This window comes from Thermosyntropha sp., assembly GCF_017656155.1.
GTDB lineage: Bacteria > Bacillota > Syntrophomonadia > Syntrophomonadales > Syntrophomonadaceae > Thermosyntropha.
In genome coordinates this window covers 57,672-173,014 of sequence record NZ_JACDOH010000004.1, presented here as the reverse complement: position 1 = coordinate 173,014, position 115,343 = coordinate 57,672, and the positions used below count along the sequence as shown (strand labels likewise).

Below are 115,343 nucleotides of genomic sequence, written 5' to 3'. Positions count from 1 at the left end.
ATATGATACAGTCAATAATTCTATTAACAGTATTGTAGCTAAGGCTGGACGGGATGATTATAAGGTTGATAACAGCACTTTGGGTAAGGAAATTCTGGAGCAGACTGAGAAAATATTTGAAATGCAGGAAAAAATGGCTGAAATAGAGGAGCGCTACTGGAAACAGTTCACAGCTATGGAAAAAGCCTTGGCTAGAATGCAGAGTCAGAGCGATTGGCTTATGGCTCAGCTTTCTTAAGGTAAATAATCTTTAAAAAAGGAAAATTTTATTTAAAAGCGAAATATGGACTAAGGGGATGGGAAAATAATCAGGAGAGCAGGTGTTATATGCTTGATCAAACGGTGATTAGGAATATTTTAGAGCTCTTATATACTATGCAAGAAGCTTTTGATTATATGAGAGAAAGAATGGAGGCTTTAGAGACAGAAACGGTTATAGGGGTTTTGCATGACACAATAGAAGCCTTTTTTGCCATTGAAAACAGTATAATATTTATGAGTCCTGACATAGCTGCAGGAAGAATTGGGAATGGAAACGAAAAATTAAAGGAAGCTTTCAGTATGATGGTAAAGTTTTATGAGGAGAATGATGCCGGTAAGGCTCTGGAATTTATGAAAACAAGTTTAGAACCGGTTTTTGCAGAATGGAAAAGTATGATGGAAGATGAGCTTATACCTTATGTTATGTCCTAAAACTGAAAAGAGGTGTTTTTATGGATATTGCAGCTTATTCGGTAGTTTTCAGCCAGGCTAAGCTGGCTCAGAATGTTGGGGTATCTGTTTTAAAGATGGCTATGGAGCAGGCAGAAGGCCAAATGAATGATATGCTTAAGATTATGCAGGTAAATACTCAGTTGATGGAGAGGGCGGTTATGCCACATTTAGGAGCTAATATTAATGTGAAGGTATGAAAAAAGTAGAACTAGGATGCTGAGGAAGGAGCTTTTTACTACTTGAAGAACTGAAAAGAGGGGATTTCCCCCTCTTTTAATTATTTGCTTTTTTTGAAAATTTTTTTTAAAATCCCGGTTTTTTGAGATTTATTTTTTGTTAAGCTTTCCTCTATACCTTTTACTGCTTCATCCACAAAACGGGCCAGGTGTTCATCTCTTTCCCTTTGCATGTCTCTTACCTCCATTCTTTCTGTAGTTAAACTTTAGTTTTTTATTATAGTATGCTTCAAAAGTGACTGTACTATTTTTCACTATAAAATACAAGTAAATCGAAAAATTTTTATATAAAAATTGCTAATATATGCAATTAATTAGTAATAATAAGGTCTTTCTTGACGAACGAAGAAAGGATGGAGAATTGCTCCGGAAACAAATCCTCCGATATGAGCCCAGAAGGCTATGGAATTACATGTTCCCAGCATGAGGCTGCCGGCTCCACACCAGAGCTGGGTTAAGATCCATATCCCCAGGTAAAGCCAGGCGGGAAAAACTAGGAGAAAGAAGGGCGGAACGAAAGTTAAGATACCTGCACGGGGAAACATGATAAAATATGCTCCCATAACTCCGGCAATAGCACCAGAAGCTCCGACTACCGGAACAGGAGAGGTCGGATTTATATAATAGTGTGTTAAAGCAGCTATGATGCCGCATAAAAGGTAAAAAATAATAAAACGTGTTTTACCCATGCGATCTTCAACATTATCGCCTAAAAGCCACAATATCCACATGTTGGAAAGTATATGAGCAAAATTGCCGTGCAAAAACATATAAGTGAGAGCTGAAAGAGGATTATTTAAAAAATTAACAGGGATAAAACCTTTGTGGTAAATCATTTCTTCCATTCCGATTAAACCGCTGGTGATCTGTAGATAAAAAACATAAATATTAGCTATTATTATGAGAATGGTAACCAGCGGGAAGGAAAGACTGGGAGTGCTGTCCCTCAAAGGTATCATAATATTTTTCTCCTTTATTTGGTTTTATTTAAACTGTAGCATTTTTTTTCTAAATTATAAAGCCTGTTTGCTTTTTAGCTTAAGGACAGCTTTGAAACCCTAAAAAACTTCGAATCGAAATAGATTTTAAATTGGGGACGGTTCCGAAATTTAAAACTATTTCAACTTAGAAATAATTTTTTGCAAGGTTAACCTGGAATGCCCCAGGGATTAAAATAATTAGCGAATAAAAAAGAGGGCATAATAAATACCTGCCCTCTTTAACTGTTTAACTTTTTGCTTTATATTTTAGAAGAATGTTGCTTTATATACACAAAATAATAGAAAGTTCCTACAAAAATTGCGCCTCCTACTATATTACCTAATGTTACTGGGATAAGATTAGATGTTATAAAGTGTCCATAAGTGAAAATATTATTTATTTCGGCTGCGCTTATCCCAAGACTGGAGGCTGTGGCATGTGGAGCTGCCTTGGCAACTATTATGCCATAAGGTACATAAAACATGTTGGCTACACAGTGTTCATAACCACTGCTTACGAAAGCCATTATTGGAAAGAATATGCCGAATATTTTGCCGACGATATCTTTGGCAGCCAGTGCCATAAAAACAGCCAGGCATACCATCCAGTTACAGAGTATACCGCGCATGAAAGCGGCGCTAAAGGAAAGCCCCATTTTATTTTTAGCTATATAAACTGCTTTTTCGCCTACTGGACTTAAAATTACTGTTCCAGAAGGATCATGTGTTACCCAGAACATGGCTAAAAATACTATATAAGCCAATAGAACTGAACCGATAAAGTTAGACAGATAAACTACTACCCAGTTGCGAAAGAGTCCGCCTACGGTTGCTTTGCCGTCTAAAACTGCCATAAAGCAAGTCATGTTATTGCCGGTAAAGAGCTCTGCACCACATATCATAACCAGCATGAGCCCTATGGAAAATACTGCTCCATAAAGGAATATCCCTAAAGCACTGTTGCTATCCGGGGCAGAACCTATTTTGATAGCTATGTTAGCTCCGAAGCCGATATAAACCCCGGCTAATATCCCGAGAAGAATCATTTTGTAAACAGGCAGAGAAGCCTTTTTAGAACCGGCGTTTACTGCCAAAACGGCGGTTTCCTCTGGGGTGTGATAATTCACTGGTTTTCCCTCCTCACTTTTTCTAGATTAAAGTTTCTGACTTTAAAATTATTTAGATAATTGAACAGATTTAAACTTTAAACCCGTCCCTGAATAAAAAAGCTTGTGAAATTTAGCACAACAAGATATATTTTAAACCAATTTCGATAAAATTCAACAAAAAAATGTTATTTTTTTAACGAACAGTTGAGAGATAATCATTTAAGGTTTTTTGAAATAAATTTTGTATTTTATTCTGAGACAGATTTTCTTAAACAAATTAGTTCGAAACGAAATTCTTTTAAAATCGAGAACCGTCCCCAAATTAAAAACTGTTTCGATTCGAAATGGTTTTTGATTTCGGAACCGTCCCGAAGTAAAAAAAGTGGTGTTAAAGTTTTGGATAAATATAACGATATTTATAACAGAAGTTTTTATGGGGAGGAAGTGTTATGCGGATTGAAGGTTTGGCGGCAGCTGGTAATTATCCAAGGAACGTCAGAACTGATTTCGCAAACCGTGAGGTTTTTTCCGCCGGGATGGCCGAGCAGAAAGAGAGCAAGTTAAAGGATGGAGAAGAAAAAGGACTAAAAGAAACAATGCCGCCTGCTTTAGAAAGGCTTCAGCAGGCAGTGGAAACGGCTAATGAAGCTTTTCACATCAGCAATTATCATTTGGAGTTTCAGATACATGAAAAGAGCGGAAAGTATCAGATTAAAGTGGTGGATACCGATTCTAACAAGGTTATTCGGGAAATTCCACCTGAGTATATGCTGGAAATTTCTGCAAGCATAAAAGAGGTTTTAGATAGGTTTTTAGGTGTTTTTGTAGATGCTCTTGTTTGATATGCGGCATAAATTATACTATTTACAGAAGCAGGAAATTTTAAAACAATATTTAATTTTTAAAAGGGGGCTTAAAAGAGGATGAATATGTATGCTCAGGCATATGATCAGTATAAAAAAACCAGTATTGAAACTTTATCTCCGGGGAAACTGCTTTTGATGCTTTATGATGGAGCTATAAGGAATGTGAAAGATGCCAGAGAGGCTATAAAAACTAAGGATTATAACATGGCCCATAACCGGATTATTAAGGCGCAGGACATTGTTACTGAGCTTATGGTTACTTTAAATATGGAGTATGATATATCTAAACAGCTCTACAGCATTTATGATTATATTTACCGGCGTATGGTAGAAGCCAATGTAAATAAAGATACTGAGATATTAGATGAGGTTGAAGGTTTCCTGACTGAACTGCGCGACACTTGGCAGGAAGTAGTTAAAAAGCAGGCAGGGAACGGAATTGAAGCTAGACAGATGCAAAATCTGAGCATTAAGGGATAGATGATATGGAAAATAGTTTTATATTTGAGATTAAGGAAGAAATTAAAGCTGCCTTTGTTAACCTTCTGGATGTTTCCTGCCGCCAGCTTATGCTTTTGCAAAGTATTAAGGAAGATGAAGATACCGGATGGGAAGATGAACTTTTAGGGGTTTTGGAGGAAAAGGATAAGGTTATTGCTTATATTGAGGAGCTCTATGCTAAGATAGGAAAAGAGAATGTATTTGTGAAAGAGGATCCTGAGATAAGAGAGCTTATGTTTTTTATAAAACAGCAGGAAGACCAAAGCAGAGCGGTTGTAGAGGAAAGGCTTGAAGGTATAGGTAAAAAGATTAAGACTTTGCGTCAGAATGAAAAAGTAAGAAAAGCTTATACCCCCGAGGAGAAAGAAGAAGGGTGGTTTTTCGATAGACGTGGATAAATTAAGGGATGGGTGTTTATGGATGAGAGCACGCTTTTAAGAAAAATAATTGAAAATTTCAAAAAACAGTATCTTTTATATCTGAAGGTTTGGGATTTGGCTAGGGAGCAGGAAAGGTGCTTATCTTTGGAGAATAAGGGCGCTGATATTGATCTTTTTATAAAAATTATGCGGGAAAGGGAAGCTATAATCCGGGAAGTATCGATTCTTAATGAAGAAAATGTAAAAATGAGAAATCATGTTACAAGTATGTTGGGGATTGAAAGCTTTAGTCTTTCTCAGTTGAAAGACAGAACAAAGCCGAAAGTTTTTGATGAATTAAGTCAAATAATGACGGATATGAACCGGGTTTTGTTGGAAATAAGCGAGATTGACCAGAAAAATATGGTTTTTATAAAAGATATGACCGGAGTTCGCTGTAAATCTCCAAAGGCCAGTCATGAAGAGGCGAAGAAGTTTTATACCCAGGTTATGCAGCAAAAGAAGTGTATTTTTTAAGGCCAAAATAGACGTTTGGCCTTTTTTGTTTGTTTTATGTTATGATTTGAAAAAATGGCTTTTCACGCAGGAAGAAGTGATAAAAGTGCGCTATTGGCAGGAAATAATTTCTTTTTTTATGCTTTTTATAGATGTTAATGTTTTGATTGTTTTTTTGCTTAATTTGAGCAGTACCTGCCTTGGAACTTTGCGTACGATTTTTTTAGCCCAACGTATACTTAAGCCGGTTTACTTTACCACTTTTATCGATTCCATTATTTTTGTGTTTTCGATAACCCTGGTGGCTAAAGGTGATAATTTTGCCTATATTATTGCTTTTGCTTTGGGCAGGGTTTCAGGGATATATGTGGGAGGCTGGATTGAACAGAAATTAGCATTAGGTGCCATTGAAGTGGTGGTTTATAAACATATGGATACGGGAAAAAGGCTGGCAGAGGAGCTTAAATACTATGGTTTTCCCGTAAATATGCAGGTCGGTTATGATGAAAACGGCAATCAAAGCTTAATTTTAACTATTGTTACCAACCGTAAAAACTGGCCTTTGTTGAGGCATCTGATAAAAGAGAGTGATCGCCACCTTAATATGTATATTAAGCGATTAGATGCGGCTAAAGGGAATATAAGCAGGCGTAAACCTCCCCAGAAAAGAAGCGAAGATTTGGAAAGGCAGTCTTTTATAGCGGACTTGCGTAATAAGGTATGGGTAGAAGATGAATATGGTATTGATGCGGTATGGGAAGATGGAATTTACCGTACACCGCTTTGTGATGACGATTTTAAAGCAGAAAAATAAAAATTTTTATATAAAATTATAGGTTTTCTTGCTATTTTTAAAGTAAAGGTATATAATGAATATACTGTTAGTTAGATATCCCTCTATTAAGGGAAATATCTGCAACAGGAAATCTTAAATCAAAGTGAGGGATTCTTTTAAATGTTTGAGGACAAAACCTTAGTATGTCAGGATTGCGGCAGAGAATTTGTGTTTACTGCCGGAGAACAGGAGTTTTATGCAGAGAAAGGGTTCGAAAATGAACCGAAGCGCTGTAAGGATTGCAGAAGTGCTCGCCGTAGCAACAGCAACCGCGGCAGCAGAGCTCCAAGAGAAATGTACAGTGCGGTATGTGCACAGTGTGGGGCTGAGACTAAAGTTCCTTTTAAGCCAGTAGATGGTAGACCTGTTTATTGTATGGATTGTTTCCAGAGTCAAAGAAAAGCAGCATATTAATAAAAGGAATATTTCACCGGGCGTTTAGCCCGGTTTTGTTATTTTATAGAAATATTTTGACGCAAAACTGTTTTTATGCAGGATTTAGACATATTGAGTAGAATAATTGAATATAAGGTAAAATATATTTAAATATAATGTGACAGGGATATTTAGGAGATCTTTAATATATGTGACATAAGTTTTCATGGTTTAAAGCCTGAAGCTTAAACCATGAAAGTTAGCGGTAATAAATATAGAGAATAACCCGTGACATAAGGGAAGGAGTGGTTGTATGAAGTTTGAATTTCGGGGCAAGAATATTGAAGTTACAGAAGCGCTGAAAGACTACGCGGGTAAAAGGCTTTCTAAACTGGAAAAGTATATCGATGATGTAAAGACTGCTCAGGTTGCATTTTCAGTAGAAGGGGAAAGACATAAAGTTGAAGTTACCATACCTTTAAACGGCATGATTCTGCGCGGCGAAGAAGCCACTGATGATATGTATACTTCAATTGATATGGTCCAGGAAAAGTTGGAGAGGCAGATTGAAAAATATAAGACCAGGATTTACAAACACCATCGGGCGGCCGGATTTAAGCAGGCGGTAGCGGAAGAGATCAAAAAGGAAGCTGAAAAGGAAAAAGAAGAGGGATTTAAAGTTGTCCGCACCAAGCGTTTTGCCCTTAAGCCTATGGATGTCGAAGAAGCTATTATGCAGATGAATCTTTTAGGACATAATTTCTTTGTTTTTTTTAATGCTGGAACTGAAGAGGTAAATGTTGTATATAAGAGGAATGACGGCAATTATGGCTTAATTGAGCCGGATTTTGATTAGTTGAAGAAAAAGGTTTAAAAGTGATATTATATAAAATTAGATAAAGATTATGATAAGGAACCATATGGTTCCTTGTTTTTTTGAAAAGAGGTAAGTTTTATGATTAAAGGATTTTTGGCCAAGATTTTAGATGATAATGAAAAGGAAATTAAAAGGATAAGCAAAATCGTAGAAAAGATTAATGCTTTAGAGCCTGATTTTAAAAAGCTTAAAGATGAAGAATTCCCAAAGAAAACTGAGGAATTTAAAGAAAGGTTAAAGAAAGGAGAAACTTTAGACGATATATTACCTGAGGCATTTGCTTTGGTCCGGGAAGCTGCTTATCGGACTTTAGGCATGAGACATTTTGATGTCCAGCTGATTGGTGGTGTAGTTTTACATCAAGGAAAGATAGCCGAGATGAAGACAGGGGAAGGTAAAACCCTAGTAGCGACCCTTCCTGCCTATCTTAATGCTTTAGAAGGCAAAGGAGTTCATGTAGTAACGGTAAATGACTACTTAGCAAGCCGTGACTCAGAATGGATGCGGCCTGTTTATGAATTCTGTGGCCTTTCCGTAGGACTCATTGTCCATGGACTCGATTATGAACAGCGCAGGAAGGCATATCAATGTGATATTACCTATGGAACTAACAATGAGTTTGGCTTTGACTATTTGAGGGATAATATGGTAATAAGGCCGGAGAACATGGTTCAGCGCGACCTTCACTATGCTATTATAGATGAAGTAGACTCTATTCTTATAGATGAAGCGCGCACTCCGCTTATTATATCAGGTGAAGGGGATAAGCCTACCAACCTTTATTATCAGATTGCCAAGTTTGTGCCGCGTTTAGTTAATGAAGTGGATTATAAGGTGGATGAGAAGTCTCACCTGGTTACCTTAACTGAAGAAGGAGTAAAGAAAGCCGAGCATTATTTTGGGGTGGAAAATTTAGCAGAAAATATGGAACTGGCACATCATATAAATCAAGGGCTTAAAGCTCATTTCCTTATGCATCGGGATAGGGATTATGTAGTTAAAGATGGTCAGGTAATAATAGTGGATGAGTTTACCGGGCGCCTTATGTTTGGACGCAGGTATAGTGACGGTTTGCACCAGGCGATTGAGGCTAAGGAAGGGGTTAAGATTGAGAAGGAATCTCAGACTTTGGCTACTATAACCTTCCAGAATTATTTTCGTATGTATGAGAAGCTGGCTGGAATGACGGGTACGGCCAAGACGGAAGAAGAGGAATTCGGCAAAATATACGGCATGGATGTAGTGGTTATTCCTACCCATAAACCTATGATAAGGGTGGATAAACCTGATGTCATATACAGAACTGAGATGGGCAAATTTAAAGCCGTAGTAGAAGATATTGAGCAGAGATACCATAAAGGACAGCCGGTTTTGGTTGGCACCATTTCTATCGAAAAATCAGAGCTTTTAAGTAAGATGCTTTCTAAAAAGGGGATTCCCCATCAGGTTTTAAATGCCAAACACCATGAAAAGGAAGCAGAGATTATTGCTAGGGCTGGCCAGAAATATGCAGTAACTATCGCAACCAATATGGCAGGCCGCGGGACAGATATTGTCTTAGGAGATGGAGTTAAGGAATTAGGCGGACTTTATGTTTTAGGAACTGAAAGGCATGAGTCAAGGCGTATTGATAACCAGCTCCGGGGAAGGTCCGGCCGTCAGGGAGATCCCGGAGAATCCCGTTTTTATGTATCTTTGGAAGATGATCTTATGCGCCTTTTTGGTTCAGCTAATATTGAAGGGCTTATGGATAAGCTGGGCATGGATGATGATGTGCCGATTGCTAACAACATGATAAGCCGGGCCATTGAAAATGCGCAGAAAAAGGTAGAAGCCCGCAACTTCAGCATAAGAAAAATGGTTTTAGAGTATGATGATGTTATAAACCAGCAGAGGGAAGTTATATATGGAGAAAGACGTAAGGTTCTCTTTGGAGAAGATCTTAAAGATACTATATTCAGCATGATAGATGATGTAGTAGATCAGGTGGTAGAAAGCTTTGCCGGAGAAATAAAGTATTCAGATGACTGGGATTTGGATGGGCTTATAAATTATGTTGAGCAAAATATCCTGCCTGAACTTGATTTTACTGCCGAAGACCTTAAAGGAATGACTAAAAGGGAAGTAAAATCATTCCTGATTGATAAGACCAAGGCTTTTTATGAGCTTAGGGAAAAGGAAATCGGCAGCGAAAATATGCGGGAAATTGAAAAATGGATTTTATTAAGAATAATTGATGAAAAGTGGATGGATCACATCGATGCCATGGATCAGCTCAGAAATGGCATAGGGCTCAGGGCTTATGCCCAGAAGGATCCTTTAATTGAGTATAAATTTGAAGCTTATGAAGCTTTTCAAGCCATGGTTTTCAGTATAAAAGAAGATGTAGTTCGCTATATTATGCGGGTCAAGGTTGCCCAAAAGATGGAAGAAAGAAAAATTGTTGCAAGCCATGGCGAAGATGAAGTAAGAAAACCGGTACGGGTAGGGAAAAAGATAGGTAGAAATGATCCCTGCCCCTGCGGGAGCGGCAAAAAATATAAGAAATGCTGCGGGAGAGAGGTTAGTTAATATATGGATATAGCTACTCTTATCGGCCTTTTGATTGGATTGGGAGGTCTTATAGGCGGTTTTGTTTTAGAAGGCGGGCATGTGGGAATGCTTTTGATCCACACGGCTGCCATGATAGTGTTTGGAGGAACTATCGGCGCAGTAGTGATAAGTTTTCCTTTGGATGAACTTAAAAAGGTGCCATCTGCCTTCGCTATGGTTTTCAGCCAGAAGAGGATTGATTATATATCAGTTGTAGAAGAGCTGGTAGGAGTAGCTGACCGGGCAAGACGGGAAGGGATTTTAAGCCTGGAAAATTATCTTCCGGAAATTGAGAATCCTTTTATGGCCCGTGGACTGCAACTGGTTATTGATGGAACCGACCCTGACCTTACCCGCAATATGCTGGAAATGGAAATAGAAGCCTTTGAAAGTGAGGAAAGTGTTAAGTCCGAGATATTCACAGCTGCCGGAGGCTATGCCCCGACTATGGGAATTATCGGTACAGTTATGGGTTTGGTGCATGTTTTGAGTAATATTTCAGAACCCGACAAGCTGGGAGGGGCTATTGCTCTGGCTTTTATAGCTACCCTTTACGGGGTTTCTTCAGCTAATGTTCTGTGGCTTCCTTTCGGAACCAAGGTAAGGATGAAAATAGAAAAAGAAGTAAGGCTTATGGAGCTTATTACGGAGGGGATTTTATCGGTGCAGGCAGGAGAAAATCCCCGTATTATAAGGGAAAAACTTTTTACCTTTATTCCTCCCGAAGCTAAGATGGAAAGACAGGCAGAAGCAGGGAGAGAAGTAAGGATGTGATTTTATGCTCCAGCGGCGTAAAAATAAGGAGAAAAAGAAAGATAACCACGATCGCTGGCTGGTAACTTATGCTGACCTTATTACCCTCTTGATGATTTTTTTTGTCCTTATGTATACCATGAGCAGGATTGATGCGGAAAAGTATAAGGCGGTGGCGAATTCCCTCAGTGTAGTTTTGACCGGAGCGGATTTATCTGTTTTAGATTCTAAAGGGCCATCTATAGTAGAAGGACAGTCAGGTGAGAAAACTCCGCAGGACGAAGGAAAGGTTTCCCAAAATCAAAAGGAGTTGGAAGAAGTTGAAGAGCTTATCCGCAATTTTATAAAAAATAAAGATATTGTCATGGATTCAGGAGGGCAGGGGCAGGGAAAGATTACAAAACTCAGTGATTATATAATAGTTTATGAACAGGAGAGGGGCTTGGTAGTAAGCTTTAAGGATACTTTGCTTTTTGAAAGCGGTTCAGATGAGCTTACTCCTCAAGCCCGGATGATAATTATAAAAGTGGGAGAGGCTTTAAAAGGCTTGCCCAACTATATACGGGTAGAAGGACATACCGATAACCGTCCTATAAACACCAGGAAATTTCCTTCTAACTGGGAACTCTCTGTTTTGAGAGCAGCCAATGTGGTGCATGTTTTGAGTGAAGATGTGGGAATACCTCCGGAGAAACTTTCCATAATAGGATATGGAGAATACCGACCTATTGCACCTAATGATGATAAAATAGGCCGGGCGATGAACCGGAGGGTAGATATAGTCATACTCAAGCAAAAATATGATTATTTTGAGCCCCATAAAATGGGGGAGAATACGAATTCTTAAGGAGGGATTAGTTTTGATTGAAAATCCTTTACAGGTATGCAGGGATCTGGTCCATCGCCTTGAAGAGATGAGGGTTTCTCTTTGACATAGAAAATAAAAAGTCAAAGCTTAGAGAATTGGAGAAGAAAAGTTTATCTCCGGATTTCTGGGATGACAACCAGCAGGCGCAGGCGATTCTTAAGGAAATGAGTGAGCTTAAGGAAGATATTGAGAATTATGAAGAGCTTTTAAACGATGCAAATTATATTTCAGATATGCTGGTGATGGCGCAGGAAGAGGGAGAAGAGGATTTATTCCGGGAAATGGTAAGAGACCTTAAATACTTGGTAAAGAGGTTTAAAGACTTTGAACTTATGACCCTTTTTTCCGAAGAGCATGACAGCAAAAACGCTATTGTTTCTCTACATGCGGGAGCTGGTGGAACTGAAGCTCAGGATTGGGTAGAGATACTTCTGCGCATGTATACAAGATGGGCGGATAATTCCGGCTATAAAGTTGAGATTATGGATTATCTGGCAGGTGAAGAGGCAGGTATAAAAAGCGTAACTTTTTTAGTCCAAGGGCCTTATGCATATGGGAAATTAAAGTGTGAAGCCGGAGTGCACAGGCTTATCCGTATTTCCCCTTTTGATGCTTCTGGAAGGCGCCATACTTCTTTTGCCTCAGTTTCCGTATTACCCGAAATAGATGAAAATATTGAAATCAATATAAATCCTGAAGATTTGAAGATCGACACTTATCGGGCCGGAGGGGCTGGGGGACAGCATGTTAACAAGACGGATTCGGCTGTTCGTATAACCCATATTCCTACTGGTATTGTGGTTCAGTGTCAAAATGAAAGGTCACAACATGCTAATCGTTTGGGAGCCATGAAGATTTTGGCAGCCAAGCTTTATGCTTTAAAGCAAAAAGAGTTGGAGGATAATTTGCAGAGTTTGAAGGGAGAATATAAAGAGATAGCCTGGGGAAATCAGATAAGAACTTATACATTAAATCCTTTTACCCTGATAAAGGACCATCGAACCGGGGTAGAAGCAGGAAATGCCGAAGCAGTTTTGGATGGGGAATTTGATGAATTTATTTATGCCTGTTTAAAACAGAAGGCATGGAAGCAGCGATAAGAAGTTTTTAATTTTTTTAATAAGGTTAAGGAGGTAAAAGGTGAGAGAGATTAATCTTGAAACTGTAAGAATAGTTGAAGGCAAGGCCAAGGTTTTAAGAGAAGATATTTTAAAAATGCTGGCTGAAGCAGGGTCGGGTCATACCGGCGGTTCTCTTTCTTCGGCAGACATTGTTGCCTGCCTTTATTTCTGGGAGATGAGCATAGATCCAAATAATCCCCATGATGAAAACAGGGATCGATTTGTTCTGAGCAAAGGACATGCTGCACCTGTTTTATATGCTGCTCTGGCAGAAAAAGGATTTTTCCCCCGTGAAAAGCTTAAAACTTTGCGCAGGTTGGGGAGCCCTCTGCAGGGACATCCGGATATGAGAAAGCTTCCGGGAGTAGAAGCTTCCACGGGTTCTTTAGGGCAGGGGATATCCTGGGCAGTAGGTATGGCATTGGCAGGAAAGATTGATAAGAAAGATTATCGGGTTTATTCTTTATTAGGAGATGGAGAATTGCAGGAAGGAATGGTATGGGAAGCATTTATGGCAGCTGCCCACTATAAGCTGGATAATTTAACTGCTTTTGTTGACCATAACAGGCTCCAGATTGATGGAAAGATAACTGAAGTTATGTCTCCTGAGCCGGTAGCAGACAAGTTCAGGGCTTTTGGCTGGGAAGTCATAATTATTGATGGACATAATGTTGAAGAGATTATGCGTGCTTTAAATAAAGCGAGAGAGATAAAAGGAAGGCCGACTGTGATTATTGCCGAAACCGTTAAAGGTAAAGGGGTTTCTTTTATGGAAAATCGGGCAGAGTGGCATGGAACAGCACCTAAAAAAGATGACCTTGAGAAAGCATTAGCTGAACTTTTATAATTTTAGGCACCTCTGTCTGTTATTTATTGACAAGGAGGGAATTCTTATTTTGGAAAAGCAGGCTACACGGGATGCTTATGGTAAAGCTTTAGTTGAATTAGGGAAAAAATACAATGACGTAGTAGTATTAGATGCAGATCTTTCAAAATCGACTAAGACTTCCGATTTTGCTAAAGAATTTCCGGAAAGGTTTATTAATGCAGGGATTGCTGAACAAAATATGATAGGCATGGCTGCAGGTTTAGCGGCTGCCGGGAAGAAAGTTTTTGCCAGTTCCTTTGCTGTTTTTGCTGCAGGTCGCGCGTTTGAGCAGGTAAGAAACTCGGTTGCTTATGCCAGGCTGAATGTAAAAATATGTGCCAGCCATGCAGGTATAACCGTAGGTGAAGATGGAGGGTCTCATCAGGCAGTCGAAGATATAGCTGTTATGCGGGCAGTTCCTAATATGACAGTAGTAGTACCGGCTGATGGAGTAAGCACTAAAAAGGCGGTTTTTGCTGTTTATGAACATGAAGGACCAGTTTATATGAGGCTTGGAAGACCGGCGGTTCCTCTGATATATGATGAAAGACTTGATTTTAAGATTGGCAAAGGGATAGAACTGCGTTCCGGCAAGGATGTTACCTTAATTGCCTGTGGGATTATGGTGGGAAAGGCCCTTGAGGCGGCAGAGCTTTTGGCTAAGGAAGGAATAGAGGCTTCTGTAATCGATATGCATACTATTAAGCCTTTAGATGAAGAACTTATCATCCGCAAGGCTGAGGAGACCGGAGCTATTCTTACCCTGGAAGAACATAGTATTATAGGGGGATTAGGCGGAGCTGTCTGCGAAGTAGTAAGTGAGAAATGTCCGGTTTTAGTTAAGAGAATGGGAATAAAAGACCTTTTCGGGCAGTCAGGAAAACCGGATGAGCTTATGGAATATTATGGATTGACTGTTGGGCATATAATGAATAATGTCCATAATTTGCTGGAAATTAAACCGTAATTAAAAGAGGATTTTTGCATATTTTTGTAGAACCACCATTAATGGTGGTTTTTTTTTGTAAGGAGGAGGACAGATGCTGATTCAGTTCTACAATGTCTCCAAGATTTATCCGAATGGTGTAAAGGCATTAAATGATGTTTCATTAAAAATAGATCGTGGGGAATTTGTATTTTTGATGGGACCAAGCGGAGCAGGCAAATCAACCCTCATAAAAATGCTTTTTAGGGAAGAAATACCTACCCGGGGGCAGATTTTTATTGCTTCCCGCAGTATTGTACGCATGAAAAGAAAAGAAATACCTGCCTTGCGTCGCAGTATGGGCATAATTTTTCAGGATTTTAAGCTTTTAGAGAATAAAACTGTTTATGAAAATATAGCTTTTGCTATGGAAGTTATCGGAGCAAAGCCTTCCGACATAAAATATAGGGTACCGGAGCTTATAAAAATGGTAGGGCTGAAAGGTAAAGAAAGATGCTTCCCAGGAGAACTTTCCGGGGGAGAACAGCAACGGGTAGGAATTGCCAGGGCTTTGGCCAATCAACCTTTAGTTCTTATTGCTGATGAGCCTACGGGTAATTTAGATGTTGGGACATCTAATGAAATTATGGAACTGCTTTATGATATTAACCGAAAAGGGACTACCGTTATTATGGCTACTCATGCCCGGGAGTTGGTAAGGCATGCTCGCAAACGGGTTATTATGCTGGAAAAAGGACGAGTGGCTGGAGATTATCCTGATGGGGAGTTCTTGGCATGATTTTACGTAATTTTAATTATTTTTCTCGAGAGGCTTTTCGTTCTCTTTCCCGCAATCGTCTGCTTACTTTAGCCACTATTTCCACTGTGTGTATATGTATGCTTATTTTAGGAATAGCAGTTTTAATTACCGTTAATGCGAGCAATTTTATGCAACATTTAGAGTCAGATGTAGAAATAGTTGCGTTTATAGATAAATCGGTAATGCCTTCACAGGTTCAGCTGATAGGCAAAGAAATATCCACCATTCAAGGAGTAAAGAGGGTCAAGTTTGTTTCTAAAGAAGAGGGATTAGAACAACTGCAGGAAAAGATGGGAAATAAAAATTTAAAAGAGACTATCGGGGAAAATCCGCTGCCTGATACTTATGAAGTACAGGCAGAAAATCCCCATGATGTGCCCGAAATTGCCAGAACGATCGAAAAAATTGATGGAATATACAAGGTTAAATACGGACAAGGAGTAGTAGAAAGGCTTTTTGAAGTTACTAAATGGGTAAGGATCGTAAGTATTACAGTGATTGTCCTTCTGGCTTTTGGAGCTGTTTTTCTGGTAGCAACTACCATAAGGCTGGCTATTTTTTCACGGCGCAAGGAGATTTACCTTATGAAACTTATAGGTGCGACCGATTGGTTTATAAGATGGCCATTTTTTATTGAAGGGCTGGTTTTGGGAACTTTCGGGGCTTTAGTTGCTGTAGGCATTTTAGCTTTAGCTTACAATTCACTTATCAACAATATGCAGATGGTCTTCTTTTTGCCTCTGGTAGTAAAATCAGAGGTAATAAACAGGCTTTATTTAAGCCTTGTAGGAATTGGTGCACTTTTGGGGATTGTTGGAACTTTTATTTCGGTTAACCGCTTTTTAAAGGTTTAAATCCTTTAAGACCAGGGAGGGTTGGTTTGATGAAGAATTTATTCGGGGAGATAAAGGGAAATAAGGTTTTAGCTTTATTAATAGCTTTTTCTCTTTTATTTTCCTGTATTATACCGGTTTATGCCGACCAGTTGGAGGAAAAGAGACGGGAACTTAATGAGGTAAGCAGACAGATAAATAATCAAAAGAAACTTTTGCAGGAAAAAAGGCAAGAAGCCAACTCTGTTCTGGGGCAGATAAAAGCTTTAGAGTCGAATATAATTACTGCTGAGAATCAGATTAATAATTTAGAAGACAGGATTAATATTTTAGAAGAAGAGATTGCTGCAAAAGAAAAAGAAATTGCCAAAACAGAAGAAGAGCTTAATGAAAAGGTTGCGATTTTAAGCGAGCGTCTGGTTTTTATATATGAAGCCGGAGATGTTTCTTATCTGGAAGTTTTGTTTTCAGCTACAGATATTAAGGACTTTTTAACCCGTTATGACATGCTGAGCATGATTGTAGAACAGGATAAAGAGCTTATAGAAGAGATTGAAGAGAAGCGGGATCGCTTAAATATGCAGAAAAGCGATCTTGAAGTTAAAAAACGGGAACTGGAAAATGCTAGACAGCAGCAGGAAAATTATATAAGAGAGCTTGACGCCAAAAAAAGCGAAAAGAAAGAGCTTTTAGGCAAACTGCAGATGGAAGCCAAGGAATACGAAAAGGCCTTGGCAGAGTTAGAAGAAACATCTAGACAGCTGGAAGCTATGATAAGGCAGATGCAGGGCCAAAGTGGGGGAGAGGCCTTGGGGACAGGTGTATATACTTGGCCTACTCCTGGTTATTATTCCATAACTTCACCCTTTGGGATGCGCTTCCATCCTATTTTGCAGACCAGAAAGCTGCATACAGGGGTAGATATAGGTGCACCAATGGGAGCCAACATCGTGGCGGCTGACAGCGGGGTGGTCATTTATGCGGGATATAACGGGGGCTATGGTAATATGATTATAGTTGACCACGGCAACGGTATGTCTACTCTTTATGCTCATATGTCGCGCTTTGTGGTGGGAAATGGAGCTACCGTAACTAAAGGGCAGGTAATTGGCAAGGTTGGAAGCACCGGCTTCAGCACTGGACCACACCTGCATTTTGAAGTGCGCAAGAACGGAACCCCAGTTGACCCGATGGGCTATATCCGCTAACATTTCGCTTCGAAATACCTTTTAATTTAGGGACGGTTCTCGATTTTAAAACAATTTCGAATCGAAACAGTTTTTAAATTCAGAACCGTCCCGAAGTTTAAAAGTATTTTGGGTTCGAAATAATTGTGGGGATGGTTTTTCTGGTTTATTATTGGAACCGGAAGAAATCATCCCCTTGGTTCTAATTGTTTTATTTGTTTTTTTGCAGTAACATATTATTATCAGTTTTTTAATAAAATGATGATGTGGTGGTGGCATTTTGAGAGAAAACAGGTTTTTGAAAGGGATTGTTGTTTTTTTTGCTCTTATAGGTTTTTTGACTCTGGCCAGCCTTATCTGGATTTTTGCTACTAATGCGAATCATCTGGCAACTTTGCTGAGTGTTGTAAGTCTTGTAAAAACTCAAGGGTTATATGAGCCGGATACAGAACAAATGATTGTAGGTGCAACAGCCGGTATTGTCGACAGCCTGCATGATCCATATTCCAAATATCTGGATAAAGCTACCTGGGAAGAGCTTAGAATAAGGTTGGAGGCAAAATTCGGCGGTATAGGGGTTTATGTTTTAGAAGAAAGTAGAGGGAAATTTAAAATCATATCTCCAATTAAAGGTACGCCCGCTTACCGTAAGGGGGTAAAAAACGGGGATATTATTCTTAAGATAAATGGAGAAAGCGTGCAGAATATGACCCAGGATGAAGTGGTAAGCCTTATGCGCGGTGATCCGGGAACCCAGCTTTTGCTTACGGTTTTCCGGGAATCAGAAGGTAAGGAATATGAGTTTAAGATTATCCGTGAGATCATAAATGTTCCTTCGGTAGAATATGAAGTTATAGATGAAGTTTCTAAGATAGGATATATATCTTTAAAGCAATTTCATTCCCATTCAGCCGAAGAGATGGCTGATGCTTTAGATGAACTTTTGCGGGAAAGGAAAATTAAAGGGCTTATTTTAGATCTGCGCTATAATGGAGGCGGGGATTTTAACGCAGCCCTTTCGATTGCCAGTCTGTTTTTAGACAAAGGAAAGGAAATAGTTAGCGTTTCCGATGGCAAGGGAAATGAGGAAATATATGAATCTTCCGGAGGCAATGTAGATGTCCCTGTGGTAGTCCTTATAAACCAGGATAGTGCTAGTGCAGCAGAGATTTTGGCAGGGGCTTTAAAGGATAATAACCGGGCTTTGCTTGTAGGCACTACTACTTTTGGCAAAGGTTTGGTGCAAACGGTTTATCCTTTGAGAGATGGTGGAGCATTAAAGCTTACGACTCAGAAGTATTTTACCCCTGATGGAACAGATATTAATGAAATAGGAATACATCCCGATTATGAGGTGAAAAACGGGGAGGACATGAACAGGGATTTGCAGATGGAAAAGGCTGTAGAGGTTATTAAAAAGCAAATATTTTGATATGTGCGGAGGTCATCTGTTTGAGCGCATTTATTAGTTTATGGTATTTGTTGGGGCAGGTAGTCAAAAATTTGTTTACCTCGCCCCTTTTTCTTATCATATATATTCTTTTGCTGATTCTTATAATCTGGCAGTATTTCCGTCTGACTTCTGAAAAAACAGATGAAAGCGGTTTTTCTTCCAGGTTAATTTTTTTAATTCGAGAACCGTCCCCAATTTTAAAGGGGATAATGTCCGCTTTTTGTGGTTTTTTAGGAGGGATAGCGGGTAGCTTTTTACTTATAATTATTGGAATCGACCTGGCTTCCATAGGTATAGTTCAGCTTTGGATAGCTGCAGTTATTTTGATGCTTATAAATCCACGTTATTTGTGTTTTGCTTATGCTGGAGGAGCAGTAGCTTTGATAAGCCTTATAACCGGCTATCCGGACATAAATATTCCTCATCTTATGGCCTTGGTGGCCGTTTTGCATCTGGTAGAGAGTATGCTTATCTATTTTAATGGAGCTTTTGGACCTGTTTCGGTAAAAGTAAATAAGGAAGGAATTTTAAGGGAAGGGTTTAATCTTCAGAAGTTTTGGCCTTTGCCTCTTATGGTCCTGATGAGCACAGGATATAATCAGTTTTCCTGGGTTTCCCTTATGCCTGACTGGTGGCCGCTTTTGCCCGGATATGCCGGGGATTTTGCAAGAAGTTTAGATTATCAGATTTTGCCGGTCTTGGCAGTTTTGGGATATGGAGAAATAACTACTGTTGATAGCCCTCAAGAAAGGTGCAAAAAGTCGTCAAAAAGACTTTTGGTTTTTAGTTTGCTTCTTTTGAGCTTCTCTTTTTTAGCTGCAAAATGGCAATTTTTTATGCCGGTTTTAGTTTTTTTCAGCCCTCTAGGGCATGAATTTATTATCTGGTTAGGGATGAAGGAAGAAGGGGATAAGGTAAATTTTTTGGATTACCGGGAGTGTTCACTTTTTGTCAACTTAATGAATAGATTAAAGGCAAAGAAGTTTTAATGAGGTGAATTTGAGTGAACCAACCGGAAATAAGATATGTTTTGGCAAGCAGCAATACGGTAGAAGGCTTTTTAAGTTTTATTCCTGAACTTATCAAGAATCTGAGGCAGGTTTATATATTAAAAGGGGCAGCTGACGGAGCAGTTTCGAGCTTTATCAGAATGTGCGGGGAGTTTTTTTATGAAAAGGGCTGTGCCCTGGAATTCTGGGTTTCTTCTGTTGCTCCTTTTAATATCGATGGGGTTTATGTACCATCTCTGGGTATTGCTGTAGTTAAAGGGACTTTGCCGGAGGAGGTAGAGCCTCTGCCCCCTGGAATAGGGGTAGAGTTTATAAATCTCGGGGATTTTATCGGAAAGGGAATTAGAGAAGAAAGGATAAATGAACTTAATGAGCTGGCTGATAAACTCAGGGAAGAGCAGGCTAAGGCATTTAAAGAGATTAAAAATGCAGGTCGGATTAAAGAGGAAATTTATACGGCAAGCCCTTTTAAAATGGATATAACAAGATTACAAGAGCTTACGCAAAAATTGATTGCAGATATGGAAAAGGGATATGAAAGGGAAAGGCATTATTTTGCCTGGGCTTTTACCCCGGAAGGCAGGATAGACTATATGGAAGAGATAAGCCGTAGGTGTCATCGCCGCTATATTTTAAAAGGACCGGCAGGTAGCGGTAAATCTACGGTTATAAATAATTTGGCCGAGTTTTTCAGAGAAAAAGGGTACTTTTTAGAATACTACCACAACGGTTTAAATAGAGAAAGTCTGGATATGCTCATTGTGGAAAATCTAAGGACAGCAATAATAGATGGAGGCGAAAAGGGAATCTTGACAAGACCTGGAGATGTAGTTATAGATATGCGGGATTTTTCGAGTTATTCGGAGGAAGAGGACATTGATAGGTGTATTGATTTAATGCGTTCCTATGAAAAGGAATTGGAAAAAGCCAGGGAATATTTGGAAAAAAGTAGGGATTATCTGCAAAAAATTGACCTTATATGGACAAAAGGTCTGGATTTAGCTGCTTTAGAAGAAAAAAGGCGGGAATTGGAGAGAAATTTTATAAAAGAATATTAGCTTATATTTTTTTAGATATGTCCAAGCCTTGCCGAAAAGGCTTATAAAGTGGTTATAATGTAATAATAAACTTAAACATTGAGATGGAAACGGGGATGAAATGATGGAGAAATTCAAGATAAATTCAGATTACAAGCCGACCGGTGATCAGCCTCAGGCTATTAAAAAAATCTGTTCGGGACTTAAGAAAGGATATAAACACCAGACCCTTTTGGGGGTTACCGGCTCTGGCAAGACTTTTACCATGGCTCATATTATTCAGAACATGCAGCGTCCGGCTCTGGTTATGGCACCTAATAAGACTTTGGCCGGACAGCTTTATGCTGAGTTTAAGCAGTTTTTCCCGGATAATGCGGTTGAGTATTTTATAAGCTATTACGATTATTATCAACCGGAAGCTTATGTGCCGGCAACCGACACTTATATCGAAAAAGATTCTTCTATAAATGATGAGATAGATAAGCTCAGGCATTCAGCAACCGCTTCGCTTCTTGAAAGGCGAGATGTTATTATTGTGGCTTCGGTTTCCTGTATCTATGGATTAGGTTCGCCGGATGACTACTATAAGCTGGCTATCTCCTTAAGACCGGGAATGGAAATGAGCCGGGAAGATCTTTTGCGTTGCCTAGTAGAAAACCATTATGAGCGAAACGAGGTTTCCTTTGAGAGGGGAAAGTTCAGGGTAAGAGGGGATATAGTGGAGGTTTTTCCGGCTTCTACTGGGGAAAACGCAGTGCGCATTGAGTTTTTTGGAGATGAGATTGACCGTTTGGTTGAGTTTAATCCTTTAACTGGTGAAGTTTTTGGTCGCAGGATGCATGTCATGATTTTTCCGGCTTCTCACTTTGTAACTACCCGGGACAGGATGCTATCTGCTGCCGAAGAGATTGAAAAAGAGCTGGCCATGCAGCTGGAAAAGTTTAAAAAAGAGGGAAAGCTTTTAGAAGCTCAGCGTTTAGAACAACGAACCAGATATGATTTGGAAATGATAAGTGAGGTAGGGTATTGCAAGGGGATTGAAAATTACTCCCGCTATATAACGGGAAGGAAGCCAGGGGAACCGCCGTATACCCTTTTAGACTTTTTTCCATCCGACTTTGTTCTTTTTATAGATGAATCGCACATTACTGTGCCACAGATTGGAGCTATGTACGAGGGAGACCGTTCCCGCAAGCAAAATCTCGTTGATTTCGGCTTTAGGCTTCCTTCAGCTTTAGATAACCGCCCGCTTAAGTTTGAGGAATTTTGGCAAAAGGTAAATCAGGTGGTGTATGTAAGCGCAACTCCGGGTGATTTTGAACTAGAGCACAGCAAGCAGGTAGTTGAACAGATAATTCGTCCTACCGGTCTTGTGGATCCAGAAGTAGAAGTCCGGCCTACGGAAAACCAGATTGATGATTTGATGGAGGAAATAAGAAAAAAGGTGGAAAAGGGCTTTAGGGTTCTGGTTACTACCCTTACCAAGCGCATGGCTGAAGATTTATGCGATTATCTGAGCAATGCCGGGATAAAGGTGCGCTATCTTCATTCAGATATAGATGCGTTGGAAAGGATTAATATACTACGAGAACTGCGCAGCGGGGTATTTGATGTTTTAGTGGGAATAAACCTTTTAAGAGAAGGCCTCGATTTGCCGGAAGTTTCTTTGGTGGCTATTTTAGATGCAGACAAGGAAGGGTTTTTGCGTTCTACTAGGTCTTTGATTCAGACGATCGGACGGGCGGCCCGTAATGCGGAAGGAAAGGTGATAATGTATGCCGATCGGATAACTCCTGCTATGCAGGCAGCCATAGATGAGACTGAACGCAGGCGCAAGATTCAGATGGAATATAACAGGAAGCACAATATCACTCCGCAGACTATTAAGAAGGCAGTTTATGCGCCTGTTGCGGCAGTTATTGCTGAAGAGGCGCTTTCTTATAATAATGATGATAAATATCTCAAACTGCCGCCGGAAGAAAGAGATAGAATAATAAAAGAGCTGGAGTTAGAGATGTTTAAGGCTGCGGAGGAGCTGAACTTTGAAAAGGCAGCCGAGCTCAGGGATATGATACGAAAGCTTAAAAGAAAATAAAGCATAAAATAGTTTTTGGCTGAATTTAGATATGGAGGGAAAGTTTAAAATGTCCAGGGACTTTATATATATAAAAGGAGCCAGGGAACATAACCTTAAGAATATTGAACTTAAAATTCCCCGGGACAAGCTTGTTGTTTTTACCGGGGTTTCAGGGTCAGGCAAGTCAAGCCTGGCTTTTGACACTATTTACAGTGAAGGGCAGAGAAGATATGTGGAATCGCTTTCTACTTATGCCCGCCAGTTTTTAGGGCAGATGGACAAGCCGGATGTAGATTATATAGAAGGCTTGTCTCCTTCAATATCGATTGACCAGAAATCTACTTCCAATAACCCGCGTTCTACGGTGGGAACGGTTACAGAGATTTATGATTATTTAAGACTTCTTTTTGCCCGGGTGGGAAAACCTCACTGCCCGCATTGCAAGGTTCCTATTCAGAGACAGACGGTAGATCAGGTGGTGGATAGCCTTTTAAGTTTGCCGGAGAAGACGAAGATAAAGGTTTTGGCTCCGGTGGTAAAAGGGCAGAAAGGGGAACACCGTAAGGTTTTGCAAAACCTTTTTAAGGACGGATTTGTCCGGGTAATGGTCGATGGGTATGAATATACTGCTGATGAGGAAATTGTTCTGGACAAAAATAAGAAGCATGATATAAGTGCAGTAGTAGACCGTTTAGTCATAAGGGAAGGGATAAGAAGCCGCTTGGCTGAAGCGGTAGAGATGGCTTTTGAGCTTAGTGAAGGGATAGTAAATGTTGTTATTTTAGGTGAAGATGGAAAAGAAGATATAAAGATATTCAGCCGGGATTTTGCCTGCACCTCCTGCGGTTTCAGCCTCCCGGAATTAAGCCCGCGCATGTTTTCGTTTAACAGTCCTTTCGGGGCTTGCCCGGAGTGCGACGGGTTGGGAGAAAAAAAGGAGATAGATCCTCATCTGGTGCTCGATATGGATAAAAGCTTAGAAGAAGGAGCAATAATTGCCTGGGCCAACGGCTTTCATTCTTATTATCAGCAGGTTACGGCCAGCATGGCCCGTTTGTATAAAATTCCTATGGATAAGCCATTAAAAAAGCTTACTAAAAAGCAGCTGGATATTATTCTCTATGGCAATGGTGATGAAAAATTCCTGGTTACTTACACCAACTCTTATGGCGAAACCGGCACTTTCAGGACTTCCTATGAAGGGGTTATAAACAATTTATCCCGGCGCTACCGGGAAACTAAGTCGGATGCCTCCCGGGAGGAAATTGAAAGATATATGACATCAGCTCCCTGCACGGCTTGTAAAGGGAAACGGCTTAAACCTGAAGTGCTATGGGTTTTGATTGAAGGAAAGTCGATAGCGGATGTAACTGCTATGTCGGTGAAAGAGGCTGCTCTTTTTTTTGAAAATTTAAGGCTTTCGGAAAGGGATGAGATGATAGCCAGGCAGGTAATTAAAGAGATAAAAAGCCGGCTTAAGTTTCTTTTAGATGTTGGGCTTGATTATCTTACTTTAGACCGTGCAGCCGGCACTTTATCAGGAGGAGAAGCTCAGCGCATAAGGCTTGCTACCCAGGTAGGATCAAGCCTGGTAGGGGTGCTTTATGTTTTAGACGAGCCGAGTATAGGATTGCATCAAAGGGATAATAACCGGCTTATTGGGACCTTAAAGAGGCTGAGAGACTTAGGCAACACGGTGATTGTGGTGGAACATGATGAAGATACGATTAGAAGTGCGGATTTTATTGTGGATATTGGCCCGGGAGCAGGTGTCCACGGAGGGGAAATAGTAACAGCCGGAACTTTAGAAGAGGTTATGAATGATGAAAAATCTCTGACTGCCCTTTATCTTTCCGGAAAAATGGATATAAAGGTTCCTGCTTCGCGCCGGAAAGGAAACGGAAAATATCTTATTGTAAAAGGGGCAGGTGAACATAATTTGAAGAATATAGATGTAAAAATACCTTTAGGCAAGATGGTGGTTGTTACCGGGGTTTCCGGCTCTGGCAAGAGCACCCTGGTAGAAGAGATTATTTATCCTGCCCTTATGCAAAAGCTGCCGGGACGAAACCGAAATTCTGCCCTAAATTACCGGCCGGGTAAGCATAAGGAGATAAAAGGAATAGAAAATATCGATAAAGTTATAAATATAGACCAGTCTCCCATCGGCAGAACTCCCCGCTCTAATCCAGCTACTTATACCGGGGTTTTTGATGGAATAAGGGAACTTTTTGCCGAAACTGCAGAAGCCCGTATGAGAGGGTATAAACCGGGGAGATTCAGCTTCAATGTGCGGGGAGGTCGGTGTGAGGCATGTCAGGGAGATGGAATAATCAAGATTGAGATGCATTTTCTTCCTGATGTTTATATCCCATGTGAAGTATGTAAAGGGAAGAGGTATAACCGGGAGACTTTAGAAGTAAAGTATAAGGATAAGAATATTGCTGATGTTCTGGCTATGACGGTAGATGAAGCGGTAGAGTTTTTTGCTGCTATCCCCAAGATATACCGCAAGCTTAAAGTCTTGCAGGATGTAGGATTAGACTATATTACACTGGGACAGCCTGCCACTACTTTGTCGGGAGGGGAAGCCCAAAGGATAAAGTTGGCTGCTGAGCTTTCCCGCCGTTCTACCGGGAAGACTTTATACATTTTAGATGAACCTACTACCGGATTGCATAAACATGATGTGGCACAGCTTATATATGTTTTAAACTGCCTGGTAGATGCAGGGAATACAGTTCTGGTTATTGAGCATAATTTAGATGTTATAAAATGTGCCGATTATATCATAGATTTAGGACCAGAAGGCGGGGACGCCGGAGGAAGGATAGTTGCAGAAGGAACTCCAGAAGATGTTGCCCTTAATCCTGATTCTTATACCGGATATTATCTGCGCAAGGTTTTGGGGATATAAGCCGGAAAGGAGGCGGGTTTTATGGAGACGGAAAGGGAAAAAGAAGATAATCTGATATTGCTTAAATCCCGGTTAAAAGAAGTTCCCTTAAAGCCAGGGGTCTATATCTATAAAGATGAAACAGGCAGGGTTATATATGTAGGCAAGGCAAAAAGGCTCAGGGATCGGATGCGGTCTTATTTTCAGTCTCCGGATAACCTGCATCCTAAAGTTAAAGCGATGATGAGAAAGGTAGCTGATTTTGATTTTATTGTTACCGGAAGTGAAGTAGAAGCGCTTATTCTGGAAAATAATCTTATAAAGGAATATAAACCTAAATATAACATTAATCTGCGGGATGATAAGACTTATCCTTATTTGAAGCTTACTTTAGGAGAAGAGTTTCCCCGCCTTTATATAACCCGAGAAGAAAAAGACCGGATATCCCGCTATTTCGGGCCGTATCCTGATGTAGGCTCCCTCAGGGAAACTTTAAGGGTTTTAAGGCAGATTTTTCCACTTCGCAGCTGCCGTGGTTTTAAGGGGGTTAAACGCCCCTGTCTGAATAGGGATATAGGAAAATGCCTTGCCCCTTGCACTGGTGAAGTTTCTGCCGAGGAATACGGTAAAGTAGTGCAAGAGTTTATTCGCTTTATGGAGGGTGAGGACGAAGAGATAATTAAAAGAAAAGAAGAGGAAATGAAAGAAGCTGCTTTAAATCTGGAATTTGAAAAAGCAGCTGCAATAAGAGATACAATAGCTAATATAAGGAAAATACAGGATAAACAGCAGGTAAGCTTAAGGATGGAACACAACTTTGACCTTATTGTCCTGCAGGCGGGAGGGAAAGAAAGCCTGGTTTTACTTTTTCGGATAAGGAAAGGAAAGGTTGTAGGCAAAGATTCCTTTTGGCTTTTAAGGCCGCTTTATGAGGATGAAGCAGGCGAAATGCAGTTTTTTATAAGCAGCTATTATGAAAAAGGACAAGATATTCCTCCTGAGATAATAGTCAATATCCTTCCTTCTGAACCGGAGCTTTTGGAGGCTGGACTTAAAGAAAAAACCGGGCATAAGGTTAAAATTAAAGTTCCGGTTAGAGGAGACAAAAAAAACCTTTTAGATATGGCTTTAGAAAATGCCCGTTTGCTTTACAGGGAACGGTATGACGAAGAAAATAAAAAAGAAAAGGCTTTAATTCGCTTGAGTCGGGTTTTAAATATGGAAACAGTTCCTTTAAGGATTGAAGGATATGATATATCTCACCTGGCAGGAACAGACACCGTGGCTTCTATGGTGGTTTTTACCGAAGGTGGGCCTGATAAGAAATCTTACCGCCGTTTTAAGATGGAAGAGGATCAAAATGACGATTTTGCTTCTTTGGTCCAAACTTTAAGGAGGAGGTTTGAAGCTAGCCGTAATGGAAATCCGGCTTTTTTGCCGGAGCCTGACCTTATACTTATCGATGGAGGCTTGGGACAGGTAAATGCTGTAAAAGAGGTTTTAGAGGAGATGGATGTAGACATTCCTCTTTGCAGTTTGGCTAAAAAGAGGGAAGAAATTTATCTTCCGGGGATGAGCACTCCTATAGTTTTACCCCGCGGAGATGAGGCTTTAAGGCTTTTGCAGAGGATAAGGGATGAAGCACATCGCTTTGCCATAACCTACAACCGAAACCGTCGGGTAAAAAAGATGAAAACCTCGGTTTTAGACGATATTGAAGGGGTAGGCGAAAAAAGGAAACAGGTTTTGCTTAAAAATTTTGGGTCAGTAGAAATGATAAAGAAAGCATCAGTCGAGGAATTAGCTTCACTTCCCGGTATGAACCGGAAAATAGCGCAGAAAATTAAGGATTATTTTTCTGAATAAAAGATATTTTTCCCCGGTAAATGTAAAAAATAATGGAAAAATGCTACAAATGCTATTAAAATAAAGGAAAGGGATAAAGTTTAAGGAGGGTTTTTATGAAGGGCTGGGTAGTAAGGTGGATTTTAAATATAATAGCTATTATTCTTACTGCTGCGATTTTGAAAGGTTTTGAGGTTACTCCCTGGGCAGCTATTGTAGGGTCTGTTTTTTTAGGAATTGTAAACGCAATTATAAGACCTGTTTTACTTATTCTTACTTTACCGCTCAATATTTTAACTTTGGGACTTTTTACTTTTATTATAAACGGGTTTATGCTCTGGCTTACTTCTGTAACTATAAAAGGATTTGATATTCACGGCTTTGGCTGGGCAATATTAACGGCTATTGTTTTAAGTTTGGTAAGCTTTGTTATAAGCTATTTTGTAAAAGACGAGGGTTTGAAATTTTAAATTGTATCAAAATTGTATAAATTCCTGAAGATAGTAGAGCCGGGTATTTGCCCGGCCTTTCTATAAATTTTGATTTGGGGATAGTTCGTGATTTTAAAGGCATTAAGTTTAGAAGAGGAGAGGAGTTATGGCAATAAGGCTTATAGGAATTGATCTGGATGATACTCTGCTTGACGGTAAAGGTAATATAAGCGTAAAAGCAGCAGAGATGATAAAAAAAATAAAGGATAAAGGTGTTTTAGTTACTTTAGCGACTGGAAGGATGTATTCTTCGGCGCTTCCTTATGCTTTAAAGCTTAATATGGAACTTCCTTTGATAACTTATCAGGGAGCACTGGTTAAGAATTCTTTGTCGGGAGAGGTGTTGTATTATAAACCTTTAGAGCCGAAAAAAGCCGGGGAAATAATTGATTTTTTTAAGTCATACAAGGTTCATTACCATGCCTTTTTAGGTGATAATTTATGTATGGAGAAGTTGACCCCGGAAGGCAGGGATTATATAAATTTTGCCGGTCTAAATGCTGATTTGGTGCCTGATTTGCGCAGGAAGGCGGGTGAGGGGGGTTCGATAAAGGTAACTGCCATGTCTTATGAAGTGGAAAAGATTTTAGAAATGGAGAAAATACTCAAAAGAAATTATGAAGGGGAACTTCATATTACCCGTTCCAGACCGTATTTTTTAGATGTTCTGCATGTGAAAGCAGATAAGGCAGAGGCGCTTAAAGTAGTAGCCGAGCATTATGGCATAAAACAGGAAGAGGTTATGGCTATAGGAGACAGCTACAACGATATTCCTATGCTTAGATGGGCAGGAATAGGGGTAGCGATGGGGAATGCGCCGGAGGAAGTGAAAAAAGAGGCAGATTATGTGACCTTTTCTAATGAAGAAGAAGGGGTAGCTTATATTTTGGAAAAGCTGATATTGAGATAAGGAGACATAAGGAATATTATGGAAATTAAGTTAGTGGCTGTAGATCTAGATGATACTTTACTTAATTCGAGGCAGGAAATAGGAGAAGAATGTTATAAAGCAGTTGAAGAACTGAAATCTAAAGGGGTTATAGTAGTTTTAGCTACTGGCCGCATGTTCAGAGCAGCTTTGCCCTATGCTGAAAAGCTAGGTCTTGATATGCCCTTGATAGCCTATCAAGGGGCATTAGTAAAAAAACCTGGGAGTAATAGGGTTTTATATTGCCAGAACCTTGAGAATGAAATGGCTTTGGAGGTAATGCGTTTTTTAGATGAGGCGGATGTTTACTACCATATTTATGCAGATGATAATCTATATGTAGATAAAATAACCCGGGAAGTAGATTTTTATATAGAGTCAGGGATAGAACCTTTACCTGTTGGGAAGCTTATTTTTTTTGCCGATAATCGGAATATTACGGAGATTATGGCGTCAGTCCATGATGAAAAACGGCTTTTGAAAATAGCTGCTGGACTCAGGGAGAATTTTGGAGATAAATTACACATCAGCTATTTGAAGAACAGATATATTGAAATTATGCATAAGAAGGCAAATAAAGGTGAGGCTTTAAAGTTTATATGTAATTATTATGGTATAAATCGGGAAGAAGTAATGGCAATAGGTGATGGATATAATGATATTCCCATGCTTAAATGGGCAGGGGTAGGTGTGGCGATGGAAAATGCGCCGAAAGAAGTAAAAAAAGCGGCGGATTTTATCACTTTTTCCAGCGATGAAAACGGAGTGGCTTATGCCCTTAAAAAGTTTATTTTGAAAGACTAATGGGTATATTGGGTTAAAACCAGGTGAAAATATAAGCATAAACCTTAACTGAAATGGGGGAATGGATATGAAGGATAATATGACCGCTGAAAAGATGATGGAATATCTTTACGGATTGCCGAATCAGTTTGTAGAATGCCTCAAGGCAGAGTTTACGTTCATGGGAAATTATAAAAAAAGGTATAAAAATATTGTTGTTTCAGGTTTGGGTGGCTCAGCTATCGGGGGGGATATTCTACGCTCTTATGCAGAAAATAAAGGGAATATTCCGGTTATAGTAAATCGAAGCTATGAGATTCCCAACTTTGTAGATGAAAAAACCCTTTTTTTTGCTGTAAGCTATTCGGGAAACACCGAAGAGACCTTGAGTGCGTATGAAAAGGCTAAAAATAAGAGAGCAGATATAATATGTATAACCAGCGGAGGAAAGCTGTCTTTAATGGCTGAATCTGACGGTTACGGGGTGGTTAAGGTTCCTTCCGGTCTGGTTCCGCGGGCAGCCATAGGCTATCTTTTCTGTCCCATGGCTTTGATTTTATCTGAACTGGGGATTTTTCCTAATTTAAAAAGTGAAATTGAGGAGACAGTACAGGTTTTATCTGAACTGCGTGAAGAGATTAAACCCGATATAGTTTTTCCAGATAATCCTGCACGCAGGCTTGCTGAATCTTTAATGGATTCTATCCCTGTTATATGGGGAAGTATCGGGGGGACAGAAACTGCTGCCTTGCGTTTTAAGGCTCAGATTAATGAAAATGCAAAAAGTCCGGCTTATTACAATGTCTTTCCTGAACTTAACCATAATGAAGTTGTAGGGTTTGCAGTTCCTGAAGATATTTTATCCAGGGTAGTTATAGTAATTTTTGAAGATAAGTATGATAACCCGCGGATAAAAAAGCGCATTGATATAACCGAAGATATAGTAAAAAACAGGGTTAAAAACCTTTTGCGTATAGAAAGCAGAGGAGAGTCTTTTCTGGCTCGGCTTTTTTCCTTAATTTACCTAGGGGATTATGCAAGTGTTTATCTGGCAGGCAGATATAGTATTAATCCTACTCCGGTAGGGGTTATAGATTATTTGAAAGCTCGGCTGTCAGAGGGTTAATTTAGCAAAATGCGGTCATAAACTTTGAGTATTCTCTGATATAATTAAAGTAGATAACAAGAGGCGGCAGGGGAGGATTTTTATGCCGGAAGTAAAAGAAGACGAAATATATATACTCATTATCACCGGTTTGTCCGGAGCCGGCAAAACCCAGGCAGTAAACTGCTTGGAGGATGCAGGATATTACTGTGTTGATAATCTTCCTCCTGTTTTGCTGCGTAAGTTTATTGAACTTATAATGGATTCGGAAAGGAAAATAGACCGAATTGCATTGGTTTTGGATGTTAGAGGTGGACAGTTTTTTGATCAGGTTAACCAGGTTATTGAAGAGCTTGGTCGCGACAATATAAGACTGGAAATATTGTTTTTGGAGGCTTCTGACGAAGTTTTGGTGCGCAGGTTTAAAGAATCAAGGCGTAGACATCCTTTAGCTGTCAGGGATAGGCTTTTGGAGGCAATAGAAAGGGAACGCCAGATGCTTGAAGAGCTTAGGGGACGGGCTAATTTTATAATTGATACTTCTAACCTGACTCCCAGGGAACTTAAGGACAAAATTATCAGTTTACTGGGTGAGAACAAAAAGTCCCGCTTTACTGTAGGGGTAATGTCTTTTGGTTATAAAATGGGGATTCCCCTTGATTCAGATATAGTAATGGATGTGAGGTTTTTGCCCAATCCATTTTATGATCCGGTTATGCGGGATATGACCGGGGAGGATGAACTGGTTGCCGATTTTGTATTATCTTCTCCGGTAACCAAATCTTTTACCCGCCGTTTTTTAAATATGCTTAGATTTTTAATACCTTACTATATTGAAGAAGGCAAAACTAATCTGGAGATAGCTTTAGGCTGCACAGGAGGGCAGCATCGTTCAGTAGTCCTGGCTGATTATATTGGAAAGCAGCTCAGGAATATGGGATATAATGTTAATATAAGGCACCGGGATATTTTCAGGTATAAAGTGGAGGAGTAGATGAATAAAAGGGAACGGGATTTTAAGCTGGTAGTAATCGGAGGGGGGACTGGGATTTCTGTTCTTTTGAAAGGCCTTAAAAAGCACACTTCTGATTTGACTGCAGTAGTTACGGTAAGCGATGATGGAGGAAGTTCCGGGAGACTGCGCACTGAATTAGGTGTTTTGCCTCCGGGAGATATAAGAAATTGTTTGGTTGCTCTGGCCGAGACTGAAACCTTGATGGATAAAGTTTTTCAGCACAGGTTTAAAACAGCAGGGAGTTTAAATGGGCATAACATGGGCAATTTGCTTCTGGTTGCCATGGCAGAGATAACCGGAGATTTTATCTCGGCTATAAAAGAAGTAAGCAAGATACTGGCAGTAAGAGGAAGAGTTATCCCGGCTACTTTAGAGCATGTGATATTAGGAGCCTGTATGGAGGATGGAAGGACAGTTTTTGGTGAAACTGCTATCAGGAATTATAAAGGAAGAATAAAACAGGTTTTTCTGGTTCCCTCTACCTGTGAACCGGTTCCTGATACCCTGCAGGCAATAAACGAAGCTGATGCAGTGATATTAGGGCCCGGAAGCCTTTATACCAGCATTATACCCAATCTTTTGGTCAAGGAGATAAAGGAAGCAATTAAGGAAACGAAGGCAGTTACTTTTTATATAAGCAATATCATGACTGAAAGCGGAGAGACTGATGATTATACTGCTGCTGATCATGTAAAGGTTATAATTGAACATTTAGGGGAACAGCTTATAGATTATGTTATAGTAAATTCCGGTTCTATAGGTGAATACAGGCTTAAAAGATACAAGGAAGAAGGTGCCGTTCCTGTAAAGGCAGATAAAGACAGAATTGAAAAGCTGGGGATTAAGGTAATTGAGGCTGATTTAGTGGCAGATGATGAGCTGGCTTGGCATGATCCTGATAAACTGGCTGCAATTATAATTGATGTATTGAAAAGTGTAGTTTAAAATCATAAATGGTGGAATTGAACGATTTTATATACGGAATAAAGAGGTAATATTATGGGGTTTTCACATGAGGTTAAAGATGAACTTACCCGGGTTATGCCGGATAGGCTGTGTTGCTCTAAGGCAGAGTTGGCTGCTTTTTTTTTAGCTGGAGCTAAAATTACAAAAGATAATGATATTATGTCTTTACAGATAGAAACTGAAAATGCTGCTACCGCCCGTAAGATTTTTTCTTTAATAAAACAAATCTATGGATTTTCTTCATCTGTCCGCATGGAAAAGAGGAAGAGGTTTAATAAAGAACGTATATATATTGTAAATACTCCTTTGATCGGGGAGGAAGAAAGTAAGGCTTTAGGTGAGTTTTTAAATATTGAGGGTGAAGGTAGAGTAAGAGGAGGAGTAAGGAGAGGATTGGTGAGCCGCAACTGTTGCCGAAGATCTTTTTTGCGGGGGGTTTTTTTGAGCCGTGGTTTTGTAAGTCGTCCGGAAGAGCAGTATCACCTGGAAATTTCCTTAAACGACAGCCGCCTGGCAGCTGATGTGCAGAAAATTGTCTCTAAATTAGGAGTAGAATTGAAGAAAACGGAAAGAAAAAATTCTGTAGTGCTTTATATAAAAGACAGTGAGAAGATTGCAGATTTTCTTCGTATAATAGAAGCGAATAAAGCCCTCTTGTATTTTGAGAATGTGCGGATTATTAAATCGATGCGCAATGATGTTAACCGGCAGGTCAACTGTGAGACGGCTAATCTGGCTAAAACCATAGATGCTTCGGTAAGACAGATTGAGCTTTTAAAAAAATTGGTTAAAGAAAAGGGAGTTGCGAGTTTACCTCCTCATCTTCGAGAACTGGCTTTTTTAAGGATAAACTATCCCGATCTTTCGTTAAAAGAATTGGGAGAAATGCTTAATCCACCTTTGACCAAGTCAGGGGTAGCTTACCGTATGCGAAAGCTGGAAAAAATGGCAGAGGATTTATTGAATGAATTATGAGATAATATAGAGCATAAACTTGAAAAAGAAAGGAAATCAGGTTTGGATAAGGTATTTAACCAGGAAAGCGGGGGACGTCCATGAAACTGGGATATGATGTGTTTTTGGAGCAGCAGCAAAAACTGTTAATAACGCCTGAGCTGCGTCAGGCTATTGCAGTTTTGCAGATGTCCGCCCTTGAATTGCAGGAATATATAAGCCGGGAAATCGAGCAAAATCCTTTTTTGGAAGAAAGAGAAGAGAATGATCTAGAGGAAGAAAATAAAGAAAAAGAAGAAGAACATGATGAGGAAAAAATAGAAGAATGGCTGGAATATTATAATGACCGGGATATAGGCATGAATTTGCGGGAAAAAGAGGAATACAAAAATTTTGAGAATTATATCACCCGGCAGCCCAGCCTTTATGAACATCTTCATTTTCAGCTGCGCTTAACAGTAACTGATGCTGTTGATCTGGAGATAGGTGAATATATTATCGGCAATATTGATAGTAAAGGATATTTATCGAGTAGTGTAGAGGAAATAGCTTTAAACCTTAATAAAGCCAAGGAAGATATAGAAAGAGTTTTAAAGATAATTCAGACATTTAGCCCTTATGGAGTAGGAGCCCGGGATTTACCCGAGTGTTTGCTTATTCAACTAGCTCATTACGGTAAGGAAAGTGAAGTTGCAAAGCAAATAATTCTTTATCATCTAGATGACATTGCTAAAGGAAAGATAAACAAAATAGCTCAGAAGCTGGAAGTTCCGGTTCATCAGGTGCAGGAAATATGTGATCTCATACGAACCCTCGATCCTAAGCCTGGATTACAGTACAGCAATGATGAAGAGATAAAGTATGTGGTGCCTGATGTTTTAGTAGAGAAAATTGAGGGAGAATATGTAGTAGTAATCAATGATTTTCATTTTCCAAGGCTGATGATTAACCATGTCTATGAAAACATTCTTAAAAGGCCGGAGAATTTCTCGATTGAAACCAAGAAGTATTTGGAAGAAAAGATGGGGGCAGCCTTATGGCTTATTAAAAGCATTGAACAGAGGCGTATGACTTTATATAAAGTAGCCCGCTGTATTGTGGATATTCAAAAGGATTTCTTTGAAAAAGGAGTGGCTTATCTTAAGCCTCTTACGTTGAAACAGGTGGCAGATATAGTTCAGGTACATGAATCTACAGTAAGCAGGGCTACCGCAAACAAATATATGCAGACACCACAAGGGCTTTTTGAACTTAAATACTTTTTCAGCAGTGGGATACAGGCCAGCAACGGTGATAATAAAGTATCTTCTACCAGCATAAAACATATGCTGCAGGAGATTATAGCAGAAGAAGACAATACCAGTCCTTTGAGTGATGAGGCTATTTCAAAGATTTTATCCGAGCGCGGTATTAAGATTTCCCGGCGCACAGTGGCTAAATACCGCCAGGAATTAGGAATTCCGTCGGCTATGGCAAGGAAGAGGTATTGAAAAAGCGGGTGGAATAAGCCCGCTTTTTTAGTTTGCGGGAAAAATTTTATGAGCTGACAGGATGCCGAAATGCGAAACCTTTATGGAAGAGTGCCAATAGGCGGATGCTGGTAATTTCATCTGGGATATATGCTGCCTTGATTTAGTGATTGGATATAGGAAAATTTTTGCTGTTGTGTTATTATTAGAATTAAGAGATTTTTAAGCACATTTTTGTTGCCTACCTATTGAGGAAAAGCTCTGCTTTTGTAGTTTAAGCCTACCTATTAGGATTGCAAACATTTCTGATCTTTCTTGTTTTCTCCTTGTATAATTTTAATTTATATATTTTTTAGATAGAATCGGCCGTTTAAAAAGAAAATATGAGGCTTAAGAATGGGGAGATGAAAATTGGCTAACAAAATATTAGTTTTAACTGTAGGGACTAATCCTCTTCCTAGCTATGTGGTAGGAAAATACCTGAATAATTATGATAAGCTGGTGCTTATACATTCGGAGAAAAAAGACTATCAGAAAGGGACTTATGATTATGCTCAAAAAATAAAATCTGGACTGGAAAAATATTCCGAAAAGACAGACTATTTTTTTATTAAGCTTGAGAATGTATCGGATCCTAAAGAAATAAGGCGTGATTTGAAAAATGGGATTAATGCTTGCCTATGCTTTAAAGACCAGAATGAAATAGAAGAAATTCATTTAAACTACACAGGCGGCACCAAAACGATGGCAGTTCACATTTATAACTTTTTTAAAGAAAACTATAATGATAAACTTAAAGCTTCCTATCTCGATGCGAGGAATTATAAGCTGGTTTTCGAAGATGGGACAGTTGAACCTTCGGGGAAAAAAGATTTGCGGGATTATGTAAAAATAAGTATAGATGAACTTTTGCAACTTCATTTATATAAAAAATGTGAAGAAAATTCTTTAGATATAAAACAAAAATATAAATTTAAGAATGAATTTGGAGCAGATAATTTTGAGAAAATTAGTCATCAAATTGAATATATAGTAAAAAATGAAAAAAGCAAAGATTTTACAAAATGGTTGTCGGATGTTTTTAGGAAAGTTTTTAAGAATGGCAATGATATTTTAAGGAGCAAAAGAAAATTTATAGAACATATAGAAAAAATATCAGAAAAAGTTGCAAGATTTGATAATGAAACCCCTGATTTTGTGAAAGATTTGCTAAAAGCATTTCCAGAAAAGAACCGAATAATAGATGAAAAGCAAGGATTATGGAGACCTGGAGACGATATAAACAACCATCAACTTGAAAAAAGGATAAAACCGGTTGTGGAATTCTTAAATGGCAGATGGTTGGAGTGGTATATTTATAGTCAAACTGAATCAGAACTTTTGTCAATGCCAAATGAGTTACAGGAGGGAGAACAGTTTGGTTTGTCATTAGAAGCAAGAAAAGCAAGCAGGGAAAATACTACCGAGTTTGAACTGGATATGTTTGTGCTTTACGGTTATCAATTGATAGGTATATCGGTTACTACCGCTGAAAAGAGGGGAACCTGCAAATTAAAAGGTTTTGAGGTTATACACCGCGTTAAGCAGATAGGAGGGGATGAAAGCAAAGCTATATTGGTTACAGGCCTGGGAAGTGGGACGAAATCTCTTGAGGATGATTTGGCTTATGAAACTGGATCGGCAGAAGGCAAAATTAAAGTATTCGGCATTGAAGACTGGAAGGATATCGGGAAAAAAATTGTCCAGGAGGTGTTCAAATGAATGATAAATTAACTGCTGCGCTCATCGATACTGTTTCTATACAGGAGTATATATTTTCCAGCAATAAGCTGCGGGAAAATATAGGTGCTTCTTACATAGTAGAAAACATTTATAATATTCCACTTAAAGAAGCATTGGAAAAACTGTTCGGCAAGCAGAATGTTGACATTCATAAATGGGAAAGGGAACCTTGCAATATAGTGATAGAAAAGGAAGAAGCAGATTTTGAAATCGGCTATATCGGAGGAGGTAATACCTTAATCTTTTTTAAAGAGGCTGATAAGGCTAGGGAGTTTATAAAAATATATACTAAACATCTTTTGGCAACAGCTCCCGGATTGCGGACAGCATTTGGTTTAATTGAAGATTTTGATTTGCTTAGTTTCCAGGATTCTATGCTGAAACTGCATAAAGAATTGCAGCATAACAAAAATAGATATTTCCCTAATGTAGATATAAATAAATATGGTTTTACTTTAGATTGTCCCAGAACTAATAAAAGTGCGGAATTAGGCAGAAAAGATGCGGAATCTAAATTTATTTCAGCAGCAGTAGATGCTAAAGTTAAAGCTTCCAGGCATGCCAAGAAATATTTGGAAGAAAAATTTTTTAAAAAAGATGTCCCATATACATTTACATATGAGATCACCCAATTAGGGCAGCATTTAAATTTGAGAAATTATATAGCCGTAGTTCATGTAGATGGAAACCGAATGGGAGAGAAATTCAGCAAGTGCGGCAGTTTACAGGAGATAAGAACCCTTTCAAAATCAGTAAAATCAGCTACTGAGAATGCTTTTACTAAAATGGTTGAAAAAGTTGTAGATAAAATTGAGGATCAGACAATTTCCTGCCAAAATGATTTTCATTTGAGACAAGAAGGAGGTAAAACTGTATTACCATTAGTTCCTGTTGTAGCAGCTGGAGATGATGTTACATTTATTTGTGAAGGAAGGTTAGGATTATGGCTGGCCGAAGTCTTTATAAAAGAATTTAGCAGTAAAAAAGTTTTAGGAGAATATTTGTCAGCCTGTGGAGGAGTAAGCATTGTAAAAACTAAATATCCTTTTTACAGAGCTTATAATCTTGCAGAAGGGCTTACGAATAGAGCTAAGAAAGAGTCGCGGAAGCATAACAATTCTTCTTTTATAGACTTTTTTATATCTTCTAGTGGATGGAATGGAGAAATAGACGATATATTCCAAAAGCACTTTACGGCTCTGGAGGGTAACCTGCATTTTGGACCTTATAGAATAGATGCAGGTGGGGAGAAATCTGTTGCCAATCTGAAGAATATAATAAAAGGTTTTTATCGATTTCCCAAAAATAAGCTGATGCAACTCAGGGCGGCATTATTTGAAAGTAAAGAGGCAGGAAGTGCAGTAGTGGAAGAATTGAGAGCAAAGAATCTGTCTTTGCCGAAAGCAGGAAATTATTATGAAAATGTAGATTTATGGAACAACCAAACTACTCCTTATTTTGATGCTATAGAACTTATCGATTTTTATCCGGAGGGATTACTATGCATATAAGTTTGCAAACCCTTTCTTATACTTTAATAGGCTCTGGAGAAGGTGCAGGTATGATTGACAGTGATGTAGTTTTAGATGAATTGGGCATACCTTATATACCTTCCCGCCGCATTAAAGGGGCTTTAAAAGAAAGCACCTTGGAAGTTTGCGAAATGTTAGGGATTGCTGCAGAGATAGTCGATAGCCTTTTTGGCAGTAAAGGATTAGGTGAAGGAAAGATCAGCATAGCCAATTTAGTTATAGAAGATTATGAAGAGATAAAAAAAGATATAAAAGAATTGAAGCAAGATAGTAAATACAGAAACTTTTTAACCTATCAGAAAATATCTTCATTTTTTACAACCATAAGGCAGCAAACAGCCATAGATTTAGATAAAGGTATTGCTAAAGAAAGCAGTTTGAGGACTTTAAGAGTTTTAAAACCTGAATTAAATTTTAAAGGCGAAATATATGAAACCAAACCTTTATCTGATCGTGAGAAAGCTTTGCTTTATTTAGCGGCTTTAAATTTGAAAAGGATAGGTACTGCTAGAAATAGGGGATATGGGGAAATAAGTTGTAGTTTTGAAGGATTAGGAATTGAAGAAGCATTACGTATTTTAACGAACAAAGACGAACAGGAAAGAAGAGAAGAGTTCAGAACAAAACAGCTGGAATTAAGCGGTAAAGGTTGTGTGAAAAGTTTACAATATCATATTAAAGTAATTTCTCCTATTTTAATAGCAAAACAGGTGGGAGAACAAAACAGTGTTTATACGGAAAAGCATATTCCAGGGAATGTAGTAAGGGGACTGCTGGCTCATAAATTTATCAATATTATGGGACTGAATAAGGAAACTGCCCATCTTGATAAGTGGTTTTGGGAATTTTTTTTAAACAGAGGACTGTTAATAAAACCTGCCTATCCTGCCAAAGAGGGAGAAGTTTATTATCCTGCTCCTTTATGTCTGCAAAAAGAAAAGGGAGAAGATAACAGGAATTTTTATAATGTTTTTAAAATGGAAAGAGAAGAGAAAAAGACTAAGCCGGTTGCTGCCTTTTGCTGCATGAAAGGGGAAAATATATATTTTTACGAGCCTGAAACCACCTTTTATTTTCACAATACGAGAGATAGAAAAAGAGGAAGCAGTATAGATGGCGGTATTTTTTACTATGAAGCTGTAAATGCGGATGAAGAATTTATTGGTGAAATATTGGGAGATGAAGAATATTTAAAGGAAATTAAAAAATTATTTGATTCTTTTACTGCTTTTATCGGCAGGTCTAAAACAGCTCAATATGGTTTGATTAAATTTACCTGGGGGGAAATAAAAGAAACGGCTGCTGCTGATATGGATGATGAATTTATAATTCATGCTTTATCTCCTATCATTTTATATAACGACCAGGGCTATCCTGAAGTTTCAGAGGAAATTTTTCAAAAATACTTGGAAGAATTTTTAGGCGGCGAAGTAGAGGTAATTAATCAATGTGCCAAAATTCAACCTGTTGAAAATTTTGTTGGGGTATGGGCTATGAAGTCTCCCGCAGATACAGCATATGCACCAGGATCAAGTTTTGAAGTGAGGTTAATATTTGATGAGACTGATTATGAAAACATAAAGGAAAAGATTAAAGAACTTCAGATTTACGGCTTGGGAGAAAAAACCGAAGCAGGATTCGGGCAGATAAGAATATATGAAACTTTGGAAGAAAGATATGCTGAAAGAGAAGCGAATGAAGATAGGAATTCTATTGGGATAGAAGAAACTGTGGCAGGAAGTAAAGTGTCTCCTGTTTTGGAATATATAGTAAAAACAGATATATTAGCATTTGTAAAGTATAAAGGTTTAAAAAAAGCGGAAGAAAATAAAAGATACTGGCAGATTTCTAATCATTTGCTGGGCAGATTAGAAGGTATGCTATTAGAGGCTGAAATCTTAGAAGACGCCAGAAAGAGGATAGAGCAGCTGGAAGGGAAAAATGCAGGAGATGTCCTCGATAGCGTAAAGTTGTGGGATGAATTATGTGAATTGAATATTTATGATGAAATTAAAAACCAAGCAGATTTCCAAAAGTTTTTCAAAATATTAGAATTGCTTAGTTGGGACATAGAAAATGATCATGATTTTAAATGGGAGATTTCTAAAACTTATTGGATTTCTTTCCTGCGTTGTCTGAGGTTATTCAAAAAACAGGGGGATAAATAGCATGAGTAAAGTTGTTGGTAAAATTGTGATAACCGGCATACTTGAAAATAAATCACCTTTTGTTATAGGGTCAGGCAAAGGAGATATTATAGACGTAGAAATTTTAAAGGATGAAAAAGGTAATCCTTATATTCCTGCTACTTCTTTTGTAGGAGCACTGCGGCACCATTTGGAAAGTAACTTTTTAGTAGAAAATGAAGAATCTTTTAATCAATTTTGGGGTTTTGTTGATGCCGATAAAAGAAATGTCTGCCAGAGTCATTTTACAGTAAGCGATCTCAAATTGATAGGAAAAAAGGATGGTAGTTTGACGGGCATACGGGATGGAGTAGCGATAGTAGCCAAAACGGGCATTGCCCGAGAAAAGGCTAAATATGATTATGAGATAGTGAATAGAGATTTGAACTTTCGCTTACAGGCAGAACTGACGTTGAGAGAAGGCTTTAATAAGGAAATGTTTTTGAAAATATTAAAAACAGCTTTATCTGAACTTGAACAAGGAAAAGTATGTTTGGGAGCCTTAACTACTAAAGGTTTTGGCAGATTTTTCGCCAAAGAAATCAAGGTTTACAGTTTTGAATTCCCCCGGGATGGGGAAAAATATTTGCAATATTTGGCTTCTTCAAAGAAAGATAAATTTAGTGCTATAAATCTTGCTGATATTCCACAGCTCATTCCTAAAGAAACCTGCGATTTTGTTCTAAAAGCCTCTTTTTCTATAAAAAGTTCCTTAATAATAAGTTCCTATACTACTGATCCAAAAGATCCCGACAAAGTTCATATCAAATATAATGATAAACCAGTTTTGCCTGGTACTTCACTGAAAGGAGTCATAAAAGCCAGGAGTGTAAAAATAGTTCAGACTTTATTAGAAGGAAGAGAAGAAAATTTTATACAGGAAATAAAAAACAAGCTGGATGATCTTTTCGGCTTTGCAGATACGGAAAATGAAACAGGGAAAAAAATAAAGAGCAGAATGATAGTAGAAGAAAGCATTATAGAAAATATAGAAGAAGCAGAGCAAACGAGAATAAAAATAGACCGTTTTACCGGTGGAGTTGTGGAGAGAAAGCTATTTCAATCAAAGCCAATATGGCATAAAGAAGAGAATATAAATTTATGTATTACCATAAAAAATGCAAAAAATTGGGAAGTGGGTCTGCTGCTGTTAGTTTTAAAAGACTTGTGGAATGAAGATTTGCCGATAGGAGGAGAAAAAAATATTGGAAGAGGTATTTTGATTGGAAAAGAAGCATTGTTAAAACATGGGAAAAAAGAATATTTTCTTAAAAGAAAAAATGACAAAGAATTGGAGATAAAAGGGAGCAAGGATGAGCTGGAGGATTATGTTAAAAGCTTATTGCAGGAACTGGGGGTAGAATGATGGAGAAACTTTATGAAATAGAAAAAACCAGGGTTAACTTTCAGCTTTTCAAGGACAAGGATTTTACCGATGATATATTGCATAAACTGGCCTTAATGTCAAATGGATATGTAGTTTGCTGGCTGCATTATGCTGTATTGTTTGGTAAAATAAGGAACAAAAAAATAGAATTTTATAAAAACCAGATGCCTGATTTTAACAAGTATCTTTTGAAGCTTAGAGCATTTAACGGTCGAGAAGAACTGCATGTGTGGAAGGGCAAAAAATATTTTAACTTCCGATATATAAAAGAAGATGAACAGGGGGATAAAGAATTAGAATTTATAGATGCTAAGCAAGTGATGTTTGGTACAAAGTTTAAAAAGTTAGATGAGGATTTTTATGAGGTTTGGGAGGATAGAGGTATTCGCTATATTATCCCGGCAGAAATTATACCAAAACAATTAGAGTCTGAAATCAGAGGAAGATTAGTTTTACATACAAGGAATTATATAGGTTATAATCCCATTGGACAAGCAGGTTTTATAGACAGCCAGTTCATTAAGTTAGAATTTAGGGGGGATTAAAGAGTGAACAGATCTTTACGAAATAATAATGGGGAAAGAAGAGTGCCGGCAAAGGCGCCTTATAATTTTGTTCCATTAAATAAGTGTGTAATAGCGGCTCAGGATATACCGGATTTTGACAAGTTTTTTGTTCGAGATAGATATTCAGGTTATATAGAACTTAACATGGAAACAAAAACACCTATGTATATAAGAAGCCAAAAATCAGATTTTTTTTCTATAAATAACAGACCCAAAATACCGGGGAGTTCTATAAGGGGAATGGTAAGAACACTTGTAGAAACTGCATCGTTCGGCAAGTTCAGTTTTTATGATAATAAAAGGCTGTATTATAGAGCTGTTGGTGATACATCGAGATTAGGACAGGACTACAGAAAGATGTTTGTCAATGAGAGTGATAGTTGTAGCTATAAATTTTCGGCAGGGATTATGAAAAAGAAACAGAATGAATATAAGATCTATCCTTCTAAAATTATAAATAATACCCAGATTTACCGAATAGATTTTAGTGATTTGCCGGCTGAATTAAGAAATATAACACCTTATGAATTTAAAGAAGTTTATTTTAAACCAGAACCTGTAGGTGAGCATATCCATCGCAGGCGCAAAGGTGGTTTGAAATTAAAATATGCCAAAATTAATTCTATTTCACTAACTAAAAGCGGAAGAAACCAGCAGAAAGGATATCTCATAGTTTCTGGAGCATTTGGGACTAAAAAACATATGCATTGGGTTATAAATGAGGCACAAGATAAAGGCATAATTGTAGAAGAAGAAAAAATTTACCAGTATAAAAATGATTTTAATCGAGATGAGAAATTTGATGTGTTAAAAATACTTGAGAAAAATAAGGATGGGGTTCCTGTATTTTACATAATGGATGATAACCAGCAAATTAAAGCTTTTGGGCATACTGGATTTTTTCGTCTTCCGTATGAATTGGCTATTGGTGATCATATACCAGAGAATTTAAAGTTAGAAGAGATAGTAGATTTTGCCGAAGCTATTTTTGGCAAAGAAGGAAGATTTGCAACAAGGGTTTTTTTTGAAGATGCGGAACTTGTTGAAAATCAGGAAGAAATATTCTTGGAAGAGGCTTTTCCTCAAATTCTTGCTACCCCTAAACCTACTACCTTTCAGCATTATTTAGAGCAAGAACCAGATGGAGTAAATACACCTAAAGATAAATTAAGCCATTGGAATGACAGTTCTGCATTAATTAGAGGTTATAAATTTTATTGGCATAGAAAGACCTTTATAAAAAATGATGAATACTGGAAGGCAAAAGAAATAGTAGTAAATAAATCAGATTTTGAAAAATTTTTAAAAGAAAAGAAGCTAAATGGATCATGTTTACTGGATAATCAATGGGAGTTTGTTTCATTTCATAATAACAAAATAACTATAAAAAAGGAATTTGCAAAACTTCCAGAAGAAATAAAAGAAGAATTAAGAAAATACCTATTCTGGGAACATAAGAAAAACCAGTATACTATAATAAGACCTGTTAAACCTGGAATAAAATTTAAATCACGTGTACGCTTTGAAAATCTTTCGCGCGAGGAATTGGGAGCTTTGCTTTTTGTATTAGATTTGCCGGAAAAGCATTATCACAAGATTGGTATGGGTAAACCGCTTGGACTTGGGAGTATTTCCATAAAACCTGTTCTTTTCCTTATTGACAGGCAAAAAAGGTATAAAAAGCTTTTTGCGGGAAATGAATGGGAGTTGTCCGTTAATGAGGTACAGGGACAGCAGTTTGAGGATTTCAAAAAGGCTTTTGAAAAATATGTTATAGAAAGGATTTATTCCAAAGAAGCAAATAAGTTTTCTTCACTTTGGGATTTTACGCGGATGAAAGAACTGAAGGCTATGTTGAATTGGGAGAATACCAACAAAGAGAACTGGCTGGAAAAAACGAGGTATATGATGATAGAATATTGTGCTGATAATGGAAAGAAACATAATGAATTCAAAGAGAGGCCTGTTTTGCCAAGACCAAGTCAAATCGTATCTAATCGTAATTGATTATTCAAAAAATTGTTAATATAATAATGTTTGATATTTATAAGAATTGTTGTCGACCTCTAATAATGCAAAAAATCCCGGAGGTCGACAACAATTTTAAATATCGTTTTATTTCACGAAAATACTTGCATACTCTGAGTTGTATGTTAAAATGAGGAACAGAAATGAAATTTAAATTAAATATTTTAGCGAAATAAAGTTTTATTTTTTTTATGGGTATTTCAACGGGTTTTTAGCCTACCTATGAGGAATTGAAACCAGCCCTGGGACTTGGATTCAGGGGGAATAAAGTGGAGTTTTTAGCCTACCTATGAGGAATTGAAACAAGTTCGTCCATCCTTCCTTCTAAACCACTTATAAAAGTTTTTAGCCTACCTATGAGGAATTGAAACATGGGTGTTTGTTTATTTAATTTAAAATGATTTTATGTTTTTAGCCTACCTATGAGGAATTGAAACAACATTCGCGAATATAAACTAGATTTTTCCTCGCCTCGTTTTTAGCCTACCTATGAGGAATTGAAACCCGATAAAATGTGTTTTTTAGCGATAAAAAATGGTAAGTTTTTAGCCTACCTATGAGGAATTGAAACTGGAAGGATATGCAATAAGATTCAATGAGCCTGCAAGTTTTTAGACTACCTATGAGGAATTGAAACCCAAATGTATCGTTTACACCGCCTTCATACGGATTAGTTTTTAGCCTACCTATGAGGAATTGAAACCTGGAAATGAAGTAGTAGTTGTGTTGGAGTTGGTAGTAGCTATTTTACATAAAACAAAAAAACACTAAGAATAGGTTAGATGCTACCTGAAGAATTCTGTATGTGTCATGGAAATGGAGAAAGAGGAAAATAAAAAGCATTTGGTCGAATACCTGTGATAGCCACCCAAAACCCCTGGTAAGGGAGGTATTCTTCCAAATGCAATATCATTTTATCAAGAATTTTCTTTTTTGGAAGATATAAGTATTGATGGTGTTTATCATTTTGAAGATCGTTGTGAAATAAGCATATCAAAACCGGTAAAATCTCATAAATGTCCTTTCTGTGGGACAATCACTCGAAAAGTTCATGATTGCAGAAAACAGAAGCTGATTTTGTGGAAAATATTAGCGAATGACCAAACTTTTAATTAAAGCCATTATTGAAAAGATTTGCGGCAACTACAGCATGAAATCAATTGCAAAGGATTTTGGCATTTCTAGTTGCACTGTAGCTAGAATATTTGATTTTTTATCATATAAACCTGATGCATTTCCGAAAGTATTATCTATCAATGAATTTAAAGAAACTACTGAAAAAGGCAAATATCATTGCAGATTAGTTGATCCTATAAAGTCTAATGTCATTGATTTTGTTTATTCTGGCAACTTTGCAGAAGCTAAAAGAAAACTTTCAAAGTAGTTGAAGCTGGTAAAGCTATATAACCTATATAACATTGAGGAATTTTTTTATCTAGCCAAAACTATAACCAACTGGAAAAATATTGAATTATTTTGATGTTCTTTATAATAAAGGCTGTGTAGAAGGGTTTAATAACAAAAATTAAAGTTATAAAAAGAGATGCGTTTGGATTTAGAAAATTTGATAGACTTAGCAATCGCATATTACATTGCTGCACATAATAACAAGAGGGCGACAGAAATTAGACCAAATACCTGTCGCCCCAACTATTGACAAAGAACCTCTTTTTTTTTAATTAGACTCTAAAGAGGCTGTTGCCCTTTACTTTGTTGACAGCCTGAGATTAAAGAAAATAAGTTAACCATGGAAAATGGCAGATTAAAAAGATTTTTGCTGATAAGGAATTAGAACTTGCTGTTTTAAGGAAACTGAGGATCTCAAAAACCCTCAGTAACCTACTAAAGTGTTATTAAGTGTAATTTTTAGTAAGAATAAGTTTAAGGTGAATTTTTACAAATTAAGGGAACAGACTACTCTCTTGCTATTCGGTTCGGATTGCTTCTAAAACGCTGAGATTCATGGCCCGACGGGCAGGAGAATAGCCGGAGATTAAACCTACCAGTGTGGCAAAGGCTATTGCTCCGAAAGCAAGGTAAACTGGAATTACAGATAGTTTGGAACTGCCCATGCCTTCCATCATTCCAGCCCCAATTTTATTTAAAACAAAGGAGATAATATAGCTCAATAGGACTCCTATAATTCCCCCAATAAATCCAATCATTCCTGCTTCTAAAAGGAACATCTTTTTAATGTCATTTAATTCTGCTCCCAGGACTTTTATTACTCCGATTTCCCGAGTGCGTTCATATATGCTCATTATCATGGTATTGGTTATGCCTAAAGCAGCTACTAAAAGGCTTATGGCACCTATTCCGCCTAATATAAGCTGCATAACCCGGGAAGCTTTTTTCATGGATTCAATCATTTCAGTTAGGCTGTAAGTCTGATAGCCCATAGCTTTAATCTGTTCCTGTACTTTTTGAACATCCCGAAAATCATGGCATTTTACTTTTATAACATCATATTTGTTCTGGTTTTGACGAATATTTTTCCTTTCACGGTTTTGCAAGCTTTGCCGCTCATCTTCAGCCAGTATTTTTTCCAGATAGGCTATATTGATATATGCACAGTATGCTTTTTCATCATTGCTTTCTTTTAATATCCCTACTCCTTTTACTTCGTGTACTGGAGGAGGTTTGAAATCAGGGTCATCGTTGCTTCTTTGCCTTTGTCCGTATCCAAAATCAGCTGTGAGAAGCAGTTTGCTGCTTAAAAGATTTACGTTTACTGGACCATACATATGAGGGTTTTTTAAGCGAGGATTGAAAAAACTTTGGCTTACATAGCTGCCGAATATTAAGGCTTCTTTGTCGGTCGGGGTTAAAAGACGCCCTTTATCGATTTTAAAGTCAAATTCTTTTAAGGTTTCGGGATTTACACCTATAACCTGCACATCGCTTACCATTTTGCCAGCAGCGATACGGTAATAAGCCCTTTTCTGGGGCATTACCGCTTTAACGCCTTCTATTTTGGAAAAGGTGGCAACCGCATTGTCGTCTAGCTTGGGACGATTTTTGTTTGCCGGGTTTGGTTCGGGGCCATAATGTTCAGCATTTACGTTTATAATAGTAAGATCTCCCATCGATGCGATCTGTTCTTTAAAATTTTGATCCATGGCTATGCCTAGGGAAAGCATGACTACGATAGAGCAGGTTCCTATTATTACACCTATTATTGTGAGAATGGTGCGAACCTTGCGCCTTTTAAGACTTTGCCAGCTCATCAGGAGCAAATCATAATTCTTCATCAATATCAACTTCCTCTAACTTTTTTCTTTTTTTGCGCCGGCGATAGATTACTATCCCTGAGATAAAAATCAGTGTCAGAATTCCTCCGCCGGTAAGCAATTTTTTATTTTTTGATGTCCCTTTTTCTTGGGGAGGAAATTCTGGTTCAGGCATGGGAGGCGGCTCGGGAGCAGCCATTACATTGAGTTTAAAAGGTTTTTCAACCGTATAATTGCGTCCTCCATTGTCTTCATATGTAAAAATTATTTTTCCTTCAGTTGCTCCTTCCTCACGTGGAAAAATAGTCGCATCATAATAGTTGCTTTTTCCGGGTTCAAGATTACCGATAAAAAGGGTGCCGTCTTGAACATCGAAATTCCCTTCAATTTTGACTAACAGATTGCGGATTAGTGACCTTCCCATATTGTAAAAATCTACGGAAAGGCTTATCGGAGATCCTGCATATATTTCCTGAGGAAGTTCTATGGAGGAAATATTGAGGATAGTCTCCTGCTCTATCGGAATGCTTATCATTTCTTCTTCAGTCAGTTTGGCACCACTATTGTCCTGATAATTAATGTTCAGATTAAGACTATAAATCTTGGATTCTGTATCGAATTTGGTTTTCAAGGTTAAAGTTTTTTCAATATGCTGTTCTGGTCCAATTTCCGAAATATAGATGGTATTGCTGCTTCCTACTGGCATAAAGGCTTGATTTTCCGAATTTAAAGTTATTTTTATATTTTTTACCGCTTTATTAGGACTGGTGTTAAAGAAAGACAGGGTCAAGGGAAATTCCTGCCCGGCTTCTATATAATATGGAAAGTCATAATTTTCAAGAATTATTCGGGGGGTAAGTTCGTCGTCATTTTCTCCTTTCCCTTTTACCGGAAGATAGACTTTGGCCTGGTCGGTATAAGTTCCTTCATATTCGTCTTTATAGCTCATATTCAAGGTTAATGCCTGGGTTCCGCTTTCCATTTTTGAGTCGACCATAAGCCTGTATTCTACCAGTTTAATTTTACCGGGCTCTATAGTTTTGATAAACTGGGTTTCCGGCCATTTATCAAGGTTAATCCCATTGGGGGTGAAACCTTCAAGTTTTAATTCCAGGTCTTTAATCAGGAAATCGCTGTCATTTTGCAGTTTAAGCTTGATAAGACTGCTTTTTCCGGCTGGAAGGGCATCTTTTTCATAATCGACCCCAAGGAATTTCACTGAGGGTGCTTTTTTGCGGTTTACTATTTTGATATAGACGGTTTCGCTTGCACTTCCACTGTTTCCAGTATCGCTCCGGTAAGAGACGTGGACATTTATGGGATAAGTCCCCGGTTTGACCGTAGGTGGAATAAACAGCTTGAAGCTGAAAATGGAGCGACTATTGCCACTTACCGAATAGGCAAACTGAGTAAGGGACATTTTATCAGTTTGAAAAGGAAGATCATCGCTTTTGCTTATAGAAACGGTAACATCCCGTGCTGAAGCGCTGCTCAAGTTCTCTATTGGGATGGATAAACTTATTTTTTCCCCGGCACTGAATTCAGGTATCCAGGTGTCTTTGGCGATAAAAAGGCGCGGCTCTTCCTTGGGCTGATCAGGAAGTTCATATGCTTTTAAAGGCAAGGGTAGAATAAGGCTTAAAAAAGTTAATATAAGTCCGGCCGAGATAAGTTTTTTAATATGCATGAGGAAAATCCTCCTTTTTATGTATGTTTTCTTCAATTTTTTCGATATTACCATCTAATATATGGACTATGCGGTCGGCATAAGAGGCCACACTGGAATCGTGAGTAACCAGTATCAGGTTACTGTGATTTTCGCGGGTTATATTAACCATAATCTCCATAACTTCCCGGGTAGTTTTGGAATCTAAGTTGCCCGTAGGTTCATCGGCAAATATTACTTTAGGTTTGATCACAAAGGCACGGGCAATTCCCACTCTTTGTTGTTGACCACCGCTCATTTCCGATGGTTTGTGCCTCGCATGTTTAGCCAGACCTACTGCTTTAAGCATTGCCATAGCCATTTTTTCCCGTTTTTGACGGGGAACCCCGCGAAAAGTCAGAGGTAAGGCGACATTTTCCAGAGCGGTAAGTGAAGGCAACAGATTATAGGACTGGAAAATAAAACCTATATATTTCTGGCGGAATAAGGCCAGCTGCTTCTCGTTCATTTTTTCCACCGGAAGGCCGTATATTTTTATACTGCCGCGGGTAGGCTTTTCTAAACCTGCCATCATATTGAGGAGAGTAGATTTGCCTGAACCTGATGTTCCTAATATACAGGTTATTTCTTCCGGGGGAATAACCAGATTGATATTGTTTAAGGCTATGATTTTTTCTTTTCCAACCCTATAAACCTTGCGCAGATTAGTTATTTCCACTGCATTTTTGATAGATTATCCCTCCTTTTTCAAAAATTCGGGACAGTGACGGATTAAATTACAAATTTTACTGTTTTAAAATTACTTCGAAGGTGAAATAATTTTGGGGTTCAAGATTGTCCTAGGTTAAAATACGTTCTATTTTTAATTTCCTTACACCTGTTTTAAAATTTTTTTACCTTCTGATATGTGCTGTAAAGCAGTTATGAAGATTAATACGGCAAAGGTTAGGGCTATTCCTTTTAAATAGTTAGGAAGCAAGAGCATGAGGGAAAAAAATATAAAGCCTTCGGTTCGTTCCATAATCCCGGCCTGATAATAAAAGGATTTGATGCCTTTTTTTTCGGCTAGGGCACCTACGGTGAGAAATACAGTCATGGAAATAAGTATAGAGCTCATGAGGATTAACAGCCAGAAAGAGGCTTCGGGATGTAAAACGGCTGTGCTTAAAATAATTCCGATTTCTACCAGGCGATCAAATGTTATGTCAAGAAGGGTGCCCCAGGCAGTAGGTCTGCCCAGCTTGTGCGCCATTGCCCCGTCCAATGTGTCACAAAATCCGGAAAGCCTATGAGCAAATTGCCGGATTTTGAAAAACTCAGGTTTTTAAACAAGGGAATTTTTAAATTCCCGCAATAGTTTCTGAGGAAAATGTCCATAATCATCAAAGTTATTAAAGCGACCAAGGCAAATAGGACCGATCCCGGGCGTCGTTTATCGGCACCCGCTTCAGCTGATGAGATTTAACCGGTCTGTAGTTTATGGTTTCTGGTATTTTCCCTTTTGCCTCTGCCGCATATCGGCGAAGTCCCTGCATAAGCTCTTTAAGTTTAACTTTTTGTGGGTAAACCTTTTCGCAGTGGCCGCATAAAGTGCAGTTGTAAGGAATGTTTAAATCTATTTTGCCGTCAAAAGAAATTTTAGCAAGCAGCTCTCCGGGCATAAGGTTAGTATAGGTATAAAGAGGGCAGTTTTTGGTACATGCCCCGCAGTTAGTGCATTTTTCTGATTCCGATCTTTTTAATTACCTTTGCCAATGCCGGCCTTTTCGGCTGGATTAAAGGAGCTATTCTTTCCTGGGCAAGTGCCATGGTGGGGCAGCATTGTGTTTTGGGATTGCCCACTGGTATGGGCGGGGGGTGGTTGAAAAATTTACTACCAATAAGGCATTGGCTGAGGTTGACATATTTTTTTGAGAGGTATGGAAAATGGGCAGTTCTTGTTGCCAGGCTTTTACCTTTTATGTCGTTTGATATTGTAAGCTATGCGGCTGGACTTACTGGTATGGGGTTCTGGGAATTTTTATGGGCTACAGGGTTAGGACAGCTTCCGGCTACTTTGATTTACTCTTATGTAGGGGATATGCTGGCAGGAAGTGCAAGGAATTTTGTTTTTGGTTTGCTCCTTCTTTTTGCATTGAGTGCGCTTGTATTCATGGGGCGCAGGATCTGGAACGATAGGCAAACTGTTGCCTGATTTTCGTATTATTTTATTATTTAACCCATATGGATTTTTTAAGTGTTTTTCTTACATGAAATAAATTTTTGTTGAATAGGAAACAAGATGAGTAGTATTTTATTTGATTGACAAATATATTATTGTAATTTTATTATCAAACTGTAAAGTGATCAGAATATTTGGTATTTTTAACCGGCAGCTTTGTTTTGCAATATTGCGAATGTCGATTTTTATGGTTAGAGTATTTTTGTTTTTGAGATTTATTGTATACAAGATGGTCGATATTTGCTGATAGACTTAGAAAAGGGAGGGTGGAAAATATTGATACAGGATTGTTGATTTTATGTAATGTTTTTTATTGTTAAAATTTATGGGGAGGTTATTGATTTGCGAAGAATTATTGCTTTTGTTTTATGTTTTTGTCTTACGCTTTTATCCATACCTGGTGCAGCTTGGGCTGATGACAGGGCAAAAGAGGAATTTACCCGAAACTATATTTATCTGCTGGATCATTCCCTGAAGATGCAAAATTCATTACTGAAAAACCTTATCAATAATACTGTAAATATGAGTGTCAGGGCGAAACTTACAGATGGGAGTGTCGAACTTGCTGATGTAACTACAGTAAGTAATGTTGATGGCGAGGCCAATGTTGATCTTGCATTTAACTTAAAGGAAAAAAAGGCAAGTCTGAAATTTGATGGTGATATAGCTTCGTATGATTTGAAAGGAAAGGTTTATGTTACCGAGGATGGGGTTATAGTAACCAGGGAAGCAGTAGAGGCTTTCAGGAAAATGGGAATAGATGCTTTAGGCGAACTTGATGAATTTAACGAACTTCCGTCCTATATAGTTTTTCAGGAAGATGTTAATACGAAAGAATTGGAAGAACTGGACGAAGTGCTGGAACAGCAGGATAAACTGATATCGGATAAAGACGAAGAGATGAAGACTTTTATAAAAGAACTGATAAATGTTATTCCTGCATCATGTTTCAGATATTCTGGCAAATATGCGGTTTTAGACCTGGATATGTCAGTTTTTTCTTCGGCTGTTTTACTCAATAATTTAAAAGAAAATAGTGAAAAATTGGTCGACGCTTTCCTGGCTCTCATGGAAAAACCTGAAGATGTTAGCGATGAGGAATACGAATTATTAAAAGAACAGATGAAGTTTGAGATTGTTAATGCAATCGATTCGGTTAGCATATCGGATGTGCAGGATTTCATGGCCCAATTAAACGATGAAAAGCCTATATCTATTAATAAATTCCAGATTAAAACCTCACGCACCGAAGTTGTAGCAGATATAGATTTATCAGGAAAGTTTGAGGAAATCAGTTATGTGCTGAAGGGTGAGTCAAAGGCAGAATTAACTGCAGGTGCTCTTAAAGGATATGCTAATCTGGATTTCAAACTGGATTCTCCGGATATAACCATAGATTTGAATATGGTTGAAGATGAAAAAATGAATGATAAGGAAATTCAGGCTGAATTGACTGTTAAGGGCGATATGGATATTGATGATAACATTATTGGCGGCAATGTAAAAATGGATTTGGATATGGATTTCACCGATAACGCCACTATAGTTATCCCGAATTTAAATGAAGAGAATTCTTTGGTTATTGACAATAGAATTAAAGTCTCCCCTGCGGAATCGGGTGCGGTATATCCTTTCTTAGAAGGGATTGAGAATAATGGCAACATAAGGGTTTTTGTTTATGGGGAGGAAGTTGATTTCCCGGATGCTAAGCCGATCATCAGAGAAGGCAGAACCTTGCTACCTCTTCGGGCTTTGGCTGATGTATTAGATTGTGAAATTGCTTGGCAGCCGCCTGATAAAGTTATTTTGAAAGATAAATATGGTGAGAGTGAGGATATGCTTTTAATAATTGGTTCGCGAGAATACCAGATGGGTGACGAAGTAGAGGTTATGGACGTGGCACCGGTTATAATTGATAACAGGACTTATGTTCCGGTAAGATTTATTGCTGAGAACTTTGGATTTACAGTTGATTGGCACAAAGATACCCGGTCGGTCATTTTGGATTGGTAGATAACTGTTCACTTGGACGGTTCTCGAATAAAAAAAGTATTACGAATCGAAATAGATTTTAAATCGAGAACCGTCCCCAATTTACCTTCAAATTTATAGACCTTATCATAGCCCAGGCTTAAAAGTTTTTGGGCCATTTTATCGATGGCTTCTTTTTTGCTGTGATAAAGGACTACATTCTTATCTTTCTTTATTCCTTTTTCTTCGAGCAGGTTGACAATTTCGTTGTCTCTGACCTTGTTAAGCCAGGCTGCGGGAAACTGAACTGCATTTTTGATATGTCCGCCTCGGCTTATTTCGTCAATTTTCCAGCCGTTATATGCTTCGTCAGGACGCAGGTCAACTATCACATAGTCAGGGTTATCCAGATTTTTCTTTAAATTTTCCATAGAAATAATTCGAGCCTGGGCAGCAGTCTTGGCAGGTTCCTGATACTTCTCTTTACAGCCGGAGGTTAAGGGTAAAAATAAGATGATTAAGATTAGAAAAGGAATTGTTTTTTCTTTCTGAACATTGTCCTTTCCTCCTCTTTTTTAATTTTTCAGAGATTATTAAAAACTATTTATATTTTGCATTAAATAACATAAACTAATCAATATTATATATAAAAATTATAGAAGCATAAAACTAGTTAATGGTAATCAGGGGCGTTTTATGGTTTTTAGAAAATAAGGAAAGCTTTTTATTTAATTTATAAAGTAAATAAAATATCAGCTGGTAATTTAATGTTCATCATTTTTAGCAAATGTGATATAATAATTAAGCAACATAAAGCAAAATGTTAAATTTTTTATGAATAGTGGGACTAATTTAACCCTATGGGACATTTTTGTCCCAAAAGTAATATAAATATATTAACGAGGTTCTTGCTGTTATGGAAAGGATTTTTACCGTTCTGGAAAGGTTGGTTCCGGAAGCTAAAGAGATGCTGGAAATAAGGTATCAGATTTTGCGTCAGATAATGCACAAAGGACCAATCGGGAGAAGACAGATTGCCAGAGACCTCGACTATACCGAAAGGCTGGTAAGGCGGGAGATAGATATTTTAAAAGCCAGGGGAGCAGTCTCTATCTTGCCGGCAGGAATTATCCTTACTCCGTATGGAGAAGAGCTTTTACGGGAAATAGATGAAGTGATGCCTTTTCTTTTCAGTACCCAGGATCTTTCCAGGCGTTTAAAGCTTATGTTTGGTTTGGAGGAAGTAATTATTGTCCCCGGCGATTCTTTTGTTGACTATGTAGCCAAAAAGGATTTAGGAAGGGTTGCAGCCCGCTATTTGCAGAAGGTGCTTTTTCCAGGATGTGTTCTGGCGGTTACCGGAGGAACTACTTTGGCTGAAATGGCAGAGGCAGTAAGTGCAGATGCTACCTGGCCAGATGTTCTGGTGGTTCCTGCCCGCGGAGGGTTGGGAGAAGAGATGGAACTGCAGGCAGGTGCAATTGCCGCTAAGATTGCTAAAACATTAGGTGCTCAGTACCGGCTTCTTCATATCCCAGATAATCTTGAGGAAAATACGGCTGAGGTTTTAAAAAGGGATTCACATATAAGTGATGTGGTAAAGACTATAAAAAGATGCGATATATTGATTCACGGCATAGGGGCAGCCATGGAAATGGCTGCCCGCCGAGGGCTGACATCGGAAGAAGTGCAAGATTTGGAGAAAAAAGGTGCAGTGGGGGAAGCTCTGAGATTTTATTTTGATTATAACGGTAATATAGTTCATGAAGTTCCGGGGATAGGTTTGGAACTTGATGACTTTAACAATATTAAAAAGGTTATTGCGGTGGCTGGAGGGCAAAATAAAGCAAAAGCCATTGAGGCGGTGCTTAAGCATGGTTATCAAAAGGTTTTGATAACTGATGAAGGTGCTGCTAAGAGGATAGCAGGCAAAAATAATTAGAAAGGATGGTTGAGTTGGCAGTCAAGGTTGCTATTAATGGATTTGGGCGTATTGGGCGCTTATCAACCCGCGCAGCTTTAGACCGCGAAGACATAGAAATTGTGGCAGTAAATGACCTGGGAGATATAAAAGCAGGCGCGCATTTGTTTAAATATGATTCGGTACATGGAGTTTATAAGGGGCAGGTAGACTGTGATGAAGAATTTTTGATGATTGACGGAAGGAAGATCAGATATTTATCTGAAAAGGATCCGGAAAAACTACCCTGGAAGGATTTGGGGGTCCAGGTAGTTGTCGAAAGCACCGGGGTGTTTAGAAAAGGCAAAGATGCGGCTAAACATATAAAGGCAGGGGCTTCTAAGGTAGTTATAACTGCACCTGGCAAAGATGTTGATTTGACCATGGTTATGGGAGTAAATCATGAGGAATATAAGCCTGAGCACAATATAATTTCCAATGCTTCCTGCACCACCAACTGCCTTGCTCCGGTAGCCAAGGTTCTTCTTAAAAAATTTGGCATAAAAAAGGGGCTTATGAATACGATCCATGCTTATACCAATGATCAGCGGGTTTTAGATTTAGAGCATAAAGATTTAAGAAGGGCCAGAGCAGCCGGGCTTTCTATGATTCCTACTACAACCGGGGCAGCTTCGGCGGTAGGTCTGGTTCTTCCTGAGCTTAAAGGAAAGTTGGACGGTATGGCCGTCAGGGTTCCCACCCCTACAGTGTCAATGGTTGATTTGACAGTTGAATTGGAGAAAAATGCCAGCAAAGAAGAGATTAATGCAGCGTTTAAGGAAGCGAGTGAAACTTATCTTAAAGGAATATTAAAATATACCGAAGAACCGCTGGTATCTACCGATTACCGTGGTGAATCGAATTCTGCCATAGTTGATGGCCTTTTAACCATGACTATGGGGAATAATATGGCTAAGGTTATAGCCTGGTATGATAATGAATGGGGCTATTCGGTTCGGGTAATCGATGTAGTTTCATATATAGCACGGAAGGGACTTTAAGGGTATTTGTTTTTAAAAATTATGGAGGTGTAAGTTGTGAGGGTTTTGCATGAGGCGGATATCAGGGGGAAAAGGGTTTTGCTCAGGGTAGACTTTAATGTGCCCATGAACGAGGATGGCGAAATCATTGACGATACTAAGATCAGAGCAGCTTTGCCTACCATTGAGTATATTATCGCTCAGGATGCCAGTTTAATTCTGATGAGCCACCTGGGAAGACCTAAGGGAAAGCGGAACAGTAAATACAGCCTTGCCAAGGTGGCAGAACGTTTGGGCGAATTAGTGTCAGCACCGGTAAAAATGGCTTCCGACTGCATTGGGGAGGAAGTCAGAGCTATGGCTGAAGAACTTAAAACCGGTGAAATTTTAGTTCTGGAAAATGTGCGATTCCACAAGGAGGAAGAAAAAAACGATCCCGCTTTTGCCAAAGAATTAGCCATGTTGGGCGATGTTTATGTAAATGATGCTTTTGGCACTGCCCACCGAGCCCATGCTTCTACAGCCGGAATAGCACAGTTTATTCCAGCTTATGCCGGTTTTTTGATGGAAAAGGAAGTTAGAATGTTAAGGATGGTTTTAGATTCCCCCCGGAGTCCGCGTATGGCTATTTTAGGCGGAGCTAAAGTTGCAGATAAATTAGGACTTGTTAATAATCTTATGGAAAAGCTGGATATAATACTTATTGGCGGTGGTATGGCCAATACTTTCTTAAAGGCTCAAGGGAAAAATATAGGAAAATCATTGTGTGAAGATGAACTTGTCCCTGAAGCTAAAAGAATATTGAAGGAATCCTCCGAAAAAGGTGTAGAGCTTCTGCTTCCGGTCGACGCGGTAGTTGCTGAAGAATTGTCTGCCAAAGCTGAAGGGAAAGTGGTAAGTGTAGATGAAATACCTGATGATATGATGATTTTAGATATAGGTCCCAAAACGATTGAGCTTTTTAGCCAGGTAATTAAAAAAGCACATACTATTGTATGGAATGGGCCGCTTGGAGTTTATGAATATGAACAGTTTGCCCAGGGAACCTATGGGGTGGCTAAAGCTGTTGCTGAATCTGATGCGGTTAGTGTTATCGGAGGAGGAGATTCAGCAGCCGCCGTCCAGAAGTTGGGTTTATCTGACGCTATTACCCATATATCTACTGGTGGGGGGGCAACCCTTGAGTTTTTGGAAGGGATTGAGCTTCCAGGGGTAGCAGTATGCGAAAGAGAAGACAGTTCTGAATTGTATACAGTTTAGTTAAGGCAAATATTACTGAGAAAATCTTCTTTTTCTCAGTAATATTTTTTATACTTTTTTAAGGGCTGATAAAAATATAGATATGAAAGAGGTGTTGGCTATAAGAAGGAAACTTTTAGTTGCGAACTGGAAAATGCATAAAAATATCTCTGAAGCACAGGCATTCTGCAGGCGTTTTTTGCCCGAAATAGAAGAATGTGACAGGGCAGATATAGCCATATGTCCTCCTTTTACTCTGCTTACGGCAGTTAAAGGTGCTTTAGGCTCTTCAAAGGTAAAATTGGGAGCCCAGAATTTATTTTGGGAGGAGAAGGGGGCTTATACGGGAGAAGTGTCTCCGGCTATGCTCCTTGATGCAGGATGTGAAATGGTTATTATCGGACATTCGGAAAGAAGGCACATTTTTGGGGAAACGGATGAGATGATAAATCGCAAGGTTAAAGCGGCTTTAAGAAATAAACTTATCCCTATTTTATGTGTGGGGGAAACTTTAGAAGAAAGAAAGAAAGGACAGGCTGAAGAAGTAGTTAAGAGGCAGCTTCTTGAAGGATTAAGGGAGTTGGAATATGACGGGGAGATTGTAATTGCCTATGAACCGGTATGGGCAATTGGGACAGGCGTTAATGCCAGTCCTGATGATGCTCAGAAGATGAGCTTTTTTATCCGTCAGATCTTGAAAGGCATTTTCCCGGAAGAGAAGGTATTAGAGATGCGTATATTATACGGTGGAAGTGTTAAACCTGAAAATATAACAGGATTTACAGGCCAGCCTGATGTTGATGGTGCTTTGGTAGGAGGAGCTAGCCTTGATCCTGATTCTTTTGCAGAAATAGTGAGGTTGAGTTGTTATGCGTAAAAAGCCTTTTTTACTAATGATTTTGGACGGCTGGGGGTGCAGGACGGATAAGGAGGCAAATGCCGTCTATCTGGCTGATCCTGTTAATTTTTATGCTCTCTGGGATAAGTATCCTCATACCCTTTTGCGCTGTTCCGGTAAAGATGTGGGACTTCCTCATGGACAGATGGGAAATTCGGAAGTCGGGCATCTTAATATGGGAGCAGGAAGGGTAGTTTATCAGGAAATAACCCGGATAAGCAATGCGATTGAAGACGAATCTTTCTTTTCTAATTCCGAGTTTTTGAAAGCAATTGAATATGTAAAAGCTAATGATGGAAAACTCCATTTAATGGGGCTTTTATCCGATGGAGGTGTGCACAGTCATATAGAGCATCTTTTTGCCCTTTTAAGGTTGGCTAAGATGCATGGGCTTAACAAGGTTTATATTCATGCCTTTTTGGATGGAAGGGATGTAGGACCTAAAACAGCCGGAAAATACATAGATAAGTTGGAGAAGAAGATGCAAGCTATGGGAGTAGGCCAAATTGCTACCATAGGCGGAAGATTTTACGGCATGGATCGGGATAAACGCTGGGAAAGGGTGGAAAAGGCCTACAATGCTATGGTTTTAGGAGAAGGGGTTAAGGCTCCCAATGCCTATGCAGCCTTACAAAACAGCTATGAAAATCGGGTTACCGATGAATTTATGGAGCCTGCAGTGATAATAGGAGAAAGCGGTAAGCCGGTTGGTCTGGTAGATAATGGAGATAGCATAATATTTTTCAACTTCAGGGCTGATCGGGCCCGTCAGATTACCAGGGCGTTTACGGATGAGGATTTTACGGGTTTTGAAAGGGTTAAGAAGCCTGAAGTTTATTTTGTCTGCATGACCCAGTATGACATAACTATAAATGCGCCAGTAGCTTTTCCTCCCCAGGATTTAAGAAACACTTTAGGTGAAGTTTTGTCTAAAGAAGGTTTAAAGCAGTTAAGAATTGCAGAAACCGAAAAATATGCCCATGTAACTTTCTTTTTTAATGGTGGGGTAGAAGAGCCTAATTTAGGAGAAGACAGAATTCTTATCCCTTCACCGAAAGTGGCGACCTACAATTTAAAGCCGGAAATGAGCGCATATGAAGTTACTGATCGGGTGCTTAAGGAAATAGATAAGGATGCCTATGATGTAATAATATTAAACTACGCTAATCCGGATATGGTAGGACATACCGGGGTTTTAGAAGCAGCAATCAAGGCAGTCCAGGTAGTAGATGAATGTTTGGGCAGGGTGGTAGAAAAAGTAAAGGAAAAAGGCGGGACTGTTATCATAACGGCCGACCATGGCAATTGTGAAATGATGGTGTGTCCGGAAACCGGGCAGCCTTTTACTGCTCATACCTGCGAAAAAGTGCCTTTTATACTGGTGGATGATGACTATATAGGATATAATTTGCGTGAAGAGGGTGCTTTAAAAGATATAGCACCGACTATGCTGGAGCTTTTAGGAATAAAGAAACCGGAAGAGATGACAGGGACTTCTCTTTTAGAGCAGGATAAATAATTTGGAAAGGAGAGTATGATAGATTATGAGCACAATTGTTGATGTTTATGCACGGGAAGTTTTAGATTCCCGAGGAAATCCAACGGTAGAAGTTGAAGTAGTTTTAGAAGACGGCAGCATGGGACGGGCTATTGTTCCTTCAGGGGCTTCTACCGGAGCTTATGAGGCAGTAGAATTGAGAGATGGAGATAAGAGCCGTTATAACGGCAAGGGTGTATTAAATGCGGTTGAGAATGTAAACAGTATCATTGCTCCTGAGATTATAGGCATGGATATAACCAGGCAGGCAGAAATTGATGCAGTTTTAATCGACTTAGATGGCACTTCCAACAAGTCAAGGCTAGGGGCTAATGCTATACTGGGGGTATCTTTAGCTGCCGCCAGAGCAGGAGCCAACTATTTAGGCTTACCTTTATATCAATATATAGGCGGGGTTAATGCTTATGAACTGCCGGTTCCTATGATGAATATCCTCAATGGAGGCAAACATGCGGATAACAATGTGGATATTCAGGAATTTATGATTGTTCCTACCGGAGCCGAAAACTTTGCTGAAGCTCTGCGGATGGGAGTAGAAGTTTATCATGCTTTGAAGAAGGTTTTAAAGGACAAAAAACTGGCTACATCAATAGGAGATGAAGGCGGATTTGCACCGGATTTGCCTTCCAACGAAGCAGCTTTGGAAGTGATTATGGAAGCGATTGCTGCGGCCGGTTATAAGCCCGGAGAAGATATATATCTGGCAGTTGATGTGGCAGCCAGTGAACTTTTTAAAGATAGCAAATATCATTTAAGCAGTACAGGACAGGTTTTAACTGCGGGAGAAATGATAGACTTTTATGAAAAGCTGGTTAATAAATTCCCCATTATATCAATTGAAGATGGTCTTTCCGAAGATGATTGGATCGGATGGAAAGAGCTTACAAACAGGTTAGGGAAAAGAGTCCAGCTGGTAGGAGATGACCTTTTTGTAACTAATACTGAAAGATTATCCCGCGGAATTAAGGAAGGCATTTGCAATAGCATTCTTATAAAGGTAAACCAGATTGGAACTTTAACCGAGACTCTTAAGACTATTGAAATGGCGAAAAGGGCAGGATATACCTGTGTTATTTCTCACCGCTCAGGAGAAACAGAAGATTCAACTATTGCCGACATTGCTGTTGCTACTAATGCCGGACAGATAAAAACAGGTGCGCCAGCCCGCACCGATCGAGTGGCCAAATACAACCAGCTTTTGAGGATTGAAGAAGATTTAGATTTGGCAGCTGAATACTCCGGGATAAAAAGTTTTTATAATTTGAACAAATAGTTAACGTTAAAAGGCTTGTTGGATATTGTATACCTGTGTTAAAATAAGCTTTGGCTCAGGACTGGCTTGGGATGGAGGTGAAAGGATAATGAAAACATTCGTTTTGATTCTGCAGATAATATCTGCATTAGCTCTTATTGCTGTAGTTCTACTGCAGCCCGGGAAAAGTGCAGGTTTGTCCGGCAGCATAGCCGGGGGAAGTGAAGCCCTTTTTGGTAGCAAAGCCAAGGGGGTAAATGAGTTTTTAGAAAAGATAACCGGCTGGGTTGCTGCAGTTTTTATAATCACCACTTTAGCTTTAGCCCTTATTTAATAAAACAAAATAAATGTGTAAGGAGTTGTGGCTTATTATGAGTAATTTAGCCGTTTTTGCTCCTGCAGGAGGAGCCTTGGCTCTTTTGTTTGCGATTTATTTAGCATCCAAGATAAAAAAAGCTGATCCGGGAACAGAAAGAATGGTAGAGATTTCAAATTATATTCATGAAGGAGCTATGGCTTTTCTTTCCAGGCAGTATAAGGCTTTGGCAATATTTGTAGCTATAATTTTTATAGTGCTTTTAATTTTTATAGATTGGAAAACAGCAGTATGTTTCTTGGTGGGAGCTACTTGTTCTGCTTCAGCCGGTTACATAGGCATGTCCATAGCTACCAGGGCTAATGTGCGGACTGCCAGTGCGGCAAGAACTTCACAGAATGCTGCTTTAGGAATAGCCTTTTCCGGCGGAGCAGTAATGGGAATGTCAGTTTCAGGACTCGGTTTGTTAGGTTTGGGGATTCTCTACCTGATTTTTAAAGATCCTACCATTGTAAACGGTTTTGCTTTAGGTGGAAGCTCGATAGCCCTTTTCGGTCGTGTAGGTGGAGGTATATACACTAAAGCGGCTGATGTAGGGGCTGACCTGGTAGGAAAGGTTGAAGCTGGGATTCCTGAAGATGACCCGCGCAACCCGGCTACAATTGCTGATAATGTAGGGGATAATGTCGGTGATGTTGCAGGAATGGGAGCTGACCTTTTTGAATCTTATGTTGGTTCAATAATTGCGGCTATGACTTTGGGTATAGTTATGGTAAATAAGTCTCCTGATTTAGGATTAGGTCCGGTAGTACTTCCTTTGGTTATAGCTTTTATCGGAGTAGTAGCTTCTATAATCGGTACTTTCTTTGTAAAAACCGACGAAAATTCCAACCCGCTTAAAGCCTTGAATGCAGGAACTATAAGTTCAGCTGTGCTTTTAGTTATAGGAGCTTTCTTTGCAGTAAGATATATTTTGCCTTCTGATATGTTCAATGTATTCTGGGCTTTAGTTGCTGGTTTGGCTGCAGGGACGATCATAGGTTTTGTTACCGAATATTATACCTCTGATGAATATAAGCCGGTTCAGGGTATAGCGGCATCCTGTGTTACCGGACCAGCTACCACTATTATTTCCGGTTTAGGTGTGGGAATGCGCTCTACCATGCTTCCAATTTTGATCATTGTGGTAGCTATTTTCCTGGGATATATGACAGGAGGAATATATGGAATTGCTTTAGCTGCAGTAGGAATGCTGGCTACAACCGGAATGGTAGTTGCTGTTGATGCATATGGTCCTATTGCGGATAATGCGGGCGGTATTGCCCAGATGTCGGAGCTGCCAGAAAATGTTCGAAAAACCACCGATAAACTTGATTCAGTAGGTAATACAACAGCTGCTATCGGTAAAGGTTTTGCCATAGGTTCGGCGGCGCTTACCGCATTGGCCCTCCTGGTTTCTTTTGCCAATGTGGCAGAAATTGATTTTATTAATCTTTTAGATCCTTTTGTTGTAATTGGGCTTTTGATAGGCGCTATGCTTCCTTTCTTCTTCTGTGCTTTAGCTATGGGAGCAGTTGGAAGGGCTGCTTCTAAGATGGTAGAAGAGGTTCGGAGACAGTTTAAAGAAATCGCCGGTCTTATGGAAGGAACGGCTAAAGCTGATTATGCCCGCTGTGTTGACATAAGCACACAGGCAGCAATTAGAGAAATGATTTTTCCAGGTGTTCTGGCAATAATTGCTCCGATTATAGTAGGATTTGCTTTAGGAGGGGAAGCTTTGGCCGGTATGCTTGCAGGTTCTATTGCGTCCGGAGTTTGCCTGGCTATTTTCCTTGCTAATGCCGGAGGTGCCTGGGATAATGCGAAAAAATATATTGAAAGCGGTAATTACGGCGGAAAAGGCAGTGAAGCTCATGCTGCCGGAGTAGTGGGAGATACCGTAGGTGATCCATGTAAAGATACGGCTGGACCTTCTCTCAACATACTCTTAAAACTGATGGCAATTGTTTCACTGGTTTTGATCGCACCTTTGTTGTAAGAACGGCTTAGCTGTATATCGTAGCTGAGAGCAGGTAGAAAGAGATTCTACCTGCTTTTGGTATATGAAGTTTTTGGGGTGGAGAGTTTTGATATATATTTATCCGGAGGCAGAACCTTTTTTTCTTAAAGGGGAAGGGGAAAAAGCCCTGCTTTTTTTGCACGGCTTTACGGCTTCTCCTTCTGAAGTATTACCAACCGCCCGGATTTTACAGCAAAGGGGAGGGCTGACGGTAAGCGGGATTTTACTCCCCGGACATGGGTCTAATTCTGCTCTTTTGAATCAAACTACCTGGCATGATTGGTTCAAGGCGGCAGAGGGAGAAATTCTGCATTTAAGGGAGAATTACTCTGATGTTTATGTTGCCGGGCTTTCAATGGGGGGACTTTTGGCGTTATATGCTGCCCTTCATTTAGATGGTATAAAAGGGGTAATAACTGTAAATGCCCCGGTATGTTGTCGTCATCCCTTGAAAACCTTTTTAGTGCCATTTTTAAAGTTTATAAGACCGTATTTTCCAAAAGACTTTGATGAGGAAACATTGTGGCTTAAAAAGCTGGGAAGGTTTGCCTATGATTGTTATCCCCTTAAAGCTTTTTCAAGTATGCAGGAATTGAGAAATTCTGTTAGACATGAAATATCGGCTCTTAAAGTTCCGCTTCTAGCTATGCAGTCAGTAAATGATGACACGGTGGCAGTCCAAAGTCTGGATTTTATGAGGGAAAAGGTAAAAAATACTGAAGTTAAGACTATTGAGCTTTTACATTCCGGACATATATCAACCATGGAAGAACCTGAAACAGTTGCCCGTGAGATGTTGACTTTTATAGAAGGAACTTCCTTAAAATGAAATTCATTATTTGATGGAGGAGATGGATATGGAAAGAGAAAAGGCATTAGAGCTTTTAAAAACTTATCTTAAAAATGAAAATCTCATAAAACACTCCTTAGCAGTTGAAGCAGTTATGAGGGGGTTGGCTGAACGGTTGGGCGAAGATGTAGATAAATTCGGCTTGGCCGGCCTTTTACACGACATTGATTATGACAGCACTGCCAATGACCCTAAGCTTCATTCAATTTTAGGGGCTCAGATATTGGAGGACTACGGATTTCCTGAGGATATAGTATACGCTGTTAAAGCCCATAATGAGTATCATGATTTAGAAAGGAAAAGCCTTATAGATAAAGCTTTATGGGCTGCTGATCCGGTAAGTGGCTTTATAACTGCCGCAGCTCTTATAAAGCCGGAAAAGAAGTTGTCAGCTGTAGACCTTAAATCACTTAAAAAGAGGTTTAAAGAAAAGGCGTTTGCTAAAGGGGCTAGCCGCGAGCAGATAGCAAGCTGCATGGAATTTGGCCTTGAGCTGGATGAATTTTTGGATATTGCTTTAAAGAGCATGCAAAAAATAGCAGATGAACTGGGTTTATAGAGTAAAACCTGTTTTTAAGGGGAATTAATATATTAAAGAAACCTTAAGGCAGGTCAAGGGGGATTTTATGATTTCACGTGAAGCGATTCTCGATTATATAAAACAGGCGAGCTACAGACCGCTTAGTTACCGAGAGCTTTTAGAGGTTTTTGAGATTGGTGAGGAGGAAGAAGAAAAATTCAAAAAGATTTTAGGCAGGTTAGAAAAAGAAGGAGAAATTGTAAAAACGCGCAAAAACAAATACGGACTTCCGGAAATGATGAACCTGGTTAAAGGGATAATCCGCTTAAGCCAGTGGGGATACGGAATTTTAGTTCCGGATGATCCGGAATGGCCGGAAATATTTGTCTATGGGCGAAATTTAAATGGGGCTATGCACAATGATAAAGTTATGGTTAGGGTTCACAGCAGGGGAAAAGTTGGTGGGCAGAGGCCGGAAGGCGAAGTGATAAGGGTAATAAACCGTGCCAATAAGGAACTGGTAGGAACGGTGAAAAAGGGCAAGCATACTCTGCAGGTGATTCCGGACGACTCGCGCCAGATTTACCCGATTTATGTTAAGCCTTCCCGCAAGATGAAGGCGAGCAATGGAGATAAAGTTTTGGTGAGCATAACTGCTTTTCCCGACAAAGATAGATACCCTGAGGGAAAAATAATAGAGGTCTTAGGGCGCAAAGGGGAAGCGGGACTTGATTTGCAGGTTATTATAAAAAAACACAACCTGAGGGCTGAATTTCCTCCTGAAGTAATAAAAGAGGCAAAGGAAGTAGCAAAACCGGTGTCACGGGAAGAAGTCGCCCGAAGAAGAGATTTGCGGGATTTGCGCATGGTAACAATTGATGGGGAAGACGCCAAGGATCTGGATGATGCGGTTTCAATAGAAAGGACTGACAAAGGTTATCGTTTAGGGGTGCATATTGCGGATGTTTCCCATTATGTGCGGGAAGGAAGCAAATTGGATAAAGAAGCTTTCCTCAGGGGAACCAGCGTTTATCTTATTGACAAGGTTTTGCCAATGCTTCCTCCGGAGCTTTCCAATGATATCTGCAGCCTTAATGCCGGTAAAGACCGCCTGGCGATAAGCTGTCTCATGGATATAGATGACAGGGGGCGGGTAATATCTTATGATATTTGTAAGTCAGTTATTAATGTCAATGAACGCATGACTTATACCGATGTTAATAAAATACTGGTGGAAGATGATAAGGAGACTAAAGAAAAATATGCTTATTTAGTGGAAGATTTTCTTCTTATGAAGGAATTGGCTGATATAATTCGGGCAGAAAGGATGAAAAGAGGAGCTTTAGATTTTAATTTCCCGGAATCTAAGGTCATAGTAGATGAAAACAGCAGACCCATAGAGATAAAAAGAAGGGAACACGGGCCAGCCGAGATGCTTATTGAAGATTTTATGATTAAAGCCAATGAAGTGGTGGCTGAACATATGTACTGGCAGGAGCTCCCTATATTGTATAGGGTGCATGAAAAGCCGGATGAAGAGGCTTTATCTAAAGTAAATATGGTTTTAGGGGTTTTTGGGTATAAAATTCCACCTCATGCCCGAGTAGAGCCTAGAACTTATCAGAAAATCTTGGATGAAATTAAGGGAAAGCCGGAAGAGGGGCTGCTTTCTATGATACTTCTGCGCTCGATGAAACACGCCCGCTACATGCCGGATCCTTTAGGACATTTCGGGTTGGCTTCCAAATATTATTGCCATTTTACCAGTCCGATAAGAAGATACCCGGATTTAATCGTCCACCGGGTTTTGACTCTCTTGTTAAGAGGCGGCTTAAGGGGCAAAAAAAGGGCTAGTTTGGAGAAAAAAATGCCTGTTTACGGAGAACAGTCTACCCAGCAGGAAATAAAAGCGGAAGAAGCCGAAAGGGAGTTGGTTGATATAAAGAAAGCCCAGTATATGCAGCAGTTTTTAGGTGAGGAATTTACCGGGCGGATTTCTTCCGTTCAGCCTTTTGGGTTTTTCGTCGAGCTTTCCAATACCGTGGAAGGATTGGTTCACATTTCGACCATAGCTGATGATTATTATGAATTTAATGAGCGCTCTTACATCTTAGTAGGTGTCCATACAGGAAGAAAATTTGCCATTGGGGATGAAGTCAGGGTTCAGCTGGTAAAGGTTGATGTAGATGATGGCAAGATTGATTTTGAACTGGTTGAGGATTAATCAGATAAGATTACAGAACATATATTCTTGACTAATCAGGAATTTTAAGTATAATTAAAAATGAAATAGAATGAGCAGTAATCCCTGGCCTTAAGAACGGATGAAGGCGAGGGTTTATTTTTCGAGGTGGACTTATGTCTAAAGATAAAGGGATAAAACAGGTTATAGATAACCGCAAAGCCAGACATGATTATCATATAAAAGAAACTATGGAAGCAGGGCTGGTTCTGGTAGGAACCGAGGTTAAGTCTTTGCGCATGGGAAAAGGCAATCTGAAGGATGCCTATGCTACTGTAAAGAACGGGGAAGTATGGATTAACAACTTTCACATAAGCCCTTATGAAAAAGGCAACCGCTTTAATCACGACCCTTTGCGTCCTAAGAAACTGCTTTTGCATAAAAGTGAGATTAATAGGTTGATCGGGCTTACCAAAGAAAAAGGATATACTCTGATTCCTTTAAAGATATATTTTAAAAACGGAAAGGCCAAGGTAGAATTGGCGGTTGCAGTAGGTAAAAAACTGTATGATAAGCGGGCAGATATAGCTGCCCGTGATGCTAAGCGGGATATTGAAAGGGCTTTAAAGGATAAAGGCAGATATTGAGATAGTTACAATATATGGCTGATAAAAGTATGCCTTTTAATGTTATAATATAGATGTCAGCTAAAGATTATTTTCAAACTATAAGGGGGCGTAATGGTTTCGACGGGGGAAAAGATGGGTAGAGTAGCGAGCCGAGTTGTTCGCCAGCTCGTTAAAAAGGTGAAATTAAAAATAACTGCAGAAGAAAATTACGCTTTAGCTGCCTAATTAGGCAGCTCGTCCGGCTGACTTCACCCGCGGGTCAGCTCAGGGCGTCACGTAGCGGGAGTACCTTTTAACCCTCGGCCCTGAGGGGTTAAAAGGGAATTTAATCGGGGATAGCTCTTGAAAAGCCTGTCCGTGGGCGTTTCGGGAGCGAATTAAAAAACACGGACTGCGCTCGGAGAGACTCTGCTGGTCTTTCCTTCGGACGGGGGTTCGACTCCCCCCGCCTCCACCAAATGATAAATATTTATTTATACAATAGATATGAAAGTCCTGGTTTGCAGGGCTTTTTTACTTTTTCTGGATTTTATCATTTGATTATAAATAAGTCAGGTCTGCAGTTTGATTGTAGGTGTTTCATTGATTTATTTTTTAAGCATTGCTATATAATCATAAGTTTATTTATAATTCTATAAAAAGGGAAAATGCATGTTTCTGCAGAACGAAAAGTTTTAAAAGTTAAATAAGGTTATATTATGGTGCTAGGGGGGATTTCTTTTTTTATAATAACGGATAAGGAAAACTGGAAGGATGCTTGATGAGCAGATTGCCAATTTTAAGGGCTGAAAATTTTGAAATTATTAAAAATCATTGACGAATTATGTGATTTAAATTAGGTATAACCCGGGCTTATATAGTGAATGCGTGAACGAGCCAGGGAATGATTTCACATGCTTGCTTCAGGAGGGGAATATGTGATGGAAAAAGGTAAGTTTAGTTCAGTGGCGACTGTTCCAGGCAATTCTAAATGGGAAAAGTGTATTAGTCGTGAAATGGAAATATACCAACGGAGCGATGATATACGAACTGAATTTTACAGAGACTACAACAGAATCCTTCATAGCACGGCCTACAGACGACTAAAGCATAAGACGCAAGTTTTCTTTGCTACAAGAAACGATCATATTTGCACTCGTATTGAACATGTTAACCTGGTAGCGGATTGATCCCCTAAGTCCGGAGATTATGCACTAAAAGATTCAAGTTTTACAGAATTACTCATAAATACTTCGTAAAATCCATTTGGAGTCATAAAATTTATACTTCCATGTCTTGGCTCTGTTTATAAAATTCCATATATTCTGTTATAACCTGGTGAGCATCCATAAAGCTCTCAAATTCATTTTGACTCTAGCATTCGTCCTCTAAAATTGCGTAGAACGATTCTATATGAGCATTCATATTAAATAGCTTTTCTCCGAATATTTTAAGGAGCTAAATAGATATGTAATCTGGCTGAATAAGGTAAAAGACTTTGAAGGATAATTGTGATATAATTAAAAATAGTGTGATGGAAGAACAGAGGAGAAAGTATTTTATCGAGAGCAGCAGGTGAGATGTGGAAGAGTCGGTTTTATTAATAGTTTGGCGTGAAGATTTTGCGCAAAATTTTAAGGTTTCGATTTTTAAATTTATATAGCTGGCTTGCGGCATACAAAATAATAAAAAGTACATACTTGGGTGGGTATTGATGGTAATACCTGCCCTTTTTTATCTGATAAGAAAAAAATATAAGGGGGAATTGGCATAAGGGAATTTTGACAGGAAAAATTTTCGACGATAATCTACAAAAAATTGAGCCAGTTTATACTTATAGTTAAATTTAAGTTTGGAATGGGTCTTGCTGAGCCTGCTCAAGCGATTATTAAAAAAATGAAGGAGATGGTTGAATGTCGGCAGTGGATGTAAAGGTTTATAAGGGACATATAGTTTTTACTCCTGAATTTGGAAAGTACGAAATAATTGAAAACGGATACATTGTTGTTGAAGGAGGCCGGGTAAAGGGGACTTATCAAACATTGCCAGCAGAATATCAAAACCTGGAAGTTATGGATTATGGTGATAAAATGATAATTCCAGGTTTTGTTGATCTGCATTTCCATGCCCCTCAGTTTGTAAACCGGGGACTGGGACTTGATAAAGAGCTTTTGCCCTGGCTGGAAACCTACACTTTCCCGGAAGAATCCAAATATAAGGATTTAGAGTATGCGGAAAAGGCATATAAGAAAGTAGTCAAGGAACTCTGGAAACTGGGAACTACACGTTCAGTTTTATTTGCCACCATTCATAAAGATGCAACTATCAAGTTGATGGATCTTTTAGATAAAGCCGGGCTTTCTGCCTATGTGGGCAAAGTTAATATGGACAGGAATTCCCCCGATATATTAATCGAAACTACCGAGGATTCTTTGAGTGATACTGAAGAATTTCTGAAAGAAACTGTTGACAGATATGAAAAGGTTAAGCCTATAATTACTCCCAGGTTTGTTCCGACCTGTTCTCCTGAACTTATGAAAGGTTTATCGCAACTTGCCAAAAAGTACGACGTTCCGATTCAGTCCCATCTTTCGGAGAACAGATCAGAAGTAGCCTGGGTTAAGGAACTTCATCCGGAATGTCCCAACTATGCCAGTGTATATGATCTGTTCGGATTGTTTGGGCAGCAGCCGACAGTTATGGCGCACTGCATCTATTTAAATGATGAAGAAATAGAATTAATGGCCAAAAATAAGGTATATGTTGCTCATTCACCACATTCCAACAATAACTTGTCAAGCGGCATATCTCCGATAAGAAAACTGGTAGAGGCCGGGGTTCCGGTAGGCCTGGCCAGTGATATATCAGGAGGACATGATGTATCAATTCCGAGTGTTATAGTAGCAGCAGCCCAGGTTTCCAAATTAAAATGGGTCGAAAACAGTGAAAATGGGGATCCACTGTCGACGCCAGAGCTTTTCTATCTGGCAACTAAAGGTGGCGGAAGCTTCTTTGGCAAAGTAGGAAGTTTTGAAGAAGGATATGAATTTGATGCGCTTGTAATTGATGACAGTTCGCTTGCAGATGTTAATCCGCGAACTATTGAAGAAAGGTTGCAGAGATTTATATATATTGGAGATGACAGAAATATTGCAGATAGATATGTATCAGGCAAGAAAATTGAAGAACCACAGTTTTAATTTAAAATAGGGGCGAATTTCGCCCCTATTTTCGTAGTTTCTTTGTCAAAAGTTGGGGCGCAGGTATTTGAATCAATACCTGGCGCCCTTATTTTTATTTACAGTATTGCAGCGTAAGCCTGTAAAAAATATTTCTTACATATAGGAGATGCACATTCAGTATATAGTTAATATTTTCTAGAGGAGGGTCTCGTTAATATGCTAACATTTGAACATAAGATGAATTTATAAAACAGGAGGAGCACATATGCTTTCCCAAAGTATCTTTAGTGAATTGAAAGGGCTTTTAGGTGAGAATAAGGATTATACTGCTGATGGAAAACTGCTTAAGAATAAAATTATTGAATCTGCTCTAATTTTGGATGAATCGTTAATTAGACTCCTGCTGAGCCGGGAAAGACTAAAATCATATTTTTTTAAAAATATAGACGGGGTGCTGGTTTTTGACAGGGACAAGTTTGTAAGATTTGTGGATAATAAGGAATTTCTTCCCGACTCTTATACTGCATTTAAGAATAAAATAGGGCTTGCAGTTGATAACAGCTATTTAAGCAGAAATAAAGATGTTGTTCTGGTATGGCCTTATAAGGACTGTGTACTGGAGGGAGGGCAGGAAAAATCAGTTAAAAAAAGGCAGGAAGTATTTTATAACGAAATTCTCGCCCCGGATGAAATAGATGTTCTTTTAGAACCAAAAGTATTTTGCAATTTTCTCAGGATTGACAGGGAAGGCAAGCATGAGGTTTTGGAAATAAGGTCGAATGACAATTTGATAATCAAGGGCAACAACCTTCTGGTACTTCATTCGATTAAAAAAAGATTTGCAGGCAAAGTAAAGCTCATATATATTGACCCTCCATACAATACAGGGAATGATGAATTTCAATATAATGACAACTTTAGACACTCAACATGGCTTACATTTATGAAAAACAGATTGGAGGCAGCAAAAGATCTCTTGCGGGAAGATGGAGCTATTTTTGTTCAGTGTGACGATAATGAGCAGGCGTATTTAAAGGTCTTAATGGATGAAATTTTTGGCAGGGAAAACTTTAAAGAAGATATTGTAGTAATGATGGGGTCTGAAAGTGGAGTTAATGCTGTGAATGTAATGAGAGGTGAGCATTTATTTAAAGTTAAGGAGCACATATTATATTATGCTAAAAACGGCAGGCTGCATAGATTTAAACCTTTATACGTTCGTGCCGCGGAATATAATGACAGCTATCGCTGGGAAGTAGTTAAGGATCAGGAAGGATATATTGTGACTGATGTTTATAAAAATATTTTGAGAGATATGTTTGGGCAGGAAACTTTAAGAGGTTTAAGTGAGGAACAAAAAAATCTGTTTTATTTGAAATTTCGAGAGTATTGTTTAAAAAATGCTGAAAAGATTTATGCCCTGAAAAATGATATTCAGAAATCGGGAAAGAATTTTAAAAAATTTGCCCAGGAAAACAAGTCTAAAGGTAAAGTGGAAGAATATAGAACAGGAGATGGAAGAACTGTTTTAGTTTATGATGGAGGAATGCTGTCTCCACTTTCTGAAAGAATTGTTATAGAAAATGGCAAAAAATATTATGGAAAGCTTATAAGCGATTTTTGGTGGGATATTGGGGCAACTCCCGCAAGTGAAGGAAATGTCAGCTTTAAATCCGGCAAGAAGCCGGAAAAGCTGATTAAAAGAATTATAGAACTTGTGACAGAACCCGGAGATATAGTATTGGATTTTTTCTTGGGTTCAGGGACTACCTGCGCAGTAGCTCATAAAATGGGCAGGCAGTATATTGGAATAGAACAGCTTGATTATGGTGAGAATAGTGCGCTTGCGAGGCTTAAAAATGTGATTGCTGGAGAGCAAACGGGAATTTCTAAATCTGTGAGCTGGTTGGGGGGTGGGAGTTTTATTTACATGGAGTTGGCAAAAATTAATGAGGTATTTATAGAAAGAATACGGGAAGCCGAAACAACTGATGATCTTATAAATTTATGGCAGGAAATGAAGTCAAGCAGTTTTTTAAGTTATAAGGTTGATTCTTTGTTGTTTGACGAAAATATTGAAGAGTTTAAAAATATGAATTTTCCTGAGCAAAAAAGGATTCTCGCAGAGATACTGGATAAAAATAATCTTTATGTGAACTATAGTGAAATTGATGATGCTATATATAACATAAGCTATAAAGATAAGGTTTTAAATGAAATGTTTTATGAAAATGATTTGAATGAGACCGGGAGGATTTAACATGTCCAGTAAAGGTCTGTTAAGTGAAATATATGATAATATTTCAAATTCAGGGCTGTTAGAGAAAAACAGTATACCGGAATTTATAGGGAAAAACCTGAATCAAAGGTTTAAACTGAGGGATTATCAGGTAGAGGCAATAGCCAGACTGATTCATTATATGGAAGAATACCCGAAAAAGAAGAAACCGGTTCATTTGCTTTTCAATATGGCGACAGGTTCAGGTAAAACCCTACTTATGGCTTCAAATATCCTGTATCTTTACAGTAAAGGATACAGAAATTTTTTGTTCTTTGTTAACAGCACAAATATAATTGAAAAGACCAGGGAAAACTTTTTGAATCCGCTTTCTCCCAAATATATTTTTAATGAAAAGATAAAGTTTGATGGCAGAGAAGTTAGTATGAGTGAAGTCCTAAACTTTGATGATGTGAATGATTATGATATAAACATCATTTTTACCACCATCCAGGGACTGCATAGTCAACTTAGCCTTTTTAGGGAAAATCAGATTACCCTGGAGGATTTTGAAAACAGAAAGGTTGTTTTACTTTCAGATGAGGCACATCACATAAATGTCTGGACGCGAAAAAGAAATAGGCTGGGGAATGTTGAGATGGCAGGCCTTAATGCCTGGGAAACTACTGTGATGAAGATTTTAAATTCCTGTGATGATAATATAATGCTGGAATATACTGCAACGATAGATATGGAAAATAAAGAAATCTATGAAAAGTATAAAGACAAGATTATTTACGAATATGATATTAAAAGGTTTAGACAGGATGGTTATTCCAAGGATATAAAAGTGTTGCAGTCTAACCTGGGTAACTGGGAGAGGATGCTGCAGGCTGTGGTGCTCAGCCAGTATAGGAGAAAAATAGCTGAAAAGAATAGTATATATCTGAAACCGGTGATTTTATTTAAATCATTGAGCATACGAGAATCAAAATATAACTATATGTTATTCAGGGAAAAAATAAATGGACTGAAGGGGACAGATATTAAGAAAATCGAACCTGCGGAATATTCAATAATCAAAAAGGCCTTTATTTTTTTCAGAGATCATGGCATTTCTTTGGATAATCTTGCTGAGGAAATAAAAGAAGAATTTTCCGAAGAAAAATGTATTTTGTTAGATTCAGAGAATATAGACAGGGAAAGGCAGATAAAGTTAAATACCCTTGAATCCGAAGACAACCAAATAAGGGCTGTATTTGCTGTTAAAATGCTTGATGAAGGGTGGGATGTTCTAAACCTTTTTGATATAGTTCGGCTATATGACAAAAGAGATGGAAAATGGACAAGGAGTGGGGAGTATATCCCTGGAGCTGCTACCATAGCAGAAAGGCAGCTTATCGGTAGGGGGGCAAGATACTATCCGTTTAAAATAGGTTCCGACAATAATATCTTTAAGAGAAAGTTTGATAACCAACCTGATAATGAGCTTAGAATCCTTGAAGAGCTTTACTACCATAGCTGCTATAACCCAAAATATATTGAAGAGATAACCAAAAGCCTTGTGCAGTCCGGATTTGTTCCGAATCAGGGGGTAAAGCCCGAACTTATGGAAAAAGATAAGATCATGGATAAAAAGTTATATAACGAAGGAAGAGTATCTGATATAGAGGAAAATTGCGGGTGCAGTGATTTAAGGTTTGTTTCTGACCGAGTTTACAGGGTTAAACTTCCTCCTCTGGTATCTACAGAGATTAATCTTTTTGAAGATGGTGATTCAGAGAGTATTGAATATAAATCATTTGTTTTAACTCTAGGTAATTGTGGTTTACCTGTTATAAGAAAAGCCATGTCTAGACTTGATTTTTACAGGTTTAATAATTTAAAGCGCTATTTTCCTTTTATTTCATCATCGGTGGAATTTATAAACTGCGTAAAAGGTCTTAATGTAGAGGTTAAAACATCGGAGGTCAAGTTTAAAAACCTGACTCCGGAAGATAAGCTGTATATCTGTCAAAATGTTTTGGCTCAAATAGAAAAAGAGGTTAGAGGAAGAAGGACAGACTAAATTTTGACACGAACGAGAGTATATTTGAATTTTATTATAACTGGTTAATTTGTTCCGTTTTTCAAAAAACGGATTTTTTTATTTTTGGAGATAAAAAATAAATTATAAATACATAAAATCTTTACACAAAAATATCGAAATCGTAAGAAATTTAGTGTATAATATATAAAAATTTTAAGGCAAAAAGTATAGCCTAATTAAGTTCGTGGAAAGGAGGGGTTAATAAACAAGCCGGATAGGATAAGCACCAGCCTTTATCTTTGCTCTTCTCTGCTTGGGGTGGTAAAGATTAAGCTGTTGTAGTTGTTTGTCGCTTATTTTGTTCGTCAAAATAATTATGGAAAGGAAGGTTGTTTGGACATGGTTAACTGGACTAAAAAAGCCAGGGCGTGCTGGAGCAGTATTTTAGGTTTTTTTATGGTGCTGTTTTCTCCTGCTTTAGCTATGGCTAGTGAAGCAAACTTAGTTCTTCCCGAACTTGCGGCAGAACAAAGCAAGCTGCTTATGATGGGGCTTGTAGTATGTGTTCTGGGAATGCTGTTCGGTTTGTATCAATACCGCAAGGTTAAGAAATATCCTGCTCATAAGTCTATGCTGGATGTAGCCGAAACTATTTACGAAACCTGCAAGACTTATCTTATTCAGCAGGGTAAATTCCTGTTGATTCTATTTGTTTTCATAGGTTTATGTATTGCTTTCTATTTCGGTTATCTGCAGCATACCGGCATGAATGGTGTTCTATTTATATTGATGTGGACTATTATAGGAATGATGGGATCATATCTGGTTGCCTGGTATGGAATACGCATGAATACGGTGGCTAACAGCCGTACGGCTTTTGCCGGCCTTGAGGTAAAACCAAATAAGGTATTTGGTATTGCGATAGATGCAGGTATGAGCATAGGGGTTCTTCTGGTATCAGTTGAATTGATAATTATGCTCATAATCTTGCTTTTTGTGCCCAGGGAACTGGCTGGAGCCAGCTTTATAGGATTTGCTATCGGTGAATCCTTAGGTGCCAGTGCTCTTCGTATAGCCGGGGGAATATTTACTAAGATTGCAGACATCGGTTCTGACCTTATGAAAATTGTTTTCGGGATTAAAGAAGACGATCCGCGGAATCCGGGTGTTATTGCTGACTGTACCGGTGATAATGCAGGCGATAGTATAGGGCCTACTGCTGATGGTTTTGAAACTTATGGGGTTACTGGAGTTGCTCTGGTTACTTTTATTGTTCTCGCGGTAGCTCCTGCTTTGCAGACTACGCTTTTAACCTGGATCTTTACCATGCGTATACTTATGATAATAACTTCTGTAGTTGCTTTCTATATCAATAAGGGTTTAACCCAGGCTAAATATGGCAACAGTCAGGATATGGACTTTGAAAAGCCTTTGACTAATCTGGTATGGATAACTTCTATTCTTTCCATTGCTGTTACCTATATAGTAAGCTACTATATGTTAGGACCTGTTTCGAATGCTGCTCCTGAACTGCAGTCTATGTGGGTTGTCCTGGCTACGATCATAAGCTGTGGAACTTTAGGTGCTGCTATTATTCCTGAGTTTACCAAGATATTTACCAGTCCTAAATCAGCTCATACTGAAGAAGTTGTTAAGGCTTCCCGGGAAGGCGGAGCATCTCTTAATATTCTTTCCGGCTTGGTAGCAGGTAATTTCAGTGCTTTCTGGATTGGTATGGTATTTTTGGTTTTGATGTTTATTGCTTATGTAGCTAGTGGTTATGGGTTAGAATCGATTATGATTTATCCTTCTATTTTTGCTTTCGGTTTAGTTGCTTTTGGAATGTTGGGTATGGGACCGGTTACTATAGCGGTTGACAGCTATGGTCCGGTTACTGATAATGCTCAATCTATCTATGAACTTTCTCTTATTGAAACTATTCCTAAAGTAGACAAGCAGATCGAAAAGGAATTTGGATTTAAGCCTGATTTTGACAGGGCTAAGCATTATCTGGAAGCGAATGACGGTGCAGGTAATACCTTTAAAGCTACGGCCAAACCGGTGCTTATTGGTACAGCTGTAGTTGGTGCTACTACCATGATTTTCTCCCTCATTCTGGTTATAAAGAATGTGCTGGGGGTTCAGCCGGAAAGTATTTTAACCTTGCTCAATCCGTACACCTTGTTTGGATTTATCTGTGGTGGTGCAGTAATTTACTGGTTTGCGGGTGCTTCTACCCAGGCAGTTACCACTGGTGCTTACAGGGCAGTTGAATATATCAAGCGCAATATCAAGCTTGATACTAATAGCCAGAAGGCAGCAACCGAAAACTCCAAAGAGGTAGTCAAGATTTGTACCCAGTATGCTCAGGCAGGTATGTTTAATATTTTCATCGGTATATTCTCTTTTGCCTTGGCATTTGCTTGCTTGTCTGCTCCTGTAAATGGAGCAACACCAGTAGCTCTTTTTGTATCGTACCTTATATCTATTGCGATATTTGGCCTTTTCCAGGCGGTATTTATGGCAAATGCCGGAGGAGCTTGGGACAATGGTAAGAAAATAGTAGAAGTAGATCTCAAGGAAAAGGGAACAGATCTGCATGATGCTACCGTAGTAGGAGATACAGTAGGCGATCCTTTTAAAGATACTACGGCGGTAGCTTTGAACCCGATTATCAAGTTTACTACCTTGTTCGGACTTTTAGCTATGGAAATTGCTATTTCACCTGCTTTCAGCAACATAGCTCCTTATGTAGGGATAGGATTTTTGCTGATTGCTCTGATATTTGTATGGCGCACTTTCTACAGAATGCGCATTGAAAAAGAGATGTAGAGGGAAAAATATTCAAAAGCAAAAACCGGGGTGATTTTTTAAAATCCCCGGTTTTTTTATGAAGTTTAAGTCTGGACTACATTATACGTGTTACAGGTATGCCGAGGGCATTTTTAACCGGACATATGGCTGCTGCCTGTTCAATGAGTTTTTCAATTTGGTCTTCGGGAGCGTTGGCATCTACTTTTACCTGGTATTTTATTTCCTTTACATTTCCATTTTCTATGTTGGCTTCCACCTTGACTTTAATATCATTTATTTCCATTCTTTTCTTTTTTCCGACTATTGCAATCATTGCGATGATGCATCCGCCTAATGAAGCAGGGAGGATTTGCAGGGGAGTCGGACCTTCACCGGTTCCGCCGCTTTCTACCGGAGAATCCATGATTACCTTTTGACCTGCCACCTCGGCTATGCTTTTTATTCCTTCATGTTGCCAGGCAACTTCGGCTAATATTGGTTGATCAGCTGCCATAAGATATTACCTCCTTTTATATAAAAGATAAATTTTGCCTGTAAACCAGTAATGATAATCAGGCATTTGACTATATTATAAACCTAAGGTGTTAAAATACAAGTTTATTCTGTATATTTTAAAGTTTCTCCCGGTGAACATAATTTTATGTGGTGATTAAGTTTTCTTTTTTTGTTCACAGAAGCTTCACAAAAGTGGACTACAATATAATTGCAGAGAGAAAAATAAAAAAAGAAAGGAGATGTATTTTAAATTATGAAAAAGAAAGGTTTTTTAACTGGTTTTTTGGGAATTTTATTGATTGGAGGGTTACTTTTAGGTGCTGGAAGTTTTGCAATAGCTGCTGGTGATTCACCCGGTTTTTTTGGGGCCAGAAAGGCTTTTTCAGGGGATTTTAAAGGGGCAAAGAAAGGAATGCCCGAAGAGGAGATTAGCGGTGCTTTGGAAAAGCTGCAAAGCGAAGGGGTTATAACAGCTGAACAGGCGGAAAGCATTAAAAGTATGGCTGCTGAGCGGATACAAGAACGCGAAGCATGGCTTAAAGAGGCTGCTTCAATGTCTCCTGAAGAGCGGCAGGCTTTAAGGGATGAAAGACAGGCTAAAAAACCGCTTTTGAGTGAAGCTGTAGAAAGAGGTATAATTACTTCTGAACAGGCAGAAAACATTATGAAAGCAATGCAAGAACTGCGTCAGGAACAGCGAAAACAGGAAGTAGAAACAAGGCTGAAAGAGCTGGTGGCAAACGGGACTATAACTCAGGAGCAGGCTGATGCAGTTATAGCCAAAATGGAAGAAGAGATGAAGGAAAGGCAAGCTGAAATAGCTAAAAGACAGCAGATGCCCCGGGAAGAGTGGAGAGAATATGTGAAAAATCGGGAGAAACCGCAGATTTTAAGGGGACTTGTTGATGAAGGTGTAATTACTTTGGACCAGGCAGCTGATATAGCTCAAAGCCTGCGCCCGGAAAAGGCTGGCAGAGGAATGGGAAAAGGCAGACAGGGCAGATGTCCTGGCAATTGCTTTTACGCTTCAAACAGTTAAGAAATAAATTGGGGGAGCCTTTTGAAATAAAAAGGCTCTCTTTTTTATATTTCTTTATATCCTTTTGTTAGTCTGATATTGGTGTTAACTACTTCTTCCATGAAATTTTTTTCTAGCTGACCTACTTCTTTAAGTTTGAACAGGTCATCTTGATTAGTGATGATTGCTCCAGTTGGCACCAGCTTATGGGTTGGAATATCAATACCTTCTACTATTGCTCCGTGTTTCACCATGCTTCCTTTACCGATAGAGGTTTTAAATACAATGGCCCTAAAGCCGATAAAACAGTTTTCCGCAATTGTGCAGGGTCCGTGAACAATACAACCGTGTGCCAACGAGGAGTTGGGTCCTACTTCTACTTTGGTGCCGGCCAGAGCATGTATTATTACTCCATCTTGTACATTTACATTATCACCTATAATTATAAGAGCAACTTTGCCGGTCTTTTCATCTACTTCATCAGCTCTTATAACCGTATGTGGCCCGATGTAGCAATTTTTTCCGATAGTTACTGCCCCTATGATGACTGCTGATGGGTCGACATAACTGGAAGGGTCAATTGTTGGTTGATCTTTAAAAGGATTTAGACGAATGTTGGCGCTCACTCTAACTCTATCCTTTCTACTAAAAAATTAAAATATGTGACGATTATTATTTTTTTTTGTTTCTTGTTTAAAAATAACTTATTATGAAAAGGAAAAGTTTTGCTATAAGATATTATTTATATTTGAGATTTCTGTATTAAATAATCTACTATGTCTTCCAGCCCTATTAAGCCAACTACTTTATTGTTATTATCTATTACCGGAACTGCTGATATATTGTTTTCCCGTATGATTTTGGCTACAGTTATTATATCATCTTCCGGATTTACGGTTACTACCGATTTGGTCATGGCCAGTTGGACTGGGTAATCTTCAAAATGCCCGGGTTGCCGCAAGAACCTGTATATATCGGCTTTGACTATTATGCCCTGCAGCTGGTCATTTTCATCTACTACTACTGCCACGCTTTTTTTGTGCTTTTCCATTTCGGATAGAGAAAAAAGCAACTGTTTGTTCAGGATAGATTTTGATAAAACCTTTATTTATTATTTCATTTAGCATGATTTTAAGCCCCCCTGATTGTTTAATCTATATTAATTATACTTATTGTAATTAAGTTTAGGCTACAATATATGTAATCATTTCCTGATTTATTTGTCCTTCACAGTAAAGACACAAAAACAGGTTAAAATATTATTGTTTGGAATTATTGAATAACGAGGAGGGAGGTTGTTTGAAAAAGGTTTTAATTGTAGATGATGAGGAGCGTATTCGCAGGCTGGTAAGTGACTTTTTGAGCAGAGAAAATTTTAAAGTACTGGAAGCAAAGAATGGAAAGGAAGGACTAGAAATTTTCGAAGAAGATGAAAATATTGACTTGATAATTCTGGATGTAATGATGCCGGAATATGATGGCTGGGCTGTTTTGCGCGAAATTAGGAAAAGATCCAGGTTACCGGTTATAATGCTTACAGCCAGGGATGGAGAAGAAGATGAACTTTTTGGGTTTGAACTGGGAGCAGATGAATATATAAGCAAACCTTTCAGCCCTCTGGTTTTAACCGCGAGGGTTAAGGCTCTTTTGCGGCGAGCGGGGGGAGAGAATAGAGCGGTTAAGATTTTTAAAGGCCTTAAAATAGATGAAAATGCTCGTCGTGTGGAGGTAAATGGAGAGAGGGTAGAGCTTACATTAAAAGAATTTGAACTTCTTAATTATTTGGCAGAAAATGAAGGAAGGGCTTTAAGCAGGGAGCAGATTTTAAATGCGGTCTGGGATATAAATTATTATGGTGATATGCGGACAGTAGATACCCATATAAAAAAGCTGCGCATGAAACTTAAAGATAAGGGGGAGTATATAAAAACTGTCAGAGGAATAGGTTATAGATTTGAGGGGGAAAAATGAGAAGGTCTATAACATTTAAGCTCTTTATAAGCTTTATTTTATGGGGAATTTTTTTTGTCAGTTTTTCATGGTTTCTAAATACTAACTATATGAAGGATTTTTATATTAAACAGAAAGAAAAACTTTTAAAGGATATAGCTTTGGACATAGATAGTTTTTACACCGGGGATTTGGAAGATATAGATTTGAAACTGGAAAGTTTAGAGAGGGGAAGAGGGCTTTCCCTGTTTATTTTAGATAGCCATTTGCGCCCTAAGTATGCTACCAGAGGTGGCATAGGACATATGCCTATGAGAAGAGAACTGCGTTTTTTATTGAATGCCTATAAGACTTCGGAAGATAAAGAGATTTTTGCGATTGTTGCTGATCCTATGCTTAAAACTAATTTTTTGAATATAATTTATGCCTTGAATAACGGGGATATTATGGTTTTAAGCACTCCGTTGGAAGCTATAGAGGAGAGTGCAGGGATAGCCAACAGGTTTTTCCTATTTTCTGCTTCGGTAAGTTTGGCTTTAGGAATTTTCCTTATATTCTTATGGGCACGCAGGTTTACCCATCCGATTTTAGAAATGAATTATATAGCCAGGCAGATGGCCAAGTTAGATTTTAGCCGCCGGTGTGAAGTTAAAAGAGAAGATGAGCTGGGACAGCTGGCTGAAAGCCTTAATTCCCTTTCGGATCAGCTTAATCAGGCAATTTTAGATTTGAAACAAGCTAATGAAAAGCTGAAAGATGATATTGAAAGAGAACGTCGGATAGAGGAAATGAGAAAAGAATTTATATATAATGTATCTCATGAATTTAAAACACCTCTTGCATTAATTCGCGGTTATGCGGAAGGGCTTAAGCTTAATGTGGCAGAAAGCGAAGAAGACAAAAATTTTTATTGTGAGGTTATAATGGAAGAAACAGAAAAGATGAATAAACTTGTGCGCGAACTTCTAGATCTTGCTCAGATGGAATCGGGCAATATGGAACTGGAAAAAGAAAGGTTTATCTTATCTCTCTTTGTTTCTGATATTTTGCACAAGTATCACCCCTTGTTTAGAGAAAAAGAAATAAAGCTTGTAGTTGATGTGCCGGAAGACCTGGAAGTTTGTGCTGATTATATGCGGACAGAACAGATTATCACCAATTATATAAATAATGCCCTTAATCATGTAGATGAAAATAAAATTATCAAAATAAATGCTTGGGAAAGAGGAGATAAAGTGAGAATTTCGGTATATAATTCGGGGCAGCATATACCGGAAGATGATTTGGATAAAGTTTTCATGAGCTTTTATAAAGTAGATAAGGCGAGAACCAGGGCTTATGGAGGAACCGGTCTTGGTTTAGCAGTAGTTAAGGCCATTCAGGAGCTGGATGGAAATCTTTACGGGGTTGATAATGTAGAAGGTGGGGTTTCGTTCTGGTTTGAATTGGATTTAGCTTAATTTTAGATTTAAAAAATTTTTTGCAGGAATTATCGAGATTTTTACGAATAAAATTATTTAATGAGGAATAATTAGAGATACTTATTTATTGAGGGGGTAGGTAAAAATGACTTAGATGAGGTAGAGGTTTTATTTTATATAGTGCGATTTATTTAAGTTTAAGGAGAGGGGTTTTAAAATGGCTGCATATGAAAGTCAGGTAGAAGATAACATTATAATATTCACCTTCTGCAATGGCAAGGTAAACTCAATAAGCCGGGAGACTTTACAAGGCTTGGAAGAGGCCATTGATCGTGTGAATAATGAAGAAGAGCTTAAAGGAATTATAATTACTGGGCAGGAACGGTATTTTTCCGGGGGGTTTGATTTAGAGACTTTTACTACTTTTGAAAGTCCTGAAGCTATTGTCGATTGGTTCCAATATGAAGAAGAAATTTTATATAAGCTTTTTACCTGTTCTAAGCCGGTAGTAGCGGCGATAAACGGACATGCTACTGCAGCAGGTATGATTGTTTCTATGGCCTGTGACTATAAGATTGCCAAAAATCATCCCAAAATAAAGATAGGGATGACAGAAATTAAGATAGGCTTATCTTTGACTCCGGCTGAAGGGGAAATAATGCGTTTTGGTTTAGGTTCTGAAAAGAATTTCCGGGATATAATCTTTAAAGGAGAATTGGTAAGTCCGGCATTTTGTGTAGAAAGAGGTATATTTGATGAGCTGGCAGAAGATGAAGAAACCCTTATAAAAAGAGCTAAAGAAGTAGTAACCAGTCTTATTGATACTCCGGGTCGTCCTTTTATATTGCTTAAGTATCTGGAAAGAAAGCCGTATGCTGAGTATATGCGTAATTTTATAGACAATTATGATTTTGATCTTTTGATTAAAACGTTTACTGATGAAAATGTAATTAATACTTTAAAGGCAGTTAAGGCGGCTATAAGCTAGTTTTTGATAAAATCTGACTAGAAGAGCCCTTTTAAAAAGGGTTCTTTTTTTATTTGACAAAGAATTTATTGTTTGACTCTGGGAAAAGATAAGTATGGTTTGATTTGCATTTTAAATTAAAGAGGTGAGAGCCTGGTGAATAAAAAATACTGGAATATTTTTATTACAGGTTTGCTTTGTGTGTTTTTTTTAGCCGGTTGCTTAAATTCTGATGATAAAGGAGCTTCTAAAAAGCCACTCAGGGAAGAAAAACCTGAAGCACCTTCGTCTTTGAAAAAGATTATTTCTGATATTGATAAAATAAATGAAGAGCTGATGAAGAAAGTTAAAGAAGAAAAAGAGTTAAAAGCTAAAAAGAAACAGGAAAAAGAATCTGCTAATGATGAAGGAGGACAAGATAAAAAAACTAAATCTGAAAAATTCGGATCAGAAATGGGATTAAATAAAGAAAAGGAATTGCTGGGTAGGATGTATAGAGAATGGAACATGCTAGAACCTGAACTGGTAAAAGAGGGGATAAATAAGAGTGAGCGGGAGAATTTTCAAAAAGGATTGGATGAATTGGGAAAGGCAGTTCAGGAGGAAAGCAAGGCTGATGCATTGCTGGCTGGTTTAAAGATGTATAAACATTATGCAGATATTTCGCGTTTTTTTGCGGTTCCTGTGCCAGCTGATTTTTATATGGTGAAATACGAAGCTTTAACTGCCGCAACTCTAGCAGAGAATAGGGATTTTGATAAGGCAAGAAAACATTTGCCGGCTATGCTGGAATATTGGAATATGCTTAAAGTGCAGAAAAAACAGGCAGATGCTAAGCTTTTAAATCAGGTGGAATTCTCCCTGTATGATTTAAAACAGGTGATAGAAAATAAAGAGGGTATGCTTTTGGTCTGGAAAACTGAAGTGGTAAAGGGCAATTTCGAACAGCTGGAGGATAGCTTATCGGGAATGTAATTTAGGGTATAACCCTATCAACCTTGATTTCTAAAATCCTGCCTTTGAGCCGATTGTGTACTCTGGCCTTCAATATTTTCCTTCTTTATTTTGATGGATAATATGAACTATTTATACTTTAAAATTCCGTATATAAACATAAAGATAAACATCATAATCTAGAGTTATAAACTGTCCAAATGTTTTCTATTAGCATGGTTTAAACTTTATTTGTAAAATTTATTAAGCTGGGGTTAAAGTTTTTAATGCTATAATATAATAGGTTTTTGATGGGAAAAGTTAAATGAGGTTTTGGCTGAGGAGGAAAATAGGCGATGGAGTTTTCTTGGCAGGAAATAATATTTTCTTTTTTAGGCGGTTTAGGGCTGTTTTTGTTTGGGCTTAAATTTATGTCAGATGGTTTACAGTCGGTAGCCGGGAATCGGATGCGAACTATTTTGGAGCAGGGGACTAAAAGTCCGATTAGAGGAGTTTTTACCGGAATGTTGGTTACCGGCCTTATTCAAAGCAGCAGCGCTACCACGGTTTTAACAGTAGGGCTGGTTAATGCTGAGCTCTTGACTTTGAGACAGGCAATTGGTGTAATTATGGGGGCTAATATAGGGACAACAATTACAGCTTATTTAATAGGTTTTAATTTAAAAGAGTATGCCCTTCCTATAATAGCTTTAGGAGTACTTCTTTTTATGTTTGCCAAAAATAAAAGGCTGCAGCTTGTTGGACAGGCTGTGTTTGGTTTTGGCCTTTTGTTTTTTGGGCTTACTATTATGGGACACGGAATGAAGCCTTTAAAAGACCTACCTTTTTTCATTAATCTCATGATGAGCATTGATAATAATGCTATTTTCGGGGTATTAATTGGAGCAGTTTTTACGGCTATAGTTCAGAGCAGCAGTGCAACTATTGGGGTTTTGCAGGAGTTGGCTTATCAGGGAGCAGTTGCTTATAAGCAGGCAGTTCCTATTTTATTTGGAGATAATATAGGAACTACGATAACTGCTCTTTTGGCGGCAATTGGAACCGGAGCGGCAGCTAAGCGCACGGCACTTACGCATTTTATATTTAATATGTTAGGGACTATAATTTTCTTGCCTCTTTTTATTCTAGGTATTTTTGAAAAGATAGTCGTGCTTTTTACCAACTACTTTTTTACCCTTATTCCAGGGTTTGCAGGCACTTGGGATACTCTGAACATAAAGTTGCAGATTGCTCAGACCCATGCGGTTTTCAATATAAGTAATACCTTACTTCAATTGCCTTTGGTAGGTCTGCTTGCATTTATTGTAACTAAGCTGATTCCTGAAGATAAGACTGAAGATGAAGTTGTTGAATTTAAACCAAAATATATTGATAGAATATTCCTTAGTAATCCTCCGGTAGCCTTGGCTCAGGCTTACCGCGAGACCCTTCGTATGGCTGAACTGGCTGTTCAGGCATTTAACAATGCAGTAGAATATTTTGAAACTAGGGATCAGAAACTTCATCAAAAGGGGATGGCTTTAGAAGAAACAGTGGACAATTTGGAGAGAGAAATTACAGATTATGTTGTTTTAGCTTCTGAAAAGCGTTTGTCAAAGGAAGACTCTAATCGAGCTTATATAATCTTGCAGTCTCTAAATGACATTGAAAGAATAGCTGACCACAGTGAAAACATAATTGACCAAGCAGATTATGCTACCAAATATAATGTGAATTTTTCCGGGGAAGCCCAGAAAGAACTGTCTAATATAATTGATATGACCAAGGAAACACTTCGTTTAGCTTTTAGGGCTTTAGAAAAGAACGACAAGGATTTAGCGCGCAAAGTTATGCAGAATGAGAGAATGGTGGAAAAACTCCAGGCAGAATATCGAAAAGCTCATATAAGAAGGCTTAATGAAAGGGTATGCAACGGTAATAATGGGGCAGTATTTTTGGATTTATTGAGTAATATAAAAAGAATAAATGAACACTGTCGTAATATTGCAGGATATGTTTTGGATGAAGTTGCCTGATCCTGATAATATAGTGTAGTAAATGCAGCATTTTTTAAGATGCTGCATTATTTTAGCGATATGTGATGCCTATGACGCTATGGTCAGTGAAAGACCTTATAAGAAGGCGATGCCAAAAGAGGAGGCCCTGGAGATTTTGCGAAAAGGAGCCGGGATTCAATTTGATCCGGAACTGGTTGAGATATTTTGCCGGTATATCAAAGAAAAAGCAGGGTAGAAAATCTGCTCTGCTTTTTCTATTTTGAGGATAAAAATTAGCTTTTTTCTTGCTTTTCCTCTCACTGAAAAAGTGGTATTTTTAGTTAAAGGATAAAAACGGAGGGGGATATAGGCAGTGCTGAATGAAGTGTGCCAAGCCTTGAAAGACAGGAAAGCTGGGATATTAGGACAAGAGAAGATGTTCAAGTCAGCAGTTTTACTACCTTTGGTAAAGAAAAATGGTGAGATTAGTGTGCTTTTTGAAAAAAGGGCGGCCAATCTTTCGCATCAGCCGGGGGAAATATCTTTTCCCGGAGGAAAAATAGAAAGTTATGATGAGAATCCCCAGGCTGCAGCGGTGCGGGAAACTTGTGAAGAATTAGGACTTTCTCCTGATTGTATAGAAGTTATAGCCCCTTTAGATATAATGGTAAGCCCTTTTAATGTAATTGTTTATCCTTACTGTGCTTCTATTTCTTCTTTTGAAGCGATAAAACCTCTCACGGATGAGGTAGAGGAGGTTTTTGTTGTTCCTTTAGAGTATCTAAAAACTTATAAGCCAATAGTTAATCGAATCAAACTTGAGCCTCGTCTGCCTGATGATTATCCTGTCCATCTTATTCCTAACGGCAAAAAATATGCTTTTAAGAAAGGATACCTTCCGCAGCTTTTTTATCTTTGGGAGGATTATGTTATATGGGGAATGACGGCTAGAATACTGCATAATTTTTTAAATTTAATAAAAAATGATAACGTATGATTTGCCATTTCGGGGGGAGCCTGACCGCTTTTGCTTATCGCCGATTTGTAAATCCGGTGTTGACAGAAAGTATTAAGGCTCATGCAGGCATGGATATTATTGGTATGTATTTGAGAAAATTTCATTTTTTTAGGCATATCCTCCTTATTTAAAGCTCAAACTATTTTTATGAATGAAGGAGTGAGCTGAAGGAGGATCAGATGGTGAAAACAAATGAAAAAGGTTTATCAGCAGGCGGGTTAGTTATGCTGGCATTAGGGACTGTAATAGGTGGGTCTTTCTTTTTGGGATCAGCTATTGCTATAAATGCTGCCGGCCCAGGTGTAATAGTAGCTTTTTTGTTAGGTGGGGCATTAGTTTATATTATCCTTTTTTCTCTATCGGAGATGACGGTAGCTTATCCGGCAGCAGGCTCTTTTAGAACCTTTAGTGAACATATGTATGGCTTTATGGCAGGTTTTGTAGTAGGCTGGGTTTACTGGACAGGGCTGGTTTTGGCTATGTCTAGTGAGGCTATTGCGGTATCCGTATTCATCAGGACATATCTTCCGAGTTTCTCTTTACCAGTGCTGGGAGCTGCAGTTATTATTGCAGTAACTTTGATTAATCTGTTGGGAGTAGATAAACTGAGTAAACTTGAAAGCAGTCTGGCAGGAGTAAAGATATTTGCTATCATAGGTTTTATAGTCCTTGCTGTTTTGCTTGTAGCTGGATTAATTTCAGGACGGGTGCCTGTAGGTATAGGGGAAATATTAAGCGAACCTTTTTTTCCTAATGGAATAGCTGGGATAGCAGGCAGTATGCTTATAGTGATGTTTACTTATGCAGGTTTTGAAATTGTTGGTTTAGCTGCTTCGGAAGCATATAATGCTAAAGAAACTGTGCCGCGTGCTATAACCTTTACAGTTCTTTCTTTAGTAGGGCTATATGTAGTGGCTGTTGGACTTTTGCTTTTTTTGGTTCCTACTGCCGTTTTAAATGAAAAAGTAAGCCCTCTGGTAAGTGCTTTAAATCGCCACGGTTTAAGCCTTGCTTCAACAGTTATTAATGCAGTTTTAATTACAGCCATTTTTTCTACAATGATGGCAGCAGTTTTTGGAATTGCCCGTATGCTGCGTTCTTTGGCAGATGAAGGACATGCTCCGAAATGGCTTAAAGATAGAGGAGATATTCCCTATCGCGGTATATTATTTTCAGGGTTAGCTATGCTTTTCGGTTTAGCTATGGGATTTATTCTTCCTCAGAGAATTTATCTTTTTTTAGTAAGTTCGGGAGGTTTTGCTTTCCTGTTTGTTTATCTGACCATTGTAGCTACCCATTTGAAATTTCGAAAAATTTACGGTTGTCCTCCGAAAGGAAAGTGTCAGTTGCCTCTTTATCCTTATACTAATATTGTTGCGATTATTTTTCTCTTAGTAATAATGGCAAGTATGCCTTTTATAAAAGGGCAGGGCTCAGGATTAATTGCTGGTTTAAGTTTGGTATTCTTATATGTTTTGATTTATTTTGTAAAGAAACATGTGGAGGATAAAAAGGGCATTGAAGAAGTTATACGCCATGAATTAAGTTATTTCAGACTGCAGACAGCAATGGAGGCAGCTAAAGAATTTCCGTTACCAAATGGATGTAAGTCATGCATGGAAAATCAACAAGATGATAGTTGATAAACAAAATGGCATTATTGTATGATGTATACTTTACAAAAAAATATCCATAAAACGACATTATGTAATATAATTAAAAGATATATAGAAAATTATTACTGTGAGGAGATGAAAATAAAATATGTCGGAAAGGATTCGTCTAGAAAAAACCAGTTCTCCTAAAGCAAAGCCTGATTTTAACAAACTGGGTTTTGGAAATCATTTTACTGATCATATGTTTATAATGGACTATACAGAAGGCAAAGGATGGCATGACCCGCGTATAGTGCCTTATCAAAATCTTTGTCTTGATCCGGCTACTATGGTATTTCATTATGGACAGGCTATATTCGAAGGCTTAAAGGCTTATAAGGCAGTAGACGGCAGAATTCTTCTTTTCAGGCCGGAGCAAAATATGCGGAGAATAAACATTTCAAATGAGCGTATGTGTATACCTCCTATTGATGAAGGATTTGCAGTAGAAGCAGTAAAAGAACTGGTCAAGGTTGATAAGGACTGGATACCTGATGCTGAAGGAACTTCTCTTTATATAAGGCCTTTTATCATTGCAACTGACCCATATTTGGGAGTACGACCTTCCTTAACCTATCAATTTATAATAATTTTATCTCCGGTAGGAGCTTATTATCCGGAAGGGATAAATCCGGTCAAGATTTATGTGGAGACTAATTATGTGCGGGCAGTTAAAGGCGGTGTAGGATATGCCAAAACACCGGGAAATTATGCGGCAAGCCTCAAAGCTCAGGTAGAAGCGCATGAAAAAGGATATACCCAGGTATTATGGCTGGACGGGGTTGAAAGAAAATACATAGAAGAAGTTGGCACCATGAATGTTTTCTTCAAGATAGCGGGAGAAGTAATTACTCCTGCTTTGCAAGGAAGCATTCTCCCCGGTATAACCAGGGATTCTACCATTCAGCTTTTAAAGAGCTGGAATGTACCGGTTACTGAAAGACGCATAAGCATAGAAGAAGTATATGAAGCTCATAAGAAAGGATTGCTCGAAGAAGTTTTCGGAACAGGAACTGCTGCAGTTATATCACCGGTAGGAGAGCTTAACTGGAATGAAAATATAATAACGGTAAATGAAGGCAAGACTGGAGAATTATCAGCTAAGATCTATGAGACTATAACTGGAATACAGTATGGTAGAATCGAAGATAAATTTAGTTGGACTATGGAAGTTAAATAAATTTATTTAAAGAGCCACAGTAATGTGGTTCTTTTACCTGTCTTGACAAATTATAAGATTATAAGACAAAATATTAGTTGATTACAAGTGAATATCAAGAATAGAGGCGCAGCATTTAAGAGTACTTTAGCTGAGGTAAGCACGATGAGGCTTAAGGAAAGGAAATGCTGCCGAAGTCTGCAGCTGATGCTTTAAGGCTGTATGGCTGGGGCTGCATAGAATATATGCAGCACTGTCACAAATAGTTTTTATTTGTGGAGGGCTATTCTTAAGCGATAGAAGTAATAAGATTACTTTTGGACCTTGAGAAAAATCCTCAAGGTTTTTTTATGTTTGCTCTATTTTTGATATTCGCGAATTTTTACAGAGGAGAGGATGAAATGAAGCTAAGATCTAACAAACACTTGTTATGGCTCTTTTTTTTGTTCGCAATAGTATTTACTTTAGGCGAAGCGGAAACAGTTATGGCAGCAGGGACTGATATACCTCCGGAAGTGGCTGCTATGGTAGAAAAATATGGAGTATTTACACTTGTTCCTCCACTTTTGGCGATAGTTTTGGCTTTTATAACTAAAAATGTTATATTCTCATTATTTTTGGGAGTGCTTTCCGGCACTTTTATGCTGGAGCTTAATGGAGCTAATGTTTTTGCTGCTTTAGGCAAGGGGTTTTTGCTTCTTATAGGCAAGGCTTTAGCTTCTTTGGCTGATCCATGGGATGCAGGAATTATTTTACAGGTTATGGCAATTGGAGGGGTAATTGCCCTTATAACTAGGATGGGAGGAGCCAAAGCTATAGCGGAAGCTTTAGCCAAGAGAGCTACTACTCCCCGGAGTTCTCAAATTGTAACTTGGCTTATGGGACTTATAATCTTTTTCGATGATTACGCGAACTCGCTTATAGTTGGGCCAATTATGCGGCCGGTAAATGATGCTTTAAGGATTTCGAGGGAAAAACTGGCCTTTATTATCGATGCTACAGCTGCTCCGATAGCAGGGATTGCTCTTATATCTACATGGGTAGGCTATGAAATAGGTGTTATTAAGGATGCATTTGATTCTATAGGCATGACAGTTAATGCTTATGCTCTCTTTGTTCAGACTATTCCATACCGTTTTTATAATATTCTGCTTTTAGCTTTTGTAGTACTCAGTGCTTTAATGCTGCGTGATTTTGGACCTATGCTTAAAGCAGAGAGAAGGGCAAGAGAAACTGGAAAGGTTATGGCAGATGATGCCAAACCCATGATTTCGGTAGAAACAACGGCTTTAGAACCTGCTCCGGGAGCAAAGCTTAACATCTGGAATGCGCTCATTCCTCTTCTTGTGCTTATTATTGGAGCTGTTGGAGGTTTTTACTATAACGGATATAATGCGATAATGGCGGGGGAAGATAAGGCTTTAATAAATCTTTTGACAGCTGCTCCACTTTCTTTTAAGGCGATTCAAGAAGCTTTCGGAAATGCTGATGCCAGTGTGGTTCTTTTTCAGGCGGCAATTTTAGCAGGAATTGTAGCTATAATCATGGGTGTTTGGCAAAAGATATTTTCTTTGGGAGAAGCTATAGATACCTGGGTGCAGGGAATAAAATCGATGGTTATAACCGGGGTAATTCTTCTGTTAGCCTGGTCTATAAGCAGCGTAATCAAAGATTTAGGTACAGCTCACTGGCTTACCAATGCCTTGAAAGATTCTATACCGGCTTTTATTCTGCCGACAGTTATATTTGTTTTAGGAGCAGTTATATCTTTTGCAACCGGGACTTCTTATGGAACTATGGGTATACTTATGCCTCTTGCAGTGCCTTTAGCCTATGCGCTTTCTCCCGATATGGGGTATATGATTGTATGTACTTCGGCTGTTTTGACTGGAGCTATATTTGGAGATCACTGTTCGCCTATTTCAGATACGACTATTTTATCGTCCATGGGTGCTGCATGTGACCATATTGCCCATGTTAATACACAGCTTTGGTATGCGATTACGGTTGCTTTAGTTACCATAATTTTTGGATATATTCCGGCTGGATTAGGATTGTCGATATGGCTTGTTCTTCCAATTTCTATTCTGGTTATAGCTCTGGTCATAAGATTTATAGGAAAACCGGTGGAAGCGGTGGAGTAATCGAGTAAAAAAGCCTGCCTTAAGGCAGGCTTTTTCTTATGATGATATAACCGGAATGCTGAATCTTTCTTCCGCTAGGGACTGGTCGGCCAAGACCCTTATATATTCAACATTGGGATCGGAGGTTCCCTGCAGTTCGCAGTTTTCATTTTTTAATACCTTGAGGTATTCTACTATATCTGCTGTTATCCGCTCACCCATACATACTACCGGAATTCCCGGGGGATAAGCCATGATGTTTTCACCCGCAATTTCTCCCACCGCATCTTCAAGTTTTATAACCTTTTTCGTGCTGTAAAAGGCCTCCCTTGGTGGAACTACCATTTCCGGGTTATGAGGAATCCGGGTAGAGTTTTTCAGGATATTTTTGCTGCATTTGTCTGCAATATTGCGCAGTGCTTTTGTAAGTGCTTTAAGATCTTCAGGTCTGTCGGCAATGCTCATTATAGCTAAAATATTATAGAGATCAGCCAGTTCAATTTGAATATTATATTCTCTGCGCAGTTTAGTTTCCATCTGATATCCGGTATAGCCGAGTCCGACGATATTTATGCCCAGCTTAGTTTCATCAAAGTCAAAGCATCCGGGTGTTCCTTTTAATTCTTTACCAAAGGCATAAACCTCATCAATTCGGTTAAGCTGATATCTGGTCTCTCTGGCCAGCTCCAGAGTGTGAGTCAGAAGTTCTCTTCCTCTGGTGGCCAGCTGCTTACGCGCCACATCCAATGAACACATAAGCAGATATGATCCGCTTGAGGTATAGGTTAAGTTTAATACCTGCCGGACAGTTGAAGGCATGATGGTTTTGCTGTTGAGCAGCAAAACAGAACTTTGGGTCATGGAGCCGGCTGTTTTGTGCATGCTGGCTGCACTCATGTCAGCTCCCGCTTCCATGGCGGTAAGGGGAAGATCATCGTGAAAATACATGTGAGCCCCATGTGCTTCATCTACCAGGACAGCCATGCCATAAGCATGTGCTATATTGACAATACTTTTTAAATCAGAAACTACCCCGTAATAAGTAGGATTTATAACGAAAACGGCCTTGGAGTCAGGATGTTCCTGTATGGCTTTTTTTATGGTTTCTACACTTACTCCCATGGCAATTCCGAGCCTGGTATTTATTTCAGGCTGGACATATACCGGCACTGCTCCGCTTAAGATTATGCCACCTATAACTGATTTATGGGCATTGCGGGGAATAATTATTTTATCTCCGGGAGAGCAGGCACTCATTATCATGGCCTGGACTCCTGAAGTAGTGCCGTTAACCAGGAAGAAAGCATGTTCGGCTCCAAATGCTTCGGCACAGAGTTTTTCGGCTTCAGCGATTACTCCGGTAGGATTATTGATATAATCGAGATCTTCCATGCCGTTAGCATCCATTTGCAGGGCTCGATAACCTATATATTCAGCCAGTTCTGGAAGTCCGCGTCCTTGCTTGTGACCGGGGACATGGAACTGGATTACTTTGTCTTCCACGTATTTTTTTACTGCATCGAATAATGGTGTTTTGTTCTGGTCTAATCTGAACATTTCCCCTTACTCCTTTCTCAGGTTACCAAAATGATATTATAGCAGAAAATCATTATTTTATATAGATAATTTATGATAAAAAAATTAAAAATTTTGCATCTCTGTATTTGAGCGGAAAATGGGAATTTTTTCATTAATATACCATTTCCAGTTTGGGAAAAGTTTGAATTGTGAAAAATTCACAATATAATAATTTTTTATGTATTAATTATAAATACTAATAACAAATAAACATAAGAAAGGATTACAATGAAATTAGATATTGGAAGAATAAAATATTAATTAAGGGAGGGAGAGCTGTGTTAACCATAACTGACGAACAAGTAGTATATTCACTTAGCCCGAATAATGCTCCAGTAGCAGAAGCAGAGCCAGGAGAAACTGTTATATTTTATACTAAAGATTGTTTTAGTAATCAAATTCAGACAGAAGCAGATCTTTTTGAAGCAGTTGGTTGGGCAACCATAAATCCTGCAACCGGTCCGCTTGCCATAAAAGGAGCAAGGCCTGGTGATACTCTCGTAGTCTATATTGAAGATATAGAGATTGCTGATCAGGGTTGTATGGTTACTGTGCCTGGTATGGGGGCAGCCGGAGATCTTATCGAAAAAAGTGAGACAAAGATAGTACCAATTAAAAATGGCAAAGCAGTTTTTAACGAAAAAATAAGTATTCCTATCCGACCTATGATAGGGGTTATTGGGACTGCACCAGCCAATGATGATATTCCTTGTGGAACTCCAGGTAAACACGGAGGAAACATGGATACTAAGTTGATAGGCAAAGGTACAACCCTTTATCTGCCCGTTTGGGTTGAGGGGGCTTTATTGGCTATGGGCGATCTCCATGCTGTAATGGGTGATGGAGAAGTATCGGTAACTGGAGTAGAGATACCTGGTAAGGTAACTGTCAAGGTTGATTTAATTAAAAATAAAAGCGAGGAATGGCCTGTTTTAGAGACGGAAGAGAGCTTTTATGTTATTGCTTCTGCTGAAGATCTTGATGAAGCTTCTGATTTCGCTCTTAAAGGTATGATTCAGTTTTTGTGCAAGCGAACTGATATGAACATGCACGAGATAGTTTCGTTACTTAGCGCTGTTGGAAATATGGAGATATGTCAGGTTGTGGATCCGTTGAAAACTGTGCGTATGGGTATATCCAAAAATATCATGCAAAACTATAATCTTAAGTTTTAGTCTGATTGGTAAATATCCGAATTTGTATATATTTGACCGTTTTCACTTTAATATTTGAAAGCGGTCTTTATTATTTTTATCAGGAAAGGACAGTTGTTAAATTGAAGTAGCTGGCTAATCCTTAATACCTTTAGAGAAAATCTATCCGAATAATACGAATTACAAACAACAGTTTTTGTTTTATCCACGGTTATTCTTAACTATTATTTCTCCTGTTTCACAGCCCAGGTCAGCAGCAAGAACAGGACACTTTACTTTCAGCAGGAAAAAAATTTCTTTATCTTTTACCTCGCTCAATGTTTCATAATTTGCCTGTCCTTTGGCTATAACAAGGTCAGCTTTACTAAACTCCCGTAAAAAATCATCTGAGCAGAGTTCCAAAATAGTTCCTGGCGCATCAGTCCCATTACTTATTACTCTTACTATGTCCGTAAGTCCGACTGTTTCTGCATCTTCCAGTGTGGCATCATTTATTATAGGAGCACCTTTTACTGCATAAACTATCTTTTCCAGCGGCATTTCTTCCAACAAAACGCGGTCAAATACTATTTCACCCGCATTATCCCCTAAAAAAAGAATACGCTCAGCCTTAGAAATACTTTCTTTAAATTTCTGCAAGTTATCAGCAGGAAGCTCCTGCTTCAGACAGCTTTCTAGGGTTTTTTCCACCATTTTTTCATCAATATCTGCTGTCACCCCAAAATCTATAATGTTTCCGGCAATAGATATTTTTATAGCTTTTTCTATCGGATCAGGAGAATTTTTAACTATTTCCTTTAACTTTGGGTACATTTCCAGTGCAGCCCGATTAAACCTCTCCTTTACTTCTTTATACGGGTCTTTTATTCCGGTGAAATTGCGAATGAACTCATGTATTCGGTGTGCCATGTAGGGCGGAGACTGACGCAGATCAAGCTGCGAAGTTTCTATCAGAATTTCTTTTATTATCTTTTCCTGTAAACGGGGGTCATCAGTAACAAATCTCAAGGCTTCTATTGTCTGCCTTATAAAACAGGGAATACAGTCCAAATATGTTTTCATTAATTATCTCTCCTTGCTATTTTGGAGTTCTGTTAACTTAAATCATATTTGCAATCGTAGAACCTCAGTGTTTATGCTGTTGGTGTAAGTTACCAGCTTCACCCCCAAACATAAACAAAGGAGGTTCTACGAAAATGGGTAACTTATCCTGTCCTAAGTGTTCAAGTAATTCTCTTTGGAAATACGGCCGCGATTATAAAGGTCGTCAAAAATATTGCTGTAAAAAATGCCGTACTCAATTTGTCCCTGAAGCAAGTCGACATAAGCAGCTTAATATTAAATGCCCTTGGTGTGGCTGTGCTATGGAAGTCTACAAACGCCGCAAGTTCTACACTTATCATTATTAAAGTTTTGCCCTGCCGGAAAAGGCTAACTCGGTTAAATAATAGCCACAGCCATTATCCCCTGATTTAATTATCGTCAAGAATATAATCATATACACGAAATAGCCAAAAAAACGGGAAAAGGTTTCAACTGGTTTGTTCTTTTTGAATGATTCTAAAAAGAAGTAACCAAATATTATAGCAGTTATGTTATGCCAATAATAAGAAAAGCAGTTTCGTAAAGGCCAAAAAGGATATAGTGATTTTGGAATCCAAGGTGTGATTAAAGCGTATAAGGCAGGAATACAGATTGCCAGAAATATTATCCAGTCAAAAGTCCATACCCCTGATTGTTTAGTTTTCGAGAGGAAATGGGGAACGGCAAATATAAGACCTATTATAAAAGGATGGAGTATTGAGAAAATATAGTAGAATCTTTTATAAGGCCAATGATCAGGCGTTTGATCTTGAAGACGAAAAGAAACCATATCGCCCAATTTAAGCAATATTATAAAAGAAACTATATATAAAAGAAAACCGAGGAATTTATTTAAATTCAACTTATTTAATCCCCTTTATCTATTTTTTTAATATTTAATTTATGCTTGGCTTAATGCGGGCTTCTAATTGAGTATTTAAAAAAAAGAAATTATATCGATATTTGTCTTAAACAATAGCCGATAAATCAATACCTGTAGATCTATTATTAGAATATATAAATTGCGTAATGTCGTTTTTATCAATGCCCTTTACTTGTTGTAATTTTGGTATACTTTTTTATTAATTAAACAAGATTTCCGTTTTTCCTCTATAATAAGTAACCAATTACGAGCAAAAATGGCCCTCTTACCACATGTATGTGTATACAAAAGTTACCATATGACCATATACTTGTAAGTAAGTTAACTAGAGGAGTGGTTAAATGTATCCCCTGCCATGGTATGGCATTTTATTAATATCCGTGCCTCAAACACTGCTGGTAATAGAATTGGGGTTTGGGCTGTTTGGATTAAATTTAGACCTGAAAAAAGCCTTATTAGTAGCGTTTATAGCAGGTTTTATAACTTATTTCTTAAGACAAAGCAGTGTAGCATTTGGGTTACACACGATAATCTTGATAATAACCGTGGCATTTTTAGTTACTGTTATCGCACATACTGATATCCTGCACAGCTTGGCTGCATCACTGCTCGGGTTTATGCTTCTTGGGGTTATTGAGGGAGTATGTCTGCCCCTGTTCCTGAAAATGACGTCAAAGACTGTGAGAGACCTCGCATTACATCCAGGGCTCAATATATTAGCGTTTGTACCAGTTTTGCTAATTGCGTTAGCCCTATTTATACTGATTCGGCGCAATAATTTTGTTATCTATGACTTGGAGGAAGGAACCGATCAGATATGAAGCTGAAGAATATCGATGTGCAGAAAACATGCTTGATACTGGACACCCTGCGGTAATGGGTTTGCTAAATACTAAACGTAATATTGCACAATCGCAGGGTATAGAATTTGCTGTTGCTGTAAAGTGCGATATCTCCAGGATTAATATACCCCCCTGGGGTTTAAACAGTATTCTAGGTAATCTCTTGGACAACGCTATAGAAGCTGCGATTTATGATGTTAACCCCCCGGGTAATCATAGAATTCCTGTATGAGGACGGATACTACTGGGTTTACATAGAAAATAACGGTGCTGTAATCGCTGATAAGGCTAAAATATTTGAGCCGGGATTTTCTACTAAGGATCCCTGCTCCAGAGGATACGGTTTATATCTGGTCAAGATCCTGATAGATAAATACGGAGGAGATATTGAGGTATTGTCAAACCGGCAGACGACCGTGATACTAAAATTACCCTGCGAAGGAATAAATGGTGCTAATAAGCACCGTCTCCCAGACCAAATCATATATTGATTTCCTATGCTCATTGTTACAGGGAAGAAATTTTAACCGACTGCAGGAGGGTATCGAACCCAAGGGTGTTATTATATTTTATTTCTCCGAGGATATAGGAACCATATACTGCTTCTGTTTCAGGTCCTGTCATCAACCACAATAAAAATTAAGCAATCTGTTATTGGCTAAAAAATAAATAAAAATTGGGCAATCTCCCGAAAAGGCTTATGCAAAATGTATCCTTTCAGGAGAAATAAAAAGGAAAAGATTTTTTATGAAAAAAACGCCGGCAGAATTACTCAACTCTTATTGTGATTTGTAATTTACTTTTCTTTGATTAGCTTAATAAGCTCTTCCATATTGTGCAAAATTTCTTGGCTGATCTTGTGTTTTTGATATATAGTCTTAATCATTATAATCAATGCGCCGATTATTAAAGCATACATAAACAAAAGTATAATTATGTATAGTATTGAGCCAGTCAATATTTTGTCCTCCTTTCATCAATTATGGTCGATTATTTTACTAAAAATGCCTATCTCAATGTAGGAGAGGCTTAAGCCCCATAATGCCTGGATTTTATTTCCGATATTTGTATTATAATACCAGAAGGGTTTATAAGGGTCAACAGGTGCTGGAGCCGTAAAGTATTAATATTACTACATCTCTTATTAAATCGCTTAATAATAGCAATGAAATAAACATCCTTTGCTTATTTAGGGTAAGTTATAATACCGGAGTATGGACATTGACCTCCAAAAGGTATGTAGGCATTTCTCCTGAATTTTTATCCCCTGATACTGTTTCCCACATTTTTATAACCGGCTGATCTGATCTTAAGCTCTAAATTTCCACAGTTGATTTTAAGGTTTAAGATTTCCTTTACGTCAAGATATTCCCTTGTAAAATTCGTAAATACCCGTTTTGGAGGTGTAAATAACCAGGAAGAGGAATCCCGGCTGAAAGGATCCTGTAAAGGGTTGATACGATCCTAACCCGAAATGGATTTTAAAATTTTACTTAGAAGTTGTATACTTTTTCGAAACTGAACCGTTATATAAATGACTGACAGGGAATGCATTCCAATTATTTAAAGTGTTTGGGAGGCGGAGATGGATAATGAAGTATTATTGGAAAAAATGTTTGCGAGTAAAATGAACATCATTTACAAATACCTTGTTAAAATAGGCTGCAGCCCTGCTGATGCTGAGGATATTGTGCAGGATACTTTTTTTAAAGCTATTGTTCATCTGGAAACTGTTGATCCTGATAAAATGGCTTCCTGGCTTTTTAAGGTTGCCTTGAATAGCTACTATGACTTGTGCAGAAAAAATAAGAAGCTTCCGCTGGCTTCGCTGGAGATGGAAAGTATTTTGAACAATATGCCGGCAGCAGATTATCTTCCGGAAAATTATGTTCTGGACAATGAGAGGAAGAAACAAGTAGCCCGGGTGTTGAATGATCTAAGTCCAGTATATAAAAACCTGCTGGTTTTAAAGTACATGGTAGAACTTTCCTATCGGGAAATAGCGGAATTGCTGGACATCAGCGAACAAACGGTGAGGACTTATCTTTACAGGGCCAAACAAAGATTTAAAGATACCTGGAGGGGGCTGAATTATGAATGACGAGAAAAAACTGACCGAAACCTTTGACTTTAATAGCAGTGAAACCAGAAAGATATTGCGAAGGGCTAAAGCATTTACTTTACTTCGGACAATTGCTGTCAGTTTACTTGTTTTTTTACTGTTAAGTGCAGCAATTGTTGTTATCAACGCGGGAATGTTAAACCGTATATCCAATGATGAATTGGCAAGTGAACAGAATTTTGACTTGGTGGCCAGACCCAACACATATATGAGTCAGTATCAGACTGATGATGGTTTTCTTACAGGAGAGCTGGAGTATGTTACGCACAGGATTGTTGGCAACAGGGCTGTATATAATGGGACTTACAAAATCCGGTATAATATTGTTCCCGTTGTTTCAGGTATTTCCGGCCATTCAGCCAGAGGGCAATTGACCCGTATCGAATTTAGAGAGGAGCATACTTATTATAACCGGGTCGGACACAGGGAAATGAAGTTTTATCATCCCCGTATTGAGTATGGAAACTACCAAAACGATCTTGCTCTGCTGGAAGAGATCGGGGAGAATAAATACCTTGAACTGGCGCTTTCCTTTGACCGGGATTACAGTTTCGAAGAAGTGCGAGCAATGCTTCCTGATGAAATAAAGACAGTCTGGTATTGGGTAGATACCTATAATGAGGAAGATTTGAGCGGAATGCAGGGACATTATGAAGAATTAAGAGGCAAGGATGGGCAGAAAATTGGTGAGAAAATATATCAAGAACCAGAGGTTTTGTTTGCCAATGAGGTATATGGCATGAAAGGAGTTGATGCCTGCGGAATAACCATAGAAGATCCCCGCCGTTCTTTCATCAATGCAATTAATTTTGGTTTAAATCATAAAAACCGCTATCAGGCACAATTCCAGAGGCTGTATGACAGGTTGAGCAGTGATAAGGGAGAGGTTACTAAAGATAATATCAGAATTATAGGAGTAGTAGTTACGGGAGATACTGCTTCCATGAAGCTGTTGAGGGATGAAGGTTATATAAAAGCAGCAACTTTAGGAATAGTAATAGATAAGTTTTAAAAGGAAGAATAAGCTTACAGGATGCCCTATTCTAAAGGGGGCATCTTTTTGTTTATTTTACTATCCTGATCTTGCAGGTAGCTTCAAATGATCTATTTTTTTACTTTACGCGTTTCTTTTATATATCTTGTAAAATGGTGAAAAAGGACGCGACAATTTGCTTTCAACTGTATACAGTAAAACTTAATTTGAACTTGCGAAAAGAAATAGCAGGTAGTAATTGTTTGAAATAGATAAAATAGGAAATAAGAAGATGGGACAAATTTTAGTATAAGACCGGCCAGTTGAGGCAGAATAGAATATAAAGGATTCAGTTTTAGGGGAGATCATGCAGAGGTGAGGAACAATTAAATTTATTTATTTTGATTATGGCGGGAGTCATTCTTCAGTTTTGGCCGCCAATATTCATGCCGGCAAACTGGAAAAAGGGAAAGTACCTTCTAAAGAGGATATGATGAAACTGCCTTTATTTGACAAGACCACCCCGGATGATTTTGGCAGGATCTATTATGTGGGTTCAGACCAGAAAGGGAATGAGATTTACATATTAGGTACGCAAAATTCCAACTTTGAGCCGGCTTTGCGCAGTTTGACCGCTTTGATGGAACTGGACAAGGAGTTTGTTCTGGTTTGCACCATGTCTTACGTAAATGTGGTTTTGCGTCTGGGCGGTTTTTTATCCAGGCGGATGTCCTGTCCTCTTTTGGGTCGTCCTTTTGTAATATGGGGTTCTAAACTGGCTTTTCCCCATCTGGAGAAATTAACAGAAATAGTTAAATTAGAGTCCTTGTGAGGAGGAATAATAGTGATCTATCTTTTTACCGGCAGGAGCGGGGTTTTTGAACCCTTGCTGGCAGCTTATACTTATCTTGGTAAAAGGGTGAAAGAGGAGGATGAGCCTCTGTTTGCCAGGGCTGAATATGACCGGGAGGGATTTCCGGTTTTTGTGGGTTTTGATAGGGAAGGAAACAGAGTATATACAATGGGGGTGCGCAACTATAAGCTGCTTGAGATTATATGTGCAGAACTGGATGAGGTAGCAGGAAGAAATGAAAAAACCATGAAAGTTATCCCCGTGGAGGTAAAAGGGGAAAAACTAACCGTATTTTTCACCTGGCTGGGGCAGAGTCTGCATCTTACCAAACCTTTCTATTTTTTGGCTAAACGATGGGTTATAAGCCGGAAGAAACTTATTGAGGAGGGAGGACGCAATATTGCCAGGTAGTTTTTGATACTCGGACAAAGGGCTGTCTTATTTTTTCCACTGCTGTGACTAAAGCTGTTCTGTTTTCGACCTAGTCATAGTTTTTTAGAGGATGGTAGTAAGGTGTCTGTCATTTATGCGGAGGTTTATAATCTCAAAAAGATTTTTTATATTTTATGTAACCTTTTCGGCTCATCAGTGCTTTGCCTTGGTAGTTTTTAAAATTTACCTGATAGGTTCTATTGCTTGTTTGGTCTATGGTATCTACCCAGTCGAGATTTATCAAATAAGACTTATGCGATCTGAGAAAAACGTCTCCCAATAAATCCTGTAATTCTTGAAGGGAATAATAAGTTTTATGAACCCGTTTGCATGTATGCAGTAATGAAATATTATTTTGCTTCTCAATAAATATTATTTCACTGGGATCAATCTGAAATATGTGATTTTTACTCTTTAGTATTAGAGGCTTTAGTTCGGTCTTTTTTTTCTTTGCGGCAATTTCCTGTACTAATTTGATCATGCGATTCTTGCTTATTGGTTTTAATATATAGTCGTAAGGATGTACTATGAAGGAATCCAAAGCATATTGAGCATACCCGGTAATAAATACTATAAAAATACTCTGGGTATGCTCAAATATGATTCTGGCAACCTGCAGTCCGTTGATATCCTGCCCGTCCAGCTCTATGTCGAGTAAAATCAGGTCGGGATTTTCCTCTTGGGTAAGGCTTATTGCTTCTTCACCACACGAAGTAGCTATGACCTCTGTTACTTCCGGTATTTGATTTAATATTTTTACAAAAAACTCCCTGGTATACTCTTCGTCTTCGAGTAGTAAGACCTTCATTGCTTCAACCTTCCCTCCTTTATTTCTTTAGGCATTTTGGTGTGTCCGGCTCATAGAGAATGAATACTTTAGTAGCACTAATATTTGCTGTTGCAATGAAAGTAAGCACTAGAGCAAGAGTAGCTGCTGGCAGTTTCATAAGTTTCTTAAACATATTTTCATCACCCCCGGTTGATATTGTCTAGAACCCTATCAATACTTCTGATGAGGTTATACCCCCACGGTGTCATTAATAATAAACTGCTAAGGGCTCCCAGGATAAGAGCAAGTAAATAATTATGCAATTGCAGTTTGCCTATCACAATACATGCAACACTCCAAATAATAATAAGAGCCGTCATATAAATTTTTTGTTTAGTACGTATTTTAGGATCAGTGATAGGATTTTTGTCAGTGCCAGGCGGAACCCACTTTGCTGTGACATATACTCCAAACACGAATGTAATGATTAACAGTATAAATAAAAGAAGAAAGGAAACGCTTAGTGTAGATATAGTGCCTAACCCTACAATTAATAAAGTACTTATTACTAAACACCGAATACTGGTGCTCATATGTACTCCCCCTCCAAAAAACCTAAAGGGAGCAAATACTGCTAGGAACATCAGTGTGTTAGGTAGACTTCCAATAATGTATGCTAAAATGAATACAACAAAAAAGTTAAAGACTGGTAGTAACAACAATTCCAATCCATAAGCATAAACTTCTATCTGATCTGGTCTTGCCTCTAAGATGTCACCCAATCTCCTGGCAATACTTTGTGCTATACCCTGAATCATCTTTTATCCTCCGAGATGGAAAATTCAAATAAATTGCGGTGCCTTTTTTAAACGAGGATATTTTTATTTCGCCGTTATATTGCTCAACAAGTTTTTTAGTTATATAAAGACCATATCCACGTCCATTAGAACCTTTGGTTGTAAAGCCGGGCTCATAAAACTTAGCTTCTGGTGGAAATGGATAACCATTATTAAAAATATAGACATAATAAGAATCATCTGAATATGTAAACTCAATAGCCACTCTAGGATTTTGTTCATCTTCCATGGCTGCTTCTATGGCATTATCTAGTAAATTTCCAATTATACTGCAGAGATCCCAGGGAGGAATATCCAAACCATCAAGCTCGCATTTCACGGCAAAAGCAAAGTCTATTCCTTGTTTTTCTGCAGCAGCTTTTTTAGTATTGAGTAAAGTAGCTAATGCAGGGTTATCAACGTAAATGTATTCATAATTTGGCCAATAACTCTCAGTAATCCCTTCTATATAATGTTTGGCTTCCTCGATTCTTTCCAACTCCACTAAAGCTTGTACTGTCTCAATGTGTCGCGCATATTCATGTCTTTGCATTTGAAGAGCTCTAAGAAGTTCTTCTACCTGGGTAAGAGTACTTTTTAGCATCATGGCTTTGATTTTATATCTAGCGTTTTTATCGATGTTTTTGATAGAAATAATACTCAAGATACTGAGACCTACGATAACTAAGTTTATATAAGGAATGCTATCTTTCAGGTTTGTTAAATTATCAGAAGTTAGTATTTGATTACTTATCAGTAAAAGTATCAGAGTTTGCACAAGGACAGTTGTAATTACTAACTTATCTTTGCTCACTGTACTCTCCCCTGGTTCCTAAATCGTATATAACAACATTAAATCTTCTACAAAGGAAATAAATACTTAGTATAAGCAATAGTACTGGAATAAATAAAACTATGTTTAAAAACGAATTAGTTATTACATCAGATACGGTATACTCAGTTATTTTAAAAAACGTCTGTAAAATAATATTTTCAATTACTCCATATAACATTACCCCTAGTAAAGAAGCTATAAAGCTATCTAAAAATGGCGTGTTGCCAATCAAACTGGTTAATACAGCAATACCCAGGATTATGCAAATCGTATTTACAGCTAGCGGGATGGGAAGTAACCGTATTAAATAACAGATTACTCCCATCACTAGTGCAACAATAACAGTTCGAGATAAATCAATTTTGAGATTAAATAAGCTAAACCCCATTAGAATTATCATCAGTGTTTGAGGAATAGATATTAATAAAGCTAAATACCAGGCTATAGGATGCATTAATATTTCCTCCACCGCTTGATTATTATACTTAGAAATTGTTTAATAAGTAAATTTGACATCTTTTTTTCATTTCCTTTATGCTCTATGGACAGTTACCATCAAAAATGGACATTTCACCACATGTATGTAGAAATTGTAGATTTAATCTGTATAATAATTTATGTCATAATTTTACCTGTATTTTAAAATTATTCCAAGGGAAGTGATGTGTCTTTTCTTGTAGTAATGTTTGTATTTTGTTTATGGAGGCTATCTGTGCTGATGTGTTCGCGGATATATATTATATGCTGAATTTTTGGTGCTTTTCACGAATCACTTAACTAAACAGTATAGGCAACCAGGCCAGAAAACTGATATTCCTTATAGAAAGGAGGTTTGAAGCTAATATCGGAGGTTGGAGGCAATTTATATTTTGAAAGGGGGGAAATAGTTCATTATTATTTGTTGTTTTCTGTCCATTTTAGTTTAGCAGTTACAACAGGCTATATTCCAAACGCAAAAAGAAATTCGGAGCAACAAATTTCAAGCATGAACTACCACCGGCAGAAAAAATTAAAAATATAATTGCTGCAGCTTTATTAAGTTTAACATTTTTATTTGGAACATCTGTTACGGTTATGGCAGGAGATCCCGTTAGTAACAATATTTGATATTTGTTCAGCCCCTATATATCTAGAGGTTGTTCGGGGTTGTCTGTATAAAACTGGATTAAAACGATTGGAGGTATGTAGCTTGAAGAGAACAAAAAGAATATTAGTTGGATTAATGGTATCCATAATGTTAACTACAATGGTTCCAGCCTTGGGTCTTGCAGATAATGCTGGACTTACTGAAAACGACACGCAAACAATTACAGTTTCTCCTCAAACACTAGAAAAAAACAGACTGATTTTAGAACTTGAAGAGGATGTTCAAAACATTATTTCTCTTGAAAAACTAGACGGTAAGGATCGAACTGCCTACAATAAGGCAGTCTTGAAGTTCTTGAAAAAGTGGAAAGGCATAGAAATAAATGCAGCTGATATTAATTCTTCACGAGCAATAACATCTAAAGTATTAGGAGTATCTGCTATAGGGCAGGAAACAATATATTACTGTGGACCCGCTTCGGCGAAACAGCTATTAAATTATAAGAATATCACAACGAATCCTAATGATAACAGGCCAGCTACACAATCTAATCTTGCATCTGATTTAAATACTAGTAGTTCAGCTGGTACCCCATTTCCAGGTACCTGGGAAAGTACATTAGAAGATTGGACACCATGGAATTGGCATACATTATGGTCACCAAGTAAAAGTGATTTAAAATATTATGTCAGAATTAATTGTGTAGCGGACCTACCTACTATTTGTGATACTCACATGGATGATTCTAATGGGTATTTGCCAGGTTATACTACGGAAAGTTGGCATTATGTAACTGCTGACGGATGGCGTGATGATGGCATTACCGAAGAAGTACATTATGTTGACCCTAATAGATATAAATCGCAAGCTTTTGGAGCTCATTGGGTTAGTTATGATCTAATGGCTAATTTAGTTGCTGATCGTGGTATAGTATGGTAATGTTTTTACCAAGTGATTAGCTTTTCTTACTGCTTTTGGCAGTGAAGGTATTTAATTTCAACGTTACCCTTTGTCCTGAAAAATACAATCTTCAAAAAAGTTGTGGGAGGGACATGTTTAAATGGTATTATTGAGATATCTGGATACCAAAAATCTTCGACTAGTTGTTCTTTTACTAGTGTTGATTATTACCAGCGGTTGCGTTAGAGAAAATGTTTCTATGGCACATTTGGCCTTATCATCTAAGGACAGTAAACTTGATTGTAAAACTATGGAAGAATATTTGTATTTCCCCGAAATTGCGGGAATAATGGCATCGGGTGAAGACGGAAAACTAATAGGTTTTTTATGGGATAAAAATAACCAGACCAATCAGCAGGTATCTTCAGCATTGTTCAGGATTGATCCCACCCACAAAACTGCTACTAAAATAATTGATCCACAATCTGGTTTTGAAATAATTAGTTTTGCGGAAAATGACAAATACTGTGTATGGGTTGAAAGGAACGAATTAAAATGGAGAATATATAAAAAAGATAAAGCCGCCAACGACAAAATGATTATTGACCAAGGACAGTATTTTAAAATGGGCGGAACAGATTATCCTTCACTTTCCTTGTATGGGGATATTTTGGTTTATGATAGAGAATTAGAAATACAACCACAAAACAAAACTTCTCAAATTATTAAAATTGAACTAGATAATCATAAAAAGACAGTAATTCAAGAAATAAGGGGCGTTAACCAATATTTGGGACACCCAAGTGTTTTCCTTAATAATGTGGTCTGGCATCGGGGTGAATGGACAAGCGAGATGAACGGAGAGATATATTTGTATGATTTAACAAAAGATTCTATACAGCAGTTAACAACTGATGATCCTTCCATATGTCCAGTTTTATGGAATGGTTATGTAGTATGGACCACATATGAGAAGGATACTCCCGAATGTAAGAACATTATGATATATGAATTAAAAAGTGGCAATTTATCCCCAATAACTGAGGCTGTGCCTTCTGATTTTGTAGAATATTGGGGAGCAACAGTAAGTGATGGGTTTGTTACATGGAATAATAATTTCCTAAATAGTAAGTTAGAGGTATATGATATCACTGCTAAGAAGAAGTATTGTCCACATTCAATAATAGCCCAAGAAAGAAGAATTTTTGGAAACTGGCTTTGCTGGAAAAATAGAAGTGAAGGTAGTGGAGTCTATATTATGTCATTAAGCCATATTCGAGAATAATATGCGATATAAAGGCAATGAGATATGACAGATAAGTTGCTTCTGATGTTTATATCATGGAAATAATTGGAGAGAGTGGGGGTGGTACCTTACGGAATGACAATGAAGCTCAAGAAATGGAACCCTAACTTCGTTTAATATTCCTGTTGATGAGGCTTCTTATGGGATTAGTGGAGAAAAGGCAGCTCAAATAGTACAGATTCTTATCCTTTCTTTCCCTCAGCTGACACAAATTTCATTTTCCCTTTTCACTAGGTTAAATTATGCAAACTTTTTTTTACAAGCTGCACCCCAAAAAATACCATTCAGGTTCAAAAACCTTCCATTTATTCCATTAATATTGACTTATTATTTTTTTTGGCGTATTCTGGTATCAATAGCAATTTGTAGGCATAACAATCAGTCTAATTAGCTGTTCCCATCAGGCTAAAGCGGGCAGAAACCAGCAAATAAGGGGATTTGCGCCTAACCAGGGTGCAATAAAATAAATACTCAAATATAGATATAACCTCTGATGAATTTGAGTAAAGAAAAGCAAAAAACTTTAAAAAAACTTAACCAGCATCGAAAGCTGACTAGTATAGTATCCGGATATATCCGTTTCCAAGAATCAGGCCGGCTGCAGGAAAAAAGATAGATGGAGGTGTTGACAAAAAAAGATTCAGAATTTGTGTCAAACTGATATGAAAGGAAATACTTAATGGCAAAACGATTAGTTTGAAATGTCCAAGGCATTAAAGTGATTGTCGAACAGAAGAGTCATTCCTTTAAAAGAGGGGGTGAAAAAGAAAAATTAGAATTAATAAACAGATAATCATATATATGGAAACAAACTTGCTAATTAGACTTTGGGTATTTATCTTATTATAACAGTTATTCGCGTTGATGAACTGGTAATTGATTACTAAAAACAAAGCTAAAAACTAATCAAAATCAAAGTAGTTGACTCGATATGAGAATATAACTATTACTAATTTATATATTGAAAAAGGAGGAATTACAACATATGAATCGTTTAATTATATTCTTCTGTTTGGTATTTGTATTCCTGTTCACTAATACAGGTATTGCTTTTGCTGCAAATTCAGGAATATCCGAAAGTATGTTAAAGAATCCAGAAATCCTACAGCAATGGGAACAGTATAAAACATTTTATGAAAATGCATTAGATAAAGGAAAGGGGGAAGGATTGCCTAGTTCCGAATATATGAAAGAAATGGAACGCCTTGTTTATGAATCAGCTAGAACTGGAGAGGATTTAAAACCAAGTCCCAAAATATTAAGAGAAATGGAAAAGCAATATGAAGAAACAATGAAAAAAGTTCATAAAGAAATGCTTAATGCTGAGCTACAGGATGTGAACAATCTAAGTGTAAAGTCTATTTCCATTGTTAATAAAGGTTCTACTTATACGTTTAACCAAGCAGATTGTGGTAGTTCAGGTGAGCATGGTGATACTGTTGGTGGTAAATTCAAACATGATTGGGGATGCGATTCCGGAGGATGGGCTGATGCTCTAACATCGTATAATCCTACAATCAATCCTGCATTATTTACACATACTGCAACTACGTGGGCAACAGTAGGCAAGAAAATTAAAGTTAATGGTACTGGAAACGCACGTATTTATTTTAATGGAGAATACGGTTACAGTTTGATAGGGAATGGTACTGCACCTATGGCTTTATCAGTTGGAACTATTGTTGCAGTAATTTACGACCTTACGGATGGAGTAGAAAAGAAACGTAAAGTTATACATAAACAACAAAACCCATTGCCAATCCCGTCTATGTACGAAGATTCGTTTAACGAATATATTGATCTTGAATTAGAGGATGATCATGTTTACACCCTGAAACTAGGAGTGGAAGCATATTGTTCAGGAGCCGGTTCATGTTATGCCGACCTAATAAATTATGGGGATAATCCTGGGGCAGGAGATGATGGAGTAGACTATAATTATATTAAAATAACGTGGCGTTAAAATTAAAAAGAGATTAAGTGGAAACAATTGGGTTTCCACTTAACCATGCTTAATAAATAATTCTATATTTAGAAAGAAGGGCTACAATGACCATCATAAAGGATGCTATTATTTGGTGGGTAAAAAATATTCGAATGGTTTGTGCAATTTTGGCGCCGGCTTTGGTAATGGCTGTCATAGTTAAGTCAATTTTATCTCAAATATTTATAGTAGAAGGGGATAATTTTTTAGGTATTGGCGCTCATACTATACGATATTTTTTCCCTGTTTGGTATGTAGTTGATGTTTGTTTTGCTTTGCTATGTATGGGGGCTTTACTGTATTACCTTGAAAATTCACCAACAAAAGACTTATCGTATAAGAAAATAATCATTGCGGGATTATATAATTGGCCTAAGCTTATTGCAACTGCTATCATTATAGGGTTTGTGGTATATGGCTTGCTATTACTAAATATGGCTGTTAGAAATTCCTTATTATTATTAATAGGACAGGTATGGGCCTTATTTATGTATTTTTTTATCCCCTGGCGTTATGGACTAATATTGCCTGTGGTAGTAATAGAGAAGCAGGGGATTTTAAAATCATTTGCAATCAGTGCTGATTTATCGAAAGGAAAAAGAGCTCAAATTTTAGCTGTTATAATAGGTTATTTTGTTGTAATAAATGCTTTGTTAATAGGATTGGGTCTAATATCAAGAGAATTCCTAATGCCTTCAGAAAACCTTGGAACGATACTAAATGTTACAGTTATGACTTGTGAATTACTAATAATCTGGTTTGCTTTTTCTATGTTATCTGTTGTATTGTTCTTTTTTTATAAATCCGGCAAATCTGCTTAAATTATGTCTATCTAGTCCCTAACCGAATCGGAGAAAGAAAAGAGCCTTTGAGTGTAGGAGTTTGCCTCCGATTTGTTGAATTGCGCCTTGGCCCCTTATTTATGTAAAAAATCTGTCTAAATCTAATGCTCTTTAAAAATTACATAAAATTAGACTACTAGAGAAATAAGTTTTCAAAATACTTATAAAAAACTCTGTTAAGCAACCTGTACCAAAATATTTTTATCTCTGTGAATTTCATAATAATCAGCAGGAGTATATAGTATCCAAGACTTCCATGTATTCTCCGGTTGTTATAATACTCTATATACTGGCTTATAATTTCATACGCTTCCCTGAAATTTAAAAATTCATTGCAGGTATAGCATTCTTCTTCCAAAGAGTTAAGAACTTTACAGGTTTTACATCCTTTTTCTATCCACCTTCTGGCTATATTAACCCTGTCGGTTAACGAGGGTTTTTATTATTAGTCAACTCTCTCAAGATAGCAATTTCTAATTCTTTTTCAGCAAGTAATCTTTTTAATCTATCGTTTTCAACACTTATTTGTTGAAGCTGTTTTTCTAAGGTTTTATTTCTATCCTTCCCAGCTTTAGGCAAAGTTTTTACAGACCCGGTTTTGCGATATTTTTTTAGCCAGGTATGAATAGTGTTGGATGAAATATTATAGCGCCGGGCTACAATAGCTACATTACCAGTTTCCCTACATTCTTTAATAATTTGTTCTTTTAGTTCATCACTGTACTGTTTTTTACTGCTTATTAATATCTACCCCCATTTGTTTAAAGATTATCATATTAGACAGATTTTCTCTAAATATTTTAGGGGGCTAAATAGATAGGATGTGGATATGAATAATAATTTTACTGATTGCTAAGATGTTTGATAGCAAAAGGGCAATCACGTAAATTTTTATAAAACTTGTCAACATTGTACTTTAATATTGTTAAAAAGCATGTTTGAAAGAGCGTTAACAATTAATTAGAGCTCAACTGAGTAGGAGGGGGTAATTAAGCCCCTCCTACTCAACTTATATAATCGGCTGCCAAAATGACTGAACGAAGGAAAAAAATACTGAGCTATTTGTAATTATCTTTATTTTTCTGTAGAGGTGTTTCAAGTTGTTTTAGTATTTTTATTAAGAGCTTATTTGTGTTTAATAGAACAATTAAAATAATAATTGGGACTGCTAAGCTAATAATTGGAACTAGCAGAGCCAAAACTACACCAAATTTTTGCATTTCCATGATATTTGCCCTCCAATAACTTATGTGGTTATGTCAGTCCAATGATTATGCTGGTCAACAAACAAATCTATCCAAGCAGTTCCTGTTACAATTGGTCGTCCTTTAATTTGGTACTGATATTTAAAAGACAATCTTGCATGAGCGGGATCAGAGTCCGTTTGCACTCTTTGAATAATTCTAAGCTTTGGATCCCAGTAATCACCAGCCACTACTGTGACTCTTTCATCCCACACCCTAAGTATTTCTGATCTTGGATAATCCCAGTCATATAACACCTTTGCTTTAAATTCGCCGGTTGTAAATGTAGTACTCTCTTTTACTTTTATTTCTTTCGTAATACGGGTGCCACAGGGAGCGACTTCGTTATTCCCAATTTCGACTATTTCTAGACGAATTTTTGACCCATCGGCAAAAGTATATTCAACTTTCGGATTATTTTCTGAAACATTTAAAAGGGAGGAAATCTGCTTGACTTTTTCGGGATTATCACTGTCTGGCAACTCGCCATTTCTTATCTTATCAATTAAACTACTTTGAGCAGTTTTTTCTATACCTAAATAATTCATGTTCTCTATAATTTTATTTTCATTGATTAAATTATTATCCATTTCTGTTGCTAATGCTGAAAATGGTGTAGATAGTATCATCATAGAGGCCAATAAAAAAACAAACATTTTTTTATTTTCTTACTGACTGACACATTTTTTATTAGTAATATTCCTCCTTTTCATATTTAACAGTTTGTTAGCCGAGCAGATTTTATATTCACCTGAATACGAAGGGACATTATATCTGCTCTTCAAAATAATATATGCGTTTAGCCCGGGGGATACCACACTCCTTTCATATCAGTTTGACACAAATTCTGAATCTTCTTTTGCCAACACCTCCGTTCATCTTATTTCCTGCAGCCGGACTGATACTTGGATACGGGCGTATTTGGATACTGTATTAGTCAGCTTTCGATGCTGGTTAAGTTTTTTACTTTTCTTTACTCAAATTCATTAGGATTCATATTCAAGTATTTATACGCCTTGGTTCGGGACAAATCCTATTATTTGCTGTTTTTTGCCCGCTTTAGCCTGGTGGGGACAGCTGATCGGCTTAACTGCTGTATCTATAAATTGCTATTGATACCATAATACGCCAAGAAAATAATAAGTCAATATTAATGGAATAAATGGAAGGGTTTTGAACTTAAACGGTATTTTTTAGGGTGCAGCCTTTAAAAAGAGAGTTTGCGTAAATTTAACCTGGTGGGCTTGGGAAAGGCAGAAAAATTTTCATAAGGAGAGCTCGGAATTTAAGCCCTGTTTTATAGTGTTTTGTTCCTCCTGTCGTAATTTATTCTTAGTTCGAAAACATGGTCCTGCAGGGGACGCCTTGTCCCCTTATTGATGGAGAAAATTTGTCTAAATTTCATGTTCTCAAAATATTACATTATATTTTACACACCTAGCAAATTCTTTCGGGGTTTTGCAAAAAACATAAGGGTAAGTCCCATTATTTCAACAGGATGTATCTAAAAGTAAATTTATCTTTACCAACGATTTCTCCATATTTTTGATCATACCAAACCAACAATCCTCCATCCAGGAGATGCGGATATTTAATTTCGTCCACTTTTACTCCATCTGGAGGTGGAATGAGATTATATAACTTGTTATCCTTCTGATTAAATATTGTTATTCCCCAAGGAATGCCCGAACTCCATAGCAGATAGCTTCCGTATTCTTGTAAATCCGTTAGATAATAATCTTCACGCGGCTTATACACCGAATAACCGTTGTTTATTTTATAAATCCATTCATTCTTGTCAATATCATAAATACACACTTCGGCATCATAAAAAGTTTTGTTGGGTTGCCCTTCCGCGTATATATAGTTGCCGCTAATTCGGGGATTAATTATATTTTCATCGGTAACCAGTTTTGCTTTGACCTTGCTTTTTATGTCGTATAGATATGAGTAGCCAGTGTATGTCCCGTCAGGATTTACCACAGCCTTGCACCAGACCACTTTGTTACCGGAAACATTAGGGTTGCCGAAGGCATGATTGGTGAGATCCTCATTGAGGTAGTCAAGGATTTCCAGTTTACCGGTAGACATGGTATACAGTTTGATCACACTGGTTACTTCACCATCCGGATTATGTTCCCAAGAGCAATAGGTTATGTAATCCGATGCTATACTGATTTGGTTGGGACATAGGTATCGATATTGGGCGTTTTCCGGAACTACTGTTCCGGGTCTGTATTCATCAACTTTGGTTATGGTTTTGGTTTTAAGGTTGGCATAATACAA

The 115,343-nt window shown here is 38.2% G+C and carries 108 protein-coding genes, 1 other RNA gene, 3 pseudogenes, 1 CRISPR repeat array and 1 riboswitch (2 of these 114 cut by a window edge); of the genes and pseudogenes, 86 read left to right on the top strand and 26 right to left on the bottom strand.

Going from position 1 to position 115,343, the window contains the following annotated elements:
* The 3 genes from fliD to H0Z36_RS05710 all read left to right on the top strand — a co-directional run.
* Positions 1–238, top strand: the end of a protein-coding gene (gene fliD, locus H0Z36_RS05720; protein ID WP_296864298.1) for a flagellar filament capping protein FliD. It extends 1,214 nt beyond the left edge of the window; 238 of the gene's 1,452 nt are visible here — the last part of the coding sequence; the start codon falls outside the window, past its left edge; it ends in the stop codon at positions 236–238.
* Between the two features lie 89 nt (positions 239–327).
* Positions 328–693, top strand: a complete 366-nt coding sequence (locus H0Z36_RS05715) for a hypothetical protein (RefSeq protein WP_296864297.1) — start codon at positions 328–330, stop codon at positions 691–693.
* A gap of 20 nt (positions 694–713) precedes the next feature.
* Positions 714–911 carry a YjfB family protein gene (locus tag H0Z36_RS05710; protein WP_296864295.1) on the top strand — a complete coding sequence of 66 codons (198 nt, stop codon included), beginning with the start codon at positions 714–716 and terminating at the stop codon, positions 909–911.
* A gap of 80 nt (positions 912–991) precedes the next feature.
* Here the strand turns inward: H0Z36_RS05710 and H0Z36_RS05705 are convergent, their stop codons facing one another.
* The 3 genes from H0Z36_RS05705 to H0Z36_RS05695 all read right to left on the bottom strand — a co-directional run bounded on the left by H0Z36_RS05705 (position 992) and on the right by H0Z36_RS05695 (position 3,057).
* Positions 992–1,123 (bottom strand): hypothetical protein, encoded by a 132-nt coding sequence (locus H0Z36_RS05705; RefSeq protein WP_296864293.1) that lies wholly within the window; start codon positions 1,121–1,123, stop codon positions 992–994.
* Between the two features lie 141 nt (positions 1,124–1,264).
* Entirely contained in the window at positions 1,265–1,909 is a 645-nt protein-coding gene (locus tag H0Z36_RS05700) for a rhomboid family intramembrane serine protease (RefSeq protein WP_296864291.1), read from the bottom strand.
* A 281-nt stretch (positions 1,910–2,190) separates the two neighbouring features.
* Positions 2,191–3,057 carry a formate/nitrite transporter family protein gene (locus H0Z36_RS05695; RefSeq protein WP_296864289.1) on the bottom strand — a complete coding sequence of 289 codons (867 nt, stop codon included), beginning with the start codon at positions 3,055–3,057 and terminating at the stop codon, positions 2,191–2,193.
* 431 nt (positions 3,058–3,488) lie between these two features.
* Here H0Z36_RS05695 and H0Z36_RS05690 point away from each other — a divergent pair, with 431 nt between their 5' ends.
* The 38 genes and pseudogenes from H0Z36_RS05690 to H0Z36_RS05505 all read left to right on the top strand — a co-directional run.
* A complete protein-coding gene (locus H0Z36_RS05690) occupies positions 3,489–3,881 on the top strand; it encodes a flagellar protein FlaG (RefSeq protein WP_296864287.1) in 393 nt (130 codons plus the stop codon).
* 81 nt (positions 3,882–3,962) lie between these two features.
* Positions 3,963–4,385 (top strand): flagellar export chaperone FliS, encoded by a 423-nt coding sequence (fliS, locus tag H0Z36_RS05685; RefSeq protein WP_296864286.1) that lies wholly within the window; start codon positions 3,963–3,965, stop codon positions 4,383–4,385.
* Between the two features lie 5 nt (positions 4,386–4,390).
* Complete coding sequence (locus H0Z36_RS05680; protein WP_296864284.1) at positions 4,391–4,804, top strand: hypothetical protein; 414 nt, start codon at positions 4,391–4,393, stop codon at positions 4,802–4,804.
* Between the two features lie 18 nt (positions 4,805–4,822).
* Positions 4,823–5,302: a hypothetical protein gene (locus H0Z36_RS05675; protein ID WP_296864282.1), complete on the top strand. Its 480-nt coding sequence runs from the start codon at positions 4,823–4,825 to the stop codon at positions 5,300–5,302.
* A 25-nt stretch (positions 5,303–5,327) separates the two neighbouring features.
* Positions 5,328–6,095 (top strand): DUF5698 domain-containing protein, encoded by a 768-nt coding sequence (locus H0Z36_RS05670; protein ID WP_296864280.1) that lies wholly within the window; start codon positions 5,328–5,330, stop codon positions 6,093–6,095.
* A 141-nt stretch (positions 6,096–6,236) separates the two neighbouring features.
* The gene (locus tag H0Z36_RS05665) at positions 6,237–6,530 is read left to right on the top strand and encodes a zinc-ribbon domain containing protein (protein ID WP_296864279.1); all 294 of its coding nucleotides are present in this window, start codon (positions 6,237–6,239) and stop codon (positions 6,528–6,530) included.
* A gap of 274 nt (positions 6,531–6,804) precedes the next feature.
* Positions 6,805–7,347 (top strand): ribosome-associated translation inhibitor RaiA, encoded by a 543-nt coding sequence (gene raiA, locus H0Z36_RS05660; RefSeq protein ID WP_296864277.1) that lies wholly within the window; start codon positions 6,805–6,807, stop codon positions 7,345–7,347.
* Between the two features lie 99 nt (positions 7,348–7,446).
* Positions 7,447–9,939: a preprotein translocase subunit SecA gene (gene secA, locus H0Z36_RS05655; RefSeq protein WP_296864275.1), complete on the top strand. Its 2,493-nt coding sequence runs from the start codon at positions 7,447–7,449 to the stop codon at positions 9,937–9,939.
* A 3-nt stretch (positions 9,940–9,942) separates the two neighbouring features.
* Positions 9,943–10,734 carry a flagellar motor protein gene (locus tag H0Z36_RS05650; RefSeq protein ID WP_296864273.1) on the top strand — a complete coding sequence of 264 codons (792 nt, stop codon included), beginning with the start codon at positions 9,943–9,945 and terminating at the stop codon, positions 10,732–10,734.
* Between the two features lie 4 nt (positions 10,735–10,738).
* Entirely contained in the window at positions 10,739–11,560 is an 822-nt protein-coding gene (locus tag H0Z36_RS05645; protein ID WP_296864271.1) for a flagellar motor protein MotB, read from the top strand.
* A 67-nt stretch (positions 11,561–11,627) separates the two neighbouring features.
* Positions 11,628–12,681 (top strand): peptide chain release factor 2 gene (prfB, locus tag H0Z36_RS05640; protein WP_296864394.1). Its coding sequence is split into 2 segments (ribosomal slippage): positions 11,628–11,642 and positions 11,644–12,681, totalling 1,053 coding nucleotides; the frame shifts between segments, so codons are not numbered across the junction.
* 49 nt (positions 12,682–12,730) lie between these two features.
* Positions 12,731–13,549 (top strand): transketolase, encoded by an 819-nt coding sequence (locus H0Z36_RS05635; protein ID WP_296864392.1) that lies wholly within the window; start codon positions 12,731–12,733, stop codon positions 13,547–13,549.
* Between the two features lie 46 nt (positions 13,550–13,595).
* A complete protein-coding gene (locus H0Z36_RS05630; protein WP_366508872.1) occupies positions 13,596–14,537 on the top strand; it encodes a transketolase family protein in 942 nt (313 codons plus the stop codon).
* Between the two features lie 76 nt (positions 14,538–14,613).
* The gene (gene ftsE / locus H0Z36_RS05625) at positions 14,614–15,294 is read left to right on the top strand and encodes a cell division ATP-binding protein FtsE (protein WP_296864391.1); all 681 of its coding nucleotides are present in this window, start codon (positions 14,614–14,616) and stop codon (positions 15,292–15,294) included.
* Complete coding sequence (ftsX, locus tag H0Z36_RS05620) at positions 15,291–16,169, top strand: permease-like cell division protein FtsX (RefSeq protein WP_296864267.1); 879 nt, start codon at positions 15,291–15,293, stop codon at positions 16,167–16,169. The genes ftsE and ftsX overlap by 4 nt, the downstream gene beginning before the upstream one ends.
* 29 nt (positions 16,170–16,198) lie before the next feature.
* Positions 16,199–17,356 (top strand): M23 family metallopeptidase, encoded by a 1,158-nt coding sequence (locus tag H0Z36_RS05615; RefSeq protein WP_296864265.1) that lies wholly within the window; start codon positions 16,199–16,201, stop codon positions 17,354–17,356.
* Between the two features lie 259 nt (positions 17,357–17,615).
* Positions 17,616–18,767, top strand: coding sequence for a S41 family peptidase (locus H0Z36_RS05610; protein WP_296864264.1), 1,152 nt, complete (start codon positions 17,616–17,618; stop codon positions 18,765–18,767).
* A 20-nt stretch (positions 18,768–18,787) separates the two neighbouring features.
* Positions 18,788–19,777, top strand: coding sequence for a hypothetical protein (locus H0Z36_RS05605; RefSeq protein ID WP_296864263.1), 990 nt, complete (start codon positions 18,788–18,790; stop codon positions 19,775–19,777).
* Between the two features lie 14 nt (positions 19,778–19,791).
* On the top strand, positions 19,792–20,856 hold the full coding sequence (locus H0Z36_RS05600) for a hypothetical protein (RefSeq protein WP_296864262.1): 1,065 nt from the start codon (positions 19,792–19,794) through the stop codon (positions 20,854–20,856).
* A 103-nt stretch (positions 20,857–20,959) separates the two neighbouring features.
* A complete protein-coding gene (gene uvrB, locus H0Z36_RS05595; protein ID WP_296864389.1) occupies positions 20,960–22,930 on the top strand; it encodes an excinuclease ABC subunit UvrB in 1,971 nt (656 codons plus the stop codon).
* 49 nt (positions 22,931–22,979) lie between these two features.
* Entirely contained in the window at positions 22,980–25,829 is a 2,850-nt protein-coding gene (uvrA, locus tag H0Z36_RS05590; protein ID WP_296864261.1) for an excinuclease ABC subunit UvrA, read from the top strand.
* 21 nt (positions 25,830–25,850) lie between these two features.
* Entirely contained in the window at positions 25,851–27,674 is a 1,824-nt protein-coding gene (uvrC, locus tag H0Z36_RS05585) for an excinuclease ABC subunit UvrC (protein ID WP_296864260.1), read from the top strand.
* Positions 27,675–27,769: 95 nt separating this feature from the next.
* Complete coding sequence (locus H0Z36_RS05580; RefSeq protein WP_296864259.1) at positions 27,770–28,123, top strand: phage holin family protein; 354 nt, start codon at positions 27,770–27,772, stop codon at positions 28,121–28,123.
* Between the two features lie 127 nt (positions 28,124–28,250).
* Positions 28,251–29,054, top strand: coding sequence for a Cof-type HAD-IIB family hydrolase (locus tag H0Z36_RS05575; protein WP_296864258.1), 804 nt, complete (start codon positions 28,251–28,253; stop codon positions 29,052–29,054).
* 18 nt (positions 29,055–29,072) lie between these two features.
* Positions 29,073–29,876 (top strand): Cof-type HAD-IIB family hydrolase, encoded by an 804-nt coding sequence (locus H0Z36_RS05570; RefSeq protein WP_296864257.1) that lies wholly within the window; start codon positions 29,073–29,075, stop codon positions 29,874–29,876.
* Between the two features lie 67 nt (positions 29,877–29,943).
* Complete coding sequence (locus tag H0Z36_RS05565; RefSeq protein WP_296864256.1) at positions 29,944–30,981, top strand: bifunctional phosphoglucose/phosphomannose isomerase; 1,038 nt, start codon at positions 29,944–29,946, stop codon at positions 30,979–30,981.
* Between the two features lie 82 nt (positions 30,982–31,063).
* Positions 31,064–31,954 carry an RNase adapter RapZ gene (rapZ, locus tag H0Z36_RS05560; protein WP_296864255.1) on the top strand — a complete coding sequence of 297 codons (891 nt, stop codon included), beginning with the start codon at positions 31,064–31,066 and terminating at the stop codon, positions 31,952–31,954.
* Entirely contained in the window at positions 31,955–32,920 is a 966-nt protein-coding gene (locus H0Z36_RS05555) for a YvcK family protein (protein ID WP_296864254.1), read from the top strand.
* A gap of 54 nt (positions 32,921–32,974) precedes the next feature.
* Positions 32,975–33,916: a DNA-binding protein WhiA gene (gene whiA / locus H0Z36_RS05550; RefSeq protein WP_296864253.1), complete on the top strand. Its 942-nt coding sequence runs from the start codon at positions 32,975–32,977 to the stop codon at positions 33,914–33,916.
* Between the two features lie 80 nt (positions 33,917–33,996).
* Positions 33,997–35,385 (top strand): RNA polymerase factor sigma-54, encoded by a 1,389-nt coding sequence (gene rpoN, locus H0Z36_RS05545; protein WP_296864252.1) that lies wholly within the window; start codon positions 33,997–33,999, stop codon positions 35,383–35,385.
* Positions 35,386–35,775: 390 nt separating this feature from the next.
* On the top strand, positions 35,776–37,125 hold the full coding sequence (locus tag H0Z36_RS05540) for a DUF1887 family CARF protein (protein WP_296864251.1): 1,350 nt from the start codon (positions 35,776–35,778) through the stop codon (positions 37,123–37,125).
* Positions 37,122–38,657: a hypothetical protein gene (locus tag H0Z36_RS05535; RefSeq protein ID WP_296864250.1), complete on the top strand. Its 1,536-nt coding sequence runs from the start codon at positions 37,122–37,124 to the stop codon at positions 38,655–38,657. The genes H0Z36_RS05540 and H0Z36_RS05535 overlap by 4 nt, the downstream gene beginning before the upstream one ends.
* Positions 38,648–40,846 carry an RAMP superfamily CRISPR-associated protein gene (locus tag H0Z36_RS05530; protein ID WP_296864249.1) on the top strand — a complete coding sequence of 733 codons (2,199 nt, stop codon included), beginning with the start codon at positions 38,648–38,650 and terminating at the stop codon, positions 40,844–40,846. Before H0Z36_RS05535 ends, H0Z36_RS05530 begins: the two co-directional genes overlap by 10 nt.
* Before the next feature lies 1 nt (position 40,847).
* On the top strand, positions 40,848–42,230 hold the full coding sequence (locus tag H0Z36_RS05525; protein WP_296864248.1) for an RAMP superfamily CRISPR-associated protein: 1,383 nt from the start codon (positions 40,848–40,850) through the stop codon (positions 42,228–42,230).
* Positions 42,227–42,796, top strand: a complete 570-nt coding sequence (csx19, locus tag H0Z36_RS05520) for a CRISPR-associated protein Csx19 (RefSeq protein ID WP_296864247.1) — start codon at positions 42,227–42,229, stop codon at positions 42,794–42,796. Before H0Z36_RS05525 ends, csx19 begins: the two co-directional genes overlap by 4 nt.
* A gap of 3 nt (positions 42,797–42,799) precedes the next feature.
* Positions 42,800–44,824, top strand: a complete 2,025-nt coding sequence (locus tag H0Z36_RS05515) for a TIGR03986 family CRISPR-associated RAMP protein (protein WP_296864246.1) — start codon at positions 42,800–42,802, stop codon at positions 44,822–44,824.
* 228 nt (positions 44,825–45,052) lie between these two features.
* A CRISPR array of direct repeats spans positions 45,053–45,548; the repeat unit is 30 nt; unit sequence GTTTTTAGCCTACCTATGAGGAATTGAAAC.
* 393 nt (positions 45,549–45,941) lie between these two features.
* On the top strand, positions 45,942–46,229 hold the full coding sequence (locus H0Z36_RS05510; protein ID WP_296864245.1) for a transposase family protein: 288 nt from the start codon (positions 45,942–45,944) through the stop codon (positions 46,227–46,229).
* A gap of 57 nt (positions 46,230–46,286) precedes the next feature.
* Positions 46,287–46,450 (top strand): annotated as a pseudogene (locus tag H0Z36_RS05505) (transposase); the annotation flags it as partial.
* Positions 46,451–46,770: 320 nt separating this feature from the next.
* Here the strand turns inward: H0Z36_RS05505 and H0Z36_RS05500 are convergent.
* The 5 genes and pseudogenes from H0Z36_RS05500 to H0Z36_RS05480 form a co-directional block, all read right to left on the bottom strand.
* Positions 46,771–48,096 carry an ABC transporter permease gene (locus tag H0Z36_RS05500; RefSeq protein WP_296864244.1) on the bottom strand — a complete coding sequence of 442 codons (1,326 nt, stop codon included), beginning with the start codon at positions 48,094–48,096 and terminating at the stop codon, positions 46,771–46,773.
* Positions 48,083–49,762: a hypothetical protein gene (locus tag H0Z36_RS05495; RefSeq protein WP_296864243.1), complete on the bottom strand. Its 1,680-nt coding sequence runs from the start codon at positions 49,760–49,762 to the stop codon at positions 48,083–48,085. The genes H0Z36_RS05500 and H0Z36_RS05495 overlap by 14 nt, the downstream gene beginning before the upstream one ends.
* Complete coding sequence (locus H0Z36_RS05490) at positions 49,752–50,459, bottom strand: ABC transporter ATP-binding protein (RefSeq protein ID WP_296864242.1); 708 nt, start codon at positions 50,457–50,459, stop codon at positions 49,752–49,754. The genes H0Z36_RS05495 and H0Z36_RS05490 overlap by 11 nt, the downstream gene beginning before the upstream one ends.
* A 153-nt stretch (positions 50,460–50,612) precedes the next feature.
* Complete coding sequence (locus H0Z36_RS05485) at positions 50,613–51,047, bottom strand: CDP-alcohol phosphatidyltransferase family protein (RefSeq protein ID WP_366508871.1); 435 nt, start codon at positions 51,045–51,047, stop codon at positions 50,613–50,615.
* A gap of 85 nt (positions 51,048–51,132) precedes the next feature.
* Positions 51,133–51,450: pseudogene (locus tag H0Z36_RS05480) on the bottom strand (4Fe-4S dicluster domain-containing protein); the annotation flags it as partial.
* Between the two features lie 8 nt (positions 51,451–51,458).
* Between H0Z36_RS05480 and H0Z36_RS05475 the strand changes: the two are divergent.
* Together H0Z36_RS05475 and H0Z36_RS05470 are read left to right on the top strand one after the other, a co-directional pair.
* Positions 51,459–51,935: a VTT domain-containing protein gene (locus H0Z36_RS05475; RefSeq protein WP_366508870.1), complete on the top strand. Its 477-nt coding sequence runs from the start codon at positions 51,459–51,461 to the stop codon at positions 51,933–51,935.
* Between the two features lie 369 nt (positions 51,936–52,304).
* Entirely contained in the window at positions 52,305–53,975 is a 1,671-nt protein-coding gene (locus tag H0Z36_RS05470) for a stalk domain-containing protein (protein WP_296864240.1), read from the top strand.
* 8 nt (positions 53,976–53,983) lie between these two features.
* On the opposite strand, the gene H0Z36_RS05465 is transcribed toward H0Z36_RS05470, so the two are convergent.
* Positions 53,984–54,364, bottom strand: coding sequence for a rhodanese-like domain-containing protein (locus H0Z36_RS05465; protein WP_296864239.1), 381 nt, complete (start codon positions 54,362–54,364; stop codon positions 53,984–53,986).
* A gap of 485 nt (positions 54,365–54,849) precedes the next feature.
* Here H0Z36_RS05465 and H0Z36_RS05460 point away from each other — a divergent pair, with 485 nt between their 5' ends.
* The 18 genes and pseudogenes from H0Z36_RS05460 to H0Z36_RS05375 all read left to right on the top strand — a co-directional run bounded on the left by H0Z36_RS05460 (position 54,850) and on the right by H0Z36_RS05375 (position 78,616).
* Entirely contained in the window at positions 54,850–55,875 is a 1,026-nt protein-coding gene (locus tag H0Z36_RS05460; protein WP_296864238.1) for a sugar-binding domain-containing protein, read from the top strand.
* Positions 55,876–55,889: 14 nt separating this feature from the next.
* Positions 55,890–56,894: a type I glyceraldehyde-3-phosphate dehydrogenase gene (gene gap, locus H0Z36_RS05455; RefSeq protein WP_296864384.1), complete on the top strand. Its 1,005-nt coding sequence runs from the start codon at positions 55,890–55,892 to the stop codon at positions 56,892–56,894.
* Positions 56,895–56,930: 36 nt separating this feature from the next.
* Positions 56,931–58,133: a phosphoglycerate kinase gene (locus H0Z36_RS05450; protein ID WP_296864237.1), complete on the top strand. Its 1,203-nt coding sequence runs from the start codon at positions 56,931–56,933 to the stop codon at positions 58,131–58,133.
* A gap of 82 nt (positions 58,134–58,215) precedes the next feature.
* Entirely contained in the window at positions 58,216–58,989 is a 774-nt protein-coding gene (gene tpiA / locus H0Z36_RS05445) for a triose-phosphate isomerase (protein ID WP_296864236.1), read from the top strand.
* A complete protein-coding gene (gene gpmI / locus H0Z36_RS05440) occupies positions 58,982–60,529 on the top strand; it encodes a 2,3-bisphosphoglycerate-independent phosphoglycerate mutase (RefSeq protein ID WP_296864235.1) in 1,548 nt (515 codons plus the stop codon). Before tpiA ends, gpmI begins: the two co-directional genes overlap by 8 nt.
* A gap of 25 nt (positions 60,530–60,554) precedes the next feature.
* The gene (gene eno / locus H0Z36_RS05435; RefSeq protein ID WP_296864234.1) at positions 60,555–61,841 is read left to right on the top strand and encodes a phosphopyruvate hydratase; all 1,287 of its coding nucleotides are present in this window, start codon (positions 60,555–60,557) and stop codon (positions 61,839–61,841) included.
* Between the two features lie 88 nt (positions 61,842–61,929).
* Positions 61,930–62,154 (top strand): preprotein translocase subunit SecG, encoded by a 225-nt coding sequence (secG, locus tag H0Z36_RS05430; RefSeq protein ID WP_296864233.1) that lies wholly within the window; start codon positions 61,930–61,932, stop codon positions 62,152–62,154.
* A gap of 37 nt (positions 62,155–62,191) precedes the next feature.
* On the top strand, positions 62,192–64,174 hold the full coding sequence (locus H0Z36_RS05425; RefSeq protein WP_296864232.1) for a sodium-translocating pyrophosphatase: 1,983 nt from the start codon (positions 62,192–62,194) through the stop codon (positions 64,172–64,174).
* A gap of 64 nt (positions 64,175–64,238) precedes the next feature.
* On the top strand, positions 64,239–65,024 hold the full coding sequence (locus tag H0Z36_RS05420; protein WP_296864231.1) for an alpha/beta fold hydrolase: 786 nt from the start codon (positions 64,239–64,241) through the stop codon (positions 65,022–65,024).
* A 28-nt stretch (positions 65,025–65,052) separates the two neighbouring features.
* Positions 65,053–65,604: an HDIG domain-containing metalloprotein gene (locus H0Z36_RS05415; RefSeq protein ID WP_296864230.1), complete on the top strand. Its 552-nt coding sequence runs from the start codon at positions 65,053–65,055 to the stop codon at positions 65,602–65,604.
* A 67-nt stretch (positions 65,605–65,671) separates the two neighbouring features.
* Positions 65,672–67,789 (top strand): ribonuclease R, encoded by a 2,118-nt coding sequence (rnr, locus tag H0Z36_RS05410; RefSeq protein ID WP_296864229.1) that lies wholly within the window; start codon positions 65,672–65,674, stop codon positions 67,787–67,789.
* A gap of 134 nt (positions 67,790–67,923) precedes the next feature.
* Positions 67,924–68,394 (top strand): SsrA-binding protein SmpB, encoded by a 471-nt coding sequence (gene smpB / locus H0Z36_RS05405; RefSeq protein ID WP_296864228.1) that lies wholly within the window; start codon positions 67,924–67,926, stop codon positions 68,392–68,394.
* Positions 68,395–68,478: 84 nt separating this feature from the next.
* Positions 68,479–68,833: a transfer-messenger RNA gene (gene ssrA / locus H0Z36_RS05400) on the top strand.
* Positions 68,834–69,398: 565 nt separating this feature from the next.
* Positions 69,399–69,527, top strand: a pseudogene (locus H0Z36_RS05395) (deoxyguanosinetriphosphate triphosphohydrolase); the annotation flags it as partial.
* 741 nt (positions 69,528–70,268) lie between these two features.
* Positions 70,269–71,555, top strand: coding sequence for a guanine deaminase (gene guaD, locus H0Z36_RS05390; RefSeq protein WP_296864227.1), 1,287 nt, complete (start codon positions 70,269–70,271; stop codon positions 71,553–71,555).
* A 247-nt stretch (positions 71,556–71,802) separates the two neighbouring features.
* Positions 71,803–73,797: a site-specific DNA-methyltransferase gene (locus H0Z36_RS05385; protein WP_296864226.1), complete on the top strand. Its 1,995-nt coding sequence runs from the start codon at positions 71,803–71,805 to the stop codon at positions 73,795–73,797.
* Between the two features lies 1 nt (position 73,798).
* Positions 73,799–75,823, top strand: coding sequence for a DEAD/DEAH box helicase family protein (locus H0Z36_RS05380; protein ID WP_296864225.1), 2,025 nt, complete (start codon positions 73,799–73,801; stop codon positions 75,821–75,823).
* Between the two features lie 360 nt (positions 75,824–76,183).
* Positions 76,184–78,616 carry a sodium-translocating pyrophosphatase gene (locus H0Z36_RS05375; RefSeq protein WP_296864224.1) on the top strand — a complete coding sequence of 811 codons (2,433 nt, stop codon included), beginning with the start codon at positions 76,184–76,186 and terminating at the stop codon, positions 78,614–78,616.
* Between the two features lie 76 nt (positions 78,617–78,692).
* Here H0Z36_RS05375 and H0Z36_RS05370 read toward each other — a convergent pair whose 3' ends face one another.
* On the bottom strand, positions 78,693–79,091 hold the full coding sequence (locus H0Z36_RS05370) for an OsmC family protein (protein WP_296864223.1): 399 nt from the start codon (positions 79,089–79,091) through the stop codon (positions 78,693–78,695).
* 255 nt (positions 79,092–79,346) lie between these two features.
* On the opposite strand from H0Z36_RS05370, the gene H0Z36_RS05365 reads away from it, so the two are divergent.
* On the top strand, positions 79,347–80,132 hold the full coding sequence (locus tag H0Z36_RS05365) for a hypothetical protein (RefSeq protein WP_296864222.1): 786 nt from the start codon (positions 79,347–79,349) through the stop codon (positions 80,130–80,132).
* Between the two features lie 44 nt (positions 80,133–80,176).
* On the opposite strand, the gene H0Z36_RS05360 is transcribed toward H0Z36_RS05365, so the two are convergent.
* Positions 80,177–80,737: a transferase gene (locus H0Z36_RS05360; RefSeq protein ID WP_296864221.1), complete on the bottom strand. Its 561-nt coding sequence runs from the start codon at positions 80,735–80,737 to the stop codon at positions 80,177–80,179.
* A 116-nt stretch (positions 80,738–80,853) separates the two neighbouring features.
* Positions 80,854–81,162, bottom strand: coding sequence for a CBS domain-containing protein (locus H0Z36_RS05355; protein WP_296864220.1), 309 nt, complete (start codon positions 81,160–81,162; stop codon positions 80,854–80,856).
* A gap of 248 nt (positions 81,163–81,410) precedes the next feature.
* Here H0Z36_RS05355 and H0Z36_RS05350 point away from each other — a divergent pair, with 248 nt between their 5' ends.
* From H0Z36_RS05350 to H0Z36_RS05300, 11 genes are all read left to right on the top strand, one after another.
* Positions 81,411–82,082, top strand: coding sequence for a response regulator transcription factor (locus H0Z36_RS05350; protein ID WP_296864219.1), 672 nt, complete (start codon positions 81,411–81,413; stop codon positions 82,080–82,082).
* An 89-nt stretch (positions 82,083–82,171) separates the two neighbouring features.
* Complete coding sequence (locus H0Z36_RS05345; protein ID WP_296864218.1) at positions 82,172–83,521, top strand: HAMP domain-containing sensor histidine kinase; 1,350 nt, start codon at positions 82,172–82,174, stop codon at positions 83,519–83,521.
* 178 nt (positions 83,522–83,699) lie between these two features.
* Positions 83,700–84,470, top strand: a complete 771-nt coding sequence (locus H0Z36_RS05340; protein ID WP_296864217.1) for an enoyl-CoA hydratase/isomerase family protein — start codon at positions 83,700–83,702, stop codon at positions 84,468–84,470.
* Between the two features lie 135 nt (positions 84,471–84,605).
* Positions 84,606–85,424, top strand: coding sequence for a hypothetical protein (locus H0Z36_RS05335; RefSeq protein ID WP_296864216.1), 819 nt, complete (start codon positions 84,606–84,608; stop codon positions 85,422–85,424).
* Between the two features lie 314 nt (positions 85,425–85,738).
* Positions 85,739–87,418, top strand: a complete 1,680-nt coding sequence (locus H0Z36_RS05330) for a Na/Pi cotransporter family protein (protein ID WP_296864215.1) — start codon at positions 85,739–85,741, stop codon at positions 87,416–87,418.
* A gap of 22 nt (positions 87,419–87,440) precedes the next feature.
* Positions 87,441–87,635: an HD domain-containing phosphohydrolase gene (locus H0Z36_RS05325; protein WP_296864214.1), complete on the top strand. Its 195-nt coding sequence runs from the start codon at positions 87,441–87,443 to the stop codon at positions 87,633–87,635.
* Between the two features lie 117 nt (positions 87,636–87,752).
* Positions 87,753–88,376 carry a CoA pyrophosphatase gene (locus tag H0Z36_RS05320; RefSeq protein ID WP_296864213.1) on the top strand — a complete coding sequence of 208 codons (624 nt, stop codon included), beginning with the start codon at positions 87,753–87,755 and terminating at the stop codon, positions 88,374–88,376.
* Positions 88,373–88,528: a DUF436 family protein gene (locus H0Z36_RS05315; RefSeq protein ID WP_296864212.1), complete on the top strand. Its 156-nt coding sequence runs from the start codon at positions 88,373–88,375 to the stop codon at positions 88,526–88,528. The genes H0Z36_RS05320 and H0Z36_RS05315 overlap by 4 nt, the downstream gene beginning before the upstream one ends.
* A 48-nt stretch (positions 88,529–88,576) precedes the next feature.
* Positions 88,577–90,040, top strand: a complete 1,464-nt coding sequence (locus tag H0Z36_RS05310) for an amino acid permease (protein ID WP_296864211.1) — start codon at positions 88,577–88,579, stop codon at positions 90,038–90,040.
* 121 nt (positions 90,041–90,161) lie between these two features.
* Positions 90,162–91,232 (top strand): branched-chain amino acid aminotransferase, encoded by a 1,071-nt coding sequence (locus H0Z36_RS05305; protein ID WP_296864210.1) that lies wholly within the window; start codon positions 90,162–90,164, stop codon positions 91,230–91,232.
* 93 nt (positions 91,233–91,325) lie between these two features.
* Positions 91,326–91,505: riboswitch (Lysine riboswitch) on the top strand.
* Between the two features lie 107 nt (positions 91,506–91,612).
* Positions 91,613–93,355 carry a Na+/H+ antiporter NhaC family protein gene (locus tag H0Z36_RS05300; RefSeq protein WP_296864209.1) on the top strand — a complete coding sequence of 581 codons (1,743 nt, stop codon included), beginning with the start codon at positions 91,613–91,615 and terminating at the stop codon, positions 93,353–93,355.
* 36 nt (positions 93,356–93,391) lie between these two features.
* Here H0Z36_RS05300 and H0Z36_RS05295 read toward each other — a convergent pair whose 3' ends face one another.
* Entirely contained in the window at positions 93,392–94,891 is a 1,500-nt protein-coding gene (locus H0Z36_RS05295) for an aminotransferase class I/II-fold pyridoxal phosphate-dependent enzyme (RefSeq protein ID WP_296864208.1), read from the bottom strand.
* 299 nt (positions 94,892–95,190) lie between these two features.
* Between H0Z36_RS05295 and H0Z36_RS05290 the strand changes: the two genes are divergently transcribed.
* Complete coding sequence (locus H0Z36_RS05290) at positions 95,191–96,087, top strand: acetamidase/formamidase family protein (RefSeq protein WP_296864207.1); 897 nt, start codon at positions 95,191–95,193, stop codon at positions 96,085–96,087.
* Positions 96,088–96,267: 180 nt separating this feature from the next.
* Here the strand turns inward: H0Z36_RS05290 and H0Z36_RS05285 are convergent, their stop codons facing one another.
* Entirely contained in the window at positions 96,268–97,128 is an 861-nt protein-coding gene (locus H0Z36_RS05285; protein WP_296864206.1) for an ARMT1-like domain-containing protein, read from the bottom strand.
* 134 nt (positions 97,129–97,262) lie between these two features.
* On the opposite strand from H0Z36_RS05285, the gene H0Z36_RS10660 reads away from it, so the two are divergent.
* Positions 97,263–97,475, top strand: a complete 213-nt coding sequence (locus tag H0Z36_RS10660) for an IS1 family transposase (protein WP_366508867.1) — start codon at positions 97,263–97,265, stop codon at positions 97,473–97,475.
* On the opposite strand, the gene H0Z36_RS05280 is transcribed toward H0Z36_RS10660, so the two are convergent.
* Complete coding sequence (locus tag H0Z36_RS05280) at positions 97,472–98,011, bottom strand: hypothetical protein (RefSeq protein WP_296864205.1); 540 nt, start codon at positions 98,009–98,011, stop codon at positions 97,472–97,474. The genes H0Z36_RS10660 and H0Z36_RS05280 overlap by 4 nt on opposite strands.
* A gap of 362 nt (positions 98,012–98,373) precedes the next feature.
* Here H0Z36_RS05280 and H0Z36_RS05275 point away from each other — a divergent pair, with 362 nt between their 5' ends.
* The 3 genes from H0Z36_RS05275 to H0Z36_RS05265 are packed head-to-tail and all read left to right on the top strand — an operon-like array spanning position 98,374 to position 99,365.
* Positions 98,374–98,853 (top strand): hypothetical protein, encoded by a 480-nt coding sequence (locus H0Z36_RS05275; protein ID WP_296864204.1) that lies wholly within the window; start codon positions 98,374–98,376, stop codon positions 98,851–98,853.
* Positions 98,822–99,106, top strand: a complete 285-nt coding sequence (locus H0Z36_RS05270; protein WP_296864203.1) for a hypothetical protein — start codon at positions 98,822–98,824, stop codon at positions 99,104–99,106. Before H0Z36_RS05275 ends, H0Z36_RS05270 begins: the two co-directional genes overlap by 32 nt.
* Positions 99,066–99,365 carry an ATP-binding protein gene (locus H0Z36_RS05265; RefSeq protein ID WP_296864202.1) on the top strand — a complete coding sequence of 100 codons (300 nt, stop codon included), beginning with the start codon at positions 99,066–99,068 and terminating at the stop codon, positions 99,363–99,365. Before H0Z36_RS05270 ends, H0Z36_RS05265 begins: the two co-directional genes overlap by 41 nt.
* Before the next feature lie 305 nt (positions 99,366–99,670).
* Here H0Z36_RS05265 and H0Z36_RS05260 read toward each other — a convergent pair whose 3' ends face one another.
* On the bottom strand, positions 99,671–99,832 hold the full coding sequence (locus H0Z36_RS05260; RefSeq protein ID WP_296864201.1) for a hypothetical protein: 162 nt from the start codon (positions 99,830–99,832) through the stop codon (positions 99,671–99,673).
* A 627-nt stretch (positions 99,833–100,459) separates the two neighbouring features.
* Here H0Z36_RS05260 and H0Z36_RS05255 point away from each other — a divergent pair.
* From H0Z36_RS05255 to H0Z36_RS05240, 4 genes are all read left to right on the top strand, one after another.
* On the top strand, positions 100,460–100,975 hold the full coding sequence (locus H0Z36_RS05255) for a sigma-70 family RNA polymerase sigma factor (protein ID WP_296864200.1): 516 nt from the start codon (positions 100,460–100,462) through the stop codon (positions 100,973–100,975).
* On the top strand, positions 100,968–102,008 hold the full coding sequence (locus H0Z36_RS05250; RefSeq protein ID WP_296864199.1) for an anti sigma factor C-terminal domain-containing protein: 1,041 nt from the start codon (positions 100,968–100,970) through the stop codon (positions 102,006–102,008). The genes H0Z36_RS05255 and H0Z36_RS05250 overlap by 8 nt, the downstream gene beginning before the upstream one ends.
* A gap of 346 nt (positions 102,009–102,354) precedes the next feature.
* On the top strand, positions 102,355–102,801 hold the full coding sequence (locus H0Z36_RS05245) for a DUF3189 family protein (protein WP_366508869.1): 447 nt from the start codon (positions 102,355–102,357) through the stop codon (positions 102,799–102,801).
* A 12-nt stretch (positions 102,802–102,813) separates the two neighbouring features.
* The gene (locus H0Z36_RS05240) at positions 102,814–103,233 is read left to right on the top strand and encodes a DUF3189 family protein (protein WP_296864198.1); all 420 of its coding nucleotides are present in this window, start codon (positions 102,814–102,816) and stop codon (positions 103,231–103,233) included.
* Positions 103,234–103,366: 133 nt separating this feature from the next.
* Here H0Z36_RS05240 and H0Z36_RS05235 read toward each other — a convergent pair whose 3' ends face one another.
* From H0Z36_RS05235 to H0Z36_RS05220, 5 genes are read right to left on the bottom strand one after another with little or no spacing between them, the layout of a single operon-like run.
* Positions 103,367–104,062 carry a LytTR family DNA-binding domain-containing protein gene (locus H0Z36_RS05235; RefSeq protein WP_296864197.1) on the bottom strand — a complete coding sequence of 232 codons (696 nt, stop codon included), beginning with the start codon at positions 104,060–104,062 and terminating at the stop codon, positions 103,367–103,369.
* Between the two features lie 19 nt (positions 104,063–104,081).
* On the bottom strand, positions 104,082–104,201 hold the full coding sequence (locus tag H0Z36_RS10655) for a cyclic lactone autoinducer peptide (protein ID WP_366508868.1): 120 nt from the start codon (positions 104,199–104,201) through the stop codon (positions 104,082–104,084).
* Between the two features lie 22 nt (positions 104,202–104,223).
* Positions 104,224–104,841 carry an accessory gene regulator B family protein gene (locus H0Z36_RS05230; protein WP_296864196.1) on the bottom strand — a complete coding sequence of 206 codons (618 nt, stop codon included), beginning with the start codon at positions 104,839–104,841 and terminating at the stop codon, positions 104,224–104,226.
* Positions 104,798–105,673, bottom strand: a complete 876-nt coding sequence (locus tag H0Z36_RS05225; RefSeq protein WP_296864195.1) for an ATP-binding protein — start codon at positions 105,671–105,673, stop codon at positions 104,798–104,800. Before H0Z36_RS05225 ends, H0Z36_RS05230 begins: the two co-directional genes overlap by 44 nt.
* Entirely contained in the window at positions 105,660–106,148 is a 489-nt protein-coding gene (locus tag H0Z36_RS05220) for a hypothetical protein (RefSeq protein ID WP_296864194.1), read from the bottom strand. The genes H0Z36_RS05225 and H0Z36_RS05220 overlap by 14 nt, the downstream gene beginning before the upstream one ends.
* Before the next feature lie 735 nt (positions 106,149–106,883).
* Here H0Z36_RS05220 and H0Z36_RS05215 point away from each other — a divergent pair.
* The 4 genes from H0Z36_RS05215 to H0Z36_RS05200 all read left to right on the top strand — a co-directional run bounded on the left by H0Z36_RS05215 (position 106,884) and on the right by H0Z36_RS05200 (position 111,792).
* On the top strand, positions 106,884–107,720 hold the full coding sequence (locus H0Z36_RS05215) for a C39 family peptidase (protein WP_296864193.1): 837 nt from the start codon (positions 106,884–106,886) through the stop codon (positions 107,718–107,720).
* A gap of 121 nt (positions 107,721–107,841) precedes the next feature.
* A complete protein-coding gene (locus H0Z36_RS05210) occupies positions 107,842–108,966 on the top strand; it encodes a hypothetical protein (RefSeq protein ID WP_296864192.1) in 1,125 nt (374 codons plus the stop codon).
* A gap of 1,006 nt (positions 108,967–109,972) precedes the next feature.
* Complete coding sequence (locus H0Z36_RS05205) at positions 109,973–110,950, top strand: hypothetical protein (protein WP_296864191.1); 978 nt, start codon at positions 109,973–109,975, stop codon at positions 110,948–110,950.
* An 86-nt stretch (positions 110,951–111,036) separates the two neighbouring features.
* The gene (locus tag H0Z36_RS05200; RefSeq protein ID WP_296864190.1) at positions 111,037–111,792 is read left to right on the top strand and encodes a hypothetical protein; all 756 of its coding nucleotides are present in this window, start codon (positions 111,037–111,039) and stop codon (positions 111,790–111,792) included.
* Positions 111,793–111,949: 157 nt separating this feature from the next.
* Here the strand turns inward: H0Z36_RS05200 and H0Z36_RS10650 are convergent, their stop codons facing one another.
* The 5 genes from H0Z36_RS10650 to H0Z36_RS05180 all read right to left on the bottom strand — a co-directional run.
* Positions 111,950–112,171 carry an IS3 family transposase gene (locus H0Z36_RS10650; protein WP_366508866.1) on the bottom strand — a complete coding sequence of 74 codons (222 nt, stop codon included), beginning with the start codon at positions 112,169–112,171 and terminating at the stop codon, positions 111,950–111,952.
* 68 nt (positions 112,172–112,239) lie between these two features.
* Entirely contained in the window at positions 112,240–112,554 is a 315-nt protein-coding gene (locus H0Z36_RS05195) for a transposase (protein ID WP_296864380.1), read from the bottom strand.
* Between the two features lie 317 nt (positions 112,555–112,871).
* Positions 112,872–113,039 (bottom strand): hypothetical protein, encoded by a 168-nt coding sequence (locus H0Z36_RS05190; RefSeq protein ID WP_296864189.1) that lies wholly within the window; start codon positions 113,037–113,039, stop codon positions 112,872–112,874.
* A 20-nt stretch (positions 113,040–113,059) separates the two neighbouring features.
* Positions 113,060–113,713, bottom strand: coding sequence for a hypothetical protein (locus tag H0Z36_RS05185; RefSeq protein WP_296864188.1), 654 nt, complete (start codon positions 113,711–113,713; stop codon positions 113,060–113,062).
* An 829-nt stretch (positions 113,714–114,542) separates the two neighbouring features.
* Positions 114,543–115,343: the 3' portion of a hypothetical protein gene (locus H0Z36_RS05180; protein ID WP_296864187.1), read on the bottom strand. The gene runs 459 nt beyond the window's last position; the window shows 801 of its 1,260 coding nt (coding positions 460–1,260); its start codon lies beyond the right edge, outside the window — the gene reads right to left on this strand; its stop codon occupies positions 114,543–114,545.

Bases quoted from the DNA above. Each gene is read 5' to 3' on its own strand.
- H0Z36_RS05330 (WP_296864215.1), top strand. From the start codon at position 85,739: ATGGAGTTTTCTTGGCAGGAAATAATATTTTCTTTTTTAGGCGGTTTA.
- secA (WP_296864275.1), top strand. From the start codon at position 7,447: ATGATTAAAGGATTTTTGGCCAAGATTTTAGATGATAATGAAAAGGAA.
- fliS (WP_296864286.1), top strand. From the start codon at position 3,963: ATGAATATGTATGCTCAGGCATATGATCAGTATAAAAAAACCAGTATT.
- H0Z36_RS05270 (WP_296864203.1), top strand. From the start codon at position 98,822: ATGACTTGGAGGAAGGAACCGATCAGATATGAAGCTGAAGAATATCGA.
- smpB (WP_296864228.1), top strand. From the start codon at position 67,924: ATGTCTAAAGATAAAGGGATAAAACAGGTTATAGATAACCGCAAAGCC.
- ftsX (WP_296864267.1), top strand. From the start codon at position 15,291: ATGATTTTACGTAATTTTAATTATTTTTCTCGAGAGGCTTTTCGTTCT.
- H0Z36_RS05705 (WP_296864293.1), bottom strand. From the start codon at position 1,123: ATGCAAAGGGAAAGAGATGAACACCTGGCCCGTTTTGTGGATGAAGCA.
- H0Z36_RS05365 (WP_296864222.1), top strand. From the start codon at position 79,347: ATGAAAAAGAAAGGTTTTTTAACTGGTTTTTTGGGAATTTTATTGATT.
- H0Z36_RS10660 (WP_366508867.1), top strand. From the start codon at position 97,263: ATGGGTAACTTATCCTGTCCTAAGTGTTCAAGTAATTCTCTTTGGAAA.
- H0Z36_RS05710 (WP_296864295.1), top strand. From the start codon at position 714: ATGGATATTGCAGCTTATTCGGTAGTTTTCAGCCAGGCTAAGCTGGCT.
- H0Z36_RS05255 (WP_296864200.1), top strand. From the start codon at position 100,460: ATGGATAATGAAGTATTATTGGAAAAAATGTTTGCGAGTAAAATGAAC.
- H0Z36_RS05530 (WP_296864249.1), top strand. From the start codon at position 38,648: ATGCATATAAGTTTGCAAACCCTTTCTTATACTTTAATAGGCTCTGGA.
- H0Z36_RS05565 (WP_296864256.1), top strand. From the start codon at position 29,944: ATGAAGGATAATATGACCGCTGAAAAGATGATGGAATATCTTTACGGA.
- H0Z36_RS05425 (WP_296864232.1), top strand. From the start codon at position 62,192: ATGAGTAATTTAGCCGTTTTTGCTCCTGCAGGAGGAGCCTTGGCTCTT.
- H0Z36_RS05615 (WP_296864265.1), top strand. From the start codon at position 16,199: ATGAAGAATTTATTCGGGGAGATAAAGGGAAATAAGGTTTTAGCTTTA.
- H0Z36_RS05380 (WP_296864225.1), top strand. From the start codon at position 73,799: ATGTCCAGTAAAGGTCTGTTAAGTGAAATATATGATAATATTTCAAAT.
- whiA (WP_296864253.1), top strand. From the start codon at position 32,975: ATGGGGTTTTCACATGAGGTTAAAGATGAACTTACCCGGGTTATGCCG.
- H0Z36_RS05190 (WP_296864189.1), bottom strand. From the start codon at position 113,039: ATGGAAATGCAAAAATTTGGTGTAGTTTTGGCTCTGCTAGTTCCAATT.
- H0Z36_RS05460 (WP_296864238.1), top strand. From the start codon at position 54,850: ATGGAAAGGATTTTTACCGTTCTGGAAAGGTTGGTTCCGGAAGCTAAA.
- H0Z36_RS05690 (WP_296864287.1), top strand. From the start codon at position 3,489: ATGCGGATTGAAGGTTTGGCGGCAGCTGGTAATTATCCAAGGAACGTC.
- secG (WP_296864233.1), top strand. From the start codon at position 61,930: ATGAAAACATTCGTTTTGATTCTGCAGATAATATCTGCATTAGCTCTT.
- H0Z36_RS05500 (WP_296864244.1), bottom strand. From the start codon at position 48,096: ATGAAGAATTATGATTTGCTCCTGATGAGCTGGCAAAGTCTTAAAAGG.
- H0Z36_RS05555 (WP_296864254.1), top strand. From the start codon at position 31,955: ATGAATAAAAGGGAACGGGATTTTAAGCTGGTAGTAATCGGAGGGGGG.
- H0Z36_RS05665 (WP_296864279.1), top strand. From the start codon at position 6,237: ATGTTTGAGGACAAAACCTTAGTATGTCAGGATTGCGGCAGAGAATTT.
- H0Z36_RS05510 (WP_296864245.1), top strand. From the start codon at position 45,942: ATGACCAAACTTTTAATTAAAGCCATTATTGAAAAGATTTGCGGCAAC.
- H0Z36_RS05295 (WP_296864208.1), bottom strand. From the start codon at position 94,891: ATGTTCAGATTAGACCAGAACAAAACACCATTATTCGATGCAGTAAAA.
- H0Z36_RS05580 (WP_296864259.1), top strand. From the start codon at position 27,770: ATGAAGGGCTGGGTAGTAAGGTGGATTTTAAATATAATAGCTATTATT.
- H0Z36_RS10655 (WP_366508868.1), bottom strand. From the start codon at position 104,201: ATGAAACTGCCAGCAGCTACTCTTGCTCTAGTGCTTACTTTCATTGCA.
- uvrA (WP_296864261.1), top strand. From the start codon at position 22,980: ATGTCCAGGGACTTTATATATATAAAAGGAGCCAGGGAACATAACCTT.
- H0Z36_RS05200 (WP_296864190.1), top strand. From the start codon at position 111,037: ATGACCATCATAAAGGATGCTATTATTTGGTGGGTAAAAAATATTCGA.
- H0Z36_RS05235 (WP_296864197.1), bottom strand. From the start codon at position 104,062: ATGAAGGTCTTACTACTCGAAGACGAAGAGTATACCAGGGAGTTTTTT.
- H0Z36_RS05650 (WP_296864273.1), top strand. From the start codon at position 9,943: ATGGATATAGCTACTCTTATCGGCCTTTTGATTGGATTGGGAGGTCTT.
- uvrC (WP_296864260.1), top strand. From the start codon at position 25,851: ATGGAGACGGAAAGGGAAAAAGAAGATAATCTGATATTGCTTAAATCC.
- H0Z36_RS05275 (WP_296864204.1), top strand. From the start codon at position 98,374: ATGTATCCCCTGCCATGGTATGGCATTTTATTAATATCCGTGCCTCAA.
- H0Z36_RS05570 (WP_296864257.1), top strand. From the start codon at position 29,073: ATGGAAATTAAGTTAGTGGCTGTAGATCTAGATGATACTTTACTTAAT.
- guaD (WP_296864227.1), top strand. From the start codon at position 70,269: ATGTCGGCAGTGGATGTAAAGGTTTATAAGGGACATATAGTTTTTACT.
- gpmI (WP_296864235.1), top strand. From the start codon at position 58,982: ATGCGTAAAAAGCCTTTTTTACTAATGATTTTGGACGGCTGGGGGTGC.
- H0Z36_RS05325 (WP_296864214.1), top strand. From the start codon at position 87,441: ATGCAGCATTTTTTAAGATGCTGCATTATTTTAGCGATATGTGATGCC.
- raiA (WP_296864277.1), top strand. From the start codon at position 6,805: ATGAAGTTTGAATTTCGGGGCAAGAATATTGAAGTTACAGAAGCGCTG.
- H0Z36_RS05205 (WP_296864191.1), top strand. From the start codon at position 109,973: ATGAATCGTTTAATTATATTCTTCTGTTTGGTATTTGTATTCCTGTTC.
- H0Z36_RS05675 (WP_296864282.1), top strand. From the start codon at position 4,823: ATGGATGAGAGCACGCTTTTAAGAAAAATAATTGAAAATTTCAAAAAA.
- H0Z36_RS05525 (WP_296864248.1), top strand. From the start codon at position 40,848: ATGAGTAAAGTTGTTGGTAAAATTGTGATAACCGGCATACTTGAAAAT.
- eno (WP_296864234.1), top strand. From the start codon at position 60,555: ATGAGCACAATTGTTGATGTTTATGCACGGGAAGTTTTAGATTCCCGA.
- H0Z36_RS05310 (WP_296864211.1), top strand. From the start codon at position 88,577: ATGGTGAAAACAAATGAAAAAGGTTTATCAGCAGGCGGGTTAGTTATG.
- H0Z36_RS05700 (WP_296864291.1), bottom strand. From the start codon at position 1,909: ATGATACCTTTGAGGGACAGCACTCCCAGTCTTTCCTTCCCGCTGGTT.
- H0Z36_RS05645 (WP_296864271.1), top strand. From the start codon at position 10,739: ATGCTCCAGCGGCGTAAAAATAAGGAGAAAAAGAAAGATAACCACGAT.
- H0Z36_RS05230 (WP_296864196.1), bottom strand. From the start codon at position 104,841: ATGATTCAGGGTATAGCACAAAGTATTGCCAGGAGATTGGGTGACATC.
- H0Z36_RS05285 (WP_296864206.1), bottom strand. From the start codon at position 97,128: ATGAAAACATATTTGGACTGTATTCCCTGTTTTATAAGGCAGACAATA.
- H0Z36_RS05340 (WP_296864217.1), top strand. From the start codon at position 83,700: ATGGCTGCATATGAAAGTCAGGTAGAAGATAACATTATAATATTCACC.
- H0Z36_RS05495 (WP_296864243.1), bottom strand. From the start codon at position 49,762: ATGCATATTAAAAAACTTATCTCGGCCGGACTTATATTAACTTTTTTA.
- H0Z36_RS05315 (WP_296864212.1), top strand. From the start codon at position 88,373: ATGATTTGCCATTTCGGGGGGAGCCTGACCGCTTTTGCTTATCGCCGA.
- H0Z36_RS05300 (WP_296864209.1), top strand. From the start codon at position 91,613: ATGAAGCTAAGATCTAACAAACACTTGTTATGGCTCTTTTTTTTGTTC.
- H0Z36_RS05535 (WP_296864250.1), top strand. From the start codon at position 37,122: ATGAATGATAAATTAACTGCTGCGCTCATCGATACTGTTTCTATACAG.
- H0Z36_RS05185 (WP_296864188.1), bottom strand. From the start codon at position 113,713: ATGTTTGTTTTTTTATTGGCCTCTATGATGATACTATCTACACCATTT.
- H0Z36_RS05210 (WP_296864192.1), top strand. From the start codon at position 107,842: ATGGTATTATTGAGATATCTGGATACCAAAAATCTTCGACTAGTTGTT.
- H0Z36_RS05420 (WP_296864231.1), top strand. From the start codon at position 64,239: ATGAAGTTTTTGGGGTGGAGAGTTTTGATATATATTTATCCGGAGGCA.
- H0Z36_RS05680 (WP_296864284.1), top strand. From the start codon at position 4,391: ATGGAAAATAGTTTTATATTTGAGATTAAGGAAGAAATTAAAGCTGCC.
- rpoN (WP_296864252.1), top strand. From the start codon at position 33,997: ATGAAACTGGGATATGATGTGTTTTTGGAGCAGCAGCAAAAACTGTTA.
- uvrB (WP_296864389.1), top strand. From the start codon at position 20,960: ATGGAGAAATTCAAGATAAATTCAGATTACAAGCCGACCGGTGATCAG.
- H0Z36_RS05345 (WP_296864218.1), top strand. From the start codon at position 82,172: ATGAAGGATTTTTATATTAAACAGAAAGAAAAACTTTTAAAGGATATA.
- H0Z36_RS05575 (WP_296864258.1), top strand. From the start codon at position 28,251: ATGGCAATAAGGCTTATAGGAATTGATCTGGATGATACTCTGCTTGAC.
- H0Z36_RS05375 (WP_296864224.1), top strand. From the start codon at position 76,184: ATGGTTAACTGGACTAAAAAAGCCAGGGCGTGCTGGAGCAGTATTTTA.
- H0Z36_RS05220 (WP_296864194.1), bottom strand. From the start codon at position 106,148: ATGCATCCTATAGCCTGGTATTTAGCTTTATTAATATCTATTCCTCAA.
- H0Z36_RS05355 (WP_296864220.1), bottom strand. From the start codon at position 81,162: ATGGAAAAGCACAAAAAAAGCGTGGCAGTAGTAGTAGATGAAAATGAC.
- H0Z36_RS05415 (WP_296864230.1), top strand. From the start codon at position 65,053: ATGGAAAGAGAAAAGGCATTAGAGCTTTTAAAAACTTATCTTAAAAAT.
- H0Z36_RS05465 (WP_296864239.1), bottom strand. From the start codon at position 54,364: ATGGAAAATTTAAAGAAAAATCTGGATAACCCTGACTATGTGATAGTT.
- H0Z36_RS05385 (WP_296864226.1), top strand. From the start codon at position 71,803: ATGCTTTCCCAAAGTATCTTTAGTGAATTGAAAGGGCTTTTAGGTGAG.
- H0Z36_RS05250 (WP_296864199.1), top strand. From the start codon at position 100,968: ATGAATGACGAGAAAAAACTGACCGAAACCTTTGACTTTAATAGCAGT.
- rnr (WP_296864229.1), top strand. From the start codon at position 65,672: ATGATTTCACGTGAAGCGATTCTCGATTATATAAAACAGGCGAGCTAC.
- csx19 (WP_296864247.1), top strand. From the start codon at position 42,227: ATGATGGAGAAACTTTATGAAATAGAAAAAACCAGGGTTAACTTTCAG.
- H0Z36_RS05265 (WP_296864202.1), top strand. From the start codon at position 99,066: ATGATGTTAACCCCCCGGGTAATCATAGAATTCCTGTATGAGGACGGA.
- H0Z36_RS05370 (WP_296864223.1), bottom strand. From the start codon at position 79,091: ATGGCAGCTGATCAACCAATATTAGCCGAAGTTGCCTGGCAACATGAA.
- H0Z36_RS05305 (WP_296864210.1), top strand. From the start codon at position 90,162: ATGTCGGAAAGGATTCGTCTAGAAAAAACCAGTTCTCCTAAAGCAAAG.
- rapZ (WP_296864255.1), top strand. From the start codon at position 31,064: ATGCCGGAAGTAAAAGAAGACGAAATATATATACTCATTATCACCGGT.
- tpiA (WP_296864236.1), top strand. From the start codon at position 58,216: ATGAAAGAGGTGTTGGCTATAAGAAGGAAACTTTTAGTTGCGAACTGG.
- H0Z36_RS05715 (WP_296864297.1), top strand. From the start codon at position 328: ATGCTTGATCAAACGGTGATTAGGAATATTTTAGAGCTCTTATATACT.